Source organism: Stenotrophomonas sp. 220_Sma (assembly GCF_056487375.1).
In genome coordinates, this window is the sequence record NZ_CM151348.1 from 2644538 (window position 1) to 2755038 (window position 110501).

117 protein-coding genes and 2 pseudogenes (2 of these 119 running past the window's edge) are annotated in these 110501 nt (G+C 66.1%); 62 read left to right on the forward strand and 57 right to left on the reverse strand.

The window, feature by feature from the left end:
* The 4 genes in view from ACZLIB_RS12370 to ACZLIB_RS12385 are tightly spaced (at most 52 nt apart) and all read left to right on the forward strand, a layout consistent with a single transcriptional unit that may run on beyond the window.
* Positions 1 to 1143, forward strand: partial view of a TonB-dependent receptor gene (locus ACZLIB_RS12370; protein ID WP_478467738.1) — the 3' portion only. Its footprint begins 1035 nt before the window's first position; only the last 1143 of its 2178 coding nucleotides appear in the window; its start codon lies beyond the left edge, outside the window; its stop codon occupies positions 1141 to 1143.
* Positions 1144 to 1195: 52 nt separating this feature from the next.
* Complete coding sequence (locus tag ACZLIB_RS12375; protein WP_032129500.1) at positions 1196 to 1495, forward strand: DUF3649 domain-containing protein; 300 nt, start codon at positions 1196 to 1198, stop codon at positions 1493 to 1495.
* Entirely contained in the window at positions 1492 to 3102 is a 1611-nt protein-coding gene (locus ACZLIB_RS12380; protein ID WP_478467739.1) for a PepSY-associated TM helix domain-containing protein, read from the forward strand. Before ACZLIB_RS12375 ends, ACZLIB_RS12380 begins: the two co-directional genes overlap by 4 nt.
* Positions 3099 to 3377, forward strand: a complete 279-nt coding sequence (locus tag ACZLIB_RS12385; RefSeq protein WP_478467740.1) for a DUF3325 domain-containing protein — start codon at positions 3099 to 3101, stop codon at positions 3375 to 3377. The genes ACZLIB_RS12380 and ACZLIB_RS12385 overlap by 4 nt, the downstream gene beginning before the upstream one ends.
* A gap of 253 nt (positions 3378 to 3630) precedes the next feature.
* Here the strand turns inward: ACZLIB_RS12385 and ACZLIB_RS12390 are convergent, their stop codons facing one another.
* Together ACZLIB_RS12390 and ACZLIB_RS12395 are read right to left on the reverse strand one after the other, a co-directional pair.
* On the reverse strand, positions 3631 to 4743 hold the full coding sequence (locus ACZLIB_RS12390) for a DNA glycosylase AlkZ-like family protein (protein WP_478467741.1): 1113 nt from the start codon (positions 4741 to 4743) through the stop codon (positions 3631 to 3633).
* A gap of 53 nt (positions 4744 to 4796) precedes the next feature.
* The gene (locus ACZLIB_RS12395) at positions 4797 to 5381 is read right to left on the reverse strand and encodes a TetR/AcrR family transcriptional regulator (RefSeq protein ID WP_164080226.1); all 585 of its coding nucleotides are present in this window, start codon (positions 5379 to 5381) and stop codon (positions 4797 to 4799) included.
* Between the two features lie 239 nt (positions 5382 to 5620).
* Between ACZLIB_RS12395 and ACZLIB_RS12400 the strand changes: the two genes are divergently transcribed.
* Complete coding sequence (locus ACZLIB_RS12400; protein ID WP_478467743.1) at positions 5621 to 7816, forward strand: TonB-dependent receptor; 2196 nt, start codon at positions 5621 to 5623, stop codon at positions 7814 to 7816.
* A gap of 250 nt (positions 7817 to 8066) precedes the next feature.
* On the opposite strand, the gene ACZLIB_RS12405 is transcribed toward ACZLIB_RS12400, so the two are convergent.
* Both ACZLIB_RS12405 and ACZLIB_RS12410 read right to left on the reverse strand, forming a co-directional pair.
* A complete protein-coding gene (locus ACZLIB_RS12405; RefSeq protein ID WP_164080228.1) occupies positions 8067 to 8423 on the reverse strand; it encodes a hypothetical protein in 357 nt (118 codons plus the stop codon).
* 463 nt (positions 8424 to 8886) lie between these two features.
* The gene (locus tag ACZLIB_RS12410) at positions 8887 to 9552 is read right to left on the reverse strand and encodes a TraX family protein (protein ID WP_478467744.1); all 666 of its coding nucleotides are present in this window, start codon (positions 9550 to 9552) and stop codon (positions 8887 to 8889) included.
* Positions 9553 to 9664: 112 nt separating this feature from the next.
* Here ACZLIB_RS12410 and pip point away from each other — a divergent pair, with 112 nt between their 5' ends.
* Positions 9665 to 10612, forward strand: coding sequence for a prolyl aminopeptidase (pip, locus tag ACZLIB_RS12415; protein WP_478467745.1), 948 nt, complete (start codon positions 9665 to 9667; stop codon positions 10610 to 10612).
* A gap of 115 nt (positions 10613 to 10727) precedes the next feature.
* Here pip and ACZLIB_RS12420 read toward each other — a convergent pair whose 3' ends face one another.
* Positions 10728 to 11672: an IS481 family transposase gene (locus ACZLIB_RS12420; protein WP_478469928.1), complete on the reverse strand. Its 945-nt coding sequence runs from the start codon at positions 11670 to 11672 to the stop codon at positions 10728 to 10730.
* A 277-nt stretch (positions 11673 to 11949) separates the two neighbouring features.
* On the opposite strand from ACZLIB_RS12420, the gene ACZLIB_RS12425 reads away from it, so the two are divergent.
* The 7 genes from ACZLIB_RS12425 to ACZLIB_RS12455 all read left to right on the forward strand — a co-directional run bounded on the left by ACZLIB_RS12425 (position 11950) and on the right by ACZLIB_RS12455 (position 19232).
* Complete coding sequence (locus ACZLIB_RS12425) at positions 11950 to 12249, forward strand: EF-hand domain-containing protein (protein ID WP_049401461.1); 300 nt, start codon at positions 11950 to 11952, stop codon at positions 12247 to 12249.
* Between the two features lie 293 nt (positions 12250 to 12542).
* Positions 12543 to 12842 carry a hypothetical protein gene (locus tag ACZLIB_RS12430; protein WP_032129479.1) on the forward strand — a complete coding sequence of 100 codons (300 nt, stop codon included), beginning with the start codon at positions 12543 to 12545 and terminating at the stop codon, positions 12840 to 12842.
* Positions 12843 to 12904: 62 nt separating this feature from the next.
* Positions 12905 to 15664, forward strand: coding sequence for a magnesium-translocating P-type ATPase (mgtA, locus tag ACZLIB_RS12435; RefSeq protein WP_478467746.1), 2760 nt, complete (start codon positions 12905 to 12907; stop codon positions 15662 to 15664).
* A gap of 31 nt (positions 15665 to 15695) precedes the next feature.
* Positions 15696 to 16433: an MgtC/SapB family protein gene (locus ACZLIB_RS12440; protein WP_014037331.1), complete on the forward strand. Its 738-nt coding sequence runs from the start codon at positions 15696 to 15698 to the stop codon at positions 16431 to 16433.
* Positions 16434 to 17000: 567 nt separating this feature from the next.
* On the forward strand, positions 17001 to 18056 hold the full coding sequence (locus ACZLIB_RS12445) for a sensor histidine kinase (protein WP_478467748.1): 1056 nt from the start codon (positions 17001 to 17003) through the stop codon (positions 18054 to 18056).
* Complete coding sequence (locus ACZLIB_RS12450; protein WP_164080237.1) at positions 18049 to 18690, forward strand: response regulator transcription factor; 642 nt, start codon at positions 18049 to 18051, stop codon at positions 18688 to 18690. Before ACZLIB_RS12445 ends, ACZLIB_RS12450 begins: the two co-directional genes overlap by 8 nt.
* The gene (locus ACZLIB_RS12455) at positions 18687 to 19232 is read left to right on the forward strand and encodes a DUF1697 domain-containing protein (RefSeq protein WP_164080238.1); all 546 of its coding nucleotides are present in this window, start codon (positions 18687 to 18689) and stop codon (positions 19230 to 19232) included. The genes ACZLIB_RS12450 and ACZLIB_RS12455 overlap by 4 nt, the downstream gene beginning before the upstream one ends.
* Positions 19233 to 19343: 111 nt before the next feature.
* Here ACZLIB_RS12455 and ACZLIB_RS12460 read toward each other — a convergent pair whose 3' ends face one another.
* Both ACZLIB_RS12460 and ACZLIB_RS12465 read right to left on the reverse strand, forming a co-directional pair.
* Positions 19344 to 20516: a low temperature requirement protein A gene (locus ACZLIB_RS12460; RefSeq protein WP_478467749.1), complete on the reverse strand. Its 1173-nt coding sequence runs from the start codon at positions 20514 to 20516 to the stop codon at positions 19344 to 19346.
* 9 nt (positions 20517 to 20525) lie between these two features.
* On the reverse strand, positions 20526 to 20792 hold the full coding sequence (locus ACZLIB_RS12465; RefSeq protein WP_049401450.1) for a hypothetical protein: 267 nt from the start codon (positions 20790 to 20792) through the stop codon (positions 20526 to 20528).
* Positions 20793 to 20995: 203 nt separating this feature from the next.
* Between ACZLIB_RS12465 and ACZLIB_RS12470 the strand changes: the two genes are divergently transcribed.
* The 4 genes from ACZLIB_RS12470 to blaL1 all read left to right on the forward strand — a co-directional run bounded on the left by ACZLIB_RS12470 (position 20996) and on the right by blaL1 (position 25837).
* The gene (locus ACZLIB_RS12470) at positions 20996 to 21520 is read left to right on the forward strand and encodes an RNA polymerase sigma factor (RefSeq protein WP_478467750.1); all 525 of its coding nucleotides are present in this window, start codon (positions 20996 to 20998) and stop codon (positions 21518 to 21520) included.
* Complete coding sequence (locus ACZLIB_RS12475) at positions 21517 to 22368, forward strand: FecR family protein (RefSeq protein ID WP_164080242.1); 852 nt, start codon at positions 21517 to 21519, stop codon at positions 22366 to 22368. The genes ACZLIB_RS12470 and ACZLIB_RS12475 overlap by 4 nt, the downstream gene beginning before the upstream one ends.
* A gap of 71 nt (positions 22369 to 22439) precedes the next feature.
* Positions 22440 to 24869, forward strand: a complete 2430-nt coding sequence (locus ACZLIB_RS12480; RefSeq protein ID WP_478467752.1) for a TonB-dependent receptor — start codon at positions 22440 to 22442, stop codon at positions 24867 to 24869.
* A 95-nt stretch (positions 24870 to 24964) separates the two neighbouring features.
* A complete protein-coding gene (gene blaL1 / locus ACZLIB_RS12485) occupies positions 24965 to 25837 on the forward strand; it encodes a L1 family subclass B3 metallo-beta-lactamase (protein WP_478467754.1) in 873 nt (290 codons plus the stop codon).
* A 156-nt stretch (positions 25838 to 25993) separates the two neighbouring features.
* Here the strand turns inward: blaL1 and ACZLIB_RS12490 are convergent, their stop codons facing one another.
* The gene (locus ACZLIB_RS12490; protein ID WP_478467755.1) at positions 25994 to 26533 is read right to left on the reverse strand and encodes a DUF411 domain-containing protein; all 540 of its coding nucleotides are present in this window, start codon (positions 26531 to 26533) and stop codon (positions 25994 to 25996) included.
* Between the two features lie 477 nt (positions 26534 to 27010).
* On the reverse strand, positions 27011 to 29296 hold the full coding sequence (locus ACZLIB_RS12495) for an FdhF/YdeP family oxidoreductase (protein WP_478467757.1): 2286 nt from the start codon (positions 29294 to 29296) through the stop codon (positions 27011 to 27013).
* Positions 29297 to 29539: 243 nt separating this feature from the next.
* Between ACZLIB_RS12495 and fdhD the strand changes: the two genes are divergently transcribed.
* Positions 29540 to 30379 (forward strand): formate dehydrogenase accessory sulfurtransferase FdhD, encoded by an 840-nt coding sequence (fdhD, locus tag ACZLIB_RS12500; protein ID WP_478467759.1) that lies wholly within the window; start codon positions 29540 to 29542, stop codon positions 30377 to 30379.
* Between the two features lie 72 nt (positions 30380 to 30451).
* On the opposite strand, the gene ACZLIB_RS12505 is transcribed toward fdhD, so the two are convergent.
* A complete protein-coding gene (locus tag ACZLIB_RS12505) occupies positions 30452 to 30988 on the reverse strand; it encodes a carboxymuconolactone decarboxylase family protein (RefSeq protein ID WP_049462647.1) in 537 nt (178 codons plus the stop codon).
* Positions 30989 to 31094: 106 nt separating this feature from the next.
* Between ACZLIB_RS12505 and ACZLIB_RS12510 the strand changes: the two genes are divergently transcribed.
* Positions 31095 to 31976 (forward strand): AraC family transcriptional regulator, encoded by an 882-nt coding sequence (locus ACZLIB_RS12510; RefSeq protein WP_478467761.1) that lies wholly within the window; start codon positions 31095 to 31097, stop codon positions 31974 to 31976.
* Positions 31977 to 32069: 93 nt separating this feature from the next.
* Here ACZLIB_RS12510 and ACZLIB_RS12515 read toward each other — a convergent pair whose 3' ends face one another.
* The 8 genes from ACZLIB_RS12515 to ACZLIB_RS12550 all read right to left on the reverse strand — a co-directional run bounded on the left by ACZLIB_RS12515 (position 32070) and on the right by ACZLIB_RS12550 (position 38709).
* Positions 32070 to 32630, reverse strand: coding sequence for a TetR/AcrR family transcriptional regulator (locus ACZLIB_RS12515; RefSeq protein ID WP_478467762.1), 561 nt, complete (start codon positions 32628 to 32630; stop codon positions 32070 to 32072).
* Between the two features lie 4 nt (positions 32631 to 32634).
* Complete coding sequence (locus ACZLIB_RS12520) at positions 32635 to 34167, reverse strand: MFS transporter (RefSeq protein ID WP_478467763.1); 1533 nt, start codon at positions 34165 to 34167, stop codon at positions 32635 to 32637.
* Positions 34168 to 34318: 151 nt separating this feature from the next.
* Positions 34319 to 35065 carry a hypothetical protein gene (locus tag ACZLIB_RS12525; RefSeq protein WP_478467764.1) on the reverse strand — a complete coding sequence of 249 codons (747 nt, stop codon included), beginning with the start codon at positions 35063 to 35065 and terminating at the stop codon, positions 34319 to 34321.
* A complete protein-coding gene (locus tag ACZLIB_RS12530; protein WP_032129460.1) occupies positions 35065 to 35694 on the reverse strand; it encodes a DUF3299 domain-containing protein in 630 nt (209 codons plus the stop codon). Before ACZLIB_RS12530 ends, ACZLIB_RS12525 begins: the two co-directional genes overlap by 1 nt.
* Positions 35684 to 36235 (reverse strand): DUF3299 domain-containing protein, encoded by a 552-nt coding sequence (locus ACZLIB_RS12535; RefSeq protein WP_478467765.1) that lies wholly within the window; start codon positions 36233 to 36235, stop codon positions 35684 to 35686. Before ACZLIB_RS12535 ends, ACZLIB_RS12530 begins: the two co-directional genes overlap by 11 nt.
* 2 nt (positions 36236 to 36237) lie before the next feature.
* Complete coding sequence (locus ACZLIB_RS12540) at positions 36238 to 37491, reverse strand: ABC transporter permease (RefSeq protein ID WP_478467766.1); 1254 nt, start codon at positions 37489 to 37491, stop codon at positions 36238 to 36240.
* Complete coding sequence (locus ACZLIB_RS12545; protein ID WP_478467768.1) at positions 37484 to 38179, reverse strand: ATP-binding cassette domain-containing protein; 696 nt, start codon at positions 38177 to 38179, stop codon at positions 37484 to 37486. Before ACZLIB_RS12545 ends, ACZLIB_RS12540 begins: the two co-directional genes overlap by 8 nt.
* A complete protein-coding gene (locus tag ACZLIB_RS12550; protein ID WP_478467770.1) occupies positions 38176 to 38709 on the reverse strand; it encodes a ZrgA family zinc uptake protein in 534 nt (177 codons plus the stop codon). Before ACZLIB_RS12550 ends, ACZLIB_RS12545 begins: the two co-directional genes overlap by 4 nt.
* Positions 38710 to 38741: 32 nt before the next feature.
* On the opposite strand from ACZLIB_RS12550, the gene ACZLIB_RS12555 reads away from it, so the two are divergent.
* Positions 38742 to 39218, forward strand: coding sequence for a MerC domain-containing protein (locus tag ACZLIB_RS12555; protein ID WP_478467771.1), 477 nt, complete (start codon positions 38742 to 38744; stop codon positions 39216 to 39218).
* A gap of 83 nt (positions 39219 to 39301) precedes the next feature.
* Here ACZLIB_RS12555 and ACZLIB_RS12560 read toward each other — a convergent pair whose 3' ends face one another.
* Positions 39302 to 41434 (reverse strand): TonB-dependent receptor, encoded by a 2133-nt coding sequence (locus tag ACZLIB_RS12560; protein WP_478467773.1) that lies wholly within the window; start codon positions 41432 to 41434, stop codon positions 39302 to 39304.
* Positions 41435 to 41622: 188 nt separating this feature from the next.
* Here ACZLIB_RS12560 and ACZLIB_RS12565 point away from each other — a divergent pair, with 188 nt between their 5' ends.
* The 5 genes from ACZLIB_RS12565 (at position 41623) to ACZLIB_RS12585 (ending at position 45968) form a co-directional block, all read left to right on the forward strand.
* A complete protein-coding gene (locus tag ACZLIB_RS12565; protein ID WP_478467775.1) occupies positions 41623 to 42477 on the forward strand; it encodes a helix-turn-helix domain-containing protein in 855 nt (284 codons plus the stop codon).
* 110 nt (positions 42478 to 42587) lie between these two features.
* Complete coding sequence (gene copC, locus ACZLIB_RS12570) at positions 42588 to 42965, forward strand: copper homeostasis periplasmic binding protein CopC (RefSeq protein WP_478467777.1); 378 nt, start codon at positions 42588 to 42590, stop codon at positions 42963 to 42965.
* A gap of 10 nt (positions 42966 to 42975) precedes the next feature.
* Positions 42976 to 43860 carry a copper homeostasis membrane protein CopD gene (gene copD, locus ACZLIB_RS12575; RefSeq protein WP_478467779.1) on the forward strand — a complete coding sequence of 295 codons (885 nt, stop codon included), beginning with the start codon at positions 42976 to 42978 and terminating at the stop codon, positions 43858 to 43860.
* A gap of 45 nt (positions 43861 to 43905) precedes the next feature.
* Positions 43906 to 44604, forward strand: coding sequence for a heavy metal response regulator transcription factor (locus tag ACZLIB_RS12580; protein WP_049422164.1), 699 nt, complete (start codon positions 43906 to 43908; stop codon positions 44602 to 44604).
* Positions 44601 to 45968, forward strand: a complete 1368-nt coding sequence (locus ACZLIB_RS12585; protein WP_478467781.1) for a heavy metal sensor histidine kinase — start codon at positions 44601 to 44603, stop codon at positions 45966 to 45968. The genes ACZLIB_RS12580 and ACZLIB_RS12585 overlap by 4 nt, the downstream gene beginning before the upstream one ends.
* 65 nt (positions 45969 to 46033) lie before the next feature.
* Here ACZLIB_RS12585 and ACZLIB_RS12590 read toward each other — a convergent pair whose 3' ends face one another.
* Positions 46034 to 46927 (reverse strand): LysR family transcriptional regulator, encoded by an 894-nt coding sequence (locus tag ACZLIB_RS12590; protein ID WP_478467783.1) that lies wholly within the window; start codon positions 46925 to 46927, stop codon positions 46034 to 46036.
* Between the two features lie 106 nt (positions 46928 to 47033).
* Here ACZLIB_RS12590 and ACZLIB_RS12595 point away from each other — a divergent pair, with 106 nt between their 5' ends.
* Positions 47034 to 47777, forward strand: a complete 744-nt coding sequence (locus tag ACZLIB_RS12595; protein WP_478467784.1) for an SDR family oxidoreductase — start codon at positions 47034 to 47036, stop codon at positions 47775 to 47777.
* A 113-nt stretch (positions 47778 to 47890) separates the two neighbouring features.
* On the opposite strand, the gene ACZLIB_RS12600 is transcribed toward ACZLIB_RS12595, so the two are convergent.
* Genes ACZLIB_RS12600 through ACZLIB_RS12610 form a run of 3 tightly spaced genes read right to left on the reverse strand, consistent with a single transcriptional unit; the run spans position 47891 to position 53381 of the window.
* Complete coding sequence (locus ACZLIB_RS12600) at positions 47891 to 50968, reverse strand: efflux RND transporter permease subunit (RefSeq protein WP_478467785.1); 3078 nt, start codon at positions 50966 to 50968, stop codon at positions 47891 to 47893.
* Entirely contained in the window at positions 50965 to 52137 is a 1173-nt protein-coding gene (locus tag ACZLIB_RS12605; protein WP_164080264.1) for an efflux RND transporter periplasmic adaptor subunit, read from the reverse strand. The genes ACZLIB_RS12600 and ACZLIB_RS12605 overlap by 4 nt, the downstream gene beginning before the upstream one ends.
* Positions 52134 to 53381, reverse strand: coding sequence for a TolC family protein (locus ACZLIB_RS12610; protein ID WP_478467786.1), 1248 nt, complete (start codon positions 53379 to 53381; stop codon positions 52134 to 52136). Before ACZLIB_RS12610 ends, ACZLIB_RS12605 begins: the two co-directional genes overlap by 4 nt.
* Before the next feature lie 62 nt (positions 53382 to 53443).
* On the opposite strand from ACZLIB_RS12610, the gene ACZLIB_RS12615 reads away from it, so the two are divergent.
* Together ACZLIB_RS12615 and ACZLIB_RS12620 are read left to right on the forward strand one after the other, a co-directional pair.
* Positions 53444 to 54118 (forward strand): response regulator, encoded by a 675-nt coding sequence (locus ACZLIB_RS12615; protein ID WP_006370279.1) that lies wholly within the window; start codon positions 53444 to 53446, stop codon positions 54116 to 54118.
* Positions 54111 to 55490 (forward strand): sensor histidine kinase, encoded by a 1380-nt coding sequence (locus ACZLIB_RS12620; protein WP_478467787.1) that lies wholly within the window; start codon positions 54111 to 54113, stop codon positions 55488 to 55490. Before ACZLIB_RS12615 ends, ACZLIB_RS12620 begins: the two co-directional genes overlap by 8 nt.
* A 969-nt stretch (positions 55491 to 56459) precedes the next feature.
* Here ACZLIB_RS12620 and ACZLIB_RS12625 read toward each other — a convergent pair.
* The 3 genes from ACZLIB_RS12625 to ACZLIB_RS12635 form a co-directional block, all read right to left on the reverse strand.
* On the reverse strand, positions 56460 to 58805 hold the full coding sequence (locus ACZLIB_RS12625) for a GH92 family glycosyl hydrolase (protein ID WP_478467788.1): 2346 nt from the start codon (positions 58803 to 58805) through the stop codon (positions 56460 to 56462).
* A 102-nt stretch (positions 58806 to 58907) separates the two neighbouring features.
* Complete coding sequence (locus tag ACZLIB_RS12630) at positions 58908 to 59231, reverse strand: thioredoxin family protein (protein ID WP_049462508.1); 324 nt, start codon at positions 59229 to 59231, stop codon at positions 58908 to 58910.
* 5 nt (positions 59232 to 59236) lie between these two features.
* Complete coding sequence (locus ACZLIB_RS12635; RefSeq protein ID WP_019337746.1) at positions 59237 to 59653, reverse strand: baeRF12 domain-containing protein; 417 nt, start codon at positions 59651 to 59653, stop codon at positions 59237 to 59239.
* Positions 59654 to 59815: 162 nt separating this feature from the next.
* Between ACZLIB_RS12635 and ACZLIB_RS12640 the strand changes: the two genes are divergently transcribed.
* The 3 genes from ACZLIB_RS12640 to proP all read left to right on the forward strand — a co-directional run bounded on the left by ACZLIB_RS12640 (position 59816) and on the right by proP (position 62008).
* Positions 59816 to 60043, forward strand: coding sequence for a hypothetical protein (locus ACZLIB_RS12640; RefSeq protein ID WP_049462507.1), 228 nt, complete (start codon positions 59816 to 59818; stop codon positions 60041 to 60043).
* Between the two features lie 85 nt (positions 60044 to 60128).
* Positions 60129 to 60257 (forward strand): hypothetical protein, encoded by a 129-nt coding sequence (locus tag ACZLIB_RS12645; RefSeq protein ID WP_256200907.1) that lies wholly within the window; start codon positions 60129 to 60131, stop codon positions 60255 to 60257.
* A gap of 263 nt (positions 60258 to 60520) precedes the next feature.
* Positions 60521 to 62008 (forward strand): glycine betaine/L-proline transporter ProP, encoded by a 1488-nt coding sequence (proP, locus tag ACZLIB_RS12650; RefSeq protein WP_478467789.1) that lies wholly within the window; start codon positions 60521 to 60523, stop codon positions 62006 to 62008.
* Positions 62009 to 62104: 96 nt separating this feature from the next.
* Here the strand turns inward: proP and ACZLIB_RS12655 are convergent, their stop codons facing one another.
* From ACZLIB_RS12655 to ACZLIB_RS12795, 29 genes and pseudogenes are all read right to left on the reverse strand, one after another.
* Complete coding sequence (locus ACZLIB_RS12655; RefSeq protein ID WP_478467790.1) at positions 62105 to 62734, reverse strand: ATPase; 630 nt, start codon at positions 62732 to 62734, stop codon at positions 62105 to 62107.
* 3 nt (positions 62735 to 62737) lie between these two features.
* Complete coding sequence (locus ACZLIB_RS12660; RefSeq protein WP_049399752.1) at positions 62738 to 63079, reverse strand: type II toxin-antitoxin system prevent-host-death family antitoxin; 342 nt, start codon at positions 63077 to 63079, stop codon at positions 62738 to 62740.
* A gap of 70 nt (positions 63080 to 63149) precedes the next feature.
* The gene (locus ACZLIB_RS12665) at positions 63150 to 64745 is read right to left on the reverse strand and encodes a sensor histidine kinase (protein WP_478467791.1); all 1596 of its coding nucleotides are present in this window, start codon (positions 64743 to 64745) and stop codon (positions 63150 to 63152) included.
* A gap of 9 nt (positions 64746 to 64754) precedes the next feature.
* The gene (locus tag ACZLIB_RS12670; protein ID WP_019337750.1) at positions 64755 to 65159 is read right to left on the reverse strand and encodes a response regulator; all 405 of its coding nucleotides are present in this window, start codon (positions 65157 to 65159) and stop codon (positions 64755 to 64757) included.
* 136 nt (positions 65160 to 65295) lie between these two features.
* Entirely contained in the window at positions 65296 to 66750 is a 1455-nt protein-coding gene (locus tag ACZLIB_RS12675) for a surface lipoprotein assembly modifier (protein ID WP_478467793.1), read from the reverse strand.
* A 90-nt stretch (positions 66751 to 66840) separates the two neighbouring features.
* Complete coding sequence (locus ACZLIB_RS12680) at positions 66841 to 67605, reverse strand: Slam-dependent surface lipoprotein (protein ID WP_032129432.1); 765 nt, start codon at positions 67603 to 67605, stop codon at positions 66841 to 66843.
* Positions 67606 to 67658: 53 nt separating this feature from the next.
* Positions 67659 to 70394: pseudogene (locus ACZLIB_RS12685) on the reverse strand (TonB-dependent receptor domain-containing protein); the annotation flags it as partial.
* 109 nt (positions 70395 to 70503) lie between these two features.
* Positions 70504 to 70827 carry a phage protein Gp27 family protein gene (locus ACZLIB_RS12690; protein ID WP_057503404.1) on the reverse strand — a complete coding sequence of 108 codons (324 nt, stop codon included), beginning with the start codon at positions 70825 to 70827 and terminating at the stop codon, positions 70504 to 70506.
* A gap of 39 nt (positions 70828 to 70866) precedes the next feature.
* Positions 70867 to 71214 (reverse strand): Mor transcription activator family protein, encoded by a 348-nt coding sequence (locus ACZLIB_RS12695; protein ID WP_057503403.1) that lies wholly within the window; start codon positions 71212 to 71214, stop codon positions 70867 to 70869.
* A gap of 5 nt (positions 71215 to 71219) precedes the next feature.
* A complete protein-coding gene (locus tag ACZLIB_RS12700) occupies positions 71220 to 71684 on the reverse strand; it encodes a regulatory protein GemA (protein ID WP_057503402.1) in 465 nt (154 codons plus the stop codon).
* A 171-nt stretch (positions 71685 to 71855) separates the two neighbouring features.
* Positions 71856 to 72569, reverse strand: coding sequence for a DUF2786 domain-containing protein (locus ACZLIB_RS12705; RefSeq protein ID WP_082587862.1), 714 nt, complete (start codon positions 72567 to 72569; stop codon positions 71856 to 71858).
* Positions 72570 to 72572: 3 nt separating this feature from the next.
* Positions 72573 to 73481, reverse strand: coding sequence for a recombination-associated protein RdgC (locus ACZLIB_RS12710; RefSeq protein ID WP_057503399.1), 909 nt, complete (start codon positions 73479 to 73481; stop codon positions 72573 to 72575).
* Complete coding sequence (locus ACZLIB_RS12715) at positions 73468 to 73785, reverse strand: hypothetical protein (RefSeq protein WP_064968336.1); 318 nt, start codon at positions 73783 to 73785, stop codon at positions 73468 to 73470. Before ACZLIB_RS12715 ends, ACZLIB_RS12710 begins: the two co-directional genes overlap by 14 nt.
* Positions 73782 to 74453 (reverse strand): hypothetical protein, encoded by a 672-nt coding sequence (locus ACZLIB_RS12720; protein WP_057503398.1) that lies wholly within the window; start codon positions 74451 to 74453, stop codon positions 73782 to 73784. The genes ACZLIB_RS12715 and ACZLIB_RS12720 overlap by 4 nt, the downstream gene beginning before the upstream one ends.
* A 1-nt stretch (position 74454) precedes the next feature.
* A complete protein-coding gene (locus ACZLIB_RS12725) occupies positions 74455 to 75066 on the reverse strand; it encodes a DUF3164 family protein (RefSeq protein WP_057503397.1) in 612 nt (203 codons plus the stop codon).
* Positions 75063 to 75317: a hypothetical protein gene (locus ACZLIB_RS12730; RefSeq protein ID WP_057503396.1), complete on the reverse strand. Its 255-nt coding sequence runs from the start codon at positions 75315 to 75317 to the stop codon at positions 75063 to 75065. The genes ACZLIB_RS12725 and ACZLIB_RS12730 overlap by 4 nt, the downstream gene beginning before the upstream one ends.
* Positions 75317 to 75796, reverse strand: a complete 480-nt coding sequence (locus ACZLIB_RS12735) for a hypothetical protein (RefSeq protein WP_057503395.1) — start codon at positions 75794 to 75796, stop codon at positions 75317 to 75319. Before ACZLIB_RS12735 ends, ACZLIB_RS12730 begins: the two co-directional genes overlap by 1 nt.
* Positions 75793 to 76020: a hypothetical protein gene (locus ACZLIB_RS12740; protein WP_008265784.1), complete on the reverse strand. Its 228-nt coding sequence runs from the start codon at positions 76018 to 76020 to the stop codon at positions 75793 to 75795. The genes ACZLIB_RS12735 and ACZLIB_RS12740 overlap by 4 nt, the downstream gene beginning before the upstream one ends.
* A complete protein-coding gene (locus ACZLIB_RS12745) occupies positions 76013 to 76288 on the reverse strand; it encodes a hypothetical protein (RefSeq protein ID WP_040006676.1) in 276 nt (91 codons plus the stop codon). Before ACZLIB_RS12745 ends, ACZLIB_RS12740 begins: the two co-directional genes overlap by 8 nt.
* Entirely contained in the window at positions 76278 to 76667 is a 390-nt protein-coding gene (locus tag ACZLIB_RS12750; RefSeq protein WP_024957596.1) for a hypothetical protein, read from the reverse strand. Before ACZLIB_RS12750 ends, ACZLIB_RS12745 begins: the two co-directional genes overlap by 11 nt.
* Position 76668: 1 nt before the next feature.
* Positions 76669 to 76971, reverse strand: coding sequence for a hypothetical protein (locus ACZLIB_RS12755; protein ID WP_057503394.1), 303 nt, complete (start codon positions 76969 to 76971; stop codon positions 76669 to 76671).
* Positions 76971 to 77213, reverse strand: a complete 243-nt coding sequence (locus tag ACZLIB_RS12760; protein WP_057503393.1) for a hypothetical protein — start codon at positions 77211 to 77213, stop codon at positions 76971 to 76973. Before ACZLIB_RS12760 ends, ACZLIB_RS12755 begins: the two co-directional genes overlap by 1 nt.
* The gene (locus tag ACZLIB_RS12765; RefSeq protein ID WP_057503392.1) at positions 77206 to 77442 is read right to left on the reverse strand and encodes a hypothetical protein; all 237 of its coding nucleotides are present in this window, start codon (positions 77440 to 77442) and stop codon (positions 77206 to 77208) included. The genes ACZLIB_RS12760 and ACZLIB_RS12765 overlap by 8 nt, the downstream gene beginning before the upstream one ends.
* A 1-nt stretch (position 77443) precedes the next feature.
* A complete protein-coding gene (locus tag ACZLIB_RS12770; protein ID WP_057503391.1) occupies positions 77444 to 78619 on the reverse strand; it encodes an AAA family ATPase in 1176 nt (391 codons plus the stop codon).
* A complete protein-coding gene (locus tag ACZLIB_RS12775) occupies positions 78616 to 80430 on the reverse strand; it encodes a DDE-type integrase/transposase/recombinase (protein ID WP_057503390.1) in 1815 nt (604 codons plus the stop codon). The genes ACZLIB_RS12770 and ACZLIB_RS12775 overlap by 4 nt, the downstream gene beginning before the upstream one ends.
* Position 80431: 1 nt before the next feature.
* The gene (locus ACZLIB_RS12780; protein WP_057503389.1) at positions 80432 to 81367 is read right to left on the reverse strand and encodes a hypothetical protein; all 936 of its coding nucleotides are present in this window, start codon (positions 81365 to 81367) and stop codon (positions 80432 to 80434) included.
* A 14-nt stretch (positions 81368 to 81381) separates the two neighbouring features.
* The gene (locus ACZLIB_RS12785) at positions 81382 to 81675 is read right to left on the reverse strand and encodes a helix-turn-helix domain-containing protein (RefSeq protein WP_057503388.1); all 294 of its coding nucleotides are present in this window, start codon (positions 81673 to 81675) and stop codon (positions 81382 to 81384) included.
* Complete coding sequence (locus tag ACZLIB_RS12790) at positions 81672 to 81905, reverse strand: hypothetical protein (protein WP_057503387.1); 234 nt, start codon at positions 81903 to 81905, stop codon at positions 81672 to 81674. The genes ACZLIB_RS12785 and ACZLIB_RS12790 overlap by 4 nt, the downstream gene beginning before the upstream one ends.
* Positions 81902 to 82111 carry a hypothetical protein gene (locus tag ACZLIB_RS12795; RefSeq protein ID WP_024957605.1) on the reverse strand — a complete coding sequence of 70 codons (210 nt, stop codon included), beginning with the start codon at positions 82109 to 82111 and terminating at the stop codon, positions 81902 to 81904. The genes ACZLIB_RS12790 and ACZLIB_RS12795 overlap by 4 nt, the downstream gene beginning before the upstream one ends.
* Positions 82112 to 82221: 110 nt before the next feature.
* On the opposite strand from ACZLIB_RS12795, the gene ACZLIB_RS12800 reads away from it, so the two are divergent.
* The 31 genes from ACZLIB_RS12800 (at position 82222) to ACZLIB_RS12950 (ending at position 109523) form a co-directional block, all read left to right on the forward strand.
* Complete coding sequence (locus ACZLIB_RS12800; RefSeq protein WP_064968338.1) at positions 82222 to 82608, forward strand: helix-turn-helix domain-containing protein; 387 nt, start codon at positions 82222 to 82224, stop codon at positions 82606 to 82608.
* A 34-nt stretch (positions 82609 to 82642) separates the two neighbouring features.
* Positions 82643 to 83116 carry a hypothetical protein gene (locus tag ACZLIB_RS12805; protein WP_231298636.1) on the forward strand — a complete coding sequence of 158 codons (474 nt, stop codon included), beginning with the start codon at positions 82643 to 82645 and terminating at the stop codon, positions 83114 to 83116.
* Positions 83117 to 83169: 53 nt separating this feature from the next.
* On the forward strand, positions 83170 to 83829 hold the full coding sequence (locus tag ACZLIB_RS12810; RefSeq protein WP_159054930.1) for a lysozyme: 660 nt from the start codon (positions 83170 to 83172) through the stop codon (positions 83827 to 83829).
* On the forward strand, positions 83829 to 84335 hold the full coding sequence (locus tag ACZLIB_RS12815; protein ID WP_107378970.1) for a lysis system i-spanin subunit Rz: 507 nt from the start codon (positions 83829 to 83831) through the stop codon (positions 84333 to 84335). The genes ACZLIB_RS12810 and ACZLIB_RS12815 overlap by 1 nt, the downstream gene beginning before the upstream one ends.
* A complete protein-coding gene (locus tag ACZLIB_RS12820) occupies positions 84332 to 84649 on the forward strand; it encodes a hypothetical protein (RefSeq protein WP_008265891.1) in 318 nt (105 codons plus the stop codon). Before ACZLIB_RS12815 ends, ACZLIB_RS12820 begins: the two co-directional genes overlap by 4 nt.
* Positions 84646 to 84969 carry a hypothetical protein gene (locus tag ACZLIB_RS12825; RefSeq protein ID WP_024957611.1) on the forward strand — a complete coding sequence of 108 codons (324 nt, stop codon included), beginning with the start codon at positions 84646 to 84648 and terminating at the stop codon, positions 84967 to 84969. Before ACZLIB_RS12820 ends, ACZLIB_RS12825 begins: the two co-directional genes overlap by 4 nt.
* Positions 84970 to 84982: 13 nt before the next feature.
* Positions 84983 to 85531 carry a DUF3486 family protein gene (locus ACZLIB_RS12830; protein ID WP_158229543.1) on the forward strand — a complete coding sequence of 183 codons (549 nt, stop codon included), beginning with the start codon at positions 84983 to 84985 and terminating at the stop codon, positions 85529 to 85531.
* Positions 85532 to 87268 carry a hypothetical protein gene (locus ACZLIB_RS12835; RefSeq protein WP_107378969.1) on the forward strand — a complete coding sequence of 579 codons (1737 nt, stop codon included), beginning with the start codon at positions 85532 to 85534 and terminating at the stop codon, positions 87266 to 87268.
* Positions 87265 to 88791, forward strand: a complete 1527-nt coding sequence (locus ACZLIB_RS12840) for a DUF935 domain-containing protein (protein WP_478467794.1) — start codon at positions 87265 to 87267, stop codon at positions 88789 to 88791. Before ACZLIB_RS12835 ends, ACZLIB_RS12840 begins: the two co-directional genes overlap by 4 nt.
* A 3-nt stretch (positions 88792 to 88794) precedes the next feature.
* Positions 88795 to 90072: a phage head morphogenesis protein gene (locus ACZLIB_RS12845; RefSeq protein ID WP_099590028.1), complete on the forward strand. Its 1278-nt coding sequence runs from the start codon at positions 88795 to 88797 to the stop codon at positions 90070 to 90072.
* Complete coding sequence (locus tag ACZLIB_RS12850; protein ID WP_057503380.1) at positions 90072 to 90641, forward strand: phage virion morphogenesis protein; 570 nt, start codon at positions 90072 to 90074, stop codon at positions 90639 to 90641. Before ACZLIB_RS12845 ends, ACZLIB_RS12850 begins: the two co-directional genes overlap by 1 nt.
* A 296-nt stretch (positions 90642 to 90937) precedes the next feature.
* Positions 90938 to 92143: a hypothetical protein gene (locus ACZLIB_RS12855; RefSeq protein ID WP_064968337.1), complete on the forward strand. Its 1206-nt coding sequence runs from the start codon at positions 90938 to 90940 to the stop codon at positions 92141 to 92143.
* Between the two features lie 53 nt (positions 92144 to 92196).
* Complete coding sequence (locus ACZLIB_RS12860) at positions 92197 to 92550, forward strand: capsid cement protein (RefSeq protein ID WP_057503378.1); 354 nt, start codon at positions 92197 to 92199, stop codon at positions 92548 to 92550.
* 56 nt (positions 92551 to 92606) lie between these two features.
* A complete protein-coding gene (locus tag ACZLIB_RS12865) occupies positions 92607 to 93563 on the forward strand; it encodes a hypothetical protein (RefSeq protein ID WP_057503377.1) in 957 nt (318 codons plus the stop codon).
* A gap of 162 nt (positions 93564 to 93725) precedes the next feature.
* Positions 93726 to 94220, forward strand: coding sequence for a hypothetical protein (locus ACZLIB_RS12870; RefSeq protein ID WP_057503376.1), 495 nt, complete (start codon positions 93726 to 93728; stop codon positions 94218 to 94220).
* Positions 94221 to 94229: 9 nt separating this feature from the next.
* The gene (locus tag ACZLIB_RS12875; RefSeq protein ID WP_107378967.1) at positions 94230 to 94763 is read left to right on the forward strand and encodes a gp436 family protein; all 534 of its coding nucleotides are present in this window, start codon (positions 94230 to 94232) and stop codon (positions 94761 to 94763) included.
* Positions 94760 to 95236, forward strand: a complete 477-nt coding sequence (locus tag ACZLIB_RS12880; protein ID WP_234367979.1) for a phage tail terminator protein — start codon at positions 94760 to 94762, stop codon at positions 95234 to 95236. Before ACZLIB_RS12875 ends, ACZLIB_RS12880 begins: the two co-directional genes overlap by 4 nt.
* Entirely contained in the window at positions 95233 to 95445 is a 213-nt protein-coding gene (locus ACZLIB_RS12885) for a hypothetical protein (protein ID WP_107378966.1), read from the forward strand. Before ACZLIB_RS12880 ends, ACZLIB_RS12885 begins: the two co-directional genes overlap by 4 nt.
* Before the next feature lie 3 nt (positions 95446 to 95448).
* Complete coding sequence (locus tag ACZLIB_RS12890; RefSeq protein WP_107378965.1) at positions 95449 to 96204, forward strand: phage tail tube protein; 756 nt, start codon at positions 95449 to 95451, stop codon at positions 96202 to 96204.
* A complete protein-coding gene (locus tag ACZLIB_RS12895; RefSeq protein WP_107378964.1) occupies positions 96204 to 96713 on the forward strand; it encodes a DUF6631 family protein in 510 nt (169 codons plus the stop codon). Before ACZLIB_RS12890 ends, ACZLIB_RS12895 begins: the two co-directional genes overlap by 1 nt.
* Before the next feature lie 184 nt (positions 96714 to 96897).
* Positions 96898 to 100362, forward strand: a complete 3465-nt coding sequence (locus tag ACZLIB_RS12900) for a phage tail length tape measure family protein (RefSeq protein WP_478467795.1) — start codon at positions 96898 to 96900, stop codon at positions 100360 to 100362.
* Positions 100363 to 100364: 2 nt separating this feature from the next.
* Positions 100365 to 101342, forward strand: a complete 978-nt coding sequence (locus tag ACZLIB_RS12905; RefSeq protein ID WP_478467796.1) for a hypothetical protein — start codon at positions 100365 to 100367, stop codon at positions 101340 to 101342.
* A gap of 3 nt (positions 101343 to 101345) precedes the next feature.
* On the forward strand, positions 101346 to 102320 hold the full coding sequence (locus tag ACZLIB_RS12910) for a hypothetical protein (protein ID WP_107378961.1): 975 nt from the start codon (positions 101346 to 101348) through the stop codon (positions 102318 to 102320).
* Positions 102320 to 104020 (forward strand): hypothetical protein, encoded by a 1701-nt coding sequence (locus ACZLIB_RS12915; RefSeq protein WP_107378960.1) that lies wholly within the window; start codon positions 102320 to 102322, stop codon positions 104018 to 104020. Before ACZLIB_RS12910 ends, ACZLIB_RS12915 begins: the two co-directional genes overlap by 1 nt.
* Complete coding sequence (locus ACZLIB_RS12920; protein ID WP_107378959.1) at positions 104017 to 104799, forward strand: phage BR0599 family protein; 783 nt, start codon at positions 104017 to 104019, stop codon at positions 104797 to 104799. The genes ACZLIB_RS12915 and ACZLIB_RS12920 overlap by 4 nt, the downstream gene beginning before the upstream one ends.
* An 11-nt stretch (positions 104800 to 104810) precedes the next feature.
* Positions 104811 to 105041 (forward strand): hypothetical protein, encoded by a 231-nt coding sequence (locus tag ACZLIB_RS12925; protein WP_040006695.1) that lies wholly within the window; start codon positions 104811 to 104813, stop codon positions 105039 to 105041.
* Positions 105041 to 105268, forward strand: coding sequence for a hypothetical protein (locus ACZLIB_RS12930; RefSeq protein WP_049399121.1), 228 nt, complete (start codon positions 105041 to 105043; stop codon positions 105266 to 105268). The genes ACZLIB_RS12925 and ACZLIB_RS12930 overlap by 1 nt, the downstream gene beginning before the upstream one ends.
* Positions 105261 to 107519 (forward strand): hypothetical protein, encoded by a 2259-nt coding sequence (locus ACZLIB_RS12935; RefSeq protein ID WP_478467797.1) that lies wholly within the window; start codon positions 105261 to 105263, stop codon positions 107517 to 107519. Before ACZLIB_RS12930 ends, ACZLIB_RS12935 begins: the two co-directional genes overlap by 8 nt.
* Positions 107520 to 107524: 5 nt before the next feature.
* Positions 107525 to 108286: a hypothetical protein gene (locus tag ACZLIB_RS12940; protein ID WP_197604365.1), complete on the forward strand. Its 762-nt coding sequence runs from the start codon at positions 107525 to 107527 to the stop codon at positions 108284 to 108286.
* Positions 108276 to 108623: a tail fiber assembly protein gene (locus tag ACZLIB_RS12945; RefSeq protein WP_478467799.1), complete on the forward strand. Its 348-nt coding sequence runs from the start codon at positions 108276 to 108278 to the stop codon at positions 108621 to 108623. Before ACZLIB_RS12940 ends, ACZLIB_RS12945 begins: the two co-directional genes overlap by 11 nt.
* A 138-nt stretch (positions 108624 to 108761) precedes the next feature.
* Entirely contained in the window at positions 108762 to 109523 is a 762-nt protein-coding gene (locus tag ACZLIB_RS12950; RefSeq protein ID WP_197604369.1) for a DNA adenine methylase, read from the forward strand.
* A 116-nt stretch (positions 109524 to 109639) separates the two neighbouring features.
* On the opposite strand, the pseudogene ACZLIB_RS12955 reads toward ACZLIB_RS12950, so the two are convergent.
* Together ACZLIB_RS12955 and ACZLIB_RS12960 are read right to left on the reverse strand one after the other, a co-directional pair.
* Positions 109640 to 110032, reverse strand: a pseudogene (locus tag ACZLIB_RS12955) (STN domain-containing protein); the annotation flags it as partial.
* Positions 110033 to 110214: 182 nt separating this feature from the next.
* On the reverse strand, positions 110215 to 110501 hold the 3' portion of the coding sequence (locus tag ACZLIB_RS12960; RefSeq protein WP_478467800.1) for a FecR family protein. It continues 670 nt past the right edge of the window; 287 of the gene's 957 nt are visible here — the last part of the coding sequence; the start codon falls outside the window, past its right edge; its stop codon occupies positions 110215 to 110217.

The window sequence follows — 110501 nt, forward strand, 5'->3', positions numbered from 1 at the left end:
ACCACGCTGATCACCAACACCGCCGGCGACTTCCGCAACAACTTCGCCCACCAACGCTTCATCTACAGCAAGGACACCGCCGAAGCCGGATTGTCGGCGCGTTTCCGCACCGGCGCGGTCGATCACGCGCTGGCCATCAGTGCAGCCTGGTACCAGCACGACCAGAAGTTCGGCTTCAAGCGCAACCTGCTGGCCCGCGATTGGGTAACCAATATCTACAACCCGCAGTGGGGCCCTGCCATCGACCGCAGCTTCAGTGATGCGTCGCTGCCGAAGACCGCGGAAGTGCGCACCACCAGCTTCGGCATCGCCGATACGCTGTCCTTCATCGATGATCGTGTGCAGCTGACCCTGGGCATCCGTCACCAGACCGTGCTCAGCGATACCTTCGATGGCGGCACAGGCAAGCGCACCGCACGCTACGACGCCAGCGCCAACACCCCGGCCGGTGCACTGCTGTTCAAGGCCAGCGACCGCCTGTCACTGTATGCCAATTACATCGAAGGCCTGAGCCAGGGCAGCACCGCCCCGGCAACCGCCGCCAACGCGGGCGACGTGTTCCCGCCGTTCAAGACCCGCCAGCGCGAGGTCGGTGCCAAGCTCGACTTCGGCCGCTTGGCCAGCGCATTGAGCGTGTACGAGATCGAAAAGCCCAGCTCCTATACCGACCCGGCGACCAACGTGTTCTCGTTCGGCGGCCAGCAGCGCAACCGGGGCGTGGAATGGACTGTGTTCGGCCAGGCCACCGAACAGCTGCGCGTGCTGGGCGGCATCGGCTGGCTGCAGCCGAAGCTGACCCGTACCCAGTCCGGTATCAACGAAGGCCGGTTGGCGACGGCCACACCGCAATGGCAGGGCAAGCTGGGCGCGGAATGGGACGTGCCGACCGTGGCCGGCCTCACCCTCACCGGCAACGCGGTCAGCCTGTCCAAGGGCTACATCACTGCTGACAACAGCCAGTGGGTGGCGGGCCGCACCGTGTTCGACCTCGGTGCCCGCTATGCGACGCAAGCGGCCGGCCATCCGCTGGTACTGCGCGCCACCGTGCAGAACCTGACCAACAAGGCGTACTGGGCGGGCAGCCTCGGCTCGGGGCTGGGTACGCCACGCACTGCCCTGCTGTCGGCCACCATCGATTTCTGATCCTCGTTTCAAGGGCGCCACGCCATTGCGCGTGGTGCCCTGGAGAAGTGCTTTGACCGTTTCCCGTACCGCCTCCGTGCTGACCTGGCTGCCCCTGGTCTCACGCATCATCGCCGCGTTGTTCGGCGGCTATGTGCTGGCCGCACTGTGCAGCATCGCGGCACTGGCGCTGCCCATCGATGGTCGCCAGGCCGTGTTCACTGGCATGCTGGCCAGCTTCCTGCTGTACGCCGGCGCCGTGGTCTGGGTGTTCGCGGTGCGCTCGGCGTGGCGCGCGTGGCTGGGCCTGCTCCTCGTCGCGTTGCCCTTGTGGTTGATCGCACAGACGGTCGGCAACGGAGGCGCTGCATGAGCAAGGTCGATCGCACTCCGAAGCCACGCGGCATCCGCCAGACCATGTCCGACCTGCATATCTGGGTGGGGCTGCTGGCCGGATGGATCCTGTACGCGATGTTCCTCACCGGCACCGCCAGCTACTTCCGCGACGAGCTCTCGCGCTACACCCGCCCGGAAATCGCCACACCGTCCGTGTTGCCGGACGCCGCTGTGGTTGCGCAGCGTACCGTCACGGCGATCATGGCCGACACGCCTGCGGCCAGCCAGATCAACCTCAGCCTGCCGAGCACGCGCATGCCGTGGGTGTCGGCGATGTGGGCCAGCCCGGGCGGGCGTGGCCGGCATGGCTTCGACTCGGGCCTGTTCGACGCCAGCACCGGTGCACCGCTGCAGGCACGTGACACCAGCGGCGGCGACTTCTTCTATGCCTTCCACTTCAACCTGCACTACATGCCGGCGATGTGGGGCCGCTGGATCGTCGGCCTGTGCGCGATGTTCATGCTGGTCGCCATCGTCAGCGGCGTAATCACCCACAAGAAGATCTTCGCCGACTTCTTCACTTTCCGCTGGGGCAAGGGCCAGCGCTCTTGGCTGGATGGACACGCGGCGCTGTCGGTATTCGGCCTGCCGTTCCACTTCATGATCACCTGGAGCGGCCTGGTGATGCTGGCGGTACTGTACATGCCGTGGGGCCTGGCCAAGCTCCCGGACAAGCGCCAGCAGGCCGAGGTCGTCAGCGAGATGCGCCTGTTCCTGCCACCGCAGAAGGCCGCCGGCCACCCTGCTCCGCTCACCAACGTCGGTGCACTGGTGCAGCAGGCCGAGCAGCGCTGGGGAGCTGGCGCGGTGGGCAGCGTGCAGGTGCAGAATCCCGGCGACGAGAACGCACGCGTGGCCGTGGTGCGTGCGCAGTCCAGCCGTGTTTCGACCACCCCGAACTATCTGCTGTTCGACGGCAGCGGTGGGCAGCTGCTGCAGATCAAGGAACACTCGGGCGTTGCCGCCGATACCCAGGGCGTGCTGTATGGCCTGCACCTGGGCCGCTTCGCCGATGCCGCCCTGCGCTGGCTGTACTTCATCGTCAGCCTGGCCGGCACGGCCATGGTCGGCACCGGGCTGGTGCTGTGGACGGTCAAGCGCCGTGCGCAGCTGCCTGATCCGCAGCGCCCCTACTTCGGCTTCCGCCTGGTCGAGCGTCTCAACATCGCCACCGTCGCCGGCCTGTCGGTGGCGATGGCGGCCTACCTGTGGGCGAACCGCCTGCTGCCCGTCACCATGGACGGGCGCGCGGCGTGGGAGGTGCATGCGTTCTTCCTGGCCTGGGCGGCCATGTTCGTGCACGCCACGATGCGCACACCCAAGCGTGCATGGATCGAACAGTTCCTGCTGGCGGCGTTGCTGCTGGCGCTGCTGCCGGTGCTGACTGCGGTGACCACGCTGCATCCGCTGTGGCGCACGCTGGCTGCGGGCGACTGGGCATTCGCTGGCACCGACCTGACCCTGCTGGCATTGGCCGCCCTGCACACGCTGCTGGCCTGGCGCACCTGGCGGCATGCGCCGAAGGTGAAGCGTGCACGGCCGTCTGCCGCGTCACGCACTGCGGCACCGGAGGCCAGCGCATGATCCACGTCATTCTGTTCGTGTTGTCGCTGGCCGCGTTCGCCTGCCTGGCACTGGCGATGGAACGCCATCAGCGGGAGGTGATGCGGCGTGTGCTGAGCGCGCAGGCAACCCAGCAGCTGCGCGCGATTGGCTGGGCATTGCTGGTGTTCAGTACCGTGTTTGCCATGCGCGGGTTGGGCGTTGGTTTCGGTCTGGCTGCGCTGTCCGGTCACACCAGCGTTGCCGCGGGCGTGGTGGTGTTGGCGATGGTGGTGCAAGGGCGGCGGGATCGGTAGATGCCCGCCTTGGTGGGCATTGATGAAAGCGACGCCAACCAAGGTTGGCGACTACCGGGCTTGAGCGGCGCTGCTTTGGTAGCTGCCCACCTTGGTGGGCATTGGTGAAAGCGACGCCAACCAAGGTTGGCGACTACCGGGCCTTAGGAGCGTTGCTCTGGTAGATGCCCACCTTGGTGGGCACCGGTGGAAGCCAGCGCCAACCAAGGTTGGCGGCTACCTGGACCTACAGGCACCCATGCGCCGCTCGGCGCTACAGGAACTCCGCCATGCGCTGCAGTTCGTCTTCCAACGCACCACGAAACACCTTGTCGCGGGCCAGTGACTTGCCGGCGTAGCCCACGCTGGACGCCAGTTCACCGTCGCGCACGCTGAGATTGGCCCAGCCCACCACCTGGTCGTGCCACAGCACCGGCAACGCGTAGTAGCCGTATTGGCGCTTCGGTGCAGGTGTGTAGGCCTCGAACTTGTAGACCCAGCCCCACAGCAGCTCGAAGCGGCGGCGGTCCCACACCACGGGATCGAACGGGGCTAGCAGGCGCACCTGCTCATCCGGTGCGTGACGGCGCGAGCGCGGGTTCTCGTCTGCCGGCCAGTACCAAGTCGTGCCGTCCAGCGTGCAGCTGGCCAGCTGTTGCTTGGCCAGCATCAACGCCTGCCGGGTTTGTTCGGCCAGATGCGGTGCGCCATAGCCGAGCAGACGCACCAGGTAGGTCAGGCTGGCCGATGGCAGTGGCGCGTACTTGCGCACCACCAGGTCGATCAGGGCGGCGGCGCGTTCGATCTGCGCCTGCGCGCTGGCATCGGCTTCCGCGTGCTCGGCCACCGCGTAGATGCGGGTGCCGCTGTCGCGCCGCTGCACACGCAGCAGGCCGCGGTAGTGCATGCCCTCCAGCAGGTGCGTGCTGGCATTGCTGGTGCCGCCCCAGTAGTTGGTCACCCGGCCATGCGCAAACGCCTGGTCGACCTCGCGCGGGTGCACGCTGCCGCGCTCGCGCACGAAGGCCAGCACGTCCGCTGCACGCCGCTGGGTCTCGGTGTCCCACGCGCGCTTGGACACACGCGGGGGCATCAGCGCAAGATGCTCACGCGGCAGGAAGCCGTAGTTCACCAGGCAATCTTCTTCCACCGGCAATCGGGCATAACGGCGCTCAAGATCGCCTGCACGATAGTCCTTCACTCGGTGGCGCAGGGTCAGGTCCTGTGCGCGTGCCGGTGCGCGGATCGGGTCGGCCTGCACGAAGCCCAGGCGCCGGATCGCGGTCAGCAACGTGGTGGGCTTGAACAGCGTGCGCGCCACCGCATGGCGGCGCAGATCATCAAGGGTGGGCGTGGCAGGCATGGCCGCATTGTAGATCCACGCCATGCGTGGATGGGGCCGTGGCGAACCGTGCAACGGCATCCACGCATGGCGTGGATCTACCGAAGCTCCAGCACCTCCAGCGAACCGATCACCAGCGCACGCATGCCCTGCTTGAACTCGGTGATCACCTGGCCTTCTTCGTCGTCCGCAATCCCATACACCGTATCCGCACCGGCAATGCAGTAGAACGCGATCGTGGCCAGCAGCCAGCGCGCCTTGTCCAGCGGCAGGCCGAACACCTCGGCCACATGGGCCTGGTGCGAGGCGATCTTCTCCAGCATCGGCGTGGTCGCCACCGAACGGCGCAGCAGGTAGGGCGGTAGTCCGGGGTGCGCTTTCACCACCTCGCACAGCGATTCCACGAACGCCAGCAGGTAGGCCTGCAGCCCACCCGGCGCATCGACCGAAGCACGTGGAATCTGCCAGCGCTGGAACACCGTATCGGCCACCAGCCGCTTCAAGGCCTCGAGGTTGGCCACGCGCTTGTAGAGCGCGGCCTGGGTCACCGCCAGTTCGGCGGCCACGTTGGCCATGGTCAGGTTCGGCAGGCCCAGCGTGATGCCGATGTCGGCCAGACGATCGGGGGTGATGGTGGGCGGACGGCCACGGGCCGACGCCGGGGTTTCAGGGTGCATGTTCATACCGTAGCGAGGGTGCCAGCAAAGGGACCCTCTTGTCCGCTTCATATGGTTTAGTTTAATTTACTCAACTAATTCGGAATGCGTGAGGTTCGCAACCCCGCCGCCGTCCGCGATCGAGCCCAAGGCTCACTTCCCGCCAGGTCCCCACCCAGCCGACAACCCTGCGCCGCGCCCTCCCCCGTGCTTGCCGTCGGCAGCGCGCCAGGCGCGTTAGCACCTGCGATTCACAGGAACCTGGCATGACCGTGTACCACCTTTCCTCTCCCCTGAAGCCCGCAGCGGCCGCCGCGAGCCGCGTGCAGATGCATCCGCCGATGGCCCGGCGCTACCGGGTGTCGGCCCTGGCACTGGGGCTGCTGGCCTCGTTTGCCGCGCTTGCCGACTCCGCGCCGTCCACGCTGCCCTCGGTGCAGGTGCAGGAACAGCGCCGGGTGACCGGCGACTATGCCGGCGGCCAGGTGGCTTCCGGTAGCCGGGTTGGCCTGCTCGGCGACAAAGACTTCATGGACACGCCCTTCAGTACGGTCAGCTACACCGAAGCCTTCATCCGCGACCGCCAGGCCAAGGACCTCACCGACGTCATCGCCGCCACCGACCCGACGGTGTTCAGCAACGGCGTCACCGGCGCCTGGAGCGAGAACTACGCCATCCGCGGCTTCGCCTCCAGCACCAGCGACACCACCTTCAACGGCCTCAGTGGCATGGCGCCGTACTACCGCACCTCGCCGGAGATGTTCGAGCGCATCGAGGTCCTGAAGGGGCCGTCCGCCCTGCTCAACGGCATGCCGCCGGGCGGCTCGGTCGGTGGCAGCGTCAACCTGGTGCCCAAGCGTGCCAGCGAGCAGCCATTGCTGCGGGTCAGCGCCAACTTCGCCTCCGATGCGCAGTTTGGCACCCACGTGGATGTGGGCCGCCGGCTGGGTGCCGACAAGCAGTTCGGCATCCGCTTCAACGGCGCCTACCGTGATGGCGACGGCGCAGTCGGCACGCAGAGCAAGAAAGTACAGCTGGGCTCCCTGGCGCTGGATTGGCGCGGCGAGCGCGCCCGCCTGTCCGCCGATCTGTACAGCGCCGACGACCGCGTCGATGGCCCTGCCCGTGGCGTCGGCCTGGCACCGGGCGTCGCGATTCCGCGGCCACCGCGCGGCGATACGTTGATCAACCCGGACTGGGCCTATGTGGACAGCCAGGACAAGGGCGCGATGCTGCGTGGCGAGCTGGACATCAACGAACACCTGATGGCCTACCTGGCCTATGGCACCAGCAAGACCGACTACCGTTACAACGGCTCGATCAGTGCGCAGATCCTCAACCCGGCCGGTGACTTCACCACGGTGATGGGCCAGCTGGCGTTCGACATCAAGAAGCAGTCCGGTGATGCCGGCCTGCGCGGCAGCTTCCGTACCGGCAGTGTCGGCCACCAGTGGGCCGCCAACGTGACCCACTACCAGCACACCCAGAACGACTTCGGCCGCCGCAGCGTGCCGGGCTGGGACTGGACCACCAACCTGTACAACCCGGTGTGGGGCCCGGCTGCGCCGTTCATCGCACCGCATATCTCGCACACCGAACTGCGGCTGGACAGCATCGGCTTCGCCGACACCCTCTCCTTCGCCGATGACCGCGTGCAGCTGACGCTGGGTGTGCGCCGGCAGCAGGTGGTCAGCGAGACCTTCAACGTGGCAAGCGGTGCGCGCACCTCACGCTATGACGAGAGTGCCACCACCCCGGCGGCCGCCCTGCTGGTGAAGGCCACCGACAAGGTCTCCATCTACACCAACTACATCGAAGGCCTCAGCCAGGGTGCCACCGCGCCGATGACCGCCGCCAATGCCGGCGATGTGTTCGCACCGTTCCGCACCAAGCAGAAGGAGCTGGGCCTGAAGCTGGACCTGGGCAGCTTCGCGCACACCTTCAGCGTGTACGAGATCAAGCGCCCGAGCAGCTACACCGACCCGGTCACGAATATCTTCTCGTTCGGTGGCGAACAGCGTAACCGGGGCGTGGAATGGGGCTTCTTCGGCTCACCACTGGATGGCGTGCGCCTGCTGGGCGGCGTGGCCTACGTGCAGCCGAAGCTGACCCGTACGGCGGGTGGTGTGAATGAAGGCCGCATCGCCACAGCGGTTGCGCAGCGGCAGGCGAAGCTGGGCGTGGAATGGGATGTGCCTGCGCTGGAGGGTTTGACCCTGACCGGCAATGCCACCGCGATGTCGAAGCAGTACATCAGTGCCGACAACAGCCTGTCTGTGCCGGGGCGCACGTTGTTCGATGTGGGGGCGCGCTACAGCACCACCGTGGCGGGTCGACCGCTTGCGCTGCGGGCCAGCGTGAACAACGTGACCAACAAGGCGTACTGGGGCATGCCGTTGTTGTCGAGCCTGGCGCTGGGGGCGCCGAGAACGGTGCTGTTGTCGGCCACGATGGATTTCTGAAAGGCATCCACGCATGGCGTGGATCTACTGGAAATGCATCAGTAGAGCCAGGCCATGCCTGGCTGATGCCATGGTGACCCGCCGAAAGCATCCACGCATAGCGTGGATCTACTGGCATTCGCCACCTAGAGAGTCGAGCCATGCTCGACTCGCTTCATCAGTAGAGCCAGGCCATGCCTGGCTGCCTCCATGTTGATCCGCCAGAAGCATCCACGCATGGCGTGGATCTACTGAACCTCAGCCTACCCGTTCAACCCGGCTGCAGGCGGAAAATGGCATGGCTGGTCAACGCCAGCGCAGCCAGCTTCAGCCCTTCCATCACTCGATCGCCGACGTACTGGTCCGGGCTGCCATTCTGCCGGGCGCGTTCCGCCGCCAGCAGGATTTCCTGCACGATGCGCAGACCGGCCAGCGCACCATCAGCATCGGCCAACGCCATGCATCGGCCCGGCAGTTGATGGCGCTCGGGCCAAGACTGACCGTCAGCAGCCGCGCCCAACCCGATGCGATGCAGCAGGGTCGTCAGGCTGTTGGGATCGGACGGGATGTCGTGCCCCTCATCGGCATTGGCCGGGGCGCGCTGATGGGGGAACTCCGATGCATTCATGGCAGGTCTCCGTGCAAGGCATGCAGGACCACCGCCCTTAACAAAGGCGGCGGACGGTACGTGGCTGGAAATCCGGTGGTCGCGTAAGCACTAACCGGCAGGTGGGTTTTCACCCACCTCCACGCACCGCCCGCCATAAAGCTCGAACGGAATGCCAGCCGACGCCGCACAAGGCGACGCCGGCTGGCGAGCGCAAACTACACGCGACCAACGGGGTTTCCAGGCCCCGGCCATCCTTTTTCGATGGCACCCCATCATGAGCACAACGGGGTGGCAGGCGCCAACAACCCAAGTGCAAAGACAGCAACGTTCACGCAGTGGCAGCATTGTCGCATATCGACAATCGAGCCGAAGATTCAACAACTTGCACCACGCCGATGACGGCATGCTTCACCCGCATCGGCATCGCGCATTCCTTGACCGCATCCGGCATTCAGGGACATGCCACATGCCAGTTCCGACATTACGCAAGCAGATGAGCAATCAACGCCAGCACCGCCAGATGCCCCACGTAGTATCCATAAAACGCCCAGCGCCAGCGCGGCAGTTGCCACGGCACCCGCGCCGCCAACAGCAACACAGGAACGGCCAGCAGCGCCCAGCCGTTGTGGTTGGCCCAGCACACCGTGGCGAACCCGATCAGCAGCAGCCACCACGCACCATGGCGGAACGCCAGCCACCCGAGCAGCACGAAGCCGACGCCCGCCCATTGGTAGTCCACCAGCATCGGCGCCATGCCCGCCGCCAGCAGCAACAGCAGTGGGCGATTGCTGGCCAGTGCATGCACCGCCACCGCAGCCAGGGCAAAAGTAAGCAGTATGTTGAGTGGCAACCAGGGACCGAAGGCAAGTGCATGCAGCGGTTGCGCGACCACGCCCCATACGGCCAGGCGACGGATCGACTTGCGCAGGTCTGCACCCGGCTGGGCGAGGTTGCAGGCCATTACCAGTGCAAACAGCGGGAACGCGATGCGCCCCAGTTCGCTTATGACAGGCAGGTAGCCGCCGTAGACCACTTTTGCCACGTGGTCGCCGGTCATGGTCAGCAGTGCGATCCATTTCAGCAGCTCGCGTGCGCCGCTGCTGAGGCTGGGGTCGGGCGTGGACATCCCTGTCGTGGTCGCTTGCATCGCGGAAGCTTATGCGCATCGGCCAGCCCATTTCCAGCACCGCGAAAGCATGTGCCACTGTAGGCACCGAGCTGCGGCGCTATGCTGGCCGCCCCTGCTTGTGAGCACCCCCATGCGTACCCTCTACCCCGCCATCGAGCCCTACCGCGAGTTCACCCTGCCGGTGAGCGATCTGCACACCCTGCATATCGAAGAGTGCGGCACGCCGGAAGGGATCCCGGTGGTGTATCTGCACGGTGGCCCGGGCGCCGGCATCTCGCCGACCCATCGGCGCTTCTTCGACCCGGCGCGCTACCGCATCGTCTTGATCGACCAGCGGGGCAGCGGCCGCTCCACGCCGTTCGGCGAGCTGCGCGACAACACCACGCAGGATCTGGTGGCCGACATCGAGAAGGTGCGCGAGCACCTGGGTATCGAGTGCTGGCTGGTCTATGGCGGCTCCTGGGGCTCCACCCTGTCGCTGGCCTATGCGCAGGCACATCCCGAACGCGCCACTGGCCTGATCGTACGCGGCGTGTTCCTCGGTCGTGAGATCGAGAACCGCTGGTTTGCCGAGGCCAATGGTGGTGCGCGCTGGATTTTCCCGGAGCGCTGGGACCGCTATGAGGCCTACATTCCAGAAGCCGAGCGCGGCGACATGATTGCGGCCTACTGGACGCGCCTGGACAGCGCCGACGAGGCCACCCGCATCGCCGCCGCGCAGGCCTGGCTGGGCTGGGAGGACAACGCCGCCACCCTGCAGCACGACGTGGATGCCGTGTCCACCGATGACCCGCTGGATACGCTGGCCAAGGCCCGCATCGAAGCGCATTACTTCCGCAACGGCATCTTCCTGGAGCCGGACCAGCTGCTGCGCGACATTGACCGCATCCGCCACCTGCCCGGCGTGATCGTGCAGGGCCGCTACGACATCATCTGCCCGCCGCGTAGCGCCTGGGACCTGGCCAAGGCCTGGCCGGAAGCCAGGCTGGAGATGGTGACCTCCGGCCACAGTGCGAACGAGCCTGCAACGGTGGATGCGCTGGTGCGAGCCACGGACGCGTTCGCCGACCGCTTCTGAAAGCACGGGGTAGTGCCGGCCGCTGGCCGGCATCCCACCGATAACAGGTAGAGTCGACTGTCAGTCGACTGCTCTCGGCGGGAAACCGAAAACCCGCGCTGCGCGCGATAGTCGACTAACTGTGTAAACCCACTACGTTGTTCAGCGGCACTCTGGAGATAGGTGGCTGGCCGCCGATCGCCATATGGGGACGATGCCAGTTGTAGTGGTGCAGCCATTGGTTCAGAACGGAATTGCGCTGGTCCGAGGATGCGTACTCGCAGGCGTAGGCCCACTCGCGCAGGCTGGTCTGGATGAAGCGCTCGGCTTTGCCATTGGTCCGCGGCGTGTAGGGCTTGGTTCTGATGTGCTTGATTCCAAGGGATTTGAGCAGCTTGGCAAAGGCGGTGGAGCGATAGCAGGCACCGTTGTCGGTCAGGATCCGCTTGAAGGTGATTCCCAGGCTGGCGTAGTACTCCAGAGCGCCCAGCAACGCCTGGCAGGCGGTTTCGCCCTGTTCGTTGGGGTGGACGCTGCTGAAGGCCACTCGGGAGTGATCGTCGATGGCCACGTGGACGTAGCCCCAGCCACCGCCCGCGGCGTTTCCCCGGCGTTTGGCATCGGTTCTGTGCCCTGGCCGCTGGAAGTTGCCCAGCTTCTTGATGTCCAGGTGCAGCAGCCCTCCTGGCTGATCATATTCGTATCGGATGACCTCCTTGGGCGAATCAAGCTGACACAGCCGATTGAGGCCGTGGGCGCGCATCAGCCTTGAAATCGTACTGTGGCCGACCCCCAGTGCCTTGGAGATGGTCAGGTAGGTCTGCCGCTTACGGCGGCGTTCCTTGATCTGCTCGACCACCAGCTCCGGCGTGGCGTGCGGCGTCTGGTGAGGCTTTGAGCTGCGGTTCTCCAAGCCCGATGGCCCCAACTCCCGGAATCGGCCGAGCCATTTGTAAGCCGTACGCACGCTGACGCCACACGCCTGAGCTGCTTCTTCCGGGCGCAGGCCCTCGTGAAGGATGCGGTGAACAAGAAGTGCTCGACTATGGACGGTCAAACGGGCATTTTTATGGTGGTTCATCCGGGCTCTTTGGGGTCTGGAAAGGTGTGGTAACCGCCATTTTCCAAAGATGTCCCGGATGAACAACCTACAGAGAGATCACAACTAACAGTCGACTCTACCCAGCCGTCTCCCCGCATCCGCCTCCGCGCCGTCGATCACGGCAGCCCGGTGAATGGCGGCTCACCGCCACCGACCAGGCAGGCGGATTCTTCGCAGCTCGCTTACAGGCAGGCGCCGATGATCCGGCCGTGGCCACGGACAACCCTGGCCTACCTCCCTACTTCTGGAGCCTGCCATGACCGGTGTTCGCTATCTCCCCGTCGCTCTCGCCCTTTGCGCGGGCCTGCTTATCGGTGCGTGTTCCAAGACCCAGGAAGCCAGCAAGGCCACCGCGGCCGAGGACGTAACCGAAGTGAAGCTGATTCCAGCCTATGAATCGCTGGACAAGGATAAGGACGGCATCGTCACCCTCGCCGAAGTCGATGCGGTTGCGCCGGACTGGGCAGAACGAATGCACGCCTGCGACACCGATCGCAACAAGACGTTGAGCCGCGGCGAGTACGACGTGTGCAAGCAGACCAGTGCCTCGCATTGATCCCTTGATGCGCCATCGATTGGCGCGATGCTTGCCCGGCTATACCAAGGTATAGCTGGGCTAACCCACGAGCCTCTAGGACTACCCCATTCAGGGGCGGACAATAGCGCCACTGGCCAGGGCAACCCTGGCTGGCTCCCTCCCCTCATGGAGACGCAGATGGACCCCGACCCTGCCGGGCGCACCGCGCCCCATATGCCCGCCTGTTGCCTGTTCCTGGCGCCTGCCCGCCGGTCCCTGCCTGCCTGAGTGACGGGGGATCGCCAGGCGCCGCCTGCCTGGAGATCACCCCCATGTCCTACAAGATCCTCTACATCACCCTGCGCCGCCTGATCGGCGAGCGCGATGTTGCCGCCCTGCGCAGCCACCTGCTGCAGCACGGCGCCGTGGTTTTCGCCCGTTCGCTGTCGCTCGGTTCGCCGCGCGTGGTCGCCGACGCACTGTCGCTGCTGCCGATCAGCGAACGCATCAACGTGCTGCGCCATCTGCCCTACCCCCTTCGCGACGCGATGAAGCCGCTGTGCATCGGCGGCAGCCAGCGCCTGCACATGCAGCCGTGGTCACCGGCGGTGCTGGCGATGCGCCACGCCTGAACCGTTGCATCCGTTCCGTTCGTGTTCCGGCCGCGGCCGGCTCTGACATTCAAGGAGTTCCCATGAGCCTGCTCAACGCCTGGTTCAATGCATTCCTGCGCAGCCGTCGCGCAGGCAACCTGTTCGGTCGTCGCGCCATGCCCGAAGCCGGCTTTCGCCCGGGCAGCGCCGAGGCCGCACCGTTCGCACTCACCACCGGCCTGGTCACCCTGTCGCAGCTGGACGAGCCGCGCCTGCTGGCTGCGCTCGACTCGCACGTCGATGGCCTCAGCCCGCACGAGGCCGAGGAGCGGCTGGCCACGCTCGGCCCCAACGAGGTGGATCACGAAAAGCCGCTGCCGTGGTGGCGTCATCTGTGGCAGTGCTACCGCAACCCGTTCAACCTGCTGCTGACCGTACTGGCGGCGGTGTCCTGGCTGACCGAGGACATCAAGGCCACGATCGTGATCGGCGCGATGGTGCTGCTGTCCACGCTGATCCGTTTCGTGCAGGAAGGCCGTTCCAACCGTGCCGCCGAGCGGCTGAAGGCACTGGTCGGCAACACCGCGCGCGTGCTGCGCCGCAATCCAGGCACCGAGGCCGCCGATGTGGCCGACCAGTACTTCGGTGCGCACCTGCACAGCCGTCGTCCGGCGCGGCTGCTGGACCTGCCGATCCGTGAGCTGGTGCCCGGTGATCACATCGTGCTGTCGGCCGGCGACATGATTCCGGCCGACTGCCGCGTGCTGACGGCCAAGGACCTGTTCGTGGCGCAGGCAGCGATGACCGGCGAGTCGCTGCCGGTGGAGAAGTTCGCGCACCCGGGCGATGGCCTGGCCGGTCTGCTGGAGCAGCACAACCTGTTGTTCATGGGGACCAATGTGGTGTCCGGCACCGCCACCGCCGTGGTGCTGGCCACCGGCAACCGCACCTACTTCGGCACCCTGGCCCAGCGCAGCACCGCCACCGACCGTGCGCCCACCGCGTTCCAGGCCGGCGTCAACAGCGTCAGCTGGCTGCTGATCCGCTTCGCGCTGGTGATGGTGCCATTCGTGCTGCTGATCAACGGCTGGACCAAGGGCGACTGGACCGAGGCGTTCCTGTTCGCGCTGTCGGTGGCGGTGGGCCTGACCCCGGAAATGCTGCCGATGATCGTCACCTCCACCCTGGCCAAGGGTGCGGTGCTGCTGTCGCGGCGCAAGGTGATCGTCAAGCGGCTGGATGCGATCCAGAACTTCGGCGCGATGGAAGTGCTGTGCACCGACAAGACCGGCACCCTTACCCAGGACAAGATCGCGCTGGAGCGGCACACGGATGTGTTCGGCCACGATTCGGAGGACGTGCTGAAGTTTGCCTACCTCAACAGCCATTTCCAGACCGGGCTGATCAACCTGCTCGACCGTGCGGTGCTGGAGCACGTGGAGCTGCAGAGCTCACTGCGGCTGTCGCAGGACTACCACATGGTGGATGAGATTCCGTTCGACTTCGAGCGCCGCCGTATGTCGGTGGTGGTGTCCGAACGCGAGGACCACCATGAGCTGATCTGCAAGGGTGCGGTTGAGGAGATGCTGGCGGTATGCAGCACCGTGCGCGAGAACGGCGAGGACAAGCCGTTGGATGAGCAGCGGCTGGCGCGCGTGCGGCAGACCACGGAAGAACTGAACGAACAGGGCCTGCGCGTGGTGGCAGTGGCGATGAAGGAAACTGCTGCCAGCCAGACCGTGTACTCGCAGGCCGACGAGTGCGGGCTGACCCTGGTCGGCTACGTGGCCTTCCTCGACCCGCCGAAGGAATCGGCTGCACAGGCGCTGCAGGCGCTGGCCGCGCATGGCGTAGAGGTGAAGGTATTCACCGGCGACAACGAGCTGGTCACCGCCCGCGTCTGTGCCCAGGTCGGGCTGGAGGCGGACACCATCCTGACCGGCCCGCAGATCGAGCGCATGGATGACGGCGCGCTGTCGCGGGCGTTGCACCACCACCGTGTGTTTGCCCGATTGACACCACTACACAAGGAGCGCCTCGTACGCGAGCTACGCGCACAGGGCAAGGTGGTCGGTTTCCTCGGCGATGGCATCAACGATGCACCGGCGCTGCGTGCGGCGGACATCGGCATCAGCGTGGACAGCGCGGTGGACATCGCCAAGGAGGCGGCCGACATCATCCTGCTGGAAAAGAACCTGATGGTGCTGGAGGAAGGTGTCATCCAGGGCCGGCGCACGTTCAACAACATGCTGAAGTACATCCGCATGACTGCCAGCTCCAACTTCGGCAACGTGTTCTCGGTGCTGGTGGCCTCGGCCTTCCTGCCGTTCCTGCCGATGCTGCCACTGCAGCTGCTGGTGCAGAACCTGCTGTATGACATCTCGCAGATCGCCATCCCGTTCGACAACGTGGACGAAGAGCTGGTACGCAAGCCGTTGAAGTGGAACCCGGCGGACATCGGCCGCTTCATGGTGTTCTTCGGGCCGATCAGCTCGATTTTCGACCTGACCTGCTTCGCCTTGATGTGGTACGTGTTCGATGCACGCACGCCGGCCGACCAGGGCCTGTTCCAGTCCGGCTGGTTCGTGGTGGGCCTGCTGACCCAGACGCTCATCGTGCACATGATCCGTACACCGAAGGTGCCGTTCCTGCAGAGCATCGCCGCGCCGCCGCTGCTGGTGATGACCGGCCTGATCATGGCCATCGGCGTGGCCCTGCCGATGAGCCCGCTGGCGGGCTACTTCAAGCTGCAGGCCCTGCCGACCGGCTACTGGCCGTTCCTGGTGGCGATCCTGTTCGGCTACGCGGTGCTGACCACCGTGCTGAAGAAGATCTACATCCGTCGTTACGGCTGGCAGTAAGCGCCCGCCGCCTGGTCCAGGGAGAAACACAATGGACATCAATCCGAACCTGCCGGCGTTCAACGCCGGCGCGACCCTGAGCTCGTTGATCAGCCTGTCGGTTGCGTTCGTGCTGGGCACGGCCATCGGCCTGGAACGGCAGCTGCGCCAACGCACCGCCGGCCTGCGTACCAATACGCTGGTGGCAGTGGGTGCGGCGGTGTTCGTCGACCTGGCCGTGCGCTTCCATGACCTGTATGGCGGCCCGCCCTCGCCGCTGCATGTAGTGGCCTATGTGATCTCCGGCGTCGGCTTTCTCGGCGCCGGTGCGATCATGAAGGACGGCGCCCAGGTGTCTGGCCTCAATACCGCCGCCACCCTGTGGGGCTCGGCGGCGGTCGGTGCCTGTGCGGGTATCAAGCTGCTGCCCGAGGCGGTGATGGCGGCGGTGTTCGTGCTGGCCGCGAACACCCTGCTGCGGCCGGTGGTGAACCGCATCCAGCGGCAGCCGTTGCCGGAGGCGTTCAGCGAGGCGACCTATGCAATCAACGTGGTCTGCCAGCGTGAGCAGCAGGCCGAGGTACTGGACCAGCTGTTGCTGCTGCTGGAACAGGCGCACTACCCGGTGCGCGCGGTGGACCAGCGCCCATTCGGCGAGCGCGACGTGGAGATCGAGGCGGTGCTGTATGCCACCACGGTGGATGCCGGTGAACTGGATGCGGTGCTGGCCACGCTGGCGACCACCCCCGGCGTGCTGCAGGGATTCTGGAACGCCAGTCTCGAGGAGTAGTGCCGGCCGCTGGCCGGCAACATCGTGCACCGCTTGGTAGGTGCCGACCTTGGTCGGCACAGATCCATCAGATGCCATGACTCCTGCCCAAGCCTGCCGACCAAGGTCGGCATCTACCAACAGCCCTCATGCACCGCTCTGGTAGGTGCCGACCTTGGTCGGCACAGACCCATCAGATGCCATGACTCCTGCCAGAGCCTGCCGACCAAGGTCGGCATCTACCAACAGCCCTCATGCACCGCTCTGGTAGGTGCCGACCTTGGTCGGCACAGACCCATCAGATGCCATGACTCCTGCCAGAGCCTGCCGACCGAGGTCGGCATCTACCAACAGCCCGCACGCACCGCTTGATAGGTGCCGACCTTGGTCGGCACAGACCCGGGTAGTGCCGGCCGCTGGCCGGCAACCTCATGAACTCCGGGACGGTCCTGCAGCTGCCGGCCAGCGGCCGGCACTACCAGGCATCGCTTTGGTGGGTGCCGACCGCACAGGAGCACGCCAAGCACGGTCGGCACCTGCCAGAGGCAGCTTTGCTATCCTTTCCATCCACGCCCGGGAGCTTCCCCGATGCCATCGCTGTCGCCCCGTCGCCCGCTGGTGCTGCTGGCCCTGATCGTCGTGATGGCGGCGATCTTCCTGATCGACACCGTCACTGATTACGCGGTCGCCGCCGCCTGCTTCTACGCAGCGGTCATCCTCGCGGCATCGCGCGTACTCACCGCGCGCGGGCTGATCAGCCTGGCCATCGCCTGCATCGCACTCACCGCCCTGAGCTTCTTCCTCACCCGCTTCGGTACCTACCGCATCGGCCTGGTCAACTCGGTGATCGGCATGCTGGTGATCGGCATCACCACCTACCTGGCGTTGAAGATGGAAGCGGCCAAGGCCGCAGTGCAGGAAGCACAGGGCCGCCTGCTGCGAGTAGCGCGCGCATCGACCGTGGGCGAGCTGACCACCTCCATCGCACATGAAGTGAACCAGCCGCTGGCGGCGATCGCCAGCAGCGCCGAAGCCTGCCAGCGCTGGTTGGCACAGGACCCACCGAACGTGGACAAGGCCCGGCAGACCGTGGCCCGCATCCTGGCTGATGCGCATCGCGCCGGTGACGTGATCGCCCGTATCCGTGGCCTGACCCAGGGTGCCGCACCGGAACGACGCGCGTTCGACCTGAACCAGGCGGTGGAGGAAATGCTGGCGCTGTCGCGCAGTGAACTGGACCAGCACGGCGTGGCCGTGGCCCTGCTGCTGGACGCCGACCTGCCACTGGTGCAGGCCGACCGCGTGCAGGTGCAGCAGGTGATCGGCAACCTGATCCTCAATGCGGTGGACGCGATGGAAGCCGTGCCCGCCGCCGATCGCCGCCTGTCGCTGCTGACCCGGCGTGACGGCCAGCGGGTCAGCCTCAGTGTGCGCGACCGTGGTGTCGGCCTGCCCGCCGATCACCCCGAGCGTGTGTTCGATGCGTTCTGGACCACCAAGTCGCACGGACTGGGCCTCGGTCTGAGCCTGAGCCGTTCGATGATCGAGGCCAACGACGGCCAGATCCGCGCCGAACGACCGGCAGGCGGCGGTGCCTGCTTTGTGTTTGACCTGCCCGTTGCCACGGAACGCCCCCATGCGTAAGCCCGCTGCACCCATCACCGATCCAGCGCCCATCGTCTACGTGATCGACGACGATCCGTCGGTGCGCGCCGCGCTGGAAGACCTGCTCGCCTCGATGGGCCTGCAGGTACGGGCCTTCGCTTCCACCCAGGCGTTCCTCGAACACGAACTGGAAGATGCACCGGCCTGCCTGGTGCTGGACGTACGCATGCCCGGCCAGAGCGGGCTGGAGTTCCATCGCACGATGGGCAGCCACGGCCTGCAGCTGCCGGTGGTGTTCATCACCGGCCACGGCGACATCGCGATGGGCGTCAACGCGATCAAGGACGGTGCCATCGAGTTCCTGACCAAGCCGTTCCGTGACCAGGAACTGCTGGATGCGATCCACAAGGGCATCGAGATCGACCGCCAGCGCCGTCGCGACGGCGAGGCACTCGAAGCCCTGCAGCAGCGCTGGAACACCCTCAACGCCGGCGAGCGCGAGGTGGTTGACGGTGTGGTGCGCGGCCGCCTCAACAAGCAGATCGCCGGTGACCTCGGGGTCAGCGAGATCACGGTGAAGGTGCGCCGCGCACAGGTGATGCGCAAAATGGGCGCGCGTACCCTGGTCGACCTGGTGCGGATGTATGACCGCTTGCAGGCAGGTTCCCCATGAGCGTGCATGTCGCACTGCTGCGAGCAGTCAATGTCGGAGGTACCGGCAAGCTGCCGATGGTTGAACTGGTGGCGATGTGCGAAGACGCCGGCTTCACCGACGTCCGCACCTATATCGCCAGCGGCAACGTGGTGTTCCGCAGCGGACTTGGCGAAGCCGGCGTGCGGAAAGCCCTTGGCCAACGGCTGCAGGCCTATGCCGGAAAACCGGTGGGTGTATTGGTGCGCTCCGCAGCCGAGATCGCAGCGGTTGCCGCCCGCAATCCGTTTCCGCATGCCGCCGGCAATCGCGTGGTCGCGCTGTTCGTGGATGAGGCACTGCCCACGGATCCCTTGGCCGGGGTGACCGGCCTGCGCGATGAGCAGCTGGCGCTGGGTACCCGCGAGATCTTCGTCCACTATGGCGACGGCATGGCCGACTCACGCCTGCGGGTTCCCTATGCCCAGCAGGGCACCGCCCGCAACCTCAACACGGTCGGCAAGCTTGCGGCAATGGCCGCCGCGCTCGGCCAAGCCACCTCAGGCGGTAGAGGGCGGCGGTAGAGTCGACTGTCAGTCGACTATCGCGCGCAGCGCGGGATTTTCCGCAACCTTGTGGAAGAGCAGTCGACTAACAGTCGACTCTGCCCGGCACGGGCTGGATACCGGACAAGATCACGCCCGTTGCAGGCGGTGCTTCAATCGCGTATCCATCAACCCCACCGCCAGCAGCACCGCGCTGGTCAACCAGCCAGCGGCCAGCAGATGGGTCTGCGGCAACACCACGCCCAGCAGGACCAGTGCCACCGCACCGATCAGATGCGAGTACGGTGCGCGCCCGTACACCACCCGCTTGTACAGCGCGCTGCCCAGCAGGTAGATCAACGGACCGGCCACCAGCACGGCCGCATACACCGGCGTCACCGCAGCGTGCGGGTGGTCCATGACCAGGTCATTGCCCACCGCCGTAGCGATGATCCCGGCGATCAGCAGCGCGTGCACATAGTGGAAGTTGGCGCCCATCCGGCCCGGGTCTTCGGCATGGCTGATGGCCTCGGTGGCGTCGCGGCTGGAGATGCCGAAGTACAGCCACCACATGGCGATCGTGCCGGCGAAGGTGGCGAGCACTGCGGACACCACCGCCCCACTCCACTGTTCGACCTCGCTGAGCACGCCACCGGTGGCCAGCAACGTCTCGCCCAGTGCGACGATGACGAACAGCTGGCAACGCTCGGCCAGGTGCCCACCTTCGATGGTCCACTCGCGGGTGTGCGAACGGCCCAGCCCCGGGAATGCGAAGCCGAACATCGGTGAGATGTATTCGCACGCCACCGCCACCGCCCACAGCGCCAACCGCGTATTGCCCTCGGCTGCAGCACCTGCCAGCCAGAAGCAGGCCGACACGCTCACCCAGGCCAGCATGCGACGGAAGTTCGGCGCCAGCGGGTGCGTGCGGCCAACCTCGAACAGCACGAAGGCGGTACGCCCGACCTGCATGGTGGCGTAGGCGCCGGCGAACACCCAGGCACGGTCGGCGAAGGCCTCGGGAATGGACGAGGACATCAACAAGGCCAGCAGCATGGTGGCAAACAGCAGGCCGCGGATGCGCGGCGCTTCCGGATTGAACCAGTTGCTGACCCAGCAGGCGTACTGCCAGCCCAGCCACACCGCAAACCACAGCACCAGCGTCTGCAGCACGCCGGCCAGATCCAGGTGATGCAGCAGGTGGTGGCTGAGCTGGGTGACCGCGAACACGTAGACCAGGTCGAAGAACAGCTCTTCGTAGGTCACGCGCGCGTGGTGGCCATCGCGCTGGCGCAGGGCCGGCAATCGCAGTCGTGTACTCATGGCTTTCCGTCAGCGCGCCAGGCGCCAGTAGAGTAGACCGGCCAGCAGGGCCGGCACCGCGAACACCAGCAGCAGGATCGGCAGCTCCTCACGTATCTCGTAGCCGGCCCTGCTGACGCCCACCCACAGGTTGGCCACCGTCACCAGCAGCCAGGTGGCAATGAACGCGATCAGGGCCGTGGGCAGCTGTGAGGTGCCCACGCTCCACAGCCGCCCGAACAGCAGGAACACCCCAAGCAGCACGACGCCACCCACCATCACCAGAAGCACATGCATGGTCCACCTCCTTGAGCCTGCAGGCAGGCTAGCCGTGGCCGATTCTGCGCTCCAGCCGATGATCGTGGATTCACTTTCCAGGCGCGGCGAACAATCGCCCTGGCGATCGCGGCATAGCAAACGAGAACAGTTCCCATTAGTATTGCGTCATTACGCAGGGATGACCTCCCGGCACCCGCCTTTCACCCTTGCTGCCCGTCCGGATGTCCCAGCCGACACTTCCCCGCCCACCTGCGCTGCCGCTGGTGACCTCGCTGGTGCGCCACTACGAGGAACTGGTGGACTACCTGCATCGCCGGTTCCGCTCGCCCGGGCTGGCCCGCGAAGTGGTGCACGATGTCTGTGTGCGCCTGCTGGAACGCCCGGCCGCGCATGACGCCCGCCAACCGATCGCGCTGCTGCGCAGGATCGCCCACGATGCGGCGGTCGACCGCTGCCGCGCCGAGGACCTGCGCCGGCACTGGGTAGAGCCCCGCGCCGAGCTTCCCGAAGGCGCCTGCGCGCGCCCCGGACCCGAGCGCCAGGCGCAGGGCCAGCAGGCGCTGCAGCGGCTGACCACCAGCATCGAGCGCATGCCCTGCCGGCGGCAGCAGGTGTTCATCCTGCACAAGATCCACGAGCTGCCCCAGGCCGAGGTGGCGCAGCGGATGGGCATCGGCCTGAAGGCGGTGGAACGTCATCTGCGCCTGGCCATGGCCGACTGCCGGCTGCACGGTGCGCTGCGGTGAGCCCTGCATCACCCGATCCGGCACCGCCGTCGGCGCCCGCCGAACCGTCCGCCGAGGACATGCTCGACCAACACCGGGAGGCACTGAAGGAGCGTTTCCCGTTGCCAGGCCCGGAGCAGTTGCAGCGGCGGCGCGGCGGATCTGGCGCGAAACGGGTACTGCCGGTGCTGTTGCTGGCGGCTGCCGCGCTGCTGCTGGCCGACCCGGCCTGGCAGGTGCGTGACTACCAGACCGCCGTCGGCGAGCGCCGCGACATCGAGCTGCCGGACGGCAGCCGCGTGCTGCTCGACGCGGGAACCCACCTGCAGGTCCGTCGCCATCTGCGTTCGCGGCAGGTGCTGCTGGCGCAGGGCCATGCGCGCTTCGAGGTGCAGCATTCGGCGTGGCGCCGCTTCCAGGTCGATGCCGGGCCGGTACAGGTACGCAACTACGGCACGGTGTTCGATGTTGACCGCCAGGGCGATCTCAGCGAGGTCACGCTGTGGCGCGGCGAGGTCGGTGTCAGCGTGGATGGCGGCGGCACCGAGCAGCGGCTGAAGCCGGGGCAGCGCCTGCTGGCCCAGCCGGGGTCGCTGTCTCCGCCGGAAGCCGTGGATCCGGACCGGGCCGACTGGACCACCGGCCGGCTGCAGTTCGACCGCATGCCACTGAGCGAGGTGCTGCGCATCCTGCAGCGCTATCACGACCGTCCGATCGTGCTGGACAACCCGGCACTGGGTCCGCTGCAGGTGTCGGGCGTGTTCGATGCCGATCGTGCCGAGACGGCGGTCGCGCTGTTGCCGGAGATCCTGCCGGTCCAGGTGCATACCGCCGCCGACGGCAGCCTGCATCTGCGCGCCCGCGATTGATTGCTACGCCGAGGGTGGGTTGCGCGCCGTCCCATCCGGCAAGTGCTTGAACCCTTCCGAAGGACCCCCGCATGACCCGCCCTGTTCCGCCCGCCGCGCTGCGCCGGCTGGCCCCCACCCTGCTCGCCGCCTGCCTGTGTGCGGCGCTGCCCGCCACCGCGCAGACCGCTGCGTCCGCACCTGTCGAACTGCACCTGCCGACCGGCCCGCTGCAGGCTTCGCTCAACTCGCTGGCGCGCCAGAGTGGCATCCAGCTGTTGTTCGCTGCCGACAGCGTGAGCGGCCGCAACGCGCCCGCCCTCGACGGCCGCTACACCCCGCACGACGCCCTGCAGCGCCTGCTGGCCGGGCAAGGCCTGGCGATGCAGGAGCGCTCGTCGGGGGTGTTCGTGGTGAGTGCCGCGCCAGCATCGCCCAAGCCCCGCGCTCCGGCCCGGGCCGCGTCATCGGCAGCGTCCCCTGCCACGACCACTTCGCTGGCCCGCGTCACGGTATCGGCCTCGACCGCGCGCATGCCGCAGGGTGAGACTGCGATGCCCAACACCATCACCGTGCTGACCCGCGAGGACATCGCGCAGCAGCTGGCGCTGGGCTCGGATGTCTCGCGCGTGCTGTCGGCGCAGATCCCGGCGTTTGCCCCGGCGCGCGAGAAGATGTCCAACTACGGCGAAACCATGCGTGGCCGCGGCATCCTGTACATGGTCGACGGCGTGCCGCAGTCGACGCCGCTGCGCGATGGCTCACGTGATTCGCACACCATCGATCCGGCCATGATCGAACGCATCGAGGTCATCCACGGTGCCAACGCACTGCAGGGCATCGGCGGTACCGGTGGCATCGTCAACATCATCACCCGCAGCGCGCCCAGCGAGCCGGGCGCCTTCCTGCTCGATACCAACATCAGCTACAGCTCGGCGCTGCCCAGCCGCCGTGATGACAACGGCCAGCGCGGCTCGGCACTGGTCGGCGTGCGCGGCGAGCAGTTCGATCTGGTGGCCGGCCTGGCCTATGAGAAGCAGGGCCTGTACCACGACGGCGAGGGCCGTTCGATCGGTACCAACGCGCAGGGCGAACTGATGGATTCGACCTCGTCGAACGTGTTCGCCAAGCTGGGCTGGAACATTGCCGAGGGCCACCGCCTGCAGCTGATGGCCAACCGCTACGAGCTGCGCGGGCTGGACAACTACCTGGCGGTGAACGGTGATTACCGCACCGGTCGCCCGACCATTTCGGTGCCCGGCGATACCCCGTTGGAGCCGCCGATGAACCGCTCGCGTTCGTTGACGCTGGACTACAGCGCCGCCGATCTGCTTGGTGGCCGCTTCCAGGCGCAGGCCTTCGCGGTGGACTTCGAAGGCCGTTATGGCGCCAGCCAGTGGGACCCGTGGGGCAACACCGGCGCCAACGCCGCCTGGGACCAGACCCAGAACGAATCGGACAAGCGCGGCTTCAAGCTGACCCAGAGCTGGGCCCGCATCGCCGACACCACGCTGGACGTGACCCTGGGCCTGGACGGCCTGCGCGACCGCACCCACCAGGTGCTGCTGGCCAGCGGCATGAACTGGGTGCCGCAGACCACCTACCAGAGCCTGTCGCCGCTGCTGCAGCTGCACTGGTGGCCAACCGACCACCTGATGCTGTCCGGCGGCCTGCGCTACGAAAAGGGCGAGCTGGAAGTAGGCGACTACACCACCCTGCCCCGCTACGGCGCACGCAAGGTGGCTGGCGGCAAGCCGACCATGAGCGAGACCCTGCCCAACTTCGGCGCGGTCTGGTACATCAACGATCGCCTCAATGCCTACGCCTCGTATTCGGAAGGCTACACCGTGGCCGACGTCGGTCGCGTACTGCGCGCGATCAACCGCGACGGCCAGCGCGTTGACAATCTGATTGACCTGTCACCGGTGGTGTCGGACAACCGCGAGATCGGCCTGGAGTACGACGATGGTCGTTTCAGCGGTGACATCGCCTACTACACCTCCGAATCCAAGCTGGGCTCGGTGCTGATCTACGATCCGGGCATCGATGCCTATGCGGTGCAGCGCCAAGCCACCCGCGTGGAGGGCTTCGAAAGCAACCTGCGCCTGCGCCTGGGCGACAGCCGGCTGGGCCTGGGTTATGCACGCGCCAACGGCCGCTACGATGCCGACGTCGATGGCCGCCTCGACAGCGACCTGGCCGGTGTCAACATCGCGCCGAACCGGCTGACCGCGTTCTGGGAGCAGAGCTGGACACCACAGCTGAGCACCCGCCTGCAGGCCAGCCACGCCTTCGACCGCGACTTCGACCTGCGTGGCGCGCGGGTGGCGGAGTTCGAGGGTTACACCACGGTGGACCTGGTCGCACGCTACACGCTGGACAAGCACGCCTTCACGCTGGGCGTGCAGAACCTGGCGAACAAGCAGTACATCAGCTATTACTCGCAGACCACACCGTCGAACCCAAGCTATTTCTCGGGCCGCGGCCGGGTGCTGACGCTGGGGTGGCAGTACCGGTACTGATCCATGGCGCCCTTATGGGAGCCATGAAATCTATGCGCGACGCGATGAAGGAGGCCCATGCTAGTTTCTGGGCCTCCTTCAAACGGACGTGAACCATGCGTTTTTCCCCGCTCGCCTTCGCCCTGGTCACTGCTCTCCCGATCGCGCACGCCAGTGGCGCCGAGACACCACTGCCGCAGCTGCGGGCCTACACCGTGGACGCCTCGTGGCTGCAGCCGATGGCACCGCTGCAGATTGCCGACCACACCTGGCAGATCGGCACGCAGGACCTGACCGCCCTGCTGGTGCAGACCGCTGACGGCGCGGTACTGCTCGACGGCGGCATGCCACAGATGGCCGGCCACCTCATCAGCAACATGAAGGCGCGCGGCGTGGCCCCGCAGGACCTGCGGTTGATCCTGCTTAGCCACGCACACGCCGACCATGCCGGGCCGGTGGCGGAGCTGAAGCGCCGTACGGGCGCCAAAGTAGCGGCCAACGCCGAATCGGCGGTGCTGCTGGCGCGCGGTGGCAGCGACGATCTGCACTTCGGCGATGGCATCACCTACCCGCCTGCCAGTGCAGACCGCATCGTGATGGATGGCGAGGTAGTCGAGGTGGGCGGCATCGAATTCACAGCGCACTTCATGCCCGGGCACACCCCAGGCAGCACCGCGTGGACCTGGAGCGATACCCGCGAGGGCAAGCCGGTGCGCATCGCCTATGCCGACAGCCTGAGTGCACCGGGCTACCAGCTGCAGGGCAATGCGCGCTATCCGCGCCTGGTCGATGACTACAAACGCAGCTTCGCGACGGTGCGGGCGTTGCCCTGTGACGTGTTGCTGACCCCTCATCCGGGTGCCAGCAACTGGGACTACGCTGCGGGTGCCAGGGCCGGCGCCAAGGCACTGACCTGCAAGGCCTACGCGGATGCGGCCGAACAGAAGTTCGACGCACAGCTGGCCAAGGAAACAGCCCGCGCCCGCTGATTCTGTAGAGTCGAGCTTGCTCGACTGAAGCAGAGCAGTCGAGCTTGCTCGACTGAAGCAGAGCAGTCGAGCATGGCTCGACTCTACAAAGAGCATGCCGAGGGTGGGCTCGGCTCTCCGAAGGGTGCCGGTCAGGACGACCGGCACCGCCGCCTGTCAGCCGCCCTGGCCGTGCTGGGCAAACGGCTCGGTGGTGCCATCGTTGCGCACCAGTTCAACGGTGTACGGCTGCACGTAGCCATCCGGCATTTCCATGCCCGGCGAGCCGGCCGGCATGCCCGGCAACACCAGGCCGCGCGCTGCCGGCCGCTCCGCCAGCAGTCGCTTGATGTCCTCGGCCGGGATATGGCCTTCAACCACGTAGCCACCGATCTCGGCGGTGTGGCAGGACGCCTTGCCGACCGGCACACCCAGCCGGACCTTGATCGGGTTCATGTCATCGGTATTGCGTGCATCCACCTGGAAGCCTTCGGCCTTCAGGTGGTCGACCCAGATGCCGCAGCAGCCGCAGCTTGCGGTCTTGTGCACGATGGCAATGGGCAGTGCCGGGTCCACCTGCGACGGGCTGGACTTGATCGGTGCCGCCGGGGCTTGGCTGGCAACCGGCGCGGCAGGCGATTCTTCGGCAGCGCGCGCGCAGGCGGCCGTGGCCAGTACGGTGCCCAGCAGCAGGCCGAGGGAGAGAGAACGGTTCATGGTGTTGATTCCTTTGCAGATGCGGGCAACGCGGCCCGCTGCCTGCGCATCGAAGGCACAGGCAGAGTCGAGAATGAGTCGAGCAGCTACGGCAGGCGCTTGAGGCCTGCAGGGAATCACACGATGGGAGGCCGTAGCGGATCCGGCAACGGCGGCGGAGCGCGTTGCTGGGCGTTGGCTGGCAAAGGCGCCTCACGCCAGGGTGACGCTGGCGTTCCGCTCAGGGTGGCCAGCATGCCGAGGCTGGCCGGCGGGCATTCGCACTCATTGCTCTGGCAGACCGTTGATGCTGCCTCGTCGCAGCATCCGGCCATGGCAGCGGAATGCGGTGCGGCGCAATGCTCCGCGTTGGACTGCGCCGCGTACGAGGATGAGGCAACCGCAAGCGCCGGTGCATTCAGCACCAGGGCAAGGAGAAGCATCCATCGCAGCAGCAGGCCAGGCAGGTTCACCCGACGATGATAGCCGATGCGCCGGTCACGCAATCGCCGCCACCATTGCGCTCATCCGCACCGGGATCGACTTGGCCGCTGGGGTACCGCTGACCCGGTCGTAGTAGTCCAGCGGCAACAACGGGTTCAGTTCCGGGTAGTAACCGGCCAGCGCACCGCGCGGCATCGGGTAGTCCAGCACGGTCAGGCCCTCGATGCGCCGCTGCACTCCGTCGCCACTGATCGTCTCCAGGCAGACCAACGCCTCCTTCTCCAGCCCGCGCGCCAGCCGGTCCTCGATGTTCATGAACAGCACCATGCGGTCGTTGTACACGCCGCGGTAGCGGTCGTTGTAGCTGTAGATGGTGGTGTTGTACTGGTCGTGCGAGCGCACCGTGGCCAACCGCAGCATCCCGGGATCGTCCACCGGCGCGTCCACGTGCAGGCCTGGCATCACCAGAATGTTGGCCTTGCCGTTGGGCGTGGGCCACACCCGACGGCGCGGTGGAATGTCCAGGTGGAAGCCATGCGGCTGCTGGATCCGCTCGTTGAAGCCGGTGTAGATCTCCGGATACACCGCCGCAATCAGCTCGCGGATGGGTGCGTAGTCATGCATGCACCCCGCCCAGTCGACCTTGCTGTGCGGCAATGTTGCCATCGCCATGCGACAGACGATCTCGACCTCCGGGAGCACGTCCGTGCTGACCGGCTCGAGCACGCCGCGCGAAGCGGTCACGTTCGACATCGCGTCCTCGATGGTGACGAACTGCTCGCCGGCAGGCGTGACGATACGCTCCGAACGCGCGACTACCGGCAGGATCAAGGCATCGCGGCCGTGCACCAGGTGACCGCGATTGAGCTTGGTGGCGATGCCCACCGTCAGCTCCAGGCCGCGCATGGCCTCGTACGCGCGCGGCGTATCGGGCACGGCGTGGATGAAGTTGCCGCCCATACCGATGAACACCTTGGCGCTGCCGTCCAGCATCGCCTCGATCGATTCGACCACGTGATGACCGTGCTCGCGCGGCGGATCGAAGCCGAACACCTGCTGCACGCGGTCCAGATAGGCCGGCTTGGGTTTCTCGTCGATGCCGACGGTACGGTCGCCCTGCACGTTGGAATGGCCACGGATCGGCCCGATGCCGGCACCGGGCTTGCCGAAGTTGCCACGCAGCAACAGCAGGTTGGCCACCTGCTGCAACAGGGTCGAACCATACTGATGCTGGGTCAGGCCCATGCCATAGCAGATCACCGTGGCCTTGGAGCGGATGTAGATCTCGGCGCAGCGGCGGATCTGCGCCTGGGTGATGCCGGAGACCTCCACGATCTCGTCCCAGTCCTGCGCCAGCACGTCTTCGCGTAGCGCCTCCAGGCCCACCGTGTGTTCTGACAGGAACTCATGGTCAAGCACGCGCTCGCCCTGCGCTTCGCGCTCGAACATCACCTTCATCATGCCCTTGATCAGGGCCAGGTCGCCGCCGATGCGGATGTGCACGAACTCACTGGTGATCTCGGTCGAACCGAACGTGGCCATCTGCACCATGTCCTGCGGTTCGGCGAAACGGATCAGCGCACGCTCGGGCATCGGGTTGACCGCCACGATCGGGATGCCGCGTTTGCGCGCCTCGACCAGGTTGCTCATCATCCGCGGCGAGTTGGTGCCGGTGTTCTGGCCGATCACGAAGATCGCCTCGGCGTGCTCGAAATCCTGCAGCACGATGGTGCCCTTGCCCACGCCGATGGCCGGCGGCAGGCCGCGACTGGTCGGCTCGTGGCACATGTTCGAGCAGTCCGGGAAATTGTTGGTGCCGAACTCGCGCACGAAGATCGAATACAGGAACGCGGCTTCGTTGGGCGTGCGGCCGGAGGTGTAGAACTCAGCCTGGTGCGGGCTGTCCAGCGCCTGCAGATGACGGCCAATCAAGGCAAACGCCTCGTCCCAGCTGCACGGAACGTAATGATCGGTGGACGCGTCGTAGCGCATCGGCTCGGTCAGCCGGCCCTGCATCTCCAGCCAGTAGTCGGTCTGCGCCATCAGCTCGGTGACCGTGTGCTGGGCGAACAGCTCGCGGCCAGCACGGAACTGGGTGGCTTCCCAGGCCAGCGCCTTGGCGCCGTTCTCGCAGAACTCCAGCTTCTTGCGTTCGTCGGCATCGGGGAACGCGCAGCTTGGGCACTTGAAGCCGCCGGGCTGGTTCATCGCCAGCAGCGCCTTCGAGCCCTTGCCGATCACGCTCTGCTGCAACAGCACCTTGGCCGTGGCACCGGCGGCACCCCAGCCACCGGCCGGCTGGTTGTAGGGCTTGTAACGCGGCGGCTTCTGCTCGGACATGTTCGGGAACCTGGCGGGAGGAACACAACAATCAACGGCGCGGGATGGGCCGGATACGGCGTCTGCAGCGCGGCCAGCCCCGCAGTCAAGCACGGACAAGGCCGCTTCGCCAGAGCCAGATGCTGTTTTCAGCGCAGCGTGCCATGACAACGGTTACACCCGCGTCAGCGCCCGGCCACTGCGCTATTCTCGAAGCCGTGGGTGGTCCACCACCTGCGTATTTCCCTTGCCCGGACGCGCTGCATGCCTGACTCGACCCCGCCGCACACCCCGCCTGCCGGTACGGCGCAGCGCCCGTTGCAGCGCTGGCGCAGCGAGGGGTACCAGCAGCAGGTCGACGTGGTGGCCGAGGAAGTGCCGGTTGCACTGCGCTACAACGGCGCCGCCTTCGCAGTGATGATGGCCACGCCCTGCGACATGGAAGACTTCGCGCTGGGTTTCTCGCTCAGCGAGGGGCTGATCAATACGCCCTCGCAACTGCTGTCGATCGAGGTCCGCCCGCAGCTGGAGGGCATCGAACTGCAGATGACCGTTTCCGAAGACGCACCCGGTGCCGATCTGGATCCGGCCAATGGCCGCCTGCTGCCCGGTCGCGGAGGCTGTGGCCTGTGCGGCACGCGCCAGCTGGAGGATGTGCTGCGCCCGCTTCCGCAGATCCGCGAGCGTCGCACCTATCCGCATGCCGCGTTGCAGCGGGCACTGGCCACGCTGGCGCAGCATCAGCCGATGAATGCGGTGAGTGGATCGACGCACGCCGCGGCCTGGGCCGATGCCAGCGGGCGGATTGGCTGGGTGCGCGAGGATGTGGGCCGTCACAATGCGTTGGACAAACTGATCGGCGCCCTGCATCACAACGAGCACGCCATCGACGGTGGGTTGCTGGTGATTTCCAGCCGCGCCAGCTATGAGATGGTCAGCAAGGCGATACGTGCGGGTGCCAGCGTGCTGGCAGCGGTGTCTGCGCCGACCGCGCTGGCGATCGACCTGGCCCGCAGTGCCGGACTGTGCCTGGTCGGATTCGCGCGGGAGAGCGGGTTCAATGTGTATACGCACCCCGAGCGGCTGCAGGCGGACGACAGGTAGCGCCGACCACCCCGTCTGCTCCCTTTCTTGACCGGCCCGGGCGGCCCATTGCCACCCGGGCCAGACCGTACCTCAGCGCAGTGCCACCTTCGGGAAGTCCACCGGCACGTCGAAGGCCACGTTGACGTAGTTGGTGAACAGGTTGAGCGCCACATGGGCGAGGATCTCGACGATCTGCTCGTCATCGAAGCCGGCTGCGCGCAGCGCCTGCACATCACCGTCGGTGATCTGTGCACGCTGCTCAACCACCTTCAGCGCGAAGTCGAGCGCCGCCGAGGTGGCCGGATCGCTGGACTGGCCGATCTGCGCGGCGGCCATCTGCTCGCTGCTGGCGCCGGCCTTGCGACCCAGCGCCGTGTGCGCGGCCAGGCAGTACTCGCAGGCATTGTGGTTGGCGATGGCGACGGCGATCTGCTCGCCCAGCAACGGCGACAGGCGACCGCCGCCCAGCGCGCCGAACGACCCCCACATGCTCTGCAGGGCGGCCGGCGAATTGGCCACGGCGCGGAACATGGCCGGGGTGGCGCCGAAGGCGGCGTGGACCTGGCCCAGCAGGGCCTGGCGGTCGGCGGTGGTGTTGGCGGCATCGATCAGGGGGACACGGGACATGGTGGATCTCCTTGGGAAAGCGCCCGGGATTGGACGACCCGCTCATCCTAGGTAGACTCACTGGACGAATCAGGCCAAATCAGCCATACATTTTGTCCATGCGTCCATGAGCATTCCCGTCGACACCACCGCGCCCGACCGCCTCTCCTCTCTGCTGGAACGCTTCCGGGTGCAGGCCGCGCTGTTCCACAGCGGCCCGCTGTGCGGGCGCCATGTCTTCGAGCCGCAGCCCGGTCGTGCGTTCCTGCACATCCTGCGCCAGGGTGAGATGGAGGTCCGCCATCCCGATGGCGATACCGCGCTGCCTCGGTTGAAGATCGACACCCCGAGCCTGCTGCTGTACCCGCAGCCGCTGCACCACGTGTTCTTCAATGCCCCACTGGATGGCCCGGACTTCACCTGCGCGACGCTGGACTTCGATGGCGGCGCGCGCAATCCGATCGTGCAGTCGCTGCCGACGGTGATGGTGGTGCCGCTGGCCGCGATCACCGAACTGGACGACACCCTGCACCTGCTGTTCACCGAGGCCGACCGCCAACGCTGCGGTTCGCGGCTGCTGACCAACCGGCTGTTCGAGGTGGCGTTGATCCAGATCCTGCGCTGGGTGGTCGATCATCCCGATGCGGCCGGGGTCAGCCACGGGCTGATGCGCGGGCTGTCCGACGCACGGCTCGCACGCACGCTGGTGGCAATGCACCAGGCGCCACAGGACGAGTGGACGCTGCCGCGCATGGCCGCCACCGCTGGCATGTCGCGCAGTGCGTTCGCAGCGGTCTTCAAGGAGGTGATGCAGGCGACGCCGGCCAGCTATCTGCTGGATTGGCGGCTGAGCCTGGCCTGCGCGCAGCTGCGGGCGGGCGTGGCGGTCAAGCAGGTGGCGATCGAGGTGGGGTTTGCCGATACCGCGTCGTTGTCGAAGGCGTTCCGCAAGCGGTTGGGGGCCTCGCCGAGGGCATGGCTGGCCGCGAGCGCAGCGCAGGCTGGGTAAATGGAGAGGGGTAGAGTCGACTGTCAGTCGGCTGTCGCGCGAAGCGCGGGGTTTTCGTGGTCGGAGCGAAGAGCAGTCGAGCATGGCTCGACTCTACAAGGGCGGTGACCCGTCGGGCTTCGCCAGCAGCCCCGCGATCCGCTCCGCTACCTGGGCGCGCACGCTTTCATCCAGCTGCCCTTCGTACATCGCTTCGTAGATCCACAGGCCATCGGCCGCCAGCCGCGCTACGAAATTGTCGAGCGCGGCCGGATCCTGTTCCGCGGCCGACGGCGGCAACGGCGCCCAGCGCCGCACTGCCGGCCCCCAGGGACGCTCGTCGGCGTCCGGGTCGGCCGATTCGAGCATGAACATCAGCTCGGCGCGGGTGGCGCTCTGCGCCGAGACGCGCACGAAGGTCTGGTAGCGCTCCAGCGCCGTGGCCTCACCTGCGGTCTTGCCCAGCAGCGTTTCCATCGACGTCTCCCAGGCCTGCACCAGATGCTCGTCGATGCCGCGCAGCAGCGCCTCGCGCGACGGGAAGTGATACAGCAGGCCGCCACGGGTCAGCTTGGCCTCGGCCGCCACCGACTCGAAGGTCACCGCGCGCACGCCGTCACGATTGATCACGTTGACGGCGGCGTCGAGGATGCGGTCGCGCTTGCTGGTTCTCATCGCGTCATTTTACGCGATCGGCCGCACCCTCGCGGCCACCGACGCGCCCCCGCAGCAGGCGCGCGATGATCGCCGCACCCACTGCCAGCACCACCGTGATCACCAGCAGCACGATCTGGTAGCCACGGTCATATGCGGCCGCAGCCAGCGCGAACCACTCGCCCTGCCCGCTTTCGCGTGCGGCATGCAGCGCCTGCGTGAAGCCCTCTCGGGCAAGCTCGGGCATGTCCGCCGAGACCGGCAGGAAGGCACCGTACATTGCCGCACTCAGGCTGCCCAGCATCGCCACCGCGAGCAGGCCACCAAACTCGTAGGACACCTCTTCCACCGACGAGGCCATGCCCGCGCGGTGCGCCGGTACGTTGTTGAGGATGGCAGTGGACGCCACCGAGATGGCCGAGCCCATGCCGAAACCGGTGATCGCCATGCCGGCCACCACCCAACCGAGGCCGTGCGGGAAGCCGAACGCCACAACACCGACACCCACGGCGCCAGCCGCCAGGCCACCACAGATCAGCGGACGCAGGCCCACGCGGTGCAGGATGCTGCCGCCCAGCAGTGCACTCGGCAGGCTGCCCAGCGCCGCCACCGATACCAGCAGGCCTGCCTGCAGCGGTGTGAAGCCCGCCACCAGCTGGAAACGCTGGGTTGTAACCAGCTGCAGGCCGGCCATCGCGAACAGGGTGAACACCGCCGACAGCGTGCCGGCCAGGAACGCCGGATTGCGGAAGATCGCGAAGTCCAGCAACGGGTACGGCAACTGCCGCTGGCGACGTGCGAACGCCGCGCCGCTGATGACGGCCAGCAACAGCGCACCGGCACCCAGCGCATACGACGGCGGCGTGGCGATCAGCGACTTGATCGCCAGCACCAGGCCGGACAGCGCCGCCAATGCCAGCAACGAAGACTCCAGGTCCCACGGCCGCGAGGTATCGCGCTGGCCTTCCGGTGCCAGCAGCAGGGTAGCGACGAAGGCCACCACCACCACCGGCACGTTGATCAGGAACACCGAGCCCCACCAGAAGTGCTGCAGCAGCCAGCCGCCGATGATCGGACCCAGCGCTGCACCGACGATGGCCACCGAGCCCCAGATCGCGATGGCGATGTTGCGCTCGCGCTCTTCGTGGAAGCTCAGGCCGATCAGCGCCAGCGTGGCCGGCATCATCGCGGCCGCGCCGATCGCCAGGAATGCACGGGCGGCGATCAGCTGTGCGGCACTGTCGGCGAAGGCCGCCGCCAGCGAGGCGATACCGAACACCACCAGGCCGATCAGGAACATGCGGCGGTGACCGATGCGGTCGCCGAGCGTACCAGCGCCGAGCAGCAGGCCGGCCATCACCAGCGGATAGGCGTTGATGATCCACAGTGCCTGGCCGGCACTGGCCGAGAGTTCCTCGGTCAGGGTGGGCAGTGCGGTGTAGAGCACGGAGTTGTCGAGCGTAACCAGCAGCAGGCCAGCGGCGACGGTGAACAACAGTGCCCAGCGACGGGCACGCGACAGGGCCGGAGCACCGGCCAAGGGCTGGGACAAAGCCATGGGAGAACCTGGTGGGATCGAGTACGGCCATAACTATACCGGATATCCTGTATAGTTATGATCTTCGGAATCCACCAGTTCAGGGTCTGTAGGGGCAAGTCTGCTTGGCTGAACCGCCAGCCAGGCGTGGCCTGGCTCTACTGGTAAACGCTTATCGGCAGTCTTCCGGCAGCGCCGCAATCGCCGACACCACCGCACCCTGCATGCCCTGCCCCACGGCCATGTCCAGTTCCCCGCCCGTTCCCCCATGCTGGCGCCGCAGCTCGTCCTCGCACAGCCCGCGCACCCGCGCACGCGCATTGGCGCGCAGGCTGCTGCACCTCCAGTCAGTACCTCCCAACGGCAGCACCGAATACACCACGCTGTTGCAGGCGTTGCCTGCCCGCTGCTGCAGCGACAGTCCGCCGAAATCCCGCGGCTCGCTGCTGCGCTGCGGGTCGAAATAGCTGTCCGGGAAGGTGCGCGCGTACTGCTCGATGTCCACGGCCATGCTGCGTCCACCGGCCAGCGGCATCTGCAGCGGCTGGCCACAGCGCGTGGCGTCGGCACGATGCTGGATGTACTGGTAGATCGGCCGGTCCAGCGTTGGATCCTGCTGGGTCACCGCACTGACCGCCGCCAGCACCGGCAGCGATGCACGATTGGCCATGCGCGCCAGCAAACCCGCCTGCGCCGGCTGGCAGCGGTCGCGCAGGGTGGCCGCGAGCAGGAACAGTACGTCGTTGCGAAAAGCGTGGTCTTCGCCGAGGCGTTGTTCGATGCGCTGGCTGGCATCGGTCGCGGGTGCCGGGAAGGCGATCGCCGGTGGCTCGGTCACGTCGACGCGCAGGTGCCACCACACCAGCAACACCACGCTGGTGACCAACACGCCCGCAACGATGATCCAACGCGTGCGCATCAATTGTGGATCGCCGTCAGTGTCGCCGCAGCCGCGTCGTAGGACGCGCTGGCGATATCCGCATCGAAGCGCTTGACCTGCAGGCGGCCGGCAAGCCGGTACGGGTCCCACAGGTCTCCCAGTGCGATCGGCGTGGCCAGGGTCACATGGATGATCTGGTTCGGTGGCGGTGGCGGCACATGGATGCAGGCCCCGTAGAACGGCACGAACAGCAGTTCATCGACCAGGCCGGCATCGTTGGTGCCCAGCGGCACCACGTAGCCATCCAGATCCACCGCGCGACCGTCGACAGCGTCGACCACGCGCGAAGAGCCGAACTGCTTGGCGCGATCCGGGCTGGAATGGTCGATCTCCTGTCCCGGTGGCGTGCCCGAGCCGGTGTCATCGATCAGCCCGCCCACCCCGTCCATGCCATTGCGTGACAGGCCGATCTGCGGCGGCGGGCGCTGGTAGGTCACTTCGTCGGGCCGCAGTGCATCCCAACGGTCGATGGGCGCCTCGGTCGTGGCCGGCTGCGCCGCTGCCGGTGCTGCCGGTGCTGCGGCGACGGTGGTGGCGCCCCCACCCGCCTGCGTACACCCCAGCAAGCCCAGGCAACACGCCAGTCCGATCAGGACGCTACGGTTCATACGGCCTCAACTGTGCGTCACGCATGGTGTAGGCAGAGCCGGCCAGATCATCGTCCAGCCGTTCGGCACGCAGGGTACCGGCCAGGAAGAACGGCGAATACATGTCCGGCATGTCGATCGGGCGCGGCAGCACCACGTGCACGATCTGGTTCGGCGGTGGCGGCGGCACATGGATGCAGGCGCCGTAGTACGGCACGAACAGGAATTCGGTCAGCCGCCCGTCCTCCGCGTTGGCCAGCGGCACCACGTAACCCGGCAAGCGCACCGGCCGTTGCAGCACGGTATCCACGGTGCGGAACGTACCGAACTGCGGCATGCGCCGGTTGCCGTTGTGCTCGACTTCCGGGCCCTCGCCCCGTTCCAGCGCGGCCAGCTCGTCCCTGGGCATCATCTGCAGCCAGTCCAGCTCCTGTTCCTCGGCAGCTGCCGGAGCATCGCGATCGACCACCGGTGACGGTGGCAGCGCCTGCACGCCGGTATCGACCGGGCGTTCGCAGGCGGTCAGCACCAGCAACATTGGCAACAGTGGCAACCAGCGCATGCTCAGCCCCCGGGTGACAGGCCATCGGCCAGCGTGCGCCGATAGGCCAGCAGCGCCGGTACCAGGCCGGCCACCGCGCTGATCGCCAGCACACCCGCCACCCACGCCAGTTCGCGGCCATCCGGCCAGATGTGGGTGATCGACAGGCCGAAGTTGGCCAGCGCCCAGCCACGCCCGGCCAGGCTGGCCACCACCAGTGCGGCCAGTGCGAGCACGCAGGCAAGCGCGCTGGTCGCTACCGCCTCCACCACCAGCAGGCTGGCGATATAGCCAGGGCGTGTACCGATGGCACGCAGCACTGCCATCTCGCGCCGGCGCTCCTGCAGGGTCGAGACCAGCAGCGCCACCAGCGAGAACATGCCCAGCAGCACCACCATCGCACTGATCAGCTGCAGTGCCCGCTCGGCGGTGCCCAGTGATTGCCACAGCTGCTGCAGGGTCACGCCGGGCAGGATCGCCAGCATGGCCTCGTCCGGGTACTCGTTGATCCTGCGCTGTACCGAGAACGTGGCGATGCGCGAATTCAGGCCGAGCATGAAGGCGGTGATGCTGGTCGGGGTCAGATCCAGATGGCGCGCCTGCTCGGCGCTGACGCTCTGGCTGCGCAGCTGCACGCCGGAGCGCCAGTCGACGTGGATCGCCTCGATGGCCGGCAGCGAGACCAGCACCGAGGAATCGACCGGCGTGCCGGTGCGCTGCAGGATGCCGGCCACGCGGAACGGTTTGTCGGCATGCGTGGCCAGCGTGACCGCGCCGGTGCCGTGGGCCAGCACGATCTCATCACCGATGCCGACCTTCTGTGCGTGCGCCACCTCTGCGCCGATCACGGCGTCGTACAGGTCGTCGAACGGCCGCCCCTGCGCAAACGCCAGCGCATGCCCCGCGCCGTAACGATAGTGCTCGAAGTAGCCGCCACTGGTGCCGACCACCCGGTAGCCGCGCCACGAATCGCCCAGCGACAGTGGCACCGCCCACTTCACCTGCGGCAGCGAGGACAGCTCCTGGTAGGACTGCCAGGACACGTTGTTGGTCGGGTCGCCGATATGGAACACCGAATACAGCAGCAGGTTCACCGGCCCGGAGCGGGCACCGACGATCAGGTCGGTGCCTGAGACGGTGCTGGCGAAACCTTCATGCGCCTGCGCGCGCACGCGCTCGACACCGAGCAGCAGCACCACGCTGAGGGTGATCACCAGCACGGTGAGGCTGACGCTCAATGCGCGGCTGCGCAGGCTGGCCCAGGCAAGCTCAAGCATGGGTGCCACCTGCGTGGTTGATCTCGGACAGTGAAATCGTGCGGTCGAACAACGGCTGCAGGCTGTCGTCATGGCTGACCACCAGCACCGTGGTGCCGGCTGCCTGGCATTGCACGGACATCAACTGCAGGAACGCGGTCGCGGCCTCGCGATCCAGTGCCGAGGTTGGCTCGTCGGCCAACAGCACCGCCGGCCGGCCGATCAGCGCACGTGCGGCCGCCACGCGTTGTTGCTGGCCAACACTGAGCGTACCCGCGCGCCGCTGCATCAGCTCGGGATTGAGCTGCAGGGCCTGCAGCAGGCGGGCGATCTCGGCATCCAGCGGCCCACTGATGCGCGCGCTGCGCACCGGAGAAAAACGCAGGCCCAACGCGATGTTGTCGCGTACGCTGAGAAACGGCAGCAGATTGAACTGCTGGAAGATCACGCCCAGGTGATCGGCACGGAAACGATCCCGCGCCGCACCTCTCATGCCCTGCAACGCCTGGCCGGCCACCTCGACACGGCCCTTGCCGGGCATCAGCACACCCGCCAGCAGGCCCAGCAGGGTGCTCTTGCCGCCACCACTCACTCCACGCAACAGCACGCTGCTGCCCTGCTCGATCCACAACTTCGGAATGTCCAGCACCAGCCGCATGTCGTAGCCGAACTGCACATCCTCCAGGGCGATCACCGCTGGCGTGCTCACGGCGCCAGCACCACGCGCAGGTTGTCGGCACTCAGCACGCTGCGGTCCTGGCCGTTGGCGGTCGCACTGTTGACGATGACTTCGTGCAACCCGGGGAACAGCACCGGCAGGCGCACGACCAGGGCGCGCAATGCACTCGGATTCGTGCAGCGATACTGCAGGTTGGCACTGAAACCGGCGTGGCGATGCTGCCCGGCCACTGGCGCAGCGACGGTCGCAGCGAAGCCCTCTGCATCGGCTTTACCGCTGGCCAGACGGCAGCCTGCCGCGGTGGGCAAAGTAACCCAGCTGCCACCCTTCAGCACTGCCGTAGCCCGTGCCAGCGCGGCCTGCTCGGCTGCATTGGCCGGCGGTCGCTCGAAATCAAGAATGCCGATACCCGGCGCCTGCAGGGCGAACTCCAGCGTTCCCTGGTCGAGTGCGAGATCAACGGTGGCCTGGCCGTGCACGTGTGGCGCGTGCTGGCGGACATCGTGTGCCTGGGCCGCGTTGGCGGCCAGCAGCAGGAAAAGAGCAGCAGGAAGCTTCATGGGGGAGACTCCAATTGTTACTATGTAACATAATGGACCACATCCCCCCGACCCCCGCAAGGGCTCTGGCCCAGCCGCCAACTTCGGCACGCTGGCATCCCCGTTTCGATCTGGCCGGCGCCTGGCTGTCACTGGCCTGCGCCGCCCATTGCATCGCCCTGCCCCTGCTGCTGGCCTTCGTACCGGCGGCAATGATGGCGCTGCGCTCGTTCCAGCACCCCGGCCACGGCGTGATGACGCTGCTGTTGATGATGTCGCGCTGGGAATGGTTGTTCGCATTGATGGCCTCGACGCTGGCGCTGGCCAGTACCACGGCCGGGCTGCACCGGCATGGGCGCTGGCTGCCGGTGCGGCTGGCCGTGGTTGGCGCGATCCTGCTGATGTCAGCGTCGCTGTACCTGCCGTTGAAGGAATCGCTGCTCTGGCATGGCGTGGCCACTGCCTGCGGTGGCGTGCTGCTGGCATGCGCGCACATCGGCAACCGGCGGGCATTGCACGGCCACAGGTAGCGTTCCGAAGATGCCGGCCAGCGGCCGGCACTACCGTTTCGTTGGACCGGTAGCGCCGGCCGCTGGCCGGCGCGCACCCCTCCTCAGAAGCGGTACCCCACTTCCGCGCCGAAGATCCGCGGGCTGTCCACCGGGCCGTAGTAGTTGCCGTCGCGGCCGAAGGCCAGGTTGTCGAAGATCAGGCCGTTGATGCGGCGCTTGTTGGTCAGGTTCTGCACGAACACCCGCGCGCTCCACGGCCCGGTCTCATAACCCAGCTGAGCGCCGAGCACGGCCACTGCGGGCTGGAACGCGCGGTTGCGTTCATCCAGTGCACTGGAGCCGGTGAACTGCGATTCCAGCCGTGCATGGATGCCGGAGTCGAACTGATAGCGCGCCGCCAGATAGCCAGTGTAATGAGGGGTCAGCTTGACCCGCTTGCCATCCAGGTTCTGGTCCACGCTGACCCACAGCTTGGTGTACTTCGCATCGACGTAGCCCACATTCGCCATCAGGGTGAAGCCCGGCAGCACTTCGAACACGCCCTCCAGCTCGGCACCACGCGAACGGATCGAGGCATCCGATCCTACGTAGTCCGACGAGATCGGGCGGCCGTTGGCATCGGTGGCCACCTGGATCTCCTGCCAGTTGTCCGAGGTGATGTGGAACAGCGCGCCGCCGATGTGGCCACGACCGCCGGCCAGGTTCATTTTGAAGCCCAGCTCATGGCTCCACATGCGCTCGGACTCGTAGCGCAGCACCTTGTCGTTGACCACATCGCTCTGCGCCGCAGCCAGATTGAAGCCACCCGGAATGTAGCCCTTGGCCGAGGCCGCGTAGAAGGACAGGTCGTCAGTGGCGTCGTAGCGCAGCGACAGCCGCGGCAGCGTGGCCGAGAAGGTATGTGCCAGCGCGGCATCGCGGTACAGCACGCGGCCACCGGCGCCCAGGTCCAGCGCACCGGCACGCTGTTCGGTGGAACGCCGCGCCTGCTCATGGCGCAGGCCGGCGCTGGCGGTCAGCTTGGGCAGCCCCGGGAAGGTGTAGCTGGCGGTGGCGAAGACGCTGTAGTCCTCGCCCTTGGAGGTCTGCCGCGGTGCCAGGTTGTAGCTGTCCAGCCCATGCAGCGCCGGGCCGACGAAGGTGCCGAGGATCGAATCCTTGCTGTTGCGGTAGGTCGACACACCGGCCATCCAGGTCAGCGCCTGGTCGCTGGGCGAGCTGAAGCGCGCCTCGGCCGTCCATTCCTTCTTCCTGTCGTAGATGCGGCCGGCCAATGCCGGGCTGTTGGTCATGTCGAAGTCGTAGCCGGCCGAGGTCACCTCCTCGTCCCGCCAGGAAGCGGCCACGTCCAGCGTACCGGCCTGCAGCTGCCATTGCGCACTGAGGCCGGCCACCGTTTCGTCCTTTTCGGTGCGCTTGGGCGCGTCGTTGATGTAGGTGAAGTCACCGGCACGGCGGCCGCCATTGAGCGATGTGCCGTAGGTGCGGTTGTAGAGGCCGGTATCCAGCGGCAGGTATTCATACTCGAACATGCCCGGCGCGCGGGTGCGCAGGTGATAGGCCAGCGCGTTCACCGAAACGTAATCGCTCGGCCGCCAGCGCAGCTTGCCCTGCAGGTAGCCTTCGCCGACCTTGCCGCGCGCACCGGAAGGTGTGAGGTTCTTCAGGTAGGCGTCCTCATCGGAGCCCATGAACGCCACCGAGCCGGACAGGCTGCCCGTCTTGTTCAGCGGCCCTGCCAGGAAGCCATCGAGAGCGGTGCCATTGCCGTTGCCGAACCAGGTGCTGCGCACATTGATCTCGCCCTCGCGTGCATCAGCCGGGCCGCGTGTGCGCACCAGTACCAGGCCGGATTCGCTGTTGGCGCCGTACAGCGTGCCCTGCGGGCCGCGCAGCACCTCCACCGACTCGACCTGGTTGAGCACGGCATTGCTCAGCTCGCGGAACGGAATGCCATCGATGTAGACCGAGGCACGATTGACCAGGAATGGATTGGACTCGATGCCGCGGATCGAGATGAACATGTTGCTGAGCTGGCCCATCGCATTGAACTTGACGTTCGGCGCGAGCTTGTCGAGGTCACGGAACTCGGTGACACCCGCTTCTTTCAGCGCCTGCCTGTCGAGCACCGTCACCGACAGATCGCTCTTCAGGTAAGGGGTATCGCGCTTGGAACCGGTGACGCGGACACCGTCGAGCGTGGCCGGGTCGGCCTGCTGGGCAAGGGCGGGCAAGGCAGGAACGAGCAGGGATGCTGCGATGAGCGCGGCAGCAGGCGTGGACGACTTCAAAGCGGGAACCTCGACGGATGGAGTGACGGACGCGCGGGCGGCGGCAGCGCGGGACAAGAGTGTTATCCTGTAACATTCGCGTCCTGCCGCCACTCCATTTCCGGCAGCGCCGCTCCATTCCCGGATCCGTGATGCCCGCCCTCGCCGACCAGCTGCTGCAGGAAACCCGGTCGCAGGCCCCTGCGGCCTACGCCAGCGACGATGGTGCGGTGGTGCTGCTGCGCCATCGCTTCGATGCCAGCGAAGGTGAGATGGGACATCCGCAGCAACTGCGCCTGGGCCTGGCCGTGGGCGGCGGCGGTCGGCTGCAGCAGCACACCCTCAGCGGTCTTCTGCAGGCGCCGTGGCGGCCCGGCCAGTTCAATCTGGTGCTGCCGGAAGACACCGGCACCTATGCCAGCCCCGCGGTCGATCTGCTCGGCATCGCCATCGATACCCACCTGCATCCGCAGGATCCGCAGCAGTTGCAACAGCTGCAGCCGCTGGCGGCGCGGCTGCACCACGACCCGGTGATTACTTCGGTGCTGCAGGCGCTGTGGTGCAGCGCGCAGGCTGATGTTTGCCTGCCCGGCTTCCTCGAGCATGGCGCGCAGGTGCTGCTGTACCGCCTGGGTCAGCTTGCCGGTCAGCCGCGCCAGGCGCGTGGCACGGTGTCCCCACTGTCGGCACGACGGTTGCGGCAACTGGAGGCTTACATCGACGCGCAACACGGCCAGGCGCTGACCGTTCCACAGCTGGCCGCTGCAGTGCAGATGGAGGCCGCGACGTTCGGCCGCGCGCTGCGTGCGGCCACTGGCCTGCCGCCCTATGCCTTCCTGACCCAGCACCGCATGCAGCGGGCGCGCGCCGAGCTTGCGCAGGGCCGGCGTGTCACCGACGTTGCGCTGGCCAGCGGGTATGCCAATCCCAGCAAGTTCAGCGCGGCGTTCCGGCGTGTGGTCGGTTGTTCGCCGTCGGCATGGATCGCGCAGTCACGGGCACGGTAGTGCCGCCCGCAGGCCGGCTGCCAACATTACAAACCGGTAATGTCCAGGTCAGGGCCTCGAAAGGCGGTGGACGCCACCCTGCAGGCCACTTCCTCATCGGTGATCCGCATATGACCCGCTCCCTGTTCCGCGTCGCCCCGCTCGCCCTGCTGCTGTCCGGCCTTTCGGCCGCACCGCTGGCCCTGGCCCATCCCAGCCTGGTGCGTTCGACGCCAGCGGCCGATGCCACCGTGGCCCCGGCCAGCCAGATCGAGCTGCAGTTCAGTGAGAAGGTGATGCCGCGTGCCACCCGCATCGAACTGAGCATGGACCACGGCCGCATGAAGATGGCGATGCCGACCGCCGCGCAGGAGATCTCCGAGGACGGCCACACCCTGCGCGCGCGCTTTGCCAAGCCGCTGCCCGCCGGCAGTTACGCGCTGCAGTGGCGCGCGGTCGGCCAGGACAGCCATCCGATCACCGGCACCTACAGCTTCACCGTGAAGTAAGGCCATCGCTGTGGCCGAGCTTTCGCCATACGCGCTGCGGCTGGCGCTGTATCTGGCCCTGATGCTGCTGTTCGGGCGGATGCTGTTCATCCGCCCCGGACTGCCGCGCAGCGTCTCGCTGGCCCTCACTGTGGTGGCACTGGTGCTGGTCGGCATCGATGCGGTCACCCGATTGTCCGGCGTGCTTGGCATATCACCGGTCGACATCGATGGCGGGACAGCGCGCTGGTTTCTTACCGGTACGCCGGTGGGCGAGGCGGGACTGCTGCGCATCCTGGCCCTGTTGGCAATGCTGCCGCTGCTGGCAGTCAATCGCCCGGTACAGGGCCTGCGCCGCCCCGCACTGCTGGCACTCTCGGCGGTGACCCTGGCCAGCCTCGCCTGGAACGGCCACGCCGCTGCTGGCGATGGGGTCGCTGGCCGGCTGCGTCTTGCTGCCGGCATCGTGCACCTGCTGGCGGCCGGTGCCTGGATCGGTGCGATCGCCGCCATCGTGCAGCTGGCACTGCGCCGCCAGGGCCTGCGCCTGCGCGAACGCACCCACGAACTATGGCAGGCCGCGCACGGCTTCGCCCTGCCCGGCACGATCATCGTCGCCCTGCTGGCGATGACCGGCACCTATACCTATGTCGATCTCGGCGGTTCCATACAGACCCTGACCGGCGCCGCGCATGGACGCTGGCTGCTGCTCAAGCTGGCACTGGTGGGTGGCATGCTGGGCCTGGCCGCGCTGCATCGCTGGCGGCTGGTGCCGGCGCTGGCGGTCTCCATCCGGGGTGGCTGGCAGCCCAGGCCACTGCGTTCGCTGCGCCACAGCCTGGCCTGCGAATCGGTACTGGCCGTGCTGGTGCTGGCCTGTGTCGCGATTCTCGGCACGCTGGATCCGCTGGCATGAGACTGCGCAGCCAGCCCACGCCCAAGCTGCGATGATGGGCACACCATGAAACTGCTGATCGTCGAAGACGAACCCAAGACCGGCAACTACCTGCGCCAGGGCCTGATCGAGGCCGGCTACGTGGTCGACCTCGCCTGCAACGGTGTCGACGGGCTGCATCTGGCCGGTAGTGGCGAGTACCAGCTGGTCATCCTCGATGTGATGCTGCCCGGCCTGGATGGCTGGAACGTGCTGTCACGACTGCGCGCCGGAGGGTGGCAGACACCGGTGCTGTTCCTGACCGCGCGCAGCAGCATCGCCGACCGCGTGCAGGGCCTGGAGCTGGGCGCCGACGACTACCTGGCCAAGCCCTTCGCCTTCGCCGAGCTGCTGGCACGCGTGCGCACCCTGCTGCGCCGTGGCCAGGCGGTGCCGCAGGCCGAACGCATCGTCATCGCCGACCTGGTGGTGGATACCCAGCGCCGCCGGGTGGAGCGTGGCGGCCAGCGCATCGCGCTCAGCCAGAAGGAGTACACCCTGCTGGAGCTGCTGGCACGCCGCCGTGGCGAAGTGCTGCCGCGCTCGCTGATCGCCTCGCAGGTGTGGGACATGAACTTCGACAGCGACACCAATGTCATTGATGTGGCGATCCGCCGCCTGCGCGCGAAGATCGACGATGATTTCGACGCCAAGCTGATCATTACCGTACGCGGCATGGGCTACGTGCTCGAAGCACCAGACGACGGCGCTGTGAGCAACGGATGAGCCTGCGCCGTTCCATCGCGGTGCGGCTGACCCTGCTGTTCGCCATCGTGGCCACGCTGGTGCTGGCCGCATTGGGCGTGGCCATCTATGTCAGCGCCCGCCATGACCTTGTCGCCCAGGACTTCATCGAACTGGAGAACAAGGTTGCGTTGATCCGCGATCTTGCTGGCAATGGGCCCGCCGCCGCACGCGGCCCGCGGTTGGCAGAGGCGCTCAGCCATCATCCCGATATCGCCTTCCACATTGTCGATGGCCACGGAGCCGTGCTGTTCTCGACCGCACCTGCACTGCTGCGCGAGCACGCACGCAGCCAGCCCATCGACGCCGCGCCACGGCGGCACGACTGGATTCTCGACGATGGTCGCTGCATGCATGCCCTGCACCTGCGGCAGACCCTGGCCGACGGCAGCCAGCTGGTCACCCTGCTGGCCATCGATGACGACCGCCATGCCGATTTCCTGCAGCGCTTCCGCCATCTTCTGGCGATCGCCATCATCGGCGCCGCCGTGGCCAGCAGCCTGCTCGGCGGCTACGTAGTGCGACGCACGCTGCGACCGCTGCGCACGTTGGCCGATGAAGCCCGGCAGATCACCGCCGGTCGATTGCAGCGGCGTCTGAGCGCGCGCACGGCACCGGCCGAACTGGAACAGCTGGCACAGACACTCAACGGCATGCTGGCGCGCCTGCAGCAGGACTTCGCGCGCCTGACCGAGTTCTCTGGTGATCTGGCCCATGAGCTGCGCACGCCGATCACCAACATGCTGACCCAGGTACAGGTGGTGCTGGCCCACCCCCGCAGCAACGAGGCCTACCGCGAGACGCTGGCGTCGTGTGCCGAGGAGCTGCAGCAGCTGGCGCAGACCGTAGGCGACCTGCTGTACCTGGCGCAGGCCGAAGCGCCGGGCGCACTGCCCTCGCGTGAGCCGGTGGCGCTGGATGCGGTGGTGGATTCGCTGCTGGAGTTCTATGACCTGCTGGCCGAGGACCGGCAATTGACCCTGCGCCGCGACGGCGTGGCGAGCGTGGAAGGCAACCGTCTGATGCTGCACAGGGCGATCGCCAATCTGCTATCCAACGCGTTGAAGCACGCAGCCGTGGGCAGCGAGGTGCGGGTGCAGCTGGTCGAGGACGATGGCATGTGCAGGGTCAGCGTGCACAACCTCGGCCCGCCGATTGCCAAAGCAGCACTGCCGCGCCTGTTCGATCGCTTCTATCGCGGCGAGCGTGGCCGCCACGAAGGTGCTGGACTGGGCCTGGCGATCACCCGTGCAATTGCACAGGCGCATGGCGGAACGGTAAGCGTGACCTCCGATGAAACCGGCACCGTGTTCGAGCTGGTGCTGCCGAGCGCATCAGCCCGGTAGTGCCGGCCGCTGGCCGGCAACCTTGGCACATCACGCGTGTTGCAGTTGCCGGCCAGCGGCCGGCACTACCTCATCGGGTCGAACACCCCGGCCACCCAGTCGATGAACACCCGCAGCCGCGGCGATGGTGTGCGGTTGCGGGGGTAGACCAGGCTCAGTGGACTCGGTGTCGGTGGCGCGTCCGGCAACAGCTCGACCAGCTGCCCGCTCGCGATGTAGGGGTCCATCCGGTAGCGCGGTGCCTGGATGATGCCGAGACCCGCCAAGGCGGCACCAAGGAATGCGTCCGCGCCGGAAACCCTCACCCGCGCGGGCAGTGGCACGTAGCGCACCTGCCCACCCTGCTGGAACTCAAGCGGAATCAGCTGGCCGGTGGCGCTGGAGCGGTAGCCGACCATCTGGTGGCCTTGCTCCAGTGATTCGATGGTCTCGGGCACACCGTGCGCCTGCACATAACCCGGTGCGGCCACCGTAACTTCCCGCAGCATGGTCAACCGGCGCGCAGCCAGATCGCTGTCGGCCAGCGTCCCCACCCGCAACGCCGCATCCACGCCTTCGCGCAGCAGGTCGACATAGCGGTCGCCTTCGCTGACCTCCAGTTCGATCTCCGGGTAGCGCTGCAGAAAGTCCGGAAGGTGCGGAAACAGCAGATGCCGGCCCAGCGTACCGTGTACCTCGATGCGCAGCGGACCGCGTGGCGGCACGTCACGGAACGCGGCTTCAGCGTCGTCCATGTCGGCGATCAGGCGCAGGCAACGGCCATAGAAGGCCTCGCCTTCCAGGGTCGGCACCACCAGCCGCGTGGTCCGGTGCAGCAGGCGCACGCCCAGCCGATTCTCCAGCGCCTTGATCGCATCGGTCACCGTGGCCCGCGGCAGGCCGAGGTCCTCGGAGGCACGGGTGAAGCTGCGACGCTCGACGATACGGACGAAGGCGCGCATGGCCGTGAAACGGTCCATTGTTCGGCTACCCGGATGATGTTGGCGGATTATGCATGATTATCCGGATCGATGAGATGGCGAAGATGGCACTGCGCCAGTCCGGCGCGCCCTGCTGGAACCAACCATGCCCACCTCCTCCGCCCGCCGCATCGCCCTGGTCACCGGTGGTTCCCGCGGCATCGGTGCCGCCATTTCCCGGCGGCTCGCCGCCGATGGCCATGACGTGGTGATCAACTATGCCGGCCGCCGCGATGATGCCGAGGCACTGGCCGCCGAACTCAACGCCACCGGCGCACAGGCCATCGCGCTGCAGGCCGATGTGGCCGAGCCGCAGGCGGTGCGCCAGCTGTTCGACGCCATCGAGGCCCGCTTCGGCGGTATCGACGTGGTGGTGAACAGCGCCGGCGTGCTGCAACTGGCGCCGCTGGCCGACAGCGACGATGCCTTGTTCGAGCGGGTGATCGGCATCAACCTCAAGGGCGCGTTCAACGTGCTGCGCGAAAGTGCACGACGGGTGCGCGACGGCGGCCGCCTGATCAGCCTGTCCACCAGCGTGGTCGGCATCAGGCTGGAGAACTACAGCGTGTACGCGGCCAGCAAGGCGGCGGTGGAAACGATGGCAACGATCCTCAGCAAGGAGCTGCGTGGGCGCAACATCACCGTGAACACAGTGGCTCCCGGCCCGACCGCCACCGACCTGTTCCTGGAGGGCAAGTCACCGGAACTGATCGAGCGGTTGGCGAAGATGAATCCCCTGGAACGGTTGGGTACGCCGGAGGACATCGCCGGTGCGGTGGCCTTCCTGGCCGGTGCCGATGGCGGGTGGATCAACGGCCAGGTGCTGCGCGCCAATGGCGGGATGGTGTAGGTAGTCGCCCACCTTGGTGGGCGCGTCGCCGCGTGCCCACCAAGGTGGGCACCTACCGGGCCATGCCTGGCGGCCGGGTCGCATCCACGCATGGCGTGGATCTACGGTGCCGATCATCCGGCGCGGGCCTCGCGGCGCCGGTGCACCCAGTAGTACAGCGTCGGCAGCACCAGCAGGGTCAGCAGCATCGCCGACAGCAGGCCACCGATCACCACCACCGCCAGCGGCTTCTGGGTCTCTGCACCGATTGCATGCGAGGTCGCCATCGGCAGCAGGCCGAACATCGCCAGCAGCGCGGTCATCAGCACCGTGCGCAGGCGCTGCAGCGAGCCCTGCACCACCGACTGCAGCAGGTCCATGCCCTGCTCGCGCAGCTGGGCGAAGCGACTGAGCATCACCACCCCGTTCAGCACTGCCTGCCCGAACAATGCAATGAAGCCGATCGCCGCCGACACCGACAGTGGAATGCCGGTCAGCCACAGAGCCAGGATGCCGCCGATCATCGCCAGTGGCACGTTGGCCAGGATCAGTGCTGCGCTGCTGATGTCCTTGAAGGCATCGAACAGCAGCACGAAGATGATCAGCACCGACAGCGGAATCACCCAGCCCAGCCGCTTCATCGCACGCTGCTGGTTCTCGAACTCACCGGACCATTCCAACCGGTAGCCTTCCGGCAGCTGCACGCTGGCATCCACGCGCTTGCGCATGTCGGCCACTACGCTGCCCATGTCCCGCCCGGCGATGAAGATGCTCACTGCCTTTACCCGCTGTGCGTTCTCGCGCGAGATGTTGATCGCGCCGCTGGCCATGCGGAAGTCGGCCACGTCGGACAATGTCACCGTGTGGCCATCGCCGATGCCAACCGGCACCGTACGCAGCCGTTGCAGGTCACGGTCGGCATCGTCCAGGCGCAACGTGATCGGGAACCTGCGGTCGCCCTCCCACAGCTCGCCGACCTGGCGCCCACCCAGTGCTGTCTCGATCACTTCGTCGATGTCGCGCACGTTCAGGCCATAGCGTGCTGCGCGGTCGCGGTCGATATCGATCTGCAGCTGCGGCAAGGAGCCATCGCGGTCGATGAAGGCACTCTCCACGCCCTCCACCCCACGCACCTGGCCCAGGATCGCCTGCGCCTGCCGGTTCAGTACGTCCAGATCCGAGCCACTGACCTTGATCACCACCTGGCCTTTGATCTGCGAAATGCTCTCCAGGATGTTGTCGCGCACGGGCTGCGAGATCGAGAACTCCGGCCCCGGAATGCGTTGCTCCAGCGTGCGCTGCAGGTCGCTCACCAGCTGCCGCTTGTCCACGCCCTTCGGCCATTCCTTCTCCGGCTTCAACGCCACCAGCGCCTCGATCTGGTTGGCGCCCTTGGCATCGGAGCCGTCTTCCGGGCGCCCCAGCTTGGCCACCACCGTCGACACCTGCGGGAAGGTGCCGACCAGCTCACGGATGCGCCGCGACTGCTGCTGCGCTTCGGCCAGGCTGGTGCTGGGGTCAAGCGTGGCGGTCAGCCAGATCGAGCCCTCGTCCAGCTCGGGCAGGAACTCCGAGCCCAGGCGGGTACCCAATGCCAACGTACCCACCAGCAATGCGACCGCGGTCAGCACCACCGCACGCGGTCGGGCCAACGCACGCTCCAGGATCGGCCGGTACCAGCCGGTCAGGCGGTCCATCAGCGGATTGCCATCGCGCATGCGGTCGCGCCGCAGCCACCAGTAGCAGAACAGCGGCACCACGGTCAGCGCCAGGATCAACGCACCTATCAGCGCAGAGGTCACCGAGTACGCCATCGGCGCGAACATGCGGCCTTCCTGGCGCTGCAGGGTGAAGATCGGGATGTGCGCGGCGATGATGATCAGCATCGAGAAGAACGTTGGGCGGCCCACTTCCGATGCGGCCGAAAGAATGGTCGAGAAGCGCGTCTTCCGGTCGGCCGTAGGTGGCAGCTTCGACAATCGCGAGACGATGTGCTCGGTGACGATCACTGCGCCATCGATGATGATGCCGAAGTCCATCGCACCCAAGGACAGCAGGTTGGCCGGCACGCCCCACAGGTGCAGGCCAAGGAAGGTCGACAACAGCGCCAGCGGCATCATTGCCGCCACGATCAGTGCGGCGCGGGCGTTGTACAGGAACAGCCACAGCACCAGGAACACCAGCACCGCACCTTCCAGCAGGTTGCGGAAGACGGTCTTCAGCGTGGTCGACACCAGCCACGAGCGGTCGTAGAACGGCTCGATGCTGACCCCGGCCGGCAGCTGGTTCGCTTCGATCTCGGCGATGCGCGCATGCAGGGCGTCCAGCACGTCGGACGGATTCTCGCCCTTGCGCATCAGCACCATGCCGAACACAGCATCGTCATTGTCGTCCTGGCCGACCAGACCCTGGCGTGGCAGGCCGGTATCGGCGATGCTGGCCAGGTCGCGCACCAGGATCGGCGTACCGCCGCGCTGCGCCACCACCACGTTGCCGATGTCACCCGGCGAACGCATCAGGCCCACGCCGCGGATCAGGAACTGTTGCTGGCCGCGCTCCACGTAGCCGCCGCCGGCATTGGAGCTGCCCTTCTCCAGCGCCTCGGCGAATTCACCGAGGCTGATGCCGCGGTCACGCAGCTTGTCCAGGTCCGGCTTGACCTGGAAGGTGCGCGCGAACCCGCCGAAGCTGATCACATCGGCCACGCCCGGCACGGTGCGCAGGCTGCGCTCCATCGTCCATTCCTGCACCGTGCGCAGCTGGGTCGGCGTCATGTGCGGGCCCTTGAGCACGTAGCGGTAGATCTCGCCCACCGCCGAACTCATCGCCTCCAGCTCCGGGGTCACGCCCTCCGGCAGCTCCACGCCCTGCAGGCGCTCCAGCACCTGCTGCCGCGCGAAATAGTCGTCGGCCTTGTCGTCGAAGGTCAGGATGATCATCGACAGGCCGAACTGGGTATGCGAGAACACCCGCACCGAATGCGGAATGCCGGACAAGGCCACTTCCAGCGGCATCGTCACTTCGCGTTCCACCTCTTCGGCGGCCCGGCCCGGGTGCAGCGACACCACCGTCACCTGGGTGTCGGACACATCCGGGAAGGCTTCCACCGGCAGCACGCGGAACGCGGCGATGCCGCCGCCGATGAACAACAGCAGTGCCAGCATCACCATCAGCGGCTGGCGCAGGCAATAGGCAATCAGGCGATCGATCATGGGGCGGCATGCCCCGCGCCGGTGCTGGCGGCCGCTGGCGCGCTGTCGACCAGCTGCTGCAGCAGCAGGCCCCCTTCGACCACCACCCTGCTGCCAGCCGCCAGACCGTCACGCACCCACAGTCGACCGTCACCCAGCTCCTCGGCGTGCACGGCGTGGCGCACGTAGCGGCCCTTGCCCTCTTCCACGAACACTACCTGCTTGCCGTCGATCAGCAGCACCGCCGCATCGGGCAACGAGACACCGCCCTCGGCCGGCAACGCCACCTGGGCGCGCACGTATTGCCCTGCCTTGAAACCACGCGCACGGTTGTCCAGCTCGGCGCGCGCCTGCACCACGCGGCGCTCGCTGTCGACGAAGTCATCCACGTGCTGCAGGGTCGCCTGCAACGGCTGTCCATCGGCACCGGGCACGCTCACCTGCATGCCCGCCTTCAAACGTCCGGCCAGGCTTTCGGGAATGTCCAGCAACAGCCACAGGCGGTCCGGATCGCCGATCACTGCCAACGGCTGATCGCTGTCGGGGCTGACCGACATGCCCGGGCTCATCCGCCGCTCCACCAGCACGCCATCGATGGGAGCGCGCAGCGGCAGGCGCTGGTCGACGCGCTGGCCGTTGCCATAGGCCTTGGCGAAGGCGGCCGCGCGTGCATGATCAGCCTGACTGCCAGCGAAGTTTGCCTCGGCCTCGTCCAGTTCACGACCCGACGCCACTCCCGCCGCATGCAGTTCGCGGGTACGGTCCAGTTCCTTGCGTGCCTGCTTCAGCTCGGCGCGACCACGGGCACCTTCAGCCTGAGCCTGGCCGAACTCGGGCGAGGTGATCCAGGCGATGACCTGGCCGGCTTTCACCTTCTGCCCCGGCTGTGCCTCGATGCGCGCTACCTGCCCCGGCAGCGGCGTGTGCAGTGCGCTGGAGCGCGTCTCATCCCAGACCACCCGGCCCGGCAGCTGCAGGCTGGCGCTGGCGCCGGCACTCACTGTCTCGCTGCGCAGCACGTCCAGCTGGCGGCTGTCGGAAGGAAACTGAATCTGGCCGGCACTGACCCGAGGTGCGTCCTCAAGATAGGAAGCTGGCTCACGACCACAGCCGCCCAGCAGGATCAGCGCCAGCAAGACGGGCAGCACGGCGTATCGCGCCTGCGGGCGATAGGCGACGGTGGACTTCATCGGGATTCTCCTTCGGCAACGGATGTGGCGGCTTCCCAGCGCGCCAGTGCAATGGCATGGTCGGTGCGCGCCTCGATCAGTGCGGCCTCGAAGTCGCGCCAGCTGCGGCGCGCATCCAGCAGATCGGTCAGATTGGCGGCACCGCGCCGGTACGCCAGTTCGATGCCCTGCACCGCCTTGCGTGCGGCGTCGGACTGCAGTCCCTCATAGTCGCTGCGGCGCTGTGCGGCGGACTGCGCGCTGGCCTGCAGCTGGTCCAGCTCGGCGCGTGCTTCGCGCTGCAGCACCTGCAGCTCCAGCGCGGCGCTGTCACGGTCGGCCTCGGCACGCTGGATCGCGCCGCGCGCCGGCGACGGCCCCCCCAGCGGAATGGTCAATGACACACCCCAGGTGACACCGCTGATGTCGGTCGGCTCTCGTTCGGCCTCCACGCCCAGCTGGATATCGCGATGGCGCTCGCTGCGCGCCAGTGCCACGCCGGCATCGGCGGCTGCCAGGCGCGAGCGTGCAGCGCGCAGATCCGCGCGCTGCTGCGGATCGAACGCGCGCTCATCGGCCCTGGCTGCGGGGTCTGGCCACGGATCATCGGCGCTGAGGTCATGGCTGTCGTCACGTCCGAGCAGCATCCCCAGCACATTCCGCGCGTCACGCAGATCCAGTGCTGCCTCGCGCGCCGCGTCCGCCACAGCCAGGTCGTCCACAGCCAGCCGCGCGCGATCCACCGGTGCCATCGCCCCTGTCGCAACCTGCTTATCCGCCGCTGCCATCTGCTCGGCCGAACTCTGCCGGTTGGCGTCGGCAATCTGGGCCCGCTCCTGCGCGCCCTTCAGGCCGAAATAGGCTTCATGCAGTGCCACCTGTTGTCGGCGACGGGTATCGAGCATCTCCAGCCCTGCCACTTCCAGCAGCGCGTCGGCCTGGCGGATGCGCAACGCACGCTTGCCACCACGTTCCCAGGTCCAGCCCAGGCCCACGGTGCTGTCCACGCGCTTGTCCTGCCAGCGCCCGGGGCCGATGCCATGCTTGGGGCTGACCTTGCTGGTACCGAGCGAAAGCTCGGTGGCCGGGCGCAATGCCGCCGTCTGCGCATCGCCCTGCACACCGCGCAGCTCCAGTGCCGCCGCACGCAGGTCAGGGTTGTGTGCGTCCATTGCGCGCTGCGCGTCCTGCAGGGACAGCGCCGAAGCCACAGGCGCGCACAGAAGAGTGGCCAGCACGGCCGCAAGACGAGAGGAGAAATTCATGTGCGTCAAGGTAAGGTGATGCACTTGCGCCAAACTTGCCCCAACCTTGCACGAAGCTTGCAATGCGAATCCTGCTGATCGAAGACGATGCCGCCCTGGCCGATGGACTGATCCGCGCCCTGCAAGGTGCCGGTCATCTGTGCGACCACCTCTCGCGCGGACTGCACGCACCTGCGGCGCTGGCCAGTGCACCCTATGACGTGATGGTGCTGGACCTTTCCTTGCCGGACGTGGATGGCCTCGACCTGCTGTCGCGCCTGCGCAACGATGGCGCCACATTGCCGGTGCTGATTCTCACTGCGCGCGATGGCGTGGAGGATCGCATCCTTGGCCTCGACCGTGGCGGCGATGACTATCTGGCAAAACCATTCGCGCTGGGCGAGCTGGAAGCGCGCCTGCGTGCGTTGTCGCGCCGCCGCAGTGACGCACCGGCTCAGAAGCGATTGGGCCGGCTGTGCTTCGACAGCATCCGCAACGAAGTGCAGGTGGACGGCCAGCGTATCGAGCTGACCGCGCGCGAGCTGTCGCTGGTCGAAGCGTTGATGCAGCACCCCGGCCGCACCGTGACCAAGCAGCGCTTGTTCGATGCGCTTTACAGCTGGGACCACGAGGCCAACCTGTCGGTGATCGAGGTGCACGTCAGCCGCCTGCGCCGCAAGCTGGAGCAGGCCCGCGCCGGCGTCGGCATCCGCATGTTGCGTGGCCTCGGCTACCGGCTGGAGGCCGTGGGTGACTGAGCGCGTGCACAGCCTGCGTGGCCTGCTGCTGCGGCGCCTGTGGCTGCCGCTGCTGGTGCTGCTGCTGTGCAGTGCGGTGGGTTCATTCGCGTTGGCGCGCTTCTATGCCGGCCAGGTCTACGACCGCTGGCTGCTGGATTCGGCGATGTCGTTGTCCGAGCTGGTGACGGTGCAGGACGGCCGCGCATCCATCGAGATCACCCCGGCGGTATCACGCATGTTCACCTGGGACACCGCCGACGAAGTGCATGGCGAGGTGGTCGATGCGGATGGCGGGCGCCTGTATGGCGACCTGCCCGAGGCATTGCCGCGTCCGGCGAGCGCCGCCGCGAATGACGATGCGGTCTACTACGATGCCCGCCTGCGTGGTCAACCGGTGCGCATGGTCGAAGTGGTGGTCAGCGCCGGCCCGGGCCATGACATCCGGCTGCGCGTGGCCGAGACACTGCGCAAGCGCCACCGGCTGGAACGCAAGCTGCTGCTGACCAGCGTTCCGTTCCAGGCCGCGATCCTGGCACTGGCGGCGTGGCTGGCATGGTCCGGTACCGGCGCCGCCGCAGGCCACGCCAACCTGGTCGCGCGGAAGCTGGCCAGCCCGCGGCCGGATCCATTGGCACCGCTGGATCCGGCGCAGGAGGCACCGCGCGAACTGTGGCCGGCGGTTGAGGCGTACAACGCCCTGCTGCAGCGCCTGGACGCGATGCAGGATGCGCAGCGGCGCTTCGTCAGCAACGCCGCACATCAACTGCGCACACCGTTGGCGGCCATGCAGGTGGAGCTGGAGAGCTCATTGCGCCAGCATGATCCGCAGGCCCAGCAGCTGGCGCTGTCCGGCACGCTGGCCGGGTTGGCCCGCTTGCAGCATCTGGTCAACCAACTGCTGATGTTGAGCCGCTCCGAAGATCCACATGGCAGCGCACTGCCGCTGCAGCCAGTGGACCTGGCCGCGTTGGCGCGTAGCGTGGTGGAGCGCTATGCGGACCGCGCATTGGCTGCAGGCGTGGACCTGGGTTATGACGGGCCCGACGACGGCGTGCAGGTACAGGGCGATCCGCAGCTGCTGCGCGAGGCGTTGGGCAACCTACTGGACAACGCGCTGCGCTACGGTGCCGTGCCAGGCGTGATCACCCTGGGACTACAGCAGGATGCCGAGGGCGTGCAGGTGTGGGTGGACGATGACGGCTCCGGCATTGCCGAAGCCGAGCGCACGCGCGTCACGGAACGCTTCTACCGGGCCAGCAGTGAAGGCGATGGCTGTGGGCTGGGACTGGCGATCGTGGCCGAGATCGCGCAGCGGCATGATGCGGCGCTGGTGATCGATACTGCCCCGATCGGTGGCGCGCGGGTGGGGATGCGGTTTCGATCCCGCTGACGTCCTGCGCGCCAACCAAGGTTGGCACCTACCCGGTCACGCCACCCGGTAGTCGCCCACCTTGGTGGGCGCTGTTGACGTCCCGTGGGCCAACCGAGGTTGGCACCTGCCAAAGGCACCTCGGCCAGGGGATTCCGGTAGACGCCAACCTTGGTTGGCGCCGTTGATGCTCCGCGTGCCAACCAAGGTTGGCACCTACCAAAGGCACCCCTCCGGCGGATCCCGGTAGACGCCCACCTTGGTGGGCGCTGTTGACGTCCCGCGTGCCAACCAAGGTTGGCACCTACCAAAGGCACCCCAGCCGGCGGGCCCCGGTAGACGCCAACCTTGGTTGGCGCTGTTGACGTCCCGCATGCCAACCAAGGTTGGCACCTACCAAAAGCACCCCAGCCGGCGGGCCCCGGTAGACGCCCACCTTGGTGGGCGCCGTTGACCTCCCGCGTGCCAACCGAGGTTGGCACCTACCAAAGGCACCCCTCCGGCGGATCCCGGTAGATGCCCACCTTGGTGGGCGCTGTTGACGTCCCGCATGCCAACCAAGGTTGGCACCTACCAAAAGCACCCCAGCCGGCGGATTCCGGTAGACGCCCACCTTGGTGGGCGCTGTTGACGTCCCGCATGCCAACCAAGGTTGGCACCTACCCAAAGCACCCCAGCCGGCGGATCCCGGTAGATGCCCACCTTGGTGGGCGCTGTTGACGTCCCGTGTGCCAACCGAGGTTGGCACCTACCAAAGGCACCCCAGCCGGTGGATTCCGGTAGACGCCCACCTTGGTGGGCGCCGTTGACCTCCTGCATGCCAACCAAGGTTGGCACCTACCAAAGGCACCCCTCCGGCGGATCCCGGTAGACGCCCACCTTGGTGGGCGCTGTTGACGTCCCGCATGCCAACCAAGGTTGGCACCTACCCAAAGCACCCCAGCCGGCGGATCCCGGTAGATGCCAACCTTGGTTGGCGCCTACCCATCATCATCGGCTCATCGAATACGGCGCCTGCGCGCCCTGCCCCGGCCAGTCCCTGTTCGGCTCGGCCTGCATGCTGAAGCGCAGCTCGCCACCGGCCAGGATCTCGTCGTGGCGCAGGAAGGTGCGCTGTAGCGGCTTGCCGTTGAGGCTCACGCTGCCCACATAGGTGTGCCTGTCATCCAGCCCGTCGGCCACGATGGTGAAGGTCTTGCCGTTCAGCAGTCGCATCGCGGTCTTCGGCAGGAACGGGCGGCCGAGGATGTACTCACCCGAGCCGGGGGCCACCGGGTAGAAGCCCAGCGCGGTGAACACATACCACGCCGACATCTGGCCGACGTCATCGTTGCCGGCCAGACCATCCGGACGGTCGGCGTACTGGGTGTCCATGATCTGCTTCAGGCGCGCTTGCGTGCGCCACGGCTGGCCGGCGTACGAGTACAGGTAGGCCACGTGGTGGCTGGGCTCGTTGCCATGCGCATACCAGCCGATCAGGCCGGTGATGTCTTCCATGTGCTCGAAGATGGACGGATCGACCTTGGCGTTGAACACCTCGTCCAGGCGCGCGAGCAGCTTGTCACTGCCACCGTGCGCTGCCGCCAGACCGGCCACATCCTGCGGCACGTACCATGAGTACTGCCAGGCATTGCCCTCGGTGTAGTCGGTGCCGTATCCACTGGCGCTGGGGTCGAATGGCGTGCGGAAGCTGCCATCGCGCTTGCGTGCGCGCATGAAGCCGGTGTCTTTGTCGAAGGCGTTGCGCCAGTTGCCGGCGCGCTTGTCGAAGGTGGCCGCAACATCGATCTTGCCCATCGCCTGTGCCATGCGCGCGATGGTCCAGTCATCGAAGGCATATTCCAGCGTCTTGCTGGCCGCCTCACCTTCCTCGTCGATCGGCACGTAGCCCAGCTCGCGATACTGCGAGATGCCATCGTACGGGCCGTAGTTGGCGGTATCGACCATTGCTTTCAGCGCCTTGTCGGCGTCGAAGCCGCGGATGCCCTTCACGTAGGCGTCGGCGATCACCGGCACGGCGTGGTAGCCGATCATGCACCAGTCTTCCAGGCCATGGAACGACCACACCGGCAGCATGCCGTACGGGCTGTGCTCATGGTGGGCCAGCATCGAATTGACGAAGTCGCTGTTGCGCTTCTCCGGCTGCACCAGCGTCAGCAACGGGTGCAGCGCACGGTAGGTGTCCCATAGCGAGAACGTCGAATAGTTCGTGAAGCCGTCGGCCTTGTGCACCGCGTTGTCCGAACCGCGGTACTGGCCATCGGCATCCATGAACAGCGTCGGCCCCAGCATCGTGTGGTACAGCGCGGTATAGGCGCTGCGTCGCGCATGTTCCGGCGCATCGATATCGAGCACCGACAGCGCCTGCGTCCATTCCTGCTTTGCCTGAGCGCGAACGCGGTCGAAATCGAAGCCGGCCACTTCCGCGTCGAGGTTTGCGATGGCACCGGCTTCGCTGACCGGCGAGATCGCCACCTTGACCACCAGCGGTGCATCCAGCTTGCCGAAGGCGAAGGTGCCGACCAGCTGGCGCCCCTCGATCTGTGCGCGCTGCGCCGGATCCTTTTCGCCCGGCGGCGGGAAGCCCTTGTAGACAATGTCCTGCTCGGTGTTGTGCAGCTCATGCCCGGAAAGCGGCCGCGAGAAACGCATCGCGAAATACAGCTGGCGGCCCGGCGCCCAACCACGAGTTTCGCGGAAGCCGGTCACCGTGCCATCGGCGCGCACCCGCACCCGCGACCACAGCACCTTGCCCGGGTAGTCGTACATGCTGGTGCGCATGTCCAGCAGTACCTTGGCATCGGTGCCCTTGGGGAAGGCATAGCGGTGCACGCCCACGCGCGCACTGGTGGTCAGCTCCGCGCGCACCTTGTAGTCATCCAGGGTGACTGCGTAGTAGCCCGGCTCGGCCTTCTCGTCGTCGTGGCGGAAACGCGAGGCGTAGCCGCTGCGTGGCTTTTCCGGATCACCGCGCTCCAGGCCGGGATTGCCGGTGAACGGCATCAGCAGGATGTCGCCGAGGTCCGAATGACCGGTGCCGGAAAAATGCGTGTGCGAGAAGCCGACGATGCTGCTGTCGTCGTAGCGATAGCCGGCTGCCCAGCCATAGGCCTTTTCGCGTGGCTGGATGCGTGTGTCCGGGCTGAGCTGGACCATGCCGAACGGCACTGTGGCACCCGGGTAGGTGTGGCCTTCACCTCCAGTACCAATGAACGGGTCGACCGAGGCGTAGGCCTTGTCGGCGGCGGTTTTGGCGGGAGCGGCCGACGCCAGGCCGGAAGCGAGCATTGCCGTGGCGGCGACAGCGATCAGGAGACGACGGTCCAGCGTGGGCATCGGCGTTTGGATCGATTCAGGTGGTAGCCGGATGCTAGCACTGGGCCTGTCACGCCGCATGCTGCAGTGCGACTGCCCGGTGTCCCGCGCCGGGTTCAATCATCAACCGGGAAGCGCGCTCTGCAACGACATGAGGTCCGCACTGTCCAGCGGCCTCACCACCCGCGCGACCTCTTCTCCATCGCGCAGCAGCACCACTGTCGGCCACAGCTTCACCTTGAACGCTCGCCCCAATGGCCTTCCCTTGCCATCCTCGATCTTCCAATGCGGCAGATCGTTCGCTTCGACGAAGGCCTGCAACGCGGGCTGCGCGGCCTGGCAATGACCGCACCAGGGCGCACCGAACTCCAGCACCTGCCACCCAGCCTGCGCCGCCACCCCCGCAAAGGTGGGCTCGTTCGGAAGGTGATCACGCATGAACGGCATGAGCGCTACGCCGCCAGTGCCTTCTGGATGTCTTCCAGCGGCGCGTTGGTCAGATCCTTGGCAATATCCCCGAGCAATCGCGCCTGGACCTCTTTATGCAGCAGCGGACGGATGCGACCCAGCGTGGTCGGGTCGGCGATCAACACCAGGTGCGCATAGCGGTTCTTCAAGGCATCCTCATTGAGCTGTTCGGCCACCTGCTTGGCGAACGTAGCCTCGTTGAGCTGCGAGACCGACATGTCCTTCGGCACGGCACCCGCAGGCCCCTGCCCGGACACGCCCTGCTCACTGATGTCCTGCAGGCGCAACTCGCCCTCCTGCTTCAGGGTCAACTGATGGTTGCTGCCCACGTTGGTGAACACCCGTGCCGAACCACCGTCGGCTACCACGATCAGCGTTCCTTCGGGAATCGTCCGCGCCATTGCATCCTCCATCAATTTGAAAAGTGGGTGTGTGCTCCACCTTATGCACGCCGATGTCACCAGAGCGCGTACAGGATGTGATTCCGTCATCGCAATCTGAAATCCGCCCTAAATTTACCGGGAGGCCTGCCGCTATGGCCTCCATCATCGCGAGGAACCTCTGTGCACGCTGGCTCACTGTTCCACGTCTGCTTCGCCACCAGCCTGGCCATTGCCGGCTGCGCCGGATGCATCCACCAGTTCCTGCAGGGCCAACCGTTTTTCGCCCTGGCCATCATGCTCTCGGTGCTCACGATGATCGGCGCCGCACTGGTCACGCGGAAACTGGCACTGCCGGGCGCCTTGGCGATGGCCTGCACGGTGTTCGGTTTGCTGGCGAAGTCAGCCTGAGCCTTCTGAACAGGCGACGTGGAACACAGCGTGCAGATCAGCCCGCTTCGCTGCACGCTCACGCCGGTGCCGTTATGATGAACGGATGATCGACACGACCCACTACGTGACGGGCGCACCTGTTACGTGGGAAGCACTGCCGACCGGCGCTTCGCTTGCCACGATTGCTCCCGCCCTGCATTTCCATCGCCTCGCGCTGGATCCCGGCGGATGACGCCCGCAGGCCCACGGCCTGCCATCCCCACACGCTGATGTGACACGCGGCTGCCAACTGCGCGGCCGTTGTGATCCCGTTGCCGCGTTTCCGCCCTTGCGGCGGTGCTTTGCCGTGCGCGTGGCGTTGCGCCTGCACACATTCCCCGGCCCCCACGCCGCCTTCCGATGCCCCTGCGCCACTTGCGCCTGCATCGCCGTTTCCGACTTCCGGGACACACCACAGCACCCATTCCCCTATTCCATACCTACAAGGGAGCCCCTATGCAGGACACGCCCGATTCCCATGCCCACTTCGGCTGGTTCAAACGCCGCCGCCACCTGAAGGTCGATGAGATCACCGTCGTCGACAAGCCCATGCTCAAGCGCGCCGTCGGTGCCGCTGCACTCGGCAATGCCATGGAGTGGTTCGACTTCGGTGTCTACGGCTATCTGGCCGTCACCATCGGCCAGGTGTTCTTCCCGTCGAGCAATCCCACCGCACAGGTGATCGCGGCCTTCGCCACCTTCACCGTGGCATTCCTGGTGCGTCCACTCGGCGGCCTGGTGTTCGGCCCGCTCGGCGACCGCTATGGGCGCCAGAAGGTGCTGGCGTTCACCATGATCCTGATGGCGCTGGGTACCTTTGCGATCGGCCTGATTCCTTCCTACGAGCGGATCGGCATCTGGGCACCGGTGCTGTTGCTGCTGGCGCGTGTGGTGCAGGGCTTTTCCACCGGCGGCGAATATGGCGGTGCGGCCACCTTCATCGCCGAGTATTCCACCGACCGCAACCGCGGCCTGATGGGCAGCTGGCTGGAGTTCGGTACGCTGGGCGGCTATATAGCCGGCGCCGGTACCGTAACCGCACTGCACATGCTGTTGAGCAGCGAGCAGATGCTGGACTGGGGCTGGCGCATTCCATTCCTGGTGGCCGGCCCGCTGGGCCTGCTCGGCCTGTACATGCGCATGAAGCTGGAAGAGACCCCGGCATTCCGCGCCTTCGCCGAGGAAGCCGAGAAGCGCGAACATGATCGGCCCGGGCTTGGCGCGCTGTTCCAGGTGCACGGCCGCCAGCTGCTGGTGTGCATGGGCCTGGTGCTGGTGTTCAACGTCACCGACTACATGCTGCTGACCTACATGCCCAGCTACCTCAGCGTGACCATGGGCTACGCCGAGAGCAAGGGCCTGCTGCTGATCATCATCGTGATGCTGGTGATGATGCCGTTGAACATTGTCGGCGGGTTGTTCAGTGACAGGCTGGGCCGCCGCCCGATGATCATCGGCGCCTGCATCGCGCTGCTGGTACTGGCGATTCCATGCCTGCTGCTGGTCGGCAGCGGCAACGACTGGATGATCTTCCTCGGCCTGATGCTGCTGGGCCTGGCCTTGGTGTGCTTCACCAGCTCGATGCCATCCACGCTGCCGGCGCTGTTCTATACCCCGGTGCGCTACAGCGCGCTGTCGATCGCCTTCAACGTCTCGGTGTCGCTGTTCGGTGGCACCACGCCGCTGGTCACCGCATGGCTGGTGGAACGTACCGGCGACCCGCTGGTGCCGGCCTACTACCTGATGGGCGCGGCGGTGGTCGGCCTGATCACGATGCTGTTCGTGAAGGAAACCGCCGGCCTGCCGTTGCGTGGTTCACCGCCGGCCGTCGGCAGCGACAGGGAAGCGGCTGCGCTGCTGAAGAGCGATGCGCCGGTGACGGTGGACCCGAGCCTGCCGCCGCTGCCGGAGGCTGCGGAACCTGAGCAGGTAAAGCCGGCCTGAGGCTCGGTGGAGCCGGCGTTGTAGAGCCACGCCCGCGCCCGGTTGCCTTTCGGGGGATCAGCCGAGCGTGGGCTCGGCTCTACAACGCATGCGCCCTCAATCGCGCGCAGCGTTCAACTCCATCGCGCGCATTACGATGGGTTTGGCCCAGTCCGGCGTGTGCAGCAGTTCGGCCACCGAGACCGGGTACTGCAGCTGGCCATGTGCCATCGCCAGCACCGGCAGCGGTTCGACGCAGCCTTCGGCATCGGCGGGCGCGCTGTTGTCGTAGACATGCAGTTCGGCCAGGTGAGGCAGCAGTTCCAGCAGATTCTCGCGCGCCGAATCGAAGCGCGCATGGATCTTCTCCACCGGGATGTCATGGCCGCCGGCAGCCACCCGCGCCGCAACGCGGGCGATATGCAGCTCCACCGTGGCCAGGCCACAGAACCAGATCGCGACGTGATGGTGCTCGCAGGCCTCGCGCAGCAGGCGCGGAATGGTGTTGCCACCCAACGTGGTTTCGAAGGCGAAGTCCGTGCCATCGGCCATGGCCTGGCGCAGGCGACGGGTCCCTTCCTGCCAGGCCTCGGCATTGGCTTCGGGCAGCGGCCAGCCAGCCTCGACCAGGCGGCGGGTGAACGAATCGGGGTTGAACCAGCTCAGTCCTTCGGCTTCCAGCCAGGTACCCAGCAGCGAACTTTTGCCGGCGCCATTGACGCCGGCCAGCACCAGGATCCGCCCCATCGTTCAGAGCGGACGGCCGAGGGTGACCTTGCGGCCACGGCGGATCGGCTGGCCCAGCACCTTGCCCAGCCCCTCACCGCGCTGCAGGCTGGCCAGGGTCTGGTCGAACACACCGCGCAGGCGCAGCAGTTCTTCACTGCGCTCACCGGCGTCACCGCCGGCGGCCTTGGCCAGCAGCTCCTGATACGTGCGGATATCCACGATCACCGCTTCGGGATGATTATGGTTGGTGATGACCAGCGCCTGCTTCTCGCGCACGGTGCGCATCAGGCTCGGCCAGCCACGGGTCTTCACCGACGAGGCCGGGGCCTTTTCGAGGCCTGGCAGATCCAGCGGCAGGGTCATGGCACGGCTCCAGACGGGGATAGTTGAGGCCATTATGCCCAATTTGGCCCAATTGGGGATAAATGGACCATTACCTGACGGAACCCTCCGCCGCCGCGCCCGGCGCATCGGTCTGCAGCAGGCTGTCGCGCTCCCGCAGCGGGAAGCGGATCCAGGCATCCAGGCCTTGTGGGCCAAAGCGCAGCTCCCCGCTGCCAGCCAGCTCGTACGGCACGCGCTGCTCGATCAGCGCCCGGCCCAGGCCGCGCTGGCGGGGCAGCTCCCAGTCCTCCACCTCGGCATGACGCTCGCACCAGTGCAGGCCCAGCCATGGCTGGCCGGCCTGAACCTGCAGATCCCAGGTGACCTCGATCCGGCCATCCTCATGGGTGAGCGCGCCATGCCTCAGCGCGTTGGTCGCTAATTCGTGGATCGCCAGGGACAGTACTTCGGCTGCTTTCGGTGGCAGCAGCACGTCCTCGCCCTGCAGGCGGTAGGCGGCCGCTGCAGGCGTCTGCGCAGCGATCTCCTCGTCGAGCATGCCACGCAGGCAGACGCCGGCATTGGCACCACGGGTCAGCAGGCTCTGCGTGCGTGCCAGCGACATCAGTCGCCCGCACAACCGTTCAGCGTATTCATCCACACTGCTGACCGACTCGCGGGTCCGCCAGGCAATGGCATGGATGGTCGACATGATGTTGCGCACCCGGTGCTGCAGTTCGGCCAGCAATACCGATTGACGCTCAGTGGCACGCTTGAGGTCGTCGATGTCCACCGCGATGGCAAATACCCCGCTGACCTCACCGTCGCCATCGCGCAGGGGCGCGGCAGCGACCCGGGTCCAGCGCGCGCGGCCATCATCATGCAGGTACTGGAACTCCAGCCCCGGCACCACGGTCTCGCCGCGCATTGCGCGAGCGATGGCGAAGTCGTCCGGTGCAATGGGGGTGCCATCGGGATGGCAGCCGTGCCAGCGATGCTGGTTGTCGGCGTCTCTGGAAGGCACCTTGCCGGTGGGCAGATAGGCGCGCATCTGATCGTTGGACAGCAGCATGCGGCCCTGCAGATCAACAATGCACAGGCCGACCGGCAGCATCCTGAAGGCCAGCTCCAGGCGCCGCTCGCTCTCGCGCCGCCGTAGTTCCTCGCGCTCGCGCGCGGCCAGCGCCAGATGCGCGGCGGTGGTTTCGAACATGGTCACCAGCACGCCGTTGATCCGCCCTTCCTCGCCGCGGATCGGGCTGTAGGTGATCGTGAACCAGATGTCTTCCAGCCGGCCGCGCCGGACCAGCGGGTACAGCTTGTCTTCGAAGGTGAGCGTCTCGCCCTGCCAAACCCGGGTATAGAGCGGCCCGTTGATGTGCCACACCTCGGGCCAGCACTCGCGGGTCGGCTGGCCGAGCCCGCCGGGATGCTTGTCGGCCAGGATCTCGGCATAACCATCGTTGTAGAGCTGCACCAGCTGCTCGCCCCACAGCACGATCATCGGGAAGCCATGGGCCAGCATCAGGTCGACGGTGGCGCGCAGGTGGGGCGGCCACTGCTCACACGCACCCAATGGCGTGGACGACCAGTCGTGGCGGGCGATACGCGCGGCCATGCCATCGTGGCGCGCATGCAGGCGCGACGCAGGCGGCATCGAGCCACGCAGCTTGGCGGCGTGGATGCCTTCAGGACGGCGCGACATGCCGCGCAATCAGGCGATGCCCGCAGAGACCTGCGGCGCCGCCACCAGCCCGGCCAGCTGCTGCACCAGGGTTTCGATGTGATAAGGCTTGGTGCAGCGCGGCGCGCTGGCGAAGCGGCTGGGCAGGTTGTCGTCGTAACCGGAGGTCAGCAGAAAGGGCGTACCGGCCTCGGCCAGCCGATCGGCCAGCGGATAGACCTGCTCACCGCCCAGATTGATGTCCAGCAATGCCACATCGATGGGATGGGTATCGACCAGCTGCCCCAGCGCCTGCAGGTCACCGGCCGGCCCCACTACCTGTGCGCCTTTCAGCTCCAGATAGTCGACCAGGAACATTGCGATGGCGAATTCATCCTCTGCCACCAGTACACGCAGCCCTTTCAGGCCCTCTGGTTTGTTGCCCGCTTCCAGCACGACCGGCGCTCCTCGATACACGCGGCCCAGCTCTGCCGCAACGCCCGCAGGATGCGCGAACCGGGCTACAAGAGCGCGTGATGATGGATGAAGATCGCGGCCACGGCCCGTTCACCGCGGCATTGCAGCGGCGTGTTCAGAAGGCCCGCTCCCACTTCAGGCTGAGCAGGCTGCGGTCATGGCTGTACAGCCAGCCGACGTTGCTGTCGATGCGGGCGTAGCGCAGGCTCAGGCTGGGCACCAGCCCGGCCACGGCCAGGCGCTCGCTGCGCACGATGGCGATCAGGTTCTGTTCGTCGTCCTGCCGGCGCGCCTCCAGCAACGGACTCCACGCGTCGTAGTCGCGCTCGCGCAACGAGACGAATACGGTGGCGGTGGTGCCACTCCATTGCCGCGCCGCACCCAGCCGCACGCCGCGCTGGCGGTAGCCGTTGGCTGGGTTCGCGGCGCTGCTGTCACTCAGGTCCAGCCCGGCAAAGAGGGTCCAGCGCGGGTTGAGCGCACGGAACCAGGTGGCATACACCGCGGCCAGCTCACCGTCGTAATTGCTGGCCAGGCCACGCTGGCGATAGCGCTGGCGCTTCCAGTCGGCCTCCAGCTTGAGCAGGCTGCGCGCGTCCAGCGCATATTGCCATTCGCCATGCAGCCCGCTGCCGCCCTGCAGGGCCCGGTTGCCGAGGCCCTGATAGTCATAGCTGGGGGCGATCTGCAGGGTATGCCGTGCGCTACGCCAGCTGTAACCCGCCTGCACGTTGGCATTGAGCTCGTTGTAGGCGCTGTGCCCACGCCATGCCTGGCCGAATGCGAGGCCACGCACGTACACGCCATGGTGGCCCTTCAAGGCCCAGCGACGTTCGAGGTTACCGTCGTAGTCCAGGCCCATGGCGCGCTGGGCATCGGGAAGATTGCGCTGGATGATGCAGGTGTCGCCTACCCCGAACAGGCAGGTGCGGCTGGCCGAACTGCGGTTGATGTTGTCGCTCCATGCCGGGCCGGCGGACAGCGCGCCTTTCCAGCGCTGGCGCGCCTGCAGCGCAGCCAGATAGGCGTCCACCCGTCCGCGTACACCTGCGGTGGCGGGGTCATCGGCACTGATGCCATCCGCGATCGCCGTGAACAACGCCACCGCATCGCGATCGCGCTGGTCTTCGGCGTAGACGCGCGCAAGTTCAAGGCGGGCCGGCAGGAAATCCGGCTGTGCCTCCAGCAGCGCCTCGTACTCGTTGGCCGCGCGATGGTGATTGCCGGCCACCCGCGCCAGGCCGCCCTGCGCATAGTGGCGCAGCAACGGGTCGTGGCCAGGCAGTTCGATGTATTCATCCAGGAAGCGTTGCGCGGCGCCCCATTGCTGATGCTGCAGCGACAGGTACAGCGCCTGGCCCAGATCATCGACCGTGCGCTCCACGCGCAGGGTCTGGCCGTCGATGGTGATGGTCGGTCGCTCCGACTCGGCCTGCTGCAGGCGCTGCTGGTCCTGCTGCTGGTGGCGCAGGTCGGTGTCCTGTTCGAGCACGCGGCGAAGATCGTCCTGCTGGGCGCGCACGTCGGCGGCCGCCAGCAGCAGTACGACAAGGAAGATGGGATGGCGCATGGTCGATCCGTGGTGGTGCGTGCAGCGGGCCGAAGCAGGGACTGGCGGATCGCGGCTTGTCCCTGCCCTGCCCCGTCAGGGGCGTGGCAATCAGTTCTTGCTGCCGCCGAAGGCGGTGTCGTACTGGCTGTTGCCGCTGAAGGTGGCGATACCGGCCAGGGCGGCCGCGTTGGCGCCGAAGAACTGCCCCTGGGTGGTGCCGGCAACGCTGCCGTTGGCGGTGGCCGAACCCGCGAACGATGCGTCGGCACTGTTGATGTTGGCAACGATGGCCAGGTTCAGGCCGTTGCCCGAGAGCGCACCATCCAGGGTGCCGGCGCCGAAGTCGGCGTCGAAGGTGCCGCTCAGCAGGTTGCTGCCGTTGAACTTGTTCAGGCCAGCAACGGTGTAGGACGCCACGCCAGCAGGCAGCGTGGTGCCGGCGCGGTCACCAACGAAGTAGACCTGGCGGTTGTTGAAGCCACCGGCGGCGCCATCCTTGGACCATTCACCGAACCAGACATCGCCACTGCCGACCTTGACGAAGTTGAAGTGGCCCATGCCAGCGTGGCTGCCCGGTGCGCCGGTGATCGGCATGGCCAGGGTACGTACCGTCACGCCATTGACGGTGGTGGGTGCCGAGTAGGCGCTCAGGCCCTGGAAGTCCACCGGCTTGGCCTGGGACACGGTGCCGACACCGATACCGGCCTTGCCAGCGCGGTGCGGGCCGCCATTGACCTGCGATTCGCCAACCGCCACATACAGCTCGGCATCGGTCTTGGCACTGGCGGCACCAACGATATCGGCAGCATGCGCGGCACCGACCAGAGCCAGCGAGGCGGCAACGGCGAGAACCGAACGGGAGATCATTTTCATGGTATTGCTCCTTGGTTGAGGGAACTACGGGTACAACGCTTGAAGGTGGGAGATCAGAAGCGTGCGGTGACGCCGAGCTTCAGGGTGCGACCCGGGGCCGGCAGCGTGGACCGCGTGGCTGGATCGACGTAGTAGCGGTTGCCGAGGTTGCTGCCGACCAGTTCGACGCTGGCATGCTCGTTGAAGCGCCAGCGCGCATAGGCATCGACGGTGGTGATGTTTCCCCAGGTGAACGGCACGTTCTGCCAGAGCAGGCCGCTGCCACCGCTCAGCAGGCGGTCACGGTAGGCCTGCAGATCAGGGTTCTCGTGGCGCTGGTAGTGCACGATGCGGCTGCCAAGCTCCAGGCGCTCATCGAACAGGCGCGTGCCCAGCGACCAGTTGATCGACAGCTTGGGAATGGCCTGGGTCAGCAGGTAGCCACCGACGAAACCATCCTGCACGCAGTTCGGGACCAGGCCGCGGTTCGCATCCAGGAGCACCGCCGTGCTCTCGTCACACACCTCGTTTTCCAGCGTGCGGGTGATGCCCAGATCGGTGAAGAAGCGCCGGTTGTCGAAGCGGGCCTGCAGTTCGATGCCACGGATGGTCTGCTTGTCGATGTTGTCGAACAGGAAGTTGCCATCGCGCTCGATCACGTCACGGGTCTTGTGCACGTAGTACGCCAGCTTGACGTCGGCATCGGCGGTGTTGCCGAACAGGGCCGACAGGTTGTGCACGTAGCCCACTTCGTAGTTGTAGGCGTGCTCGGGCTTGAGCGCATGCAGCGGATTGAGGCTGCCGGAGAAGGCGATGGTGCTTTCGAACATGCTCGGGAAGCGCACCGCTTCGCTGTAACGCACGTAGGCACGGGCGGCCGGGGACAGGTGTGCAGTGGCCGAGAAGGTCGGCAGCCAGGCATGGTCGCGGCGGCGGCTGTTGCGTGCATCGACCGGCTGCGACTGTACGCTGTTGCCGATGTTGCAGACCTGGTCGCTGCCGGCAAACACCGGCTGCACGCCGGGAATGGCCGCCACTTCGCCATTGAGGCAGGGATTGCCGGCGCGGGTGTAGTTGCCATCGGCATCGGGCAGCCAGGGCCGCGTGTACCTGACCGGACGCGGCGTCTCGTACGGCGCCAGCAACGCACGGATGCTGTCATCGATGAACCAGCCCATGCCGCGCTTTTCCCATACGGCGCGGCGTGCTTCCAACGCGTCGATGCGGGCCTGCAGATTGGCGGGACGGGGCGGCAACTCGTTCACGGTGTACTGCGCTTCCTTGCCACCTACGCCCTTGGTCAGCAGCTCGGGGTGCGCCTCGAGGAAATCGTCGAAGGCCCAGTAGCGGCTGTAGCGCACGCCTGCATTGAGGGTAAGGAAGTCGACCGGCCGCCACTCCAGGGTGAGGTAACCCTCGCCCTCCTGCCGGCGCCCGGCACGCGGGAACATGCGCCAGCCATCGGTGGTACCGAAGTACGGATCGCTCGAGCCGAGCTTCTCGTACTGCCAGTTGCCGCCCACGGTCAGGTCCAGGGTCGAATGCAGGGCGAAGCGGTTGCTCAGGATCAGGCCGGTGCGGTCGTTGCGCGCGTTGGCCAGCGCGGTGTTGCGCAGGATCGGGCTGGCGTCCGGGTTCCATGCCGGATTACCCACTGCGAAGTTCGGGAAGCCGCCAGCACTGTAGGTATCGCTGTCCGTCTCCGTGCGCCACAGGTTGGCGTAGAGGTCCAGCCAGCGGCTGCCGGCCGGCTGGAAGCGGTATTCCAGGTTCCAGGCATCGGACGCAACCCGGCTGAGCGGCCACTGGATGCGCCCGTAGTCGGGCGCGGACAGGATGCGCGACGGCATGATCTCGCCGTAGTGCGACAGCGTGCGCCGCCAGGTGGCCTTCAGCTGCTGGTCGTCGTTGATCTGCCAGCTGCCCTTGACCAGCCAGGACTCCTGTTCGCTTGAGGTATTGGGCACTTCATCGCCCGGTTTGAAGTAACGTGCCAGCGTGGTGATGTAGTCGATGCCCTGGTACTCGTACTGCTCGCGCCGGTCCTGGTCGTAGTACGCGCCCCCCTTGCTGCCGGAGAAGTAGTTGCCGCGCTTGCGCCAGGCGTAGGCAGCCATCAGGTCGACGTTGTCGCCGCGTACGCCCAGTGCCAACCGCCAGGCCTGGTCTTCGCCATCGAAGGGGTTGTTGCCACTGCGCGACTTCACCGGCACCACCAGGGTGCGGTCGTCATAGGGTGAGTTCGGCGAGCCCTGCGGGAACCCCGGCACAGTGCGGTAATCCTCGCCGGTGTGCAGGCGCGGCAGGCGCGGTGCCACCGCATTGCTGCTGCCTTCGATCTTCAGCTCCCCGCCGAAGCGCTCGCCGGCAGCAACAATGTCGTCAACGTCGATGGTCTTGATCACCAGCGCACCGCCGATCCCGCTGTGCACATCGCGCTCCAGCCCTGGCCCCTTGATGACCTGGATGCCACCAATCAGGTTGGGATCGATGTAGTTGCGGTTGCTGACGCCGTTGTAGCCGCGCCAGACCGTGAGCGCCTGTTCGCCACCGTCGATGCTGACCGGCACCCGCCCCGGCCCCTGGATGCCACGGATGTTGATGTCCAGCGCGCCGCTGTTGCGCGCATCGCCACTGAACACACCGACCAGATCCTTGACCACGTCGGCCGGGTTGGAGCCGCGGTAGCGCTCCACCCGGTCGCGCCCCGAATACGCCGTGGTCAGGTCCAGCGCGAATACATCATCGTAGCCGCGCCGATCGCGGGCCTCGCCCCCTTCCGACTGCAGGCGACCGGCCACGTCCAGTGTGTGCAGGGGTGGGATATATGGGGGCCGCTGGCGTGATAAATGCGGGACTATCCCGGACAAAGCGGGACTACCGCTCGCTTACGTCGGCGACTGATTGCGCCTGGTGCAATCAGTCGCCTGCTCGTTCCAAGGCCGCGAGCTCGGCGAGGATCTGATGCTCACGGACCCTCAGCTGGCCAAGTTCGACCAGTAGACCGATCTTGCTGCTGTTCAAAGCCCCGGATTGTCGGCGGCGCTGCATCATCGTGGCGATGACACCCCCACCCTCAGCATCAAGCGTACGAAGTTGCTGGGAGTAGTCATTGATAGCCGTCTTGCTGATCGAGAATCCGAGGTCGGCCAGCCATTTGGAAAGCTCGACAGACTGGGAATACCCGTTCTTCCGCAACCTTTCGTGTGCCTCGGCCAGAATTTCAGGTGGCAACGTGGCCATTTTGGGCGGTCTGGGCATAGCTTCTCTCGGAAGGTGCAATCAAGGGGAGTTGAGGAACAGGTTCATCTGGTTCAGGTTCCGATCCCGAAGGATGGCTCTAGCCAGCAATTTGCGAATGCCCTGTTCGGACATCCTGTACTGCTTCGCCAGGGCAGGGATCGTTGTGCCCGTTCGTTGGGCCTCGAGTATCTCACGCTCGCGAGGGGTGAGCTTAAAGGCTGCATCCTGAGGAAAGTAGATCGTTTGGCCACCCCAGTTCTCGGCCAACATATCGGCCACTACCGCTCCGATATGCTCGGCTGCATCGTCATCGAGGCCGAACTTCCGCGCAGCTTTGGCCGCCGCCTCAGCAGCATTGTCCAACAGCGCGTTACGGCGGGCCTCCATCGACCTCATGCCGAAGGAGCCTCCCGCCGGGCACGGCGATTGGCGTCGATCTGAAGAGCGGCAATCACTTTGGACAGCTGATCCGGGTTGCACCATTCCAGGCGTCCTACCTTGAACATGTGGCGGGCCACCGAATGTGCATATTCCCACTCGCGCCCCGAATCGGCCAGCAGCGCCTCGATCTTGGACAGCTGCGGGGACAGGTCGCCCTTGGGACGACCGGCCCAGCGCTTGGCCGCATACGCTGCCTTGGCGGGGATGCCACCCAGGCGGCGCAACTCATTGGCGATCGCATCGAGCTGCCGGCGATCGCACTTGCCGGCGCTGCGCTGGGCAACGCCATGCTCCCTGGATACACGCTCGACCAGGTCACGGTAGACGTCCTCGCAGAGGCTGAGCTTCTTGGCACCGGCGTGGATCGCGGCCAGTACCCGGTTACGGCCGTCGCCGGCCTTGCGAGCGCGGGTCATGCCTTGCTCCTTGCGGCCTGGGCGGCTCGGAGGGCGATCTGCCACGCCGGAACCTCCAGGCCGGACTGATCCAGAAGCCGCAGCAGGCCGGCTCGGGATCCGGCCACGATGCGGCCGCCAGCCGTCAGGACGTCGGCGATCTGGGACTTCTTGGTAAGGGGAGCCCTTCGTTCAGTAGCCACCGGTCGTCTCCAGCTTCTTCTGACCTTCCTCCAGGCCTTGGTTGAGCTTGGCCTGCCGCCCTGCGTCATAGCCGCTGGCGTAATCGTCGGCTTTGGACCGCCCACCTTTGATTTGCTTGCCGGTGCTGACCTCAACTTCGCCGCAACGAAGGCTCACCGCTGCGTCGATAGACTCACGGCGCCCTTCCGGCAGCTCTGCACGCGGGAACAGTCGGTAGATCGCAGCCACCCAGCCGAGTGCAAACTCTTCTGCGCGGCGCTGGCGATTCGCCAACTTACGAACGCGTGCAACGTGACGGGCCTTGTCGCGCTGCAACTGGCGGCGCAGCACGGTGAAGGCATATGCGGCGATCTGAGGATCGGCACCAGCACCGAAGAAGCGGAGCGTGGTACGGCCCTGCCAGATGAACTGCTCTTCCTTGAAGGACATCCCACGCTGGCGATTGCCGATCACGCGGCACCTATAGCCATCGGCAACCAAGGCGGCCAGGGCAATCAACGACTGGGGCAGATCACCACCACGAAAGCCGGTTGCGGCCTCGGTATCGCCGATTTCACTGGTGGCCGCGTCCGACTCGGTGAGGCCATAGCGGTCCATCAGCGCCCGAGCCTGGCGCAGTGCCGTCGCCGCCTCGGTGGCATTGGATGAGGCCGCCAGGCGGAGACATGCCTGGATCTTCCGCAAAGCTTGATCACGGGTCATCGATCAACCCTCCCGGCCAGAGAGCTGGAAGGCTTGTTCCAGCATCAGGAACAGGCGACGGATCTCGCCGCTCTGCAGGGCAAAGCGGGCGTCGAACTCGGCGCGGCGGCCGTCGGCATCGGCCTGCTCCAGTTGGGAGAGCGCGCCGTCCAGGAACTTCAGCTTGCGCAACACCAGGTCATCGCCCAGCTCGAAGGACAGCGCGTCCTCCAGCACCAGGGCCAGCTTGGTGACCTGCTTGCCGGCATCCAGGTGCTTGTCGATCTCGTCGCTGCGCAGTTCCTGGTCGCTGCAGCGCACCTTGGCGCCACCCTCGACCGGATCACGCAACTCGGCGGACTCGCCAAGGGACAGGCCTTCCGGCAGAGGCTCGCCAGCGATCCACCCGGTCAGGACCGAGCGCGGCGCGACTTCGGCATTCAGCGGCATCGCCGGGAAGCTGCCGAGCAGGCCGCGAATATCGGACACGAAGGCCTCAGCCACCTTGCGGCTGGAGGTGTCCACGGCCACATAGCCGTTGGCAAGGTCCAGAATAGCGTCGTGGCGGCTGTTCTTGACGAAGGCCTTGGGCAGTAGCTCGTGCAGGACGTCGTCCTTCATGCGCTTGCGCTCACGGCCACCCGGTCGACGCCCCTGTTCCTGTTCCATGACCTGAAGACGACTCTCCAGCGCACGGTTGACCACCGCGCCGGGCAGGATCTTGTCCTCGCCGCCCACGGTCAGCCAAAGGAAGTCGCCCTGCCGGCAGGACAGGTGCTCCTGCTCCTCGCGGCCGAAGGGGGAAATGAAGCCGCGAGAGTTCATTTCCAGAGGGCCGACCGGCTCCAGCACGCCATACGGCAGCACCGTCTCCACTTCGGAGAAGTCGGTGCTGGTTGGGAAGCGGAACAGCACCAGGTTACGCACGAACATGGCGGTTCTCCTCTGAGTTGGTGCCACCGTTGGCGGCGCTCATTGCACCCCAACGCAGGCGGCGCGGATGCTGGGAACACCACGCCAACCAGAGGCCCAGTGCGTCACCCTTTTCCCGCTGCGTCTGCGCCTCTGGCACGCCCGGTACAAGCAGCATCCCCTGCAGCAGTCCCTTTCCGTGCCTGGCTGCGACGCTGATCACCTTGCGCAGCTGTGCGCCGCTTCCTTCTGCGATGAAAATCGCACCGTCCGGCACACTCGTGCCGAACCCGATCTGGCCATTGGCCCAGCAGTACGCGATCACGAGTGCACCCCCAGGAGGTTGATTGGGCCACTGCGCTGCAAGACCAGCACCGGCGGGTGGAGCAGCAGCTCGAGAATGGCGTTGAGGGCCGCTTCGGCTTGGGCTTCGCACTTCTCGGCCATGCCATGCCCAACCTGGCGAGCAATGGCCGTGGCCACGTTCCGCTTCGTCTGCGGGTCGCGCAGGCCACACACGAAGTCGAGCCCGTCCATGCGCCGGATCGCGTCAGCCGTGGTAGACGCCATCGCACCTACCGCCCGCTGGGCGCACGGACCGCACATCGGCGATTCCGCCAAGCCGGTGGGCATGTCGCAGTTGACGCACGCGTTGCGCGGGCCGGAGGTGGCCACCTCAACGTCGGTACGCTCCTCGAAGAACAGCAGGGTCGGCTGCGAAATGTGGCGCTTCAGTCGCCAGGGAAACCCGTCGCCTCGGGCCTCGATGTACTGCAAGGCCAGTTGGACGCTGCCGCGAACTGGCCCGCTTACAGAGCCGCAAGTCGAGTCGTAGCCGCGCACGCCGTCCAGCTCAATGGACGGAGCATGGATCTCCACGTTCGCACGCGCAGCCTGGTCGGCGATCGCCACTGCCAGCACCAGGGTGTTGGCATTCAGTGCACCGCGAACGCCGTCGAAGCGGAAGGTGCAGGTGTCTCGGATCTTGGGCATGTCAGACCCCCGCCACATCGAGGGAAATCGGCTGGTACTGACCCCGTGCATCGCGCTCGTAGAAGCGCACGTAGGTCTTGCTGCCCACCACCGTCACCGCATCACTGATCGCGGTCATTGCCCGCTGCCAGCGGGCGTCATCGAACTGCAGCCGGCGCAGTGACAGCACCTCTGCCGTCTTGATGCTGCCGTCCTGGCCCACCTTGAAGGCGCTGTTGACCAGGGTGCGCAGCTCGGCGCGTGAGCCTTCGGTCCAGTCGTTCAGGCACTCATCGATGAGGGCCTTGGCAGCCTGCAGGCGCTCATCGAACTGGATGGTGTCCTGGCAGGCGCGCAGGATCTTGAAGCGGCCATCGTAGGAATACAGGCTGACGTTGCCCTTGTCGCCGCCGATCTTGGCGCCGTACTGCTCGCCGCTGAGCTGCACGAACGCGCCGATATCGGTGAACGTATCCGCTTTGAAGGTGCGCAGGGCTTCGCGCAGCTCCAGGGCGCGCTGGATCTTCTCCTGCACCAGCTGGTCACGCGTCAGATCGATCGGTTTGATCTGTGCCTCGGGCACCAACCGACCATTACGGTCCTCGCGGTAGCCTTCGGGAATGGATGGGGTCATTGGGCGCCTCCTTGGGCGGCGGGGGTGACAAACGGTTGAGTGGGCCGAAGGACGTCCGGGACGCCTTCGACATGGATAGGGCTGTTGGCGGTGAACCAGTCGGCGCGCCAGCGGCGGGCGGCATCCAGCGAGATGCCGAGCAGGCCGGAAATGCGCTGTGGGGTGAGCTGGCGCGGGTTCTGTGTACGGGCCCACAGTGCAAAGCGCATCGCGCGCAAGTGGTCGTAGCGCTGACGGCCTGTACGTGCCATCACTCCACCCCGCCGAAGATGCGATCGAAGTGGTTGTGCAGCGAATCGACCAGGCGGCCACCGAGGTAAGGCGGCAACTCACCTTCCAGATCCTCCTGGGACTGGCATACGGTGCCGATGGACGGCGTCAGGGGGCCTTTGTCGAAAGCGGGGCCTTTGTAGCCGCCAGCAGCAGATTGGGCCTTCTGCGTCCCTGTCGTCCCTGGCCGGGTACCACGCACGCGCTGTGCCTGCGCGGCGGCCAACGCCGTCGGGTCGATCTTCCAGTCGGGGTTGAGGCGGTAGTTGCGGGCCGGCCCTTCGCCAACGCGCAGGATCATTCCGCATCGCACCGCCTTGGCGACCGCGTTGGACACGTAGCCGCGATACTGGAAGCCGTGCTCCATCACCCGGTCGATCAGGTCGTCAGACCGGACCACGCTGCCGCCCAGCGACAGGGCGATAGCATGCTGCAGCGCGGGGCTGGGGACGGCGCTCATGGCTGAACAACCTGCGGCTGCGTGATGCCGGCTTCCGTACGCGTCAGCACGATGACCGGTGCAGGGCTGGGCGTAGTGCGAGCGACCACGCAAACCACCGCGCGGTGCTTGCCGTCGACCTTGCTGCGGGCCTGGGCGTCTTCGATCGCCTTGTCCGAGTCGGTGAAGGTGTCGCCACCCACCCACTCAGCAGGGACCACCAGGAACTGGCCGCGCTCAGCCATGAGCCACCTCCCGCAGCATCGGAGGACGCTGGGTCCACTCCAGCTGCACGCCCTGGTACTCAGCGGCCATCACGCGGTCCTGCCCGCCGCTGCCGTTGGGCTGGCGGCGCTTGAGGTGGCCACCCACCATCGTGGGAGGGCGGTCCAGAATCAGCACCGCGCGACGGCCATTGCTGTGCAGGCCCAGGATCTCGATGCCGCTGTTCTCCAGCTCGCGTGCCGTGTTGGCGGCGGCATACAGCACGTCGGAATTGCGTTCATGGTTCATGGTTGGATTCCTCGTCGGTAGCGGGCTTGTCCAGCCCGAGTTGTCCGTACAGATCCGGGAGCGCAACGCGCTTCATCGCGCTGACCTGCTCCAGGGAGGTCATGGCGCGCCCGACCAGGAAGGTGCAGGCGCGATCCAGTTCGGCCGCACTGGCGGCCAGGTGGTAGCCGTGAGCCGGGTGGGCGCAGATCGGGTGTCCCTCGCGCCGCAGCTGCTCGATGATCTGGCGCAGGCGGCGCTCGTCGGCGGTGCTGGTACGTGAAGTGATCTGCTGCACCAGGTCGCGGGCGGTGATGCCGTTGACGGCGCCGCGACGGCCCTGCAGCTGCAAAAGCACCGTCTGTGGGGACAGCTCTTGCGGTAGCAGGGCCAGCTGCATGTCAGTCGGCCCTCCGATCAATGCCGGCGGCGACGGCCAGGTCGACGATTGCGTCCGCATCCAGGTACCAGCGCTTGCTGGTGCTGGAAGACGTGACCTGAATGCCATAGCTGGGCAGAAGATCGATCCCGTACTCGCCGCCGGTCTGCATGTCCAGGATGTACAGCGTGGCCACCGCTGAGTCCTCCAGGAAGGGCGGCTTGCTCGCCACCATCCCTACGGGCCGATGGCGCTTGGGGTGGGCGCTGTGGCTCTTCCGGTTGCGCACCTGCCCGTGGCAGCGTTTGAGCGTCGGAACGGCCATCACTCCTCCTCGTCGTCGTCGCCGTCGCGCAGCTGGTCGACCAGCGCACGCAGCTGCTGCAGGTTGAGGCTGTCCAGGAGCGAGGCCATGTTCTGGCCGTCCCGCCAGTCGATGTGCGCTCGGCGGAACAGATCCCGGTGCATCACCGTCACCTGGCGATCGGGGAGTTCCGCTTCGCGCAGCAGCTGATGCGCGAAGCTGCGCAGGTACGGCAGCCCGTCGGTGGCGGCGCGGTCAGCCATTCGCCACCCCTTCGCGCTGAAGCACGTCGGCTGGGACATGGGCGATGATCCGTTCCCAGCTGGCGCGGGGCACGATCACCACCTGCAGGATGTCCAGGTTGATCGGCTCGGGCTTATCCTGAACATCGAAGGGGATCAGGATGGCCTCGGTAGCGAACGGCCACTGGTCGCCCTGCGGTGCCCTCACCATCGCTTCTGCCACCGGCCAGCCCTCAGTTCGGATCGCCATCTCACACCCCCCGCACGACATCAGCGGTGACGGTTGGCACGCCCAGGTCAGCGGCGCGGTTCATCGCCGCGGTCAGCGCGTTCTGGACGGCCAGCGGGTACAGCAGCGACCCTGCGCCGCGCGAAGGGACCAGCTTGGCGCGCAGGGCATCGATGGCCCCCTGTTCCACGACCTTGTCCAGAGGCACCTGGGCACGCTTGAAGCGGTGCGAAAGGTACGCTCCCAGCTCGTTATCCAGTGGCGGAAGCGTGATGATTTCGATGCGCTGCACGACTTCGCGCACCTCCGGGTTGTGTTCGGAGAGCTTCACGCCCAGCTCGGGCTGGCCGATCAGGATCACCGACAGCAGCGGGCGCAGGCCGTCCTTCAGCTCGCGGAAGCGCTTGAGGTGCTTCAGGGTTGGCAGCGGCAGGCTGTGAGCCTCCTCGATCACCAGCACATGGCTGTGGCCCGAGCGGGAACTGTCACGCAGGGATTCGTGCAGCTGGCGGAAGCGGGATTCGGGGCTGCTCTTCGGCTTGGCCAGCGGGGCGACAGCGGCCATGATCGCCTCGGCGATATGGTGGCTGCGCAGGGTCTTGCCCACGGCATCGCTGCCTTCGCTGGCCAGCACGTAGGGTTGGATCACGATGACGGCCTGTTCCTCGCGCTGGATGCGATCGACCAGATCTTCGCGCAGCGTGCTCTTGCCAGCACCGCTCTCGCCGATCACCGCAGCAAAGCCGCCGTGGCGGGCTACCTGGTACATGCTCTCGCGGACATAGCGAATGTCCGGCGACAGGAACACCTCTTCGGCGCTGGCCGGATCGGCGAAAGGATTGCTGGTGAGGCCGAAGTGACGCTTGGCCTGTGGAGTCAAAGCCTGAAAACGCAGTAGCATGGGATCTTCCTCGTCGTGAATGTCGTTGTCGTTATCGGTGTCTTGCGGTGGGGAAACCGGGGCTGGCGTGACCCCGCACGTCGGCCCCTCCTTTTCATGCCAGTGGGCGTCGGTTACGCCGTGCTGGGTCAGGCAGGAACTGATGGCAGCGCGCACCGCTGCCGGATCGCAGCTGGTGGGCAACTGGCCGTGGTTGATCAAGGCATTGAGGGCCGGACGGCTCAGACCTGCAGCACTGGCCAGGTCTCCCTGCTTGATGCCAGCCTCGGTGAGCAGGCGCTTCAGACGCAGCGTCATGCAGCACCTCCTTCCACAAGGCGCAGGCCGCCACGCTCAGGCGTCGCCAAGGCCTGTGCCCAGGATTCGACCTGATCCACCGGCAAACCTTCAGGCCAGCGCTGGGCGGTGCGGGCATAGTGGTCAGCCGTCCAGGCCGAACCCGCAGCCTCCAGCAGAGGCTTCAGACGCATGGCCGCTTCCACATGGTTCAGCGGCGGCAGCTCGGCGCGGATGGGCGTGACCGAATCGACCGTGAAGCGAGGGGCCTCGACCACATCGGGGACCGCGACGTCGACGCGATGACCCCGGCGCGGTAGGTGCTGGATCTCCGGCGCCTGCTGCACCGACTTGTAGGGGTCGATACGGCCACCGAACGGCATTGCCTTGGCCTTGCGCTGCGCCTTGGCTTGCTCGTCGGTCTCGGCATCCATCGCCAGGCGCTCGACCCGCTTGCGGTTTGTGTCCGCCGGGGTGTCGGCGTGCGCGTGGTATGTGCCGACCGCCACCGCACCGGTGAACCCGTATGCGTCTGCTTCCAGCGGCTCCATCGTGTACCAGGTGTCGCGGCCAGCATCGTCGGTAAACAGCGCCTGCGCACCGAACTCGCTACCGAAGGCATTGCGGGCGACCGTGAGCTTCTGGCCCACGATCACGCCCGGCACGCCCGACACGTCGTAGGTTCTGCCCAGGAAGCTGATCCGCAGCAGCGGGTTGACCTTGCGCAGTTCCGGTGCGCGGGTGGCCAGCTTCATGCAGTCCTCGGTCGCCGGTACCAGGCGCAGCTGATCGGGCTTGATCGTCATCCACGCCTGGTAGCGCGAGGACTTGTGCCGGGTGTGTTGAGCGGTGGTATTGAAGTTGCGCATCCAACGCCACGCCGATGCGTTGAGCTGCTCCAAGCTCTGCACGTTGTCGAAGCGAAGGCGGTGCTCGAACTTGCGTTCGATCAGGTCGTTGGTCTTTTCGACTTGGCCCTTTGCCCACGGCTGGCCCGGCTGATTGATCCAGATGCGAATACCCAGGGCCGCGCACAGGTTCTTGAACATCGCACCCGTATTGGCGCTGCCCGGGTCCACCATCACCATCGTCGGTGCGCCACAGAACGGATCAGCCGCACCGCGGTACTGCATGGCGTTGATGAAGGTGCGGCACAGGTTCTCGCCGCTCTCGGCGCCCAGCACGTATTCCACGTAGAAGGCGCCGCTGGTGTGGTCGGTGAACACGTAGCGCCAGACGCGCTCGTTCTCGACGCGCGCCAGGTTCTTGGGCTTGTTCTTGTAGAACTCGCTTGCCGGCATCGCATGCAGGCCGTCCTGGCGCTTGAGGTAATACAGCACGCACAGGCTGGGATCGGCCTGCCACACCTGGTTGGGATGTTCGCTGGCCAGCTGTACCTTCGGTGCGGGTGCCGACAGCTGATCAGGGTGCAAGCGGTTGGTGCGCAAGGCCTTGGCTGCCGAGCTCTCGCTCAGCAGTCGGATCTCGCCGGTACCGGCATCCACAGTCTCGCCGCGCACCATGCCATTGGCGCGCAGCATGTCGATGGCCTCGCCGATGCTGGCCAGGCGTTTGCCGGTGCCGCGACGCGACTCCAGCAACACAGCGGAAATCAGTTCCAGTTCCTGCTGGGTCCAGTCGGAGTTGCCCCGATCGCTGCGGCGCTTGCGCGGCTTCAGCGAACAGGTCAGCTTCGAGACCTGTCGGTACAGCGTCTGTACGCTGCAGCCCCATTCGGCGGCGTATCGCTCGGCAATGGCGCGTTTCTGGCCGTGCTCGGCGCAGAGCAGGTCAGCGGCGGCCTGCTCGATCAAGCTGGCGCTGAGGGCCATGTCAGCCCTCCCGCTTCCAGTCGGCCAGGCGGCGGTCATGAATCACCGTGACGCCCACCTCCTGGTGGTCGCGGACAAGGCGCAGGTCGTTGATCAGGCTGGCGATGATCCCGGCCACCTGTTCATCAACATTGAGGTCGTGCTGCTCGGCGTGCTGCATGAGCGCGATCACCGCCCCGCTGAAGCCGGCTTCTTCACTGCCGGTGGCGATGGCTAGACGGACCTGGGAGGTTGCGAGCTCCAGTTGGGTCAGCAGTTCCTGCGACTGCTCGTCCGGAGTGGCCTTCTTCCACTTCTTCTGCGCTTTTGCCGTCTTCTCCTCCGCCTTGTTGAGATCGTCGCTCAACTTGGTGATGCGCTGATCCTTGGCCTCAAGGTCGGCGCGGGCGTCGCGGATGGCGGCGCGGAGTTCGGCACGGGACATCGTCTCGACGTCATCGAGAGAGAGCCCGCCGGTCTCACCTTGTTCCGCGAGCTCGGTGAACTGCTCCTCCGGCAATGAAAGAAGTTCGATCAGCCGACTCTGGGTCTTGGTGGCAGCCACCAAATGCGTCGCATGCGACGCATTTGGGAGCATGGAGACGCGACGAGCGGCCTCCATCATGCGCTGGGCTTGCCGGGGCTCGATGCTCAGGCGTTCAAGCATTCCCTGCCAATCGCCATGCGTTGCGCATTCGCGGGCAACCACCAGGTAGCGGCCGGCGCGCAGGAAGGCTTCGCAGCCCCGGCGCAGTTCGCCGCGAATGGCGTTCTCGTAGTGGTCCGGGTGCCACGGCAGGCCGTCACCGAACTGATCCACCACCTCGCTCTGGTGCTCACCGAGGGTAACCAGCTCCTGGCTGCGCTCGGCCAGCTTTTCCGCGTCCAGATCCTGGACAACTGGCTCGGCCTGGGCGAGCGGCTTGGCGCCGCGCTTGTTGAGTTGCTTCTCTGCCATTTCGATCCTCGTCATCAGTTGGGGCTACGGCTGTAGCGGTTCTTGAAGTCGTCCAGCTGGCGCTCTTCACGAGCCACCTCGGCTTGATGGGCCAAGGCGATCTGGACAATTCGGGGGGCCAGGCGCCAGTTTTCCTGGTCGAAGGGGGAGCGTTCGACCAGGCCGTCTTCGGCCAGGCGCTGCAGGTTGCGCAGCGTGGTGCTGGGGGATTCGCCGATGCCGTCGGCGATCGGCTTCAGGCGCAGACCGGTGCGGCTGTGCCCGGCCAGGGTGAACAGCAGGCGGGTGAAGATGCTCTGCTCGCTCATGCCGCAGCACCCTGTTGACGGCGTGCCAGCTCCGTCAGGATCCGGACGGCGCGGCGGTCGGCTGCGTCGACGGCACCAGCCAGCGGCAGGGTGTTGGCCAGCGGCTCGTCTGATTCGACGGCGCACTGCCAGTTGTTCACAGCGGTGGCGTACTGGTCACGGGCCGAGGCAAGCAACAGCTCCAGTTCGCGGGTCGGGACTTCGTCCAGGGGGCGGCCGGCGGTGCTCATGCTGAGGCGCTCAGGCCTGCGGCCTTCAGCAGCCGGCGCCGCAGGGCCTGACCCTTCGGGCCGTTCCAACGCCCGATGAGGACGTCCCGGGCGTTCTGCGGGGGGACGCCGTTCTCCATGCACCAGCCGCGGAGACTGGTGCCCTTGCCAACGAAGGCGGTGCGGACCTTGAGGTGAAGATCCAGGCTGGGGGCGGGTTCGCTCATCGCGTGTATCCTTTGATCCTTGTTCCATTGGTTGGCTGCTGTAGGCGCTGCCAGTGGAAGTAATGATGTTCCCGTTCGGGAACACTTGTCAATACCCGAGTGGGAACAAAATGACTGACGGAAACTCAGAGAACGACAGCCGGCGCGACACCGGCGAAAGGCTTAGGTTGATCCGGGGCGATAGAAGCCAGAAGGACTTCGCTGAGCTGCTCGGCATCGGGCGAACCACGCTCATCCGGTACGAGGCGGGAACGCGGCCAGTAGAGGTCGAACTGCTCGTTAAATTGAATCTGCTATTCGGTACTCAACCGCTCTGGCTTCTCACCGGCATGGGCGCATCAGGAGAAGGGGTGCAGTTGACAAGTCGCGAGGCGATGCTGCTGAACAACTACCGGAACAGTCCTGAAGACGCGAAGGTGGCTCTTGAAAAAACAAGTGCTGCGTTCGCCCAGTCGAAACCGGAACTCAAAACGAAAAAGCACGGCTCGTCAGAGTGATGTGGCGTAAGAGCAAATCAACCAGGGGGAAAACATGAAGTGGAAAGTGCTCGCTATTGCTGGCGCAGTGCTGGTGATATCTGTCAGCGGCTGTGCCACCAAACGCTATGGCCGGTTGCAGCCGTTAACTGGCTACGAGACGTTGAACTATTCTTGTGAGCAGATCCGAATTGAACTATCCAAGGTGGATGCCTTTGATAGGCAGGTCGAGCAGCAAGCAAAGTTCAGCGGCATGTCCATTGCCAGCTTTTTGGGTGACTTTGGGATCGGAAATGTGATCGAACGGAATGAAGCAAAGAGGACGTCAGTGGAAAGGCGAGCTCAGCTTCAGGGGGCTTTTGCCGCCAAGCGATGTGGAGACGTTGAAATTCCCAGGGTAGAAGCCCCGGGTCCTGCGGCGATCGCACCTTCCGCTGTAAATCCTGGTTATCAACCTTCCAAACCGGAAACACCGCCCGCTGCCTCTGTCAACAGTTGGTGGGAAGCGCATAAGCCCAAGGGCGAATAGTCTTCTGCAGCTACGCACGTCGCGAAGGGATCTGCACAGTCCCACGCGCGCGCGTGAGATTCCTCGAAACCAGTTTCAAAGACGACGATCAGTCAAAGACTGAAACTCTGCCCATCGGTTTGGTGTGCGCATGGCGCACCTGGCCGGCGGGCATCCTCGTCTGCCCGTCGGCCATCTTTCCCTGGAGATGGCGCATGGCAGCAGAGCAACCCGGTAACAAGGCACTGCCCATCGCGGGCGGAATGCTGGCAACCATGCTGGCGTTGCTGCTCGGGTTGGTGCAGCCCTTCGAGGGCTACTCGGCCCAGCCCTATCGTGATGTCGTCGGCAAGCTGACGGTCTGCTACGGCCATACGGCCAAGGTAGAACAGCGCACCTACACCCGCGCCGAATGCGAGCGTCTGCTCCAGTCGGACCTCGGCGTCGCCTGGAACACCGTGCAGAGTTGCATCAAGGTGCCGATGACGGACTACCAGGCGGCCGCCCTGACGTCGTTCGCCTTCAACGTCGGTCCGGGTGGTGCTGGCGTCAAGGACGGCCTGTGCACGCTGCGCAACGGTCAGCAGCCGCGGATCCGTGTCTACGCCAATCAAGGCCGCTGGGACCTCGCATGTGCCCAGCTGAGCAACTGGGCCAATGCCGGCGGCAAGTCCTATAAGGGATTGGAGCGCCGCCGCACCGCTGAGCGCGCGATGTGCGAGGGCCGGTACTGATGGTCCGCACCCTGACCGCAACGGTCGCCCTGCTGCTGGTGCTCCTGCTGGTCGCCATCGCTGCAGCACTTCTCTATCGCGGCAATGCCCTGGACGCGCAGGCCCGTGATGCCACGGCGCAGCAGCGCGTGACCACGCTTCAATCGCAACTGGAAAGCGAGCGCAATGCTCGCGACACCGAGCATACCCAGGCCAGGGAAATGGCCCAGATCGGAGACCAACATGAAGATGATCGGGAGGCGTCCGCGTCCATCCCTGCTGCTGTTGTGGCTGACCTGCGCGCTGGCAATCTCCAGCTGCGCGACGACCTCGCCACCTGTCACACCGCCCGCCTGTCCCAAGCCGTCTCTGGCGCCGTCGAACGTGATGCGAGCGCCCAACTACGTCCAGAGGTTGCAGGCACTGCTCTTCAAATCGTCACCGAAGCTGAAGACCACGTCCGCTCCTGCCAGCGCGTCATCGGCGTCCTCACCGGACAGCGCCTACCCGTCGAGACCAACCCATGATCGTTGAAGTGCAACCGCTCTACCTGGTGTGGTTCGCAGGCATCGGCATCACGCTGCTTGGCGGCCTGATCGCCGGCGGCCGCTGGCTGGTCAACCAGCTGCAACAACGCACTGATCAGCAGCTGGCGATTCTGATCAACGACAGCAAGCGCTGGCGCGAGGTTGAGAGTCACCTCACCGACTTCCGCCTGGAAGTTGCGAAGGATTACGTCCGCCGCGAGGACTATGCCCGCGGACAGAGCGTTATCGAGGCAAAGCTTGATGCAGTGGCTTCGAAGATCACGAACATGCAAAGCAAGGGGAACACGCCGTGAGTCACGGAAATCAAGGCCCGGATTTGGGCAAGCTGCGCAGGGAGCAGCTGCGCTGGCTGATGTTGCTGGTGCTGGATCGCTCACGCCCCTATCCGATCGGTGAAGCCGTCCTGGCCGGCGCGGCCCAGGACATGTACCCGGATGCCACCGCGCTGGAGGTTCGCCGGGAACTGGACTACCTGGACACCCGTCGCCTGATCGACATCACCAAATCCCCGTCGGGGCCGTGGTCGGCGGAGCTGACCCGCCACGGTGTGGACATCGTCGAGTACAGCATCGACTGCGGTCCGGGGATCGCCCGCCCGCCGAAGTACTGGTGACCCCATGCCTCCCGTGAGCAAGATCGACTTGTTGCCGGCCGATGTGCGTGACGAGCTGGATCGGCGCCTGGTTGCCAACGCCTTCGGTGGCAGCATCTCGCTGTCCGAATGGCTGGGCGAGCAGGGCTACGAGATCAGCAAGACCACCGTCAACGAACGCGCCAAGCGGCTCAAGCGCCGCCTGGCTTCGATCAGCGCCAGCACAGAAGCCATGAAACTGGTGGCCGAGCAGGCGCCGGACAATGCCGCCGAGCGCGGCAGCGCGCTGATGGGCCTGTTGCAGACCGACCTGTTCGAAGCACTGCTGCAGTTCCAGGAGGCGGCCGACCAGGACGATGAGAGCATTTCCCCCGCCGATCGCATTGCGCTGTACAGCAAGGCGGCCAAGGCCATTGCCGAGCTGACCCGCTCTTCCATCGTGCGCGAGAAGTGGGCCGGCGAGATCCGCCAGAAGGCGCTCGTCGACGCGGCCAGCCGGGTCGAGGAGGCTGCGCGAGCCAAGGGCCTGGACGCCGAGGGCGTGGAGTTCTGGCGCAACAAGGTGCTGCATGGAGTCGGCTAAGTGAGTGCACTGGGTCCCCTGCCGGATACCGAGCGCGTCCTGGACTGGGATGAGCTGCCTGAGAGCGTGCGCTCGATCTCGGCCAACTTCGATCCGAGCAAGGCCGGTGTGCTGATGGCTCATCAGTCCGAATGGATCCGGATGCAGGAAGGGCTGGATATCGCGGTCTGCGAGAAGGGGCGCCGCACTGGCATCACCTTCGCCCAGGCGCTGAGCGACACCATCACCGCCGCTTCTGCCAAGGACGCCGGCGGCGACAACGTGTGGTACATGGCCGACACCAAGGAAAAGGGTCTGGAGTTCATTGGCTATGTGGCCAAGTTCGCGCCGATCATTGCCCAAGGCCAAGCCTCGCGTATCGAGCAGCACATCTTCCAGGACCAGCAGCCTGACGGCACCAGCCGGCAGATCCAGGCCTTCCGGGTTCGCTTCGCCAGTGGTTTCCGTATCACGGCACTGTCCTCGCGCCCGGAGAACATCCACGGCCTGCAGGGCGTGGTCGACCTGGACGAAGCGGCGCTGCACAAGGACGTGGCCAAGGTGCTCGAATCAGCCACCGCGCTGCTGATCTGGGGTGGCCGGATCCGCGTGTGGTCCACACACCGCGGCAAGAAGAATCCGTTCAACCAGCTGGTGCAGGACGTCCAGGCCGGTCGCTACGGCAAGAAGGCCGGGGTGATCCGCATCAGCTTCGATGATGCCGTGTCCAACGGCCTGTACGAGCGGGTCTGCGCCATGCGTGGCAAGGTGGCCACCGCCGAGGGCAAGAAGGAGTGGTACACCGCCATCCGCTCGGCCTATGGCCCGCGCAAGGCCGCCATGCGCGAGGAGCTGGATGTCATCCCGCGCGACGGAGATGGCTCGGCCATCCCCTCAGTCTGGATCGATCGGGCCATGTCCGAGGTCCGCCCTGTGCTGCGCTTGGTCTTCGATGACGACTTCCCCAAGCGCTCGGAGAAGGAACGCGAGATCTGGTGCTCGGTCTGGATCGCCACCACGCTGCTGCCGGTGCTGCGTGCTGCGGTGGCCGGGTTCACTGGGCGCTGGGCGGTCGGCATGGACTTTGCGCGCCACCGCCACTTCTCGGTCATCAAGCCGGCCAAGGTCAGTCAGGATCTGCGCCGGGATGTGCCGTTCCTGATCGAGATGGCCAACGCGCCCACCCGCCAGCAGGAGCAGATCCTGTGGGCGTTTCTGGACGCGCTGAATGAGGGCTTCCGCGGCCGCTGGTCGTTCGCTGGCGACGCCACCGGGCCGGGCCAGACTCTGATGGAGTACACAGGCGACCGTTACGGCCGTGCCGAGCTCGATGCCGAGACGGGCCGCTACAGCGGTGGCCCAATCCACGAGGTCACCCTGTCGCGCCCCTGGTACAGCGAATGGATGCCCAAGTACATCGCGTTGTTCGAGGACGGATTCATCACCGTGCCCAGGGACGCATCGCTGGAGGATGACCATCGGGCCGTGGAGTACGTTGATGGCATTCCGATGGTGCCGCGCCTGGAGCGCAAGGACCTGCAGGATCCGGAACTGGTGCGCCACGGCGACGGCGCGATCGCAGGCGCCCTGATGCAGTTTGCCGCGCTCAACCACGTCACCTCGGTACCCATCGAGTTCCAGGCGGCCGGCGCTCGCGCCTACATCGGCGACGGCCGAGCCGACGGCGTGGCCACCGTCGTGACCGATGATGCCTTCGGCACGGTCAGCGGCGGCAATGATTTTGGAGGATTCGCATGACCATCGCCCGCCCAGAGATCGGCCGCGAGATTGCCACCACCGCCGATGGCATCGACATCACCCGTGGCTACACCGGGCCGCTGCTGCTGCCCTTTGATAGCGTGCTGCGCAATCGGGGCGGCTATGACCTGCAGATCTACGAGCAGGTGCTGTCCGATCCGGAGGTGAAAACCACCTTCGGATCGCGCCAGGACTCGGTGGTGGCCTGCGAATGGCAGGTGGAGCCCGGTGGCGAGAAGCGCATCGACCGCCAGGCGGCAGAGTATCTGCAGGAGCAGCTGCACGGGATCGGGTGGGACAACGTCACCCGCAAGATGCTGTTTGGCGTGTTCTACGGCTACGGCGTGGCCGAGATCCTGTACAAGGTCGACGGCACCCGCATCGGCCTGGAGGCGATCAAGGTCCGCAATCGCCGACGCTTCCGCTACGGCAAGGAAGGCGACCTGCGCCTGCTCACCCAGACCCAGATGACGGAGGGCGTCCCGGCACTCGCGCCGTACTTCTGGAACTTCTGCTCCGGTGCCGATCACGACGATGAGCCCTACGGCCTGGGGCTGGCGCACTGGCTGTACTGGCCGGTGCTGTTCAAGCGCAACGGGCTCAAGTTCTGGCTGATCTTCCTGGAGAAGTTCGGCATGCCCACCGCAGTGGGCAAGTACGACAGTGAGGCGACCGATCCGGAGAAGTCCAAGCTGCTGCAGGCCACCCGCGCGATCCAGACCGACAGCGGCATCATCATGCCCAAGGGCATGGAGCTGGCGCTGCTGGAGGCCGGGCGCAGTGGCACGGCCGACTACAAGGCCCTGCAGGACTATATGGATGCCACCATCCAGAAGGTGGTGCTGGGCCAGACCGCCAGCACCCAGGGCACACCCGGCAAGCTGGGCAACGACCAGCTGCAGCGGGAAGTGCGCCGCGACATCATCACCTCCGATGCAGACCTGGTGTGTGAGTCCTTCAACAAGGGGCCGGCGCGCTGGCTCACCGAATGGAACTTCCCCGGCGCAGCCATCCCACGGGTCTACCGCGTCACGGAAGAGCCGGAGGATCTGGACGCCACTACCAGTCGCGACAAGAAGATCCTCGACCTGGGCTACAAGCCCAAGCAGGTCTACATGGACCAGACCTATGGGGACAACTACGAGCCTGTCCAGGCGCTGCCGGAGCCACCTGCGGTACCGACAGCGATCGATGGGCCGCAGTTCGCTGATGCCGGCGGTACGGTGGGTAGCCTGCTGCGCCGGCACTATCCGGCGGCCTTTGCCGACAGCACCCCGAAGGCACCTGATCCTGCCATCGGCCTGGGCCAGCAGCTTGATCGGCGACTGTCGCCCCTCGGTGCTGGTTGGGTGGAGCAGATCCGCCAGCTGGTCGATGAGGTCGATTCGCTGGAGGAACTGCGCGACCGGCTGTTCGAGCTGCATCTGAACATGACCCTGGACGACTACGCCTCGGTGATGGCCGATGCGATGACGGCAGCGACGCTGGCCGGCCGTACCGACGTCCAGGGCGCGGGAGACTGATCAATGGCCGGCGTTGCCTACGCTCAACTGCCGTTCCAGGAGCAGATCGAGTTCTTCCGTCGCAAGAAGAACGTGCTCACCGAGAGCTACCTGGACGTGTGGGAGGCCGAGCACGACACCAGCTTCATGGTGGCCGGTGCCAACCGTGACGCACTGCTGGCCGACTTCCGGCAGTCCATCGACCGTGTCATCGCCGAGGGCCGCACGCTGGAGCAGTTCCGCGAAGACTTCGACCGCATCGTGGCCACGCATGGCTGGGATTACAACGGCGGCCGGAACTGGCGCTCGCGGGTGATCTACGAAACCAACCTGCGTCAGAGCTACAACGCCGGGCGCTGGGCCCAGCTGCAGCAGCTGATCAAGGTACGGCCGTTCTGGCGCTACAACCACAACGATGCCGTCGAACACCCCCGGCCACTGCACGTGTCCTGGAATGGCATGGTGCTACGCCATGATGATCCCTGGTGGCGCTATCACTATCCGGCCAACGGCTGGGGCTGCCAGTGCTACGTCGATGCGCTCAACGAACGCGATCTGCGCCGCTTGGGCAAGGACGGCCCCGACACGGCCCCTGAGGTTGTGATGCAGTCGGTGACGGTCGGGCAGCGCAGTCCCGGTGGACCGCGCACGGTGCTGACGCCGGCAGGCGTCGATCCTGGCTTCGGCTACGCGCCTGGAGCAACGGCGGACCACTGGCCCAGTGGCCGTGGTGGTCCGGTCACACCGCCCTCGCTGACAGGCCAACTGACCTCCGCTCTGCAGAGTGCACTGGAGACGGGCGCGCGGCTGCCAGCGGCGCCCGCTGCCGCCAGTGCCGCCCAGGCCTTGGCGCGGCCGCGTGCCAGGGACGCCCTGCAGGCCGGCTACGCAAGCTGGCTGGCCAGCATTGACGCCGATGCCGCGCACGCTGCTCGCTACCTGGCCGGCGCACTGTCTCCCGGTCTGGTGTCGCAGCTGCAGCGCGCTGCCGTTCGACCAGCGACGGCGGCCTTTGCAGTGTTGGCTGAGCAGCTCCCCATCACTCGGCCTGGCGCGGTCGCCATCGCCGCAGCCGAGCTGCCTATCCGCCTGCTCGATGCGGTGGCCATCCTATTGGACGTGGCCGCAGGCCACCTGCGGTATGTCCTTGCGGTGGGGCGCCCGGCCTTCATGGTGGTCGACGTGGCCATCTCGGAAACGGGCGTCAGCACCATCCAGCCCCAGCTGCAGATGCTGATGCCTTCTGATCTCAAGCGCAGCGTCGCCGATGGCACGCTGCAGCTGCTGCAGGGAGCACTCTGATGGCGCAGCTCGAAGTCACCCTGGATTCGGCAACACCTGCGCTGGCTGATGCGCTGCGCCAGCTGGAGGGCGAAGCACGGCAACTGATCCTGAGAGACTGGGGCGAGTACCTGCTGAGGTCGACACGCGAGCGAGCCAAGAAGGAGCGTGATCCGACCGGACAGCGATGGCGTGCACTGGAGCCAAGCTACAAACGCTGGAAACAGAAGAAGCGCCCCGGCGTCCCGATTCTGAAGTTTGATTTCCACATGCTCGGCGACATGGCATCGTGGCAAACGGATGGGAATGAGGCCGTCTTGGTTGGTACCAATGCGCCCTATGGCGCCATCCATCAGTTCGGCGGCACCATCCGTCACCCGGCGCGCCCGGCCAAGATCTACTTGAAGACTGGCAAAGGCGGTAGCCGGTTCGTCAAAGCCAATCGCAAGAATACGCGCTATAGGCGCTCGATCACGATGCCTGCTTACACGAACACCATCGCTGCTCGCCCTTGGCTTGGCGTCAGTCGCGAGGATGAGAAAGAGCTGCTGGATATCGCTCAAGATCACGTGAGCGGCGCCTTCGATTGATCGTCGCGTGGGAGGCGCTCTGCGCGCCGCTACAGGCGCGCCGCCACACTCGGGCGTCACCCACACCGGCTTGGTGTCTGACACACCTGTGCGGCCGATACTGGCACTTGTTTCCACGCAGGACGATCACCGCACGCGCATCGTGCATCTGCGGTTGAAATTCTCTGCAATGCACCGTCCCAAGACGTGAGACGGTACTGCGGGAAAAAGGAGGGCATGAGCCAGTCCGCTGCCGCCCTCGAAAGTTGGAAACCAGTTTCAAAGACAGCGACCTCTGGCGCGGGAAAACTGGCGGCATGAACCAGCCCGCCGCCACCCTGCAGATCTTCAAAGCCGGCACGCACGTTGCCGAAGACGGCCGCACGCTGACCTTCAGCGAGGCGGATGTGCAGCAGATCGCCGATAGCTACGATCCGGCGCTGCACGAAGCGCCCATTGTGGTGGGCCATCCCAAAACCGACGACCCGGCCTATGGCTGGAGCAAAGTGCTTCAGGCCAAGGACGGCCTCCTGATGGCCGAACCGCACGAGGTAGATCCTGCCTTCGCGGAGCTGGTCAACAACGGCCGCTTCAAGAAGATCAGCGCCTCCATCTTCATGCCCGATTCGCCGGGGAACCCGACGCCGGGCAAGTACTACCTGCGCCACATCGGCTTCCTGGGCGCGCAGCCGCCGGCAGTAAAGGGGCTCAAGTCGGCCTCCTTCGCCGAAGGCGATGACGCTGCGTGCTTTGCCATGTCGCTGGCCCCGCTGGGCTGGACGCTGACGGATCTGTTCCGCCGCTTCCGCGACTGGCTGATCGATACCCAGGGCCTGGAGACGGCTGACCAGGTCATTCCGGACTGGCAGATCCGCGGCATCGAGAGCAGCACACGCGATGACGAAAACTCGCGCACGTCGGCCCTCTTCGCATCGCCATTGCTCACCCAGTTCCCGCGCAGCGCCCTCGATGGACCTGCGCCCGTCCAGGCACCGCCTCCCACTCGTGAACAGGTCAAATCGGAGATCGACCCCATGTCCCAGCAGAACAACGTCGAGCACGCACAGCGCCAGCAGCAGCTCGACCAGCAGGCTTCCACCCTGGACGCTCGCGAGAAGGCCCTCGCCGCCCGTGAACAGGCCGCGCGACGCGAAGACGCAGTGGCGTTCGCCGAAGGCCTGGTGAAGGAAGGCAAGCTGCTGCCGCGCCAGCAGCCGGCCGTGGTGGAACTGCTGTTGGCTCAGCCCAATGGCAAGGATCCGCTGAACTTCGCCGAGGGTGAAACGACGGTGTCCAAGCCGGCCGAATCGGTGCTGCGCGAGCTGCTGACCAGCCTGCCCAAGGCCGTGGACTTCAGTGAGAAGTCTGGTGGTGAAGGTGTGGGGCCAGGCGCGGCCAACTTCGCTGCACCGGCTGGCACCCAGGTCGACCCGGAACGGCTTGCGCTGCACAACAAGGCGCTGGACTACCAGCGTACCCACGCGGGGGTGGACTACCTCACGGCAGTCAAAGCGGTCTCCTGACCTGTATCCAAACGCAGCTTCTCAACTCATTCCTCGCGCTGGAGCGCAGAACCATGACTCAGAAAATCTCGCTGCTCACCCTGGCTGTCATCGCAGCAGTCGCCTTGGAAGCCGAGCGCGTCGTCGGTCGTGACGGACAGTACGCCACCGCCGGCGGCAACGCCTTCGGTGTGACCAACACCAGTGGACTGGTGGGCGACCGGGTGCCCGTTGATGTGGTGGGCACCAGCATCGCCACTGCTGGCGGAGCGTTTGACGACGGTGCCTACCTGCAGGTGGGATCTACTGGAAAACTCATTGCTCGCACTACCGGCGTTGTCGTTGCTCAGGCTCTGCAGCCTGCCGCGGCAGATGGTGACCGCGTCGAAGTGCTCCTGATCCCCAACGCGCCAGCGACCACCGGCTGATCTCAGCCACAACTGCCGCCGCTCATCGTTCTCACCATCTCGCAGAGAGACCTTCCATGTCCCAGCAGACTCTCCGTCAGGCTCGCATCATCGATCCGATCCTGACCACCCATGCACTCGGCTACGTCCGCCCCGGCAACGTTGGCCAGTACCTCTTCCCGCGCGTCGATGTGGCCACCTTTGGTGGTCAGATCCTGACGTTCGGAAAGGAAGGCTTCCGTCGCTACAACACCAAGCGCGCGCCGGGCGAAGCAACCAAGCGCGTCCAGTTCGGCTACCAGGGCAAGCCTTACGCCATCATCCCTGCAGCACTGGAGGCGGTGGTTCCGGATGAAACCGCCAATGAGGCGGCCAACGGCCCAGGCTTGGACGCTTCGCAGGACGCGGTGGATATCGTCCTGGACATCATGGAGCTGGAACACGAGTGTGAGTGCGCTGACGTAGCGCGCAATGCGGCCAACTACGACAACGAACACAAGGTCGCTCTGGTGGGCGTCAATCGTTGGCGCGGCGCCTCTGGTGATCCGACTGCTGATATTGGCGTCGGCAAGGAGGCCATTCGTTCCAGCATCGGTATGCGGCCGAACACGGCGATCCTGTCGGCGGCGGCATTCGAAGCAGCCAAGGCCAATCCGAAGATTCAGGACTACCTCAAGCATCGCGGCTTCAATGCACTGACCACCCAAATCCTGGCGTCGATGTGGGAAATCCCGAACATCTACATTGGTGAGGCGGTGGTGGCTACCGGCCAGGATGATGACCTGGGCGATGTGTGGGGTCAGGACGTGATCCTAGCGTTCGTGGCCCCGCCGAGCGGCGGCAACCGCCGCAACCGCGCGCGACCGAGCTATGGCTACACCTACAGCATGGCGGGCGAGCCGAATGTGCGTCAGGCCTATCGCGAAGAGAACCGCCAGTCCTGGATTCACCCGGTCAACAACAACCGCACTCCGGTGCTCAGCGGCATGGTCGCGGGCTACCTGATCCAGAACGCAGGCGCGCCCGCAGCGTGATGAAGGGAGCCGGCGAAGGATAGTCGGCGTAGTTGCCGCTTTACCCGTACAACCCAGCGAGCGGCAGCACCAGGCGAACGCGGGACCTGGCCGTGCGAAGCACAGCAAAACCATGCGTGACAGCCGGAGAGCACGGCACCACACCTATTCGGAGATCTCGTCATGGCCAAGCCCCGCACTGCGCCGCCCAGCGCACCCAAGCCCGTCCAGGACGGCAAGCCGGCCGATGTGCCGGCCGTCACGGAAGAGAAGGCTGCCGACGCGTCGCCGGCGCAGGGCGGCTGGGTTCCGGAGGAAGGCCGCGGCGAACTTCAGCCCGCCGAGACGGTCGCCTCGGAGGTCGATGGCGCTGCCGTCGACCAACCGCCGGGCGATCAGTCTGTAGCGGACCAGGATGCCGGCGCCGAGGCGGGTACGCCTTCGGGTGACGCCTCTACCTCTTTCGATGCTGTTGCAACGGGCGACCATTCGACGGATCCCGCGTTGTCCAACGGTCTCTGGCTGTCTGCCTGCTTCGAAGTGCTCAGCCCGTTCAAGCACAACGACGTCGTCGTCAAGCCGCCGGCGTGGATCGAGATGACGTGGGAAGAGGCGCAGGCCTACCAGGATGCTGGCGTCCTCGGTGACGAACCGGCCACCCCGGAAGAGCTGGAGTAATCGGCCGCCATGTCCTACTGCACGCTCGCACTGCTGTCGGCGGCCAAGCTCGCTCAGGAGCTGGCGCAGGTGGCCACGCCGGAGCGCTATCCGATCGTGGACGATGCGCTGATGGATGCCACGCTGCTCGGCAGCGATCGCAGCGCCTTCGACCCAGCCGACGTGGCGATCGCCGATGAGGCGGCCGCGCACGTGCAGCGCGCTCTGGACGACGCCGATGGCTTGATCAACGGCTACCTGGTCATGCGCAAGCCCAAGCCCTATCCGGTGCCGTTGCCGGCGCCGGTACCGGGGATTGTGTCCACGTGGGCACGGTGGATTGCGCGCTACCTGCTGCATAAGGACCGGGTCAACACCGAGGAGCGCACCGATCCGGTGGTGCGCGACTACAAGGAAGCACTGCGCTTTCTGGAGCTGGTGCGCGATAGCAAGTTCAGCCTCGGCGCCGATGACCCGCTGCCTGCGCCCAGTGGCGGCGCGCCCGAGGTCTGTGCACCGCCGCGGGAGTTCAGCCACCGCACCCTGCAGGACTACGGCCGGTGAGCACGCAGCCCTTCGACATTGGCCTGGTGCGCGATCGCATCCGCCAGGGCGTCAGCGACAAGGACGTGCGTCAGATCCAGGGTAGCGCCGACTACGCCGCCGTCCAGGCGTTGCGCGACTTCCCTGCGCCGTGCTGCTACGTGTTGCTGGCCCGCGAGATGCCGCTGGAGACCAAGACCGGCGCCTCGATCCTGGGCCAGCAGTCGCGCCTGGCGCAGCTGGTCGAAGTCAACTTCGCGGTGGTGACCGTGTGTCGCAACTACCGCGAACAGCGCGGCGCCCAGGTGATTGATGAGCTCCGGATCCTTCTGGGCAAGGTTCGCCAACCACTGCTGGGCTGGACGCCGCCCATTGCCGGTGGCCGTGCCTGCCAGCTCATCGAGGGCAACCTCGAGGACTACGACGCCGCTACCGCCCTGTGGGTCGACGTATGGAAGACCCAGGCCCTTCTTCAACCTGAGATCCCGCGATGACCACCCAGAAATACACGATCAAGAAGCCGGGCCTGACGCTGTCGCGCAAGCCCATTGCCGCCGGCGAAACAGTCGAGGTTCCCGCCGACCTGGTGCCTTGGGCAGTCGAACGCGGCTTCATCGACGCCCCCGAGGCCGATTCCACCCCCAACACATCGCGCAGGGCCGGTGGCCAGGCGCCTACTGCCAGCGCCCAGGAGGCGAAGTAAGCCATGTCTAAGACCGAATATTTCTCGTTCCAGGGCCGCGTGTATCTGGGCCTGCGCAATGCCGACGGCAGCCGCGCGCCGGCGCGCTGGGTGTATGACGGCAGCGTCCTTGAGCTGGCCATGTCCAGCACCCGTGAAACCAAGAAGGAAAGCTGGTCGGGTGTGCGCGGCGTCGCCGCCACCATGACCACCGAGCGCAACCTGGGTGTGCGGCTGACGCTGGGTCAGATCAACACTGACAATCTGGCGCTGGCCACCGACGGCACGCGTCTGGATCTGGCGTCGGGCTCGGTCGCCAACGAGGCCATCGGCGACGTCAAGCCGGGCGACGTGGTCGCATTGGAGTACGCCGCGATCAGCGCGCTGGTGCTGGAGGGCGGTACGCCGGCAGCTCCGCTGGTGGCCGACACCGACTACACCGTCAACCCGGTCACCGGCATGATCACCTTCCTGACCACCAAGTCCGCTGTGGCCGCTAAGACCTACGAGTACGCCGCCCACAGCGTGGTCAAGGTGTTCGAGAGCAGCAAGTCGGAGTACTACGTGCTGTTCGACGCCGTCAACAGTGTCGACGGTACCACTCAGCGCGTCCGCGCCGACGTGAACCGCATTTCGTTCCCGGCGGCTGAATCCCTGGCGCTGATCAACGATACCTTCGGTGAGATCGTGCTCAATGGCGAGGCCAAGATCGATCCGGTTCGCCAGTCCGATCCGCGCTTCGGTCTGTACGCCCGCGTCATGCTGGTGGACGCCGCCTGATGGCCACCCGAATTGGCAACCAGGACCAACTGCCCTCCGAATCCGGCTCGCCGGATTCGGGGGCAGTGGCCGACGAACTGGACATCCTGGCTGCGCAGCAGCAGGGCCAGGTCGACGGCAAGACCATCATCGTGCGCGAGTACGGCTTCTTCGAAGGAGCCCGCATCCTGCCTCTGGCCGCTCCGCTGCTGGCCGACCTGCAGCCGCTGTTTGAGGGAAGTGAGCCCGCGTCGATGCTGGAGGTGACCGATGTACTGCTATCGCACCCTGACCTGATCCGCCATCTTCTGGCCTGCGCCATCGCCCCTGCGCCGGGGGAGTGCCAGGATGCTGCCGCCGAGGTGCGGGCACAGGAAGGCTGGCTGGAAACGCTCAATGAAACCGACGGCGAGCAGATGCTGCTGCTGTGGTGGCAGGCCAACGGAAATTTTTTGCTGCGCCGGCTGCTGCGCAACGCCGTCGGCAAAAGGGTGAGCCAGTCGGCTATGGACGGGTCTTCACCGACCTGATCTGCGCTGGCTACGGCCGCTGCTTTGCCGACATCGGTCGGATGACGCAGCGCCAGATCCTGCTCGCTTGGGAGCATGTCCAAGCCCAACAGCGGCGAGCACGGCGGGAGCGCATTACCGACACCAACGCTGCCTATGCCGGGGGCGATCCGGCGACCACCTTGCTGAAGGAACTGAAGTAACAATGGCCGCCACCCGCAACCTTGAACTTGCGATGCGCATCGCCCTGGATATCGAGCAGGCCCAGAAAGCCCTGCCGGTACTCCAGCGGGGTCTGGCCTCGGTCAAGGACGCCGGCACTGCTGCCGGCGCAGGTCTGGAGGGTGTCACCAAGGGAGCCGACAAGGCGGCCGGCGCGCTGGATCAAGCCAGCCGCAGTAGCGCGTCTGCAGCTGACCGGGTGCGAACTGCCGGCGCGTCCATGCAGAAGACGGTCGCCGATGAGATCCGCTCGATCTCCGAGCTTGATGCCCGCCTGCAGCAGGGCGCGGCCAGCATGTCTGAACTGGCCGACACCGAAGCCCTGCTCGACCGGGTTATGGCGCGCGGGCTGATCACCGCCGAGGACTACAACAGCGCGCTGAAGACGCTGGACAAGCAGGAAGCATCGCTGAGCCGCACTGAGCAGCAGCGTCAGCGTTCCCTAGAAGGCGTCATGGGCCGATACGACGGTGCGTCGGCCAAGCTGCAGAAACTCGAGCGCGACGAGCGCGAGCTCCAGTCGGCGGTGGATGCTGGCCGCATCAGTCGCGAGCAATACAACCGCGCCCTGGCCGGCATCAATATCCAGCGCAATGCCGTCAACCTGGCCGAGGCCAACAATCGCGGGCGCGGACCCGGCGCTATCTCCGCGGGCCAGTACCAGATGGCGATGCGCCAGCTGCCGGCGCAGATCACCGATATCACCACCAGCATCGTCAGTGGCATGCCGATCTGGATGGTGGCCATCCAGCAGGGCGGCCAGCTGAAGGATTCCTTCGGTGGTGTGGTGCCAGCCGCGCGTGCGCTGGCTGGCGCTATCACCCCCACCGTAGCCGTGGTCGGCGGATTGGCCGTGGCGGTCGGTGGCCTGGCACTGGCCTGGAAGCAAGCGGTCGACGAAGAGATGGCCTTCCAGCGGGCACTGATCGTCACCAACAACTATGCCGCCACCAGCACTGCCAACCTGCAGGCTCGGCGCGATCAGCTCGCCGGTCTCCAGGGCGTCTCCCGAGGCACCGCTGCTGAGGCGCTGACGAAGGTGGCGCAGACCGGCCGCTTTACCGGTGAACAGTTCGAGCTCGTGTCCCGCAGTGCGGCCAAGATGCAGGCCTCCGCCGGCCAGGCCATCGATACCACCGTCGCCAAGTTCCTCACCCTGAAGAAGGATCCTGTCGAAGGCCTGTTGGCGCTGACCGAGTCGGAGAACTTCCTGACCGAGGCCCAGCTGGCGCGGGTGCGCGCCCTGGTGAAGGAGGGCAACCAGCAGGAAGCTGTGGCGGAGGCGATCAGGATCTACGCCGACCGCCTGGACGACGTTGCTGCGCAGAGCAATGAAACGATGCCCGCGCTCGCCCGTGGTTGGCAGGAGGTCAAGAAAGATGTCAGCGGTGCATGGGGCGCGCTCGGCGACTTCACCAACGCAGTTGTGCAGCTGGCCGGCGAATGGGGTGTGCTGGCCAAACTGCCACGATTGTCCGATCTGCTCGGGTTGGGCGTGGTCGGCAGCACGCTGACCAAGAACTTCGGGCTTCCCTCCTTTGCCGACCTGACCGGAAAGATGGCAGCGCGCATCCGGGCGGCCTCTGGAACCAACGCGCCTGTGAAGGTGCAGATGGCTGGCATCGACGCCCCCCTCACGCCGGAGGAAGAAAAGGCCAGGCAGGAGTTCGAGCGGCTTCGCATCAGCAATCTGAGCAAGGTGAAGAAGCTCGAAGAGGAGATCGCCAATATCCGGGCACTGGGCAAGGCCGGCCGCATGGATGAAAAGTCGATCAAGTCCCTGGAGGCAGAGGCCCGCGCACGCTATGCGGAGAGCCTTCCCAAGAAACCCAAGGGTCCCAAGTCAGAAGCCCAGAAGGATGAGGCAGCGGCGCAGCGCGAACTGGAGCGCCTGAAGCAAGAGATCGAGTTGGTCGGCACGCTGGATGAAAGCCGCAAGAAGGCCACCAAGACGGCAGAGATCGAGGCTGCGATCAAGGAAGGGAACTTCCAGAACGCATCGGCAAAGACCAAGCAGGAATTGCTGGACACCGCCAAGAAGCTGGACTCTGATCGCCTTCGCGTAGAGGCGGCAAAGAAGCTGCTGGAGGTGCAGGATCAGATCGCCAACCTTGAAGGGCGCGGCCCCGATGCGCAGCAGGCAAAGAGCTTGCGCGAGCTCGAAGTCACACGCCGGCAGATGGTCGAGGCTGGCAACCAAGCGGGCGTGGAGCAGGTCGACCGTGCCAAGGAGCTGGTGCGGCTGACGGCGGACCTGCAGAAAATGCAGGAAACCTACAACCGCGCGATGGGCGAGATGGGCTTGGCCCAACAGCGCATCCAGGTTGAACTGCAGGCGGGACTGATCACCGAGGCGCAGGCACGCCAGAAGCTGGTGGATCTGTCCCGGCAGCAACTGACCGCCCTGGGCGATCTGCCCGATCGCATGCGTGCTACCGCTGAGGCGCTTAAGAACCCCGAGGCGCTGCAGGCGGCCGAGCAGATGGCTGTCAAGCTCAAGGAGATGGCCGCCACCACCAACCTGCTGCAGCAGAACGTGCGCACCACGTTCCAGAGCGCATTCCGTGACGCTCTGATGTCGCTGGCCAATGGCAATGCCACCCTGGGCGAGATCGTGCGCAGCTTCTTCCAGTCCATCGCCAGCGGCCTGGCTGGGTACGTGGCCGATGAGCTCTCGGCCAAGCTGGCGTCGACGCTGACGGGCAAGCTGTTCAACAAGGGCGCCGAGGTCGGTACCGAGGTTGCCGCGGCGACCGCAACGCAGGCGTCGGCGGCGGCCTTGTCCTCTGCCGGTGGCGTGGTGACCGCCGGCGCAAGTGCCGTGACGGGTAGCGCGTCGGCGCTGGCCGGCGCGGGTGGCGGACTTGTAACCGGTGCGGGAGCCCTGGTCGCTGCGGCGGTCCAGCTCAAGCAAGCTGCCGCAGCACTGGCCGCTGCCAACAATGCCAACGGTGTTGTCGACATCATTGGTGGGCTCGCTGGCGCCGCCAGCAAGACGGGTACGGTCAGCGTTGGGACACCGGTTCCGATCAAGAAGGCCCAGGGCGGCCCTGTCAGTGGTCCTGGTACCAGCACCAGCGACAGCATCGCGGCCTGGCTGTCCGATGGCGAGTTCGTGGCCCGTGCCAAGGTGGTCCGACAGCCTGGTGCGCTGGCGTTCCTGCACGCCTTCAATGCCATTGGCATGGATGCCGTCCGGCGCTGGGGCGCGTATGCCTTTGCCGACGGCGGCCTGGTCAGCCAGATGCCCTCGCTGCAGCGCTCGCCGGTGTTCAACACCGTGGCCGCAGCGCCGACAGGCTCGCCTACTCAGCTGGGTCTGCGCCTGATCAATCAGGTATCCCCGACCCTGTTCGAGGACTACATCGATGATCCAGGCAGCGACAAAACCATCATCAACAAGATCAACCGCAACTCTGCGGCGATCCGCCAAGTATTGGGACTCTGAACATGGCCTGGGCAACCGACACCGCAGCCAACATCACCGACCTCATGGCCCGCCTGCGGGACTTCCTGACCACCAACGCGGTCCTGGTGGCAGCGAACCAGCAGTGGCAGGTGGTGGGCGGCGTGGCCAGCGGCCCGATCGCGGCCAACGATTTCGTGTCACTGAAGGGCCGTGGACTCTCCGGAGAGGATGAGATCTACGTGTCGCTGCAGGCGTGGGTAGTGCCGGCCAGCAACTACTACAACATGCGCATGCGCGGCCACACGGCCTACAACCCAGATCTGCCAGGCATCCTCACGCAGCCCGGTGCGAATTCCAACTACGTGTCGATCCTCGGCGTCAATTCACCCATCAAATACTGGTTTATTGCCAACGGCCGCTGCTTCAAGGTGATCACCCGCATCAACGGGCGCTATGACGCTCTGTATGCAGGTTTCATCCTGCCCGAGCACCTGCCGGGCGACTGGAGCTACCCGCTTTTCATCGGCGGCTCTTTCCTGGGCAGCAACGGTGTAGCGTCGCTGGATACCTACGGCCACTCCAATTTCTGGAATGCGATCGCGGACGGACAGAGCAACGACTCGTTGAGTCAAGGCTATCTCTTCACGCCGATGCAGGCGTGGCTGCCCGTTCGTAATGGGTACGCCACCACGTACATGGCCACGGGCCGCATCACCATGCCCTGGAACCCATATGTGGGTAATCAGAACCTCCGCAGCTGCCTGGATGGTCAGCGCTGGCTACAGCGCGGCCAGCTTATGGCGGTGGGCTGGACCTCGGGCAGCGTTGATCGCGGGTCGCGCGTCAGCGAGGTTCCGGAGGGTGGACAGTTCTACGGCAGCTTTGATGGCGTCTTCTACACGCCGGCCTTTGGTGCCACAGCTGAGCAGATCGCTACGAGCAACGGGGTGGACCATCTGCTGGTCCCCAATGTCTATCGAACAGGCGACGGGCAGTACGCCGCATTTGCTCTGGAGTAAGAGATGGCCTACGCCGAATTCACCAATGTTCCCAACGTACAGACTCTGATCGACCTGGTGGTGCAGTTCGCGCAGGCCAATGGCTGGACCGTCGAGCGCAACAACCTGGTCGGTGCCAATCGCACCGCCACGCTCCGCATTCCTGGCGTCTCCGACTACGTCCATCTTTTCAACACCGACCAGCTGAGCCTGAGGTCTCGCATCTCGATTGGCTATGACGGAAACGGAGCACCGTCCGTACAGCCGTTGGTGTCCCCGCGCGATATCTCGACATACGAATTGGCTGGGCCATTCCCCCGTTTGAAGCTGTTCGCCAACGGCGATGCGATCCACGTCGCCATCGCCCAGGCCGTTGCCGGCGAGTACCGCCATCACACCTTCGGCGTTCTTGAGAAGGCTGGCGCATACACAGGCGGCACGTACGTCGACGGGACCTATTGGGCGCGCACGGGAAGCTATAGCGGGATGCTGACATCGAGTGGCAGCAACGTTATTCCGTTCGGCCACAACACCAGCGCAACGGGCTGCGGGCACGTGCGTGCGGATTCAATTGAGGACGGCCGCACCAACAGCTACAGCAGGATCTGCAATTACTACAACAGCACCCTGGATGCCGAGGGGCAGGCTGGATCCGGTGTCGGATCTATCAACCAGTCGACCACCTCTTCCAGCTACGACAGCATGTGGTTGGGCTACGCCCTCGCAGGTTGTGACGAGAACACCTTTTCTGGCCGCAGCGTGTTTCAGCCGATTCAGTTGAGCATTCGCCGCCCCGGTACCGGTGTGTACCTCTCACCGATCGGGCGAGTGCCCGGACTTCGTGCCTGCTACCTGGAAAAGCTCGAGCCCGAGCAGGAGATCACCATCGGCGAAGACACATGGATGGTGTTTCCTTGGCTGCGCAAGCTGGCCATGAGCAGCGTGACCAACGCGCCTCCGGCCAGCGGCAACTATGGCTGGGCTGTGAAGAAGTCCTGATGGCCATCCTTCTCGCCACCCAGAGCAGCACAGGGCCGAACTGGCGTAGTGGCAATCTGGCTATTCCGCGCACCCGCATCCCGCTGCAGTTTCGCGGCGCAGCTGCACGGCTGGGTTTCTTCACCGGGTCGACCAAAGAATCGACCATCGAGGAACCCGAACAGCGATCCAGCGGCCCCCAGCAGCGCACCTCGTTCGATGACTGGTACTACCGCATCCACGTGCTGCCACTGCGCATCGACCTGGGCAATCTGGTCACCAACCAGGTGCGCTACGTCCAGGTTTGGAACTCCTACCTCCAGCAGCAGACCCTGACCTCGGCAACCCTTGAGAACGGCGAAGGCGTCGAGCTGGTAGGTCCTGGCGCCCCGCCGTTGGCATTCTCGGCCCTGCAGCTGCGCCGTTGGCAGCTGTCGGTCACGACAGAAGGCCCGCCGGTAATCGCGGCGTCGCTGTCCTACGACTTCGTGGCCCTGGGGCGCCGCACCGTCACGATTACCGGCAATCGCATGTCGGCATGGATGCTGCCGCCGGATTGGGAGCGGCCTGTCACCGAAACGCTGGCCTGGGCGACCGACGTCCAGCAGTCGATCGGCGGCGGCGAAGCCCGATTCCCATTGCGTGGCTCGCCGAGGCGCTCTTGGGAGTTCAGCGTGCTGGCCGACCGGCGCGAGCGCCAGGTGCTTGAACACGCACTGTTCGACTGGTCGGCGCGTACCTGGGCGCTGCCGGTCTGGAACGACGTGTCGTGGCTGAGTGCGCGCCTGGCGCTGGGGGTGCAGTCCATCCCGGTACAGGCCGCCACGCAGCGCGACTACCGCCCCGGCGGCCTGGCCATGCTTTGGAAGGACGTCACCACCTACGAGCTGGTGGAAGTGGCCGACATTGCCGCCGACAGTCTGCAGCTGGCCCGCCCCACGGCCAACGCCTGGGCACCTGGCACACGGGTGCTGCCCTGCAGGACAGCTCGTATTGCCGAGACCCCCAGCCTGGAACGCGTGACCGACCAGGTCATGCGGTCGACCGTGCGCCTGGCTGCGGTGGAGACCTGCGACTGGCCGGCAGTTGCGCCGGCGGCTGTCTATCGCGGTCGACCTGTGCTGGAGCAGCGTCCCGACCTCGACCAGGCGCAGACGGCCGAGTTCGGCCGGCAGCTGGTGGTGATCGATGGCGATATCGGCCCTGTTGCCGTCGATGACATCACCGGCAAGGCATGGCCACTGCAGTCACACGCCTGGCAAACCTGGGGACGCACCGAGCAGGCCAATCTGCGCAGCCTGCTGTACTGGCTGCAGGGTCGCGCGGCTGCGCTGTGGGTGCCGTCTTGGGCCGATGACCTGGAGCTGGTCGAGCCAGCCCTAACCACCTCCAGCGGCATCGTGGTGGCGTGGGCAGGCGTGGCCCGCTTCGGGCGTGCTCAGTCCGGCCGGCGCCACCTGCGCATCGAGCTGTTCAGTGGCCAGGTGCTGTACCGGCACCTGATAGAAGCCACAGAGCTGGATCCACAGCGGGAGTTCCTGCAGCTGGACGCGCCGCACGGCATCGCCCTGCAGCCGAGTGCCATCCGCTTGATCAGCTGGATGGTGCTGGCCCGCCTCAGTTCCGACACCGTGGAGCTGTCCCATGAAACCGATGGTGAGGGCGTCGCGCGTTGCCGCGTGTCCTTCGCCGGCATTGGCGCTGAGGAGAGCGAACCGTGAGCCTGTTCTCCCGCCATGTCGAGCTGTATGAATTTGGGCGCGGTTCCCAGCGCTGGCGCTACACGTCCAGCGATCGGGTCGAGATCTACGATGCGCAGCCCTTCAGCCCCGAGGCGATCAAACGCGGTCGCCTTGGCCAGTCGGCACAGGAGGCCAGGTCCAATCTGGAGGTGACCGTACCGCTGTCCATCTCTTTGGCGTCAGTCCTGCGGCCATTTCCGCCGACCGATCGCATCGTCGTTCGCTGGCGGCGGATTCGGAAGAGTGACGGCGCGATCCGCGGCACCTGGAACGGCGTGCTGAGCGACTTCAGCGAGCGGCAGAATGACCTGGTCCTGACCTGCCAGAGCAATGCCGGCGCCGCCGCGACGAACGGCCTTCGCCGATGCTGGCAGGCGCAGTGCCCGTTCGCGCTGTTCGACGCCGACTGCGGTCTGAATCCGGAGCTGTTCCGGGTCGATGGCGTGTTGTCAGCCGCATCCGCTCAGACGATCACGTCCACTGCCTTCGCGGCGAAGCCGGACGGTTGGTTCGTCGGTGGATTCATCAAGTGGGTCCAGGGCACGGCCGTCGAGTACCGCTTCGTGGTGGGCCATGTTGGGCCGACCCTCACCTTGCTTACCGCAGCGCCGCTCGCAGCGGGCGCACTGGTATCCGCCTACCCCGGCTGTGGCCACGCCCTGCAGATCTGCCACGAGAAGTTCAACAACGCACCGAACTACGGCGGCCAGCACACCATACCGCCGAAGAACCCCTTCGGACCCGATCCCATCTTCTAAAGGAGCCTCCTATGTGGGTTCAAATCGTCGTAATGATCGTGGCGCTGATCGTCAGTTACGTGATGCGCCCGAAGCCTACGGTTCCGAAGCCGGCCGCCCTGGAGGACTTCAATGTCCCCACCGCCGAGGACGGTCGCGAGTGCAGCATGGTCTTCGGTACGAACTGGATCGATGATCCCAACGTGCTGTTCTACGGCGATCTGCGCACCACACCGATCAAGGTCAAGGGTGGCAAGAAGTGATGGATCGTCCTGTCCTGGTTACCGTCGAGCACGCCCGCGCGGCCAAGCTGGGCGAACACAGCGGCGTGCTGTGCGCCGCCGGCATCCGCAGCTGGATGGATCGTCACGGTCTGGATCTGCGTCGCTTCCTGGATGAAGGCCTGCCGGTAGAGCAGTTCGAAGCGCTGGACGACGCCTTCGCACGGCGCCTGGCGGCGATCGCCCGCGAGGAGGCTGGCCGTGGGTAGTGGCAAGAAACAGACCGTAGGCTATCGCTACTACATGGCCCTCTATATGGGCGAATGCCTCGGCCCGGTGGACGCACTGCGGGAGATCCGCGTAGGCGACCGCAAGGTCTGGGACGGTAGCGCGCAAACGGCGTGGACCAAGGTGCTCGGGATGAACATCCCCAGGACGGTGCCTGCCACCGGCCCCATTACAGCGTCTCGCTCGATCACCATCCTGGCGCCGGAGATCTTCGGCGGCGACAAGGGCGAAGGCGGCATCGTCGGCACGCTGGAGGTGCGCATGGGCGAGCCCGCCCAGATGCCAAGCACCTATCTGCAGTCGCTGGTGCCCGGACCGTGGCCAGCCGCCCGTGGCCTGTTCACGACGGTTTTCAATGGCCAGGTGTCGGCCATGAACCCGTACATCAAGAATTGGACGAAGAAGGTCTCGCGCTGGCGCCAAGGCTGGAAGAAGGGGCTTTGGCAGGGCGACCTGGTGCAGATCGATGAAGGGATGAACCCGGCGCACATCATCTATCAGGTGCGCACAGAGGGCATGGGCCACCCGATCGACGTGATCAACGACGAAAGCTTCCGCAAGGCGGCACAGACGTTGAAGAACGAAGGGTTCGGCCTGTGCCTGAAGTGGTCCCGATCAGTTCCTGCGGGCGAGTTCATGGACATGGTGTGCGACCACATTGGTGGCATGCGCATCGAGGATCCGGTGATGGGGCTGACCGAGCTGGTGCTGGTGCGGCCGGACTATGACCCAGCCACCCTGGAAGAGATCGGCCCGGCGAACATCATCGAGCTGCTGGAGTGGCAGCAGCCGATGCTGGAAGGCAGCGTCAACGAGATCACGGTCGTCTACCGGGATATCGCCACCAACAAGGACGCAGCTGTCACCTACCAGAATCTGGCCAGCGTTCAGGCGCAGGGCCGTGTCGTCAGCAGTCGCAAGAACTATCCCGGCCTGTGGAACGCTGCGCTCGCGGGCCGGGTTGCGGCGCGCGAAGTGGCGGCAGTGAGCAGCTTGCCCTGCAGGGTGAAGATCCGGGTACGGCAGGATGCCGGCCCCTTCAAGCGCGGGCAGGTGCGTGCCCTGTCGTGGCCACGGCGCGGCGTTGCCCGCATGCCAGTGCGCATCTTGGACGTCGACGACGGCACACAGACCGAGACAGCCGTGGTGCTGACCGTCGTCCAGGACGTCGCCGGCATGGCCGCTGCCAGCTACATCCAGCCTTCTGAGAATGCCTGGGTGGAGCCGGACACCAAGCCCAAGCCGGTCACCGTGCAGCGCCTGCAGGAGGCCAGCTACCGCGACCTGGCCACGACGCTTGGGGCGTCGGAGCTGGCTGCTGTGTCGCCTGACGTGGGCTACCTGACTTCGATCGGTGTCCGGCCGACCTCGGTGGCGTTCGGCTACACGCTGCAGACCCGGCTGGGAAGCGCGCCGTTCGCCGAGGCGGGCGCGGCCGACTTCGCCCCCACTGGCCTGCTGATCACCGCAATGACGGCCACCACAACGGCGATCGCGCTGTCCGCCGGCGTCAGCCTGGACATGATCGAGGTCGGCACCGAGGCGCTGATCGATGACGAGCTGGTCCGAGTGGTATCGATCGATCCGGTTGCGGCGACGCTGACCGTGGCCCGTGGCTGCGTAGATACCGTGCCGATGCCGCACGCCGTGGGCACGAGGGTATGGTTCACCGATGAGTACGTAGGTTTCGATGGCCGCGAGTACTTGGCCAACGAATCCCCTCAGGCCAAGCTGATCACCCGCACCAGCCAGGGCGAGCTGACCCCGGATCTTGCCACGGCGATCGCGCTGACGATGCGTCGGCGCCAGATCCGGCCCTACCCGCCGGCACGGCTGCGCATCAACGGCGATGCCTACCCGGCCGAGGCCTGGGGCAATGGCGGCACAGTCGTAGCCACCTGGGCGCACCGCGACCGTCTCCTGCAGGCCGACCAGTTGGTGGACTCCGAGCAGGCGAGCATCGGCCCAGAGCCGGGCACGATGTACTCCGCCCGCTGGTACCTGCAGGACACCCTGGTGCGCACGCAGGCCGGCATCACGGCCACGACCGACAGCTACCTGCCGCCGGTCGGCAGCGGCGGCAAGACCCTGCGGGTTGAGATCGAGGCCGTCCGCGACGGCTTCACCAGCTGGCAGCGCCTGCAGCACACCTTCCTCTACCGCGCCCAGCTGGTGACCGAAGCGGGCGACCGCATCGTCACCGAAGCCGGCGACCCGATCATCCTGGAGTAATTCCAATGCCTGACGTCAAACTCTCCCAACTCGCCGCCGCCAGTGCGGCATCGGTCACTGCCGGAGCTGGCCTGTGGACGATGGCTGGCCACATCCTCGGCCTGCAGATGGAGTATGTCGGGACGGCTTCTGTCCGGGTTTCCAGCGGTAGCGCGTGGATTCCGTCCTTGCAGCGAGCGATCGAGGTTCCGGCTGCACTGACCTTGAGCGGGCTCACGCTTGCGGCCAACACCTGGTACCACCTTTACCTGTACCTCAATGGCGCGACGCCCACTGTGGAGGCTGTGACGGCCGCGCCGGCCGCTCCGTACAGCGGGACCGCTCGCGCCAAGACTGGCGATACCACTAGGCGGTACATCGGCAGCTTTCGAACCAATGCGGCTGGCGCCATATTCAATTTTGCGCAGACCGGGACAACAATCGCCTACAAGAATGCGCAGGCTAATCCCCCTTTCCGCGTTCTCTCGCAAGGCACCGCCACATCTGAAACCAGCATCTCTTTGGCAGCCGTGGTGCCGTCGACCTCGAGGCTTGCAACGGTTCAGATCTACAACTTCACAGACACCAATATGGGTACGGGAACGAGCGACGACAGCGCTGTAGGGCCTCCAAGCCAGCCGAACGATGCCGTGTACCTGGTTCGCCGTGATTCGACGGCGATGGTTCCTCATCCGCTTGATGGCTCGCAGACAATGACCTATTGGCTGACCACCACACCAGTTGGATCGGCCTACGTGGATGTCTTCGGATATGTCTATGAACGTTGAAATGTATGCGGTCACTGGCACCGGCTACCGCGCAGTCCGTGAAGGGATGGAACTGCAACCAGGCGAGACGGCGATGCTCTCGATTCCTGCCTCACTCCTTCTGCGGATCTACGCCGACCAAGTCAGGCTTGAGCGGTCCCAGCGTTTGCGAGCCACTGATTGGACGCAGGCGCCTGACAGTCCGTTCGCTCCGGAGGCGAAAATGGCATGGGCGGTCTACCGTCAGGAGCTTCGTGATATGCCGGAGAAGGCGGGCTTCCCGAACTGTGCGTGGCCGGTGCCACCGGCCCTGCCTGAAGGCGCGGCCGGGCAGGAACGAGCCCCTCTCCAGACCTGAAACAGGGCGCCAGGCAGGCAGCTCCAACTGCCCGCCTGGCGCCGCAACACACGCGTACAGCCCGCGTGCCATTGGCCGAGGCCCTGCTCCCCGCGCGGGGGAGACAAGCCTCGCCCAGAACCATCGCAGAGGCTGAGAATGAAGACGACCACGCTGTTCCCCTGGCCGGGCGGGAAGACACGCCTGCTGCCTCACCTACTGCCCCTGGTGGAAGATGTGCCTCATCGCACGTATGTCGAGGCTTTCGCCGGCGGTGCCGCCCTGCTGTTCGCCAAGGAACCCGCAAGGGCCGATGTGTTGAATGACTGTCACGGCGAGCTGGTGCGCCTGTACCGGGTGGTGGCCAACCACCTTGAGGAGTTCGTACGCCAGTTCAAATGGGCGCTGACGAGCCGGGAAATGTTCCGCTGGTGCCAGCTCCAGCACCCGGACACCCTCACCGATATCCAACGCGCTGCGCGCTTCTACTACCTGCAGAGGCTGGCCTGGGGCGGGAAGGCGGCCGGCCAGACGCCAGGTTTCGGTAGGGGCGGCAAGGGCCTCAACCTGCTACGGATCGAAGAGGATCTGAGCGCTGCGCACCTTCGCCTTCACAAAGTCACCGTCGAGCACCTGGCCTGGCAGCAGTGCATGGCCAAGTACGATGCCGCCGACACCCTGTTCTTCCTCGACCCGCCGTATTGGGAGACAGAGGGTTACGGTGCCCCCTTTGGGATGGAGCAGTACCTGGAGCTGGCCCGCCAGATGGCAGGCCTGCGGGGCGCGGCCATCCTGACGATCAACGACCACCCGGCAATGCGGGAAGTGTTCGGACAATTCAGTGACAGGGTGGTGCCGATTCGCTACACGATGGGCCGGCAGACGGTGCAGCGGCGGGAGCTGATCTACACGACCTGGTAGTGCGGCCGGGGCACGGGGCGGCTTCCGCCCCGTGCAATTTCATTCCCGTGGGCGCAACATGGGCGCCCCACCGTTTATCTCACGTGTTGCGGGCGATTTATCGCGCGCCGTTACACCAGTGTCTCGGTCACCCGCACCCCTTCCCCTTCCCCCGCCTCCGCTGCGGCGCGCAGGCTCCAGGTGCCATCCATGCCGCGCTGCGCACGCACGCCGCTGCCGCGCAGCAGCTGCTGCAGGGCCTGCATCTGGCTGTACTCGCCACTCACCGCGCTGGAGCGACGGCCTTCCACCAGATCGCTGCGGAACACCACCTGCACATCGGCCTGGCGGCCAAAAGCACGCACAGCGTCAGCAAGGGGCTGTTCCGGAATGGTGTACTGGCGCAGCGGCGCGACGATCGCCGTTTGCGCCTGCACGGCCGGCACCCAGGCCAGCGGCAGCAATGCGGTGGAGATGGCCAGGGCCAGGACAGTGGCGCGGCGATGACAGGCGGATGCCGTGGACGGCATGGACAGGAACTCCTCAAGCGGGGCGGGACCATCGGCACATCCGGTGCCGGTGGTGTGTCTGGCTTGAGGAAAAACGGTGTTTCGCTCTGGCTATACCTCTATAGACAGCGGGACACTGCAGGTGCCCACGGTTTTTTCATGTTTTTTTCATGCGGCCCGTTCATCCAGGTGCTGCGCGGGCCTCACCACACCACCAGCGCGCCGCCGGGCAAGCGCTGTACGCGCAGTCCTGCCTGCGCGGCCACCGCAGCGATGGCCGTCTCCGGCTGCTGCAGGTGGAACAAGCCACTGACCCGTACGCCTGCACCCTGCCCACCCAGTACCCAGACCGGTGCACGCCGATAGCGGGCCAGATCGGCGATGGCCTGCGCGGCCGGCCGATCATCGATCACTACCTCGCCACGCCGCCACGGCGCCACGGCCTCGGGATCTTCCAGCTGCACCGGCTGCAGCCAGCGGCCGTCACGGA

Excerpts from the sequence above, each read along its gene's own strand:
- ACZLIB_RS12380 (WP_478467739.1), top strand. The coding sequence starts at position 1,492 with ATGAGCAAGGTCGATCGCACTCCGAAGCCACGCGGCATCCGCCAGACC.
- ACZLIB_RS12385 (WP_478467740.1), top strand. The coding sequence starts at position 3,099 with ATGATCCACGTCATTCTGTTCGTGTTGTCGCTGGCCGCGTTCGCCTGC.
- ACZLIB_RS12390 (WP_478467741.1), bottom strand. The coding sequence starts at position 4,743 with ATGGCGTGGATCTACAATGCGGCCATGCCTGCCACGCCCACCCTTGAT.
- ACZLIB_RS12395 (WP_164080226.1), bottom strand. The coding sequence starts at position 5,381 with ATGAACATGCACCCTGAAACCCCGGCGTCGGCCCGTGGCCGTCCGCCC.
- ACZLIB_RS12400 (WP_478467743.1), top strand. The coding sequence starts at position 5,621 with ATGACCGTGTACCACCTTTCCTCTCCCCTGAAGCCCGCAGCGGCCGCC.
- ACZLIB_RS12405 (WP_164080228.1), bottom strand. The coding sequence starts at position 8,423 with ATGAATGCATCGGAGTTCCCCCATCAGCGCGCCCCGGCCAATGCCGAT.
- ACZLIB_RS12410 (WP_478467744.1), bottom strand. The coding sequence starts at position 9,552 with ATGCAAGCGACCACGACAGGGATGTCCACGCCCGACCCCAGCCTCAGC.
- pip (WP_478467745.1), top strand. The coding sequence starts at position 9,665 with ATGCGTACCCTCTACCCCGCCATCGAGCCCTACCGCGAGTTCACCCTG.
- ACZLIB_RS12420 (WP_478469928.1), bottom strand. The coding sequence starts at position 11,672 with ATGAACCACCATAAAAATGCCCGTTTGACCGTCCATAGTCGAGCACTT.
- ACZLIB_RS12425 (WP_049401461.1), top strand. The coding sequence starts at position 11,950 with ATGACCGGTGTTCGCTATCTCCCCGTCGCTCTCGCCCTTTGCGCGGGC.
- ACZLIB_RS12430 (WP_032129479.1), top strand. The coding sequence starts at position 12,543 with ATGTCCTACAAGATCCTCTACATCACCCTGCGCCGCCTGATCGGCGAG.
- mgtA (WP_478467746.1), top strand. The coding sequence starts at position 12,905 with ATGAGCCTGCTCAACGCCTGGTTCAATGCATTCCTGCGCAGCCGTCGC.
- ACZLIB_RS12440 (WP_014037331.1), top strand. The coding sequence starts at position 15,696 with ATGGACATCAATCCGAACCTGCCGGCGTTCAACGCCGGCGCGACCCTG.
- ACZLIB_RS12445 (WP_478467748.1), top strand. The coding sequence starts at position 17,001 with ATGCCATCGCTGTCGCCCCGTCGCCCGCTGGTGCTGCTGGCCCTGATC.
- ACZLIB_RS12450 (WP_164080237.1), top strand. The coding sequence starts at position 18,049 with ATGCGTAAGCCCGCTGCACCCATCACCGATCCAGCGCCCATCGTCTAC.
- ACZLIB_RS12455 (WP_164080238.1), top strand. The coding sequence starts at position 18,687 with ATGAGCGTGCATGTCGCACTGCTGCGAGCAGTCAATGTCGGAGGTACC.
- ACZLIB_RS12460 (WP_478467749.1), bottom strand. The coding sequence starts at position 20,516 with ATGAGTACACGACTGCGATTGCCGGCCCTGCGCCAGCGCGATGGCCAC.
- ACZLIB_RS12465 (WP_049401450.1), bottom strand. The coding sequence starts at position 20,792 with ATGCATGTGCTTCTGGTGATGGTGGGTGGCGTCGTGCTGCTTGGGGTG.
- ACZLIB_RS12470 (WP_478467750.1), top strand. The coding sequence starts at position 20,996 with ATGTCCCAGCCGACACTTCCCCGCCCACCTGCGCTGCCGCTGGTGACC.
- ACZLIB_RS12480 (WP_478467752.1), top strand. The coding sequence starts at position 22,440 with ATGACCCGCCCTGTTCCGCCCGCCGCGCTGCGCCGGCTGGCCCCCACC.
- blaL1 (WP_478467754.1), top strand. The coding sequence starts at position 24,965 with ATGCGTTTTTCCCCGCTCGCCTTCGCCCTGGTCACTGCTCTCCCGATC.
- ACZLIB_RS12490 (WP_478467755.1), bottom strand. The coding sequence starts at position 26,533 with ATGAACCGTTCTCTCTCCCTCGGCCTGCTGCTGGGCACCGTACTGGCC.
- ACZLIB_RS12495 (WP_478467757.1), bottom strand. The coding sequence starts at position 29,296 with ATGTCCGAGCAGAAGCCGCCGCGTTACAAGCCCTACAACCAGCCGGCC.
- fdhD (WP_478467759.1), top strand. The coding sequence starts at position 29,540 with ATGCCTGACTCGACCCCGCCGCACACCCCGCCTGCCGGTACGGCGCAG.
- ACZLIB_RS12505 (WP_049462647.1), bottom strand. The coding sequence starts at position 30,988 with ATGTCCCGTGTCCCCCTGATCGATGCCGCCAACACCACCGCCGACCGC.
- ACZLIB_RS12510 (WP_478467761.1), top strand. The coding sequence starts at position 31,095 with ATGAGCATTCCCGTCGACACCACCGCGCCCGACCGCCTCTCCTCTCTG.
- ACZLIB_RS12515 (WP_478467762.1), bottom strand. The coding sequence starts at position 32,630 with ATGAGAACCAGCAAGCGCGACCGCATCCTCGACGCCGCCGTCAACGTG.
- ACZLIB_RS12520 (WP_478467763.1), bottom strand. The coding sequence starts at position 34,167 with ATGGCTTTGTCCCAGCCCTTGGCCGGTGCTCCGGCCCTGTCGCGTGCC.
- ACZLIB_RS12525 (WP_478467764.1), bottom strand. The coding sequence starts at position 35,065 with ATGCGCACGCGTTGGATCATCGTTGCGGGCGTGTTGGTCACCAGCGTG.
- ACZLIB_RS12530 (WP_032129460.1), bottom strand. The coding sequence starts at position 35,694 with ATGAACCGTAGCGTCCTGATCGGACTGGCGTGTTGCCTGGGCTTGCTG.
- ACZLIB_RS12535 (WP_478467765.1), bottom strand. The coding sequence starts at position 36,235 with ATGCGCTGGTTGCCACTGTTGCCAATGTTGCTGGTGCTGACCGCCTGC.
- ACZLIB_RS12540 (WP_478467766.1), bottom strand. The coding sequence starts at position 37,491 with ATGCTTGAGCTTGCCTGGGCCAGCCTGCGCAGCCGCGCATTGAGCGTC.
- ACZLIB_RS12550 (WP_478467770.1), bottom strand. The coding sequence starts at position 38,709 with ATGAAGCTTCCTGCTGCTCTTTTCCTGCTGCTGGCCGCCAACGCGGCC.
- ACZLIB_RS12555 (WP_478467771.1), top strand. The coding sequence starts at position 38,742 with ATGGACCACATCCCCCCGACCCCCGCAAGGGCTCTGGCCCAGCCGCCA.
- ACZLIB_RS12565 (WP_478467775.1), top strand. The coding sequence starts at position 41,623 with ATGCCCGCCCTCGCCGACCAGCTGCTGCAGGAAACCCGGTCGCAGGCC.
- copC (WP_478467777.1), top strand. The coding sequence starts at position 42,588 with ATGACCCGCTCCCTGTTCCGCGTCGCCCCGCTCGCCCTGCTGCTGTCC.
- ACZLIB_RS12580 (WP_049422164.1), top strand. The coding sequence starts at position 43,906 with ATGAAACTGCTGATCGTCGAAGACGAACCCAAGACCGGCAACTACCTG.
- ACZLIB_RS12585 (WP_478467781.1), top strand. The coding sequence starts at position 44,601 with ATGAGCCTGCGCCGTTCCATCGCGGTGCGGCTGACCCTGCTGTTCGCC.
- ACZLIB_RS12590 (WP_478467783.1), bottom strand. The coding sequence starts at position 46,927 with ATGGACCGTTTCACGGCCATGCGCGCCTTCGTCCGTATCGTCGAGCGT.
- ACZLIB_RS12595 (WP_478467784.1), top strand. The coding sequence starts at position 47,034 with ATGCCCACCTCCTCCGCCCGCCGCATCGCCCTGGTCACCGGTGGTTCC.
- ACZLIB_RS12600 (WP_478467785.1), bottom strand. The coding sequence starts at position 50,968 with ATGATCGATCGCCTGATTGCCTATTGCCTGCGCCAGCCGCTGATGGTG.
- ACZLIB_RS12605 (WP_164080264.1), bottom strand. The coding sequence starts at position 52,137 with ATGAAGTCCACCGTCGCCTATCGCCCGCAGGCGCGATACGCCGTGCTG.
- ACZLIB_RS12610 (WP_478467786.1), bottom strand. The coding sequence starts at position 53,381 with ATGAATTTCTCCTCTCGTCTTGCGGCCGTGCTGGCCACTCTTCTGTGC.
- ACZLIB_RS12615 (WP_006370279.1), top strand. The coding sequence starts at position 53,444 with ATGCGAATCCTGCTGATCGAAGACGATGCCGCCCTGGCCGATGGACTG.
- ACZLIB_RS12625 (WP_478467788.1), bottom strand. The coding sequence starts at position 58,805 with ATGCCCACGCTGGACCGTCGTCTCCTGATCGCTGTCGCCGCCACGGCA.
- ACZLIB_RS12630 (WP_049462508.1), bottom strand. The coding sequence starts at position 59,231 with ATGCCGTTCATGCGTGATCACCTTCCGAACGAGCCCACCTTTGCGGGG.
- ACZLIB_RS12635 (WP_019337746.1), bottom strand. The coding sequence starts at position 59,653 with ATGGCGCGGACGATTCCCGAAGGAACGCTGATCGTGGTAGCCGACGGT.
- ACZLIB_RS12645 (WP_256200907.1), top strand. The coding sequence starts at position 60,129 with ATGATCGACACGACCCACTACGTGACGGGCGCACCTGTTACGTGGGAA.
- proP (WP_478467789.1), top strand. The coding sequence starts at position 60,521 with ATGCAGGACACGCCCGATTCCCATGCCCACTTCGGCTGGTTCAAACGC.
- ACZLIB_RS12655 (WP_478467790.1), bottom strand. The coding sequence starts at position 62,734 with ATGGGGCGGATCCTGGTGCTGGCCGGCGTCAATGGCGCCGGCAAAAGT.
- ACZLIB_RS12660 (WP_049399752.1), bottom strand. The coding sequence starts at position 63,079 with ATGACCCTGCCGCTGGATCTGCCAGGCCTCGAAAAGGCCCCGGCCTCG.
- ACZLIB_RS12665 (WP_478467791.1), bottom strand. The coding sequence starts at position 64,745 with ATGTCGCGCCGTCCTGAAGGCATCCACGCCGCCAAGCTGCGTGGCTCG.
- ACZLIB_RS12675 (WP_478467793.1), bottom strand. The coding sequence starts at position 66,750 with ATGCGCCATCCCATCTTCCTTGTCGTACTGCTGCTGGCGGCCGCCGAC.
- ACZLIB_RS12680 (WP_032129432.1), bottom strand. The coding sequence starts at position 67,605 with ATGAAAATGATCTCCCGTTCGGTTCTCGCCGTTGCCGCCTCGCTGGCT.
- ACZLIB_RS12690 (WP_057503404.1), bottom strand. The coding sequence starts at position 70,827 with ATGGCCACGTTGCCACCTGAAATTCTGGCCGAGGCACACGAAAGGTTG.
- ACZLIB_RS12695 (WP_057503403.1), bottom strand. The coding sequence starts at position 71,214 with ATGGAGGCCCGCCGTAACGCGCTGTTGGACAATGCTGCTGAGGCGGCG.
- ACZLIB_RS12700 (WP_057503402.1), bottom strand. The coding sequence starts at position 71,684 with ATGACCCGCGCTCGCAAGGCCGGCGACGGCCGTAACCGGGTACTGGCC.
- ACZLIB_RS12705 (WP_082587862.1), bottom strand. The coding sequence starts at position 72,569 with ATGACCCGTGATCAAGCTTTGCGGAAGATCCAGGCATGTCTCCGCCTG.
- ACZLIB_RS12710 (WP_057503399.1), bottom strand. The coding sequence starts at position 73,481 with ATGTTCGTGCGTAACCTGGTGCTGTTCCGCTTCCCAACCAGCACCGAC.
- ACZLIB_RS12720 (WP_057503398.1), bottom strand. The coding sequence starts at position 74,453 with ATGCCCAAGATCCGAGACACCTGCACCTTCCGCTTCGACGGCGTTCGC.
- ACZLIB_RS12725 (WP_057503397.1), bottom strand. The coding sequence starts at position 75,066 with ATGACCCCATCCATTCCCGAAGGCTACCGCGAGGACCGTAATGGTCGG.
- ACZLIB_RS12730 (WP_057503396.1), bottom strand. The coding sequence starts at position 75,317 with ATGGCACGTACAGGCCGTCAGCGCTACGACCACTTGCGCGCGATGCGC.
- ACZLIB_RS12735 (WP_057503395.1), bottom strand. The coding sequence starts at position 75,796 with ATGAGCGCCGTCCCCAGCCCCGCGCTGCAGCATGCTATCGCCCTGTCG.
- ACZLIB_RS12740 (WP_008265784.1), bottom strand. The coding sequence starts at position 76,020 with ATGGCTGAGCGCGGCCAGTTCCTGGTGGTCCCTGCTGAGTGGGTGGGT.
- ACZLIB_RS12745 (WP_040006676.1), bottom strand. The coding sequence starts at position 76,288 with ATGAACCATGAACGCAATTCCGACGTGCTGTATGCCGCCGCCAACACG.
- ACZLIB_RS12750 (WP_024957596.1), bottom strand. The coding sequence starts at position 76,667 with ATGCAGCTGGCCCTGCTACCGCAAGAGCTGTCCCCACAGACGGTGCTT.
- ACZLIB_RS12755 (WP_057503394.1), bottom strand. The coding sequence starts at position 76,971 with ATGGCCGTTCCGACGCTCAAACGCTGCCACGGGCAGGTGCGCAACCGG.
- ACZLIB_RS12760 (WP_057503393.1), bottom strand. The coding sequence starts at position 77,213 with ATGGCTGACCGCGCCGCCACCGACGGGCTGCCGTACCTGCGCAGCTTC.
- ACZLIB_RS12765 (WP_057503392.1), bottom strand. The coding sequence starts at position 77,442 with ATGGCGATCCGAACTGAGGGCTGGCCGGTGGCAGAAGCGATGGTGAGG.
- ACZLIB_RS12770 (WP_057503391.1), bottom strand. The coding sequence starts at position 78,619 with ATGACGCTGCGTCTGAAGCGCCTGCTCACCGAGGCTGGCATCAAGCAG.
- ACZLIB_RS12775 (WP_057503390.1), bottom strand. The coding sequence starts at position 80,430 with ATGGCCCTCAGCGCCAGCTTGATCGAGCAGGCCGCCGCTGACCTGCTC.
- ACZLIB_RS12780 (WP_057503389.1), bottom strand. The coding sequence starts at position 81,367 with ATGGCAGAGAAGCAACTCAACAAGCGCGGCGCCAAGCCGCTCGCCCAG.
- ACZLIB_RS12785 (WP_057503388.1), bottom strand. The coding sequence starts at position 81,675 with ATGAGCGAGCAGAGCATCTTCACCCGCCTGCTGTTCACCCTGGCCGGG.
- ACZLIB_RS12790 (WP_057503387.1), bottom strand. The coding sequence starts at position 81,905 with ATGAGCACCGCCGGCCGCCCCCTGGACGAAGTCCCGACCCGCGAACTG.
- ACZLIB_RS12795 (WP_024957605.1), bottom strand. The coding sequence starts at position 82,111 with ATGAGCGAACCCGCCCCCAGCCTGGATCTTCACCTCAAGGTCCGCACC.
- ACZLIB_RS12800 (WP_064968338.1), top strand. The coding sequence starts at position 82,222 with ATGACTGACGGAAACTCAGAGAACGACAGCCGGCGCGACACCGGCGAA.
- ACZLIB_RS12805 (WP_231298636.1), top strand. The coding sequence starts at position 82,643 with ATGAAGTGGAAAGTGCTCGCTATTGCTGGCGCAGTGCTGGTGATATCT.
- ACZLIB_RS12815 (WP_107378970.1), top strand. The coding sequence starts at position 83,829 with ATGGTCCGCACCCTGACCGCAACGGTCGCCCTGCTGCTGGTGCTCCTG.
- ACZLIB_RS12820 (WP_008265891.1), top strand. The coding sequence starts at position 84,332 with ATGATCGTTGAAGTGCAACCGCTCTACCTGGTGTGGTTCGCAGGCATC.
- ACZLIB_RS12840 (WP_478467794.1), top strand. The coding sequence starts at position 87,265 with ATGACCATCGCCCGCCCAGAGATCGGCCGCGAGATTGCCACCACCGCC.
- ACZLIB_RS12845 (WP_099590028.1), top strand. The coding sequence starts at position 88,795 with ATGGCCGGCGTTGCCTACGCTCAACTGCCGTTCCAGGAGCAGATCGAG.
- ACZLIB_RS12850 (WP_057503380.1), top strand. The coding sequence starts at position 90,072 with ATGGCGCAGCTCGAAGTCACCCTGGATTCGGCAACACCTGCGCTGGCT.
- ACZLIB_RS12855 (WP_064968337.1), top strand. The coding sequence starts at position 90,938 with ATGAACCAGCCCGCCGCCACCCTGCAGATCTTCAAAGCCGGCACGCAC.
- ACZLIB_RS12860 (WP_057503378.1), top strand. The coding sequence starts at position 92,197 with ATGACTCAGAAAATCTCGCTGCTCACCCTGGCTGTCATCGCAGCAGTC.
- ACZLIB_RS12865 (WP_057503377.1), top strand. The coding sequence starts at position 92,607 with ATGTCCCAGCAGACTCTCCGTCAGGCTCGCATCATCGATCCGATCCTG.
- ACZLIB_RS12870 (WP_057503376.1), top strand. The coding sequence starts at position 93,726 with ATGGCCAAGCCCCGCACTGCGCCGCCCAGCGCACCCAAGCCCGTCCAG.
- ACZLIB_RS12875 (WP_107378967.1), top strand. The coding sequence starts at position 94,230 with ATGTCCTACTGCACGCTCGCACTGCTGTCGGCGGCCAAGCTCGCTCAG.
- ACZLIB_RS12885 (WP_107378966.1), top strand. The coding sequence starts at position 95,233 with ATGACCACCCAGAAATACACGATCAAGAAGCCGGGCCTGACGCTGTCG.
- ACZLIB_RS12890 (WP_107378965.1), top strand. The coding sequence starts at position 95,449 with ATGTCTAAGACCGAATATTTCTCGTTCCAGGGCCGCGTGTATCTGGGC.
- ACZLIB_RS12895 (WP_107378964.1), top strand. The coding sequence starts at position 96,204 with ATGGCCACCCGAATTGGCAACCAGGACCAACTGCCCTCCGAATCCGGC.
- ACZLIB_RS12900 (WP_478467795.1), top strand. The coding sequence starts at position 96,898 with ATGGCCGCCACCCGCAACCTTGAACTTGCGATGCGCATCGCCCTGGAT.
- ACZLIB_RS12905 (WP_478467796.1), top strand. The coding sequence starts at position 100,365 with ATGGCCTGGGCAACCGACACCGCAGCCAACATCACCGACCTCATGGCC.
- ACZLIB_RS12910 (WP_107378961.1), top strand. The coding sequence starts at position 101,346 with ATGGCCTACGCCGAATTCACCAATGTTCCCAACGTACAGACTCTGATC.
- ACZLIB_RS12915 (WP_107378960.1), top strand. The coding sequence starts at position 102,320 with ATGGCCATCCTTCTCGCCACCCAGAGCAGCACAGGGCCGAACTGGCGT.
- ACZLIB_RS12925 (WP_040006695.1), top strand. The coding sequence starts at position 104,811 with ATGTGGGTTCAAATCGTCGTAATGATCGTGGCGCTGATCGTCAGTTAC.
- ACZLIB_RS12930 (WP_049399121.1), top strand. The coding sequence starts at position 105,041 with ATGGATCGTCCTGTCCTGGTTACCGTCGAGCACGCCCGCGCGGCCAAG.
- ACZLIB_RS12940 (WP_197604365.1), top strand. The coding sequence starts at position 107,525 with ATGCCTGACGTCAAACTCTCCCAACTCGCCGCCGCCAGTGCGGCATCG.
- ACZLIB_RS12945 (WP_478467799.1), top strand. The coding sequence starts at position 108,276 with ATGAACGTTGAAATGTATGCGGTCACTGGCACCGGCTACCGCGCAGTC.
- ACZLIB_RS12950 (WP_197604369.1), top strand. The coding sequence starts at position 108,762 with ATGAAGACGACCACGCTGTTCCCCTGGCCGGGCGGGAAGACACGCCTG.